Origin of the sequence: Rossellomorea sp. FM04394, assembly GCF_041889765.1 — a bacterium.
GTDB classification, from domain to species: Bacteria; Bacillota; Bacilli; order Bacillales; family Bacillaceae_B; genus Rossellomorea; species Rossellomorea aquimaris_B.
Map to the genome: position 1 here is coordinate 4,318,358 of NZ_CP168654.1, position 115,343 is coordinate 4,433,700.

120 protein-coding genes and 1 riboswitch (2 of these 121 running past the window's edge) are annotated in these 115,343 nt (G+C 41.9%); of the genes, 41 read left to right on the forward strand and 79 right to left on the reverse strand.

Going from position 1 to position 115,343, the window contains the following annotated elements; translation table 11 throughout:
• Positions 1-397: the 5' portion of a 4Fe-4S dicluster domain-containing protein gene (locus ACCB35_RS21550; RefSeq protein ID WP_044340580.1), read on the reverse strand. Its footprint begins 1,721 nt before the window's first position; only the first 397 of its 2,118 coding nucleotides appear in the window; it begins with the start codon at positions 395-397; its stop codon lies beyond the left edge, outside the window.
• A 323-nt stretch (positions 398-720) separates the two neighbouring features.
• On the opposite strand from ACCB35_RS21550, the gene cls reads away from it, so the two are divergent.
• Together cls and uvsE are read left to right on the forward strand one after the other, a co-directional pair.
• A complete protein-coding gene (gene cls / locus ACCB35_RS21555) occupies positions 721-1,926 on the forward strand; it encodes a cardiolipin synthase (RefSeq protein WP_374055249.1) in 1,206 nt (401 codons plus the stop codon).
• 12 nt (positions 1,927-1,938) lie between these two features.
• Entirely contained in the window at positions 1,939-2,892 is a 954-nt protein-coding gene (uvsE, locus tag ACCB35_RS21560) for a UV DNA damage repair endonuclease UvsE (protein WP_374055250.1), read from the forward strand.
• A gap of 114 nt (positions 2,893-3,006) precedes the next feature.
• Here the strand turns inward: uvsE and ACCB35_RS21565 are convergent, their stop codons facing one another.
• The 6 genes from ACCB35_RS21565 to speE all read right to left on the reverse strand — a co-directional run bounded on the left by ACCB35_RS21565 (position 3,007) and on the right by speE (position 9,010).
• A complete protein-coding gene (locus tag ACCB35_RS21565) occupies positions 3,007-3,186 on the reverse strand; it encodes a XapX domain-containing protein (RefSeq protein ID WP_148970668.1) in 180 nt (59 codons plus the stop codon).
• Positions 3,187-3,290: 104 nt separating this feature from the next.
• The gene (gene argS / locus ACCB35_RS21570) at positions 3,291-4,961 is read right to left on the reverse strand and encodes an arginine--tRNA ligase (protein ID WP_044340583.1); all 1,671 of its coding nucleotides are present in this window, start codon (positions 4,959-4,961) and stop codon (positions 3,291-3,293) included.
• Between the two features lie 4 nt (positions 4,962-4,965).
• The gene (locus ACCB35_RS21575; RefSeq protein ID WP_374055251.1) at positions 4,966-5,403 is read right to left on the reverse strand and encodes a DUF1934 domain-containing protein; all 438 of its coding nucleotides are present in this window, start codon (positions 5,401-5,403) and stop codon (positions 4,966-4,968) included.
• A gap of 611 nt (positions 5,404-6,014) precedes the next feature.
• Positions 6,015-7,055, reverse strand: coding sequence for an SDR family oxidoreductase (locus ACCB35_RS21580; RefSeq protein WP_374055252.1), 1,041 nt, complete (start codon positions 7,053-7,055; stop codon positions 6,015-6,017).
• 133 nt (positions 7,056-7,188) lie between these two features.
• The gene (gene speB / locus ACCB35_RS21585; protein ID WP_044340586.1) at positions 7,189-8,061 is read right to left on the reverse strand and encodes an agmatinase; all 873 of its coding nucleotides are present in this window, start codon (positions 8,059-8,061) and stop codon (positions 7,189-7,191) included.
• A gap of 118 nt (positions 8,062-8,179) precedes the next feature.
• Positions 8,180-9,010, reverse strand: coding sequence for a spermidine synthase (gene speE / locus ACCB35_RS21590; RefSeq protein WP_044340587.1), 831 nt, complete (start codon positions 9,008-9,010; stop codon positions 8,180-8,182).
• A gap of 436 nt (positions 9,011-9,446) precedes the next feature.
• Here speE and ACCB35_RS21595 point away from each other — a divergent pair, with 436 nt between their 5' ends.
• On the forward strand, positions 9,447-11,513 hold the full coding sequence (locus ACCB35_RS21595; RefSeq protein ID WP_374055253.1) for a transglycosylase domain-containing protein: 2,067 nt from the start codon (positions 9,447-9,449) through the stop codon (positions 11,511-11,513).
• 311 nt (positions 11,514-11,824) lie between these two features.
• On the opposite strand, the gene ACCB35_RS21600 is transcribed toward ACCB35_RS21595, so the two are convergent.
• On the reverse strand, positions 11,825-12,328 hold the full coding sequence (locus tag ACCB35_RS21600) for a YwhD family protein (protein ID WP_374055254.1): 504 nt from the start codon (positions 12,326-12,328) through the stop codon (positions 11,825-11,827).
• A gap of 21 nt (positions 12,329-12,349) precedes the next feature.
• The gene (locus ACCB35_RS21605; protein WP_149154984.1) at positions 12,350-12,955 is read right to left on the reverse strand and encodes a site-2 protease family protein; all 606 of its coding nucleotides are present in this window, start codon (positions 12,953-12,955) and stop codon (positions 12,350-12,352) included.
• 292 nt (positions 12,956-13,247) lie between these two features.
• Between ACCB35_RS21605 and ACCB35_RS21610 the strand changes: the two genes are divergently transcribed.
• Positions 13,248-13,433 (forward strand): 2-hydroxymuconate tautomerase, encoded by a 186-nt coding sequence (locus ACCB35_RS21610; protein ID WP_034765056.1) that lies wholly within the window; start codon positions 13,248-13,250, stop codon positions 13,431-13,433.
• Between the two features lie 608 nt (positions 13,434-14,041).
• Here the strand turns inward: ACCB35_RS21610 and ACCB35_RS21615 are convergent.
• The 3 genes from ACCB35_RS21615 to ACCB35_RS21625 form a co-directional block, all read right to left on the reverse strand.
• On the reverse strand, positions 14,042-14,551 hold the full coding sequence (locus tag ACCB35_RS21615) for a YwgA family protein (protein ID WP_374055255.1): 510 nt from the start codon (positions 14,549-14,551) through the stop codon (positions 14,042-14,044).
• Between the two features lie 58 nt (positions 14,552-14,609).
• Entirely contained in the window at positions 14,610-15,911 is a 1,302-nt protein-coding gene (locus ACCB35_RS21620; RefSeq protein WP_374055256.1) for an HD domain-containing protein, read from the reverse strand.
• Between the two features lie 269 nt (positions 15,912-16,180).
• Entirely contained in the window at positions 16,181-16,405 is a 225-nt protein-coding gene (locus ACCB35_RS21625) for a DUF1450 domain-containing protein (RefSeq protein ID WP_044340592.1), read from the reverse strand.
• Positions 16,406-16,651: 246 nt separating this feature from the next.
• On the opposite strand from ACCB35_RS21625, the gene ACCB35_RS21630 reads away from it, so the two are divergent.
• Complete coding sequence (locus tag ACCB35_RS21630) at positions 16,652-17,464, forward strand: RsfA family transcriptional regulator (protein ID WP_374057087.1); 813 nt, start codon at positions 16,652-16,654, stop codon at positions 17,462-17,464.
• A gap of 475 nt (positions 17,465-17,939) precedes the next feature.
• On the opposite strand, the gene ACCB35_RS21635 is transcribed toward ACCB35_RS21630, so the two are convergent.
• Together ACCB35_RS21635 and pta are read right to left on the reverse strand one after the other, a co-directional pair.
• Complete coding sequence (locus tag ACCB35_RS21635) at positions 17,940-18,782, reverse strand: biotin/lipoate A/B protein ligase family protein (protein ID WP_374055257.1); 843 nt, start codon at positions 18,780-18,782, stop codon at positions 17,940-17,942.
• A 363-nt stretch (positions 18,783-19,145) separates the two neighbouring features.
• Positions 19,146-20,117: a phosphate acetyltransferase gene (gene pta, locus ACCB35_RS21640; protein WP_374055258.1), complete on the reverse strand. Its 972-nt coding sequence runs from the start codon at positions 20,115-20,117 to the stop codon at positions 19,146-19,148.
• Between the two features lie 308 nt (positions 20,118-20,425).
• Between pta and hemQ the strand changes: the two genes are divergently transcribed.
• The 3 genes from hemQ to gerQ all read left to right on the forward strand — a co-directional run bounded on the left by hemQ (position 20,426) and on the right by gerQ (position 22,258).
• Positions 20,426-21,172 carry a hydrogen peroxide-dependent heme synthase gene (gene hemQ, locus ACCB35_RS21645; protein WP_044340166.1) on the forward strand — a complete coding sequence of 249 codons (747 nt, stop codon included), beginning with the start codon at positions 20,426-20,428 and terminating at the stop codon, positions 21,170-21,172.
• Positions 21,173-21,334: 162 nt separating this feature from the next.
• On the forward strand, positions 21,335-21,757 hold the full coding sequence (locus ACCB35_RS21650; RefSeq protein WP_044340167.1) for a cell wall hydrolase: 423 nt from the start codon (positions 21,335-21,337) through the stop codon (positions 21,755-21,757).
• A gap of 51 nt (positions 21,758-21,808) precedes the next feature.
• A complete protein-coding gene (gene gerQ / locus ACCB35_RS21655) occupies positions 21,809-22,258 on the forward strand; it encodes a spore coat protein GerQ (RefSeq protein ID WP_374057088.1) in 450 nt (149 codons plus the stop codon).
• A gap of 48 nt (positions 22,259-22,306) precedes the next feature.
• Here the strand turns inward: gerQ and ACCB35_RS21660 are convergent, their stop codons facing one another.
• The 4 genes from ACCB35_RS21660 to ACCB35_RS21675 form a co-directional block, all read right to left on the reverse strand.
• Positions 22,307-22,678 carry a DUF423 domain-containing protein gene (locus tag ACCB35_RS21660; protein WP_044340168.1) on the reverse strand — a complete coding sequence of 124 codons (372 nt, stop codon included), beginning with the start codon at positions 22,676-22,678 and terminating at the stop codon, positions 22,307-22,309.
• A 33-nt stretch (positions 22,679-22,711) separates the two neighbouring features.
• A complete protein-coding gene (locus ACCB35_RS21665; protein WP_374055259.1) occupies positions 22,712-23,005 on the reverse strand; it encodes a YwdI family protein in 294 nt (97 codons plus the stop codon).
• Between the two features lie 380 nt (positions 23,006-23,385).
• Positions 23,386-24,057, reverse strand: a complete 672-nt coding sequence (locus ACCB35_RS21670) for a uracil-DNA glycosylase (protein ID WP_044340171.1) — start codon at positions 24,055-24,057, stop codon at positions 23,386-23,388.
• Between the two features lie 15 nt (positions 24,058-24,072).
• Positions 24,073-24,840 (reverse strand): DUF4230 domain-containing protein, encoded by a 768-nt coding sequence (locus ACCB35_RS21675; RefSeq protein ID WP_374055260.1) that lies wholly within the window; start codon positions 24,838-24,840, stop codon positions 24,073-24,075.
• 147 nt (positions 24,841-24,987) lie between these two features.
• On the opposite strand from ACCB35_RS21675, the gene ACCB35_RS21680 reads away from it, so the two are divergent.
• The 15 genes from ACCB35_RS21680 (at position 24,988) to ACCB35_RS21750 (ending at position 34,677) form a co-directional block, all read left to right on the forward strand.
• Positions 24,988-25,338: a general stress protein gene (locus tag ACCB35_RS21680; protein WP_044340173.1), complete on the forward strand. Its 351-nt coding sequence runs from the start codon at positions 24,988-24,990 to the stop codon at positions 25,336-25,338.
• 161 nt (positions 25,339-25,499) lie between these two features.
• Positions 25,500-26,309: a pyridoxine/pyridoxal/pyridoxamine kinase gene (gene pdxK, locus ACCB35_RS21685; protein ID WP_044340174.1), complete on the forward strand. Its 810-nt coding sequence runs from the start codon at positions 25,500-25,502 to the stop codon at positions 26,307-26,309.
• A gap of 180 nt (positions 26,310-26,489) precedes the next feature.
• Complete coding sequence (locus ACCB35_RS21690) at positions 26,490-26,837, forward strand: YojF family protein (protein ID WP_044340175.1); 348 nt, start codon at positions 26,490-26,492, stop codon at positions 26,835-26,837.
• Positions 26,838-26,871: 34 nt separating this feature from the next.
• Entirely contained in the window at positions 26,872-27,555 is a 684-nt protein-coding gene (gene bshB2 / locus ACCB35_RS21695) for a bacillithiol biosynthesis deacetylase BshB2 (protein ID WP_374055261.1), read from the forward strand.
• Positions 27,556-27,995: 440 nt separating this feature from the next.
• Positions 27,996-28,724 (forward strand): ABC transporter ATP-binding protein, encoded by a 729-nt coding sequence (locus ACCB35_RS21700; protein ID WP_374055262.1) that lies wholly within the window; start codon positions 27,996-27,998, stop codon positions 28,722-28,724.
• On the forward strand, positions 28,714-29,730 hold the full coding sequence (locus tag ACCB35_RS21705; protein WP_374055263.1) for an ABC transporter permease: 1,017 nt from the start codon (positions 28,714-28,716) through the stop codon (positions 29,728-29,730). Before ACCB35_RS21700 ends, ACCB35_RS21705 begins: the two co-directional genes overlap by 11 nt.
• A 30-nt stretch (positions 29,731-29,760) precedes the next feature.
• Complete coding sequence (locus tag ACCB35_RS21710; protein WP_374055264.1) at positions 29,761-30,408, forward strand: TetR/AcrR family transcriptional regulator; 648 nt, start codon at positions 29,761-29,763, stop codon at positions 30,406-30,408.
• A 301-nt stretch (positions 30,409-30,709) separates the two neighbouring features.
• Positions 30,710-31,504 carry an SDR family NAD(P)-dependent oxidoreductase gene (locus tag ACCB35_RS21715; protein WP_374055265.1) on the forward strand — a complete coding sequence of 265 codons (795 nt, stop codon included), beginning with the start codon at positions 30,710-30,712 and terminating at the stop codon, positions 31,502-31,504.
• Positions 31,505-31,764: 260 nt separating this feature from the next.
• A complete protein-coding gene (locus ACCB35_RS21720) occupies positions 31,765-32,340 on the forward strand; it encodes an RNA polymerase sigma factor (RefSeq protein WP_374055266.1) in 576 nt (191 codons plus the stop codon).
• A 3-nt stretch (positions 32,341-32,343) separates the two neighbouring features.
• Positions 32,344-32,565 (forward strand): hypothetical protein, encoded by a 222-nt coding sequence (locus ACCB35_RS21725; RefSeq protein WP_374055267.1) that lies wholly within the window; start codon positions 32,344-32,346, stop codon positions 32,563-32,565.
• Positions 32,566-32,852: 287 nt separating this feature from the next.
• Positions 32,853-33,485, forward strand: coding sequence for a D-Ala-D-Ala carboxypeptidase family metallohydrolase (locus ACCB35_RS21730; RefSeq protein ID WP_052504611.1), 633 nt, complete (start codon positions 32,853-32,855; stop codon positions 33,483-33,485).
• 19 nt (positions 33,486-33,504) lie between these two features.
• Positions 33,505-34,053: an N-acetylmuramoyl-L-alanine amidase gene (locus ACCB35_RS21735; protein ID WP_374055268.1), complete on the forward strand. Its 549-nt coding sequence runs from the start codon at positions 33,505-33,507 to the stop codon at positions 34,051-34,053.
• A 48-nt stretch (positions 34,054-34,101) separates the two neighbouring features.
• Complete coding sequence (locus ACCB35_RS21740) at positions 34,102-34,254, forward strand: YvrJ family protein (protein WP_374055269.1); 153 nt, start codon at positions 34,102-34,104, stop codon at positions 34,252-34,254.
• 22 nt (positions 34,255-34,276) lie between these two features.
• On the forward strand, positions 34,277-34,429 hold the full coding sequence (locus ACCB35_RS21745) for a hypothetical protein (RefSeq protein WP_374055270.1): 153 nt from the start codon (positions 34,277-34,279) through the stop codon (positions 34,427-34,429).
• Positions 34,430-34,578: 149 nt separating this feature from the next.
• Positions 34,579-34,677 carry a putative holin-like toxin gene (locus tag ACCB35_RS21750; protein WP_220154059.1) on the forward strand — a complete coding sequence of 33 codons (99 nt, stop codon included), beginning with the start codon at positions 34,579-34,581 and terminating at the stop codon, positions 34,675-34,677.
• A 76-nt stretch (positions 34,678-34,753) separates the two neighbouring features.
• On the opposite strand, the gene ACCB35_RS21755 is transcribed toward ACCB35_RS21750, so the two are convergent.
• Both ACCB35_RS21755 and ACCB35_RS21760 read right to left on the reverse strand, forming a co-directional pair.
• Entirely contained in the window at positions 34,754-35,851 is a 1,098-nt protein-coding gene (locus ACCB35_RS21755) for a sorbosone dehydrogenase family protein (protein ID WP_374055271.1), read from the reverse strand.
• Positions 35,852-35,907: 56 nt separating this feature from the next.
• Positions 35,908-36,777 carry a Cof-type HAD-IIB family hydrolase gene (locus tag ACCB35_RS21760; RefSeq protein ID WP_044340184.1) on the reverse strand — a complete coding sequence of 290 codons (870 nt, stop codon included), beginning with the start codon at positions 36,775-36,777 and terminating at the stop codon, positions 35,908-35,910.
• A gap of 203 nt (positions 36,778-36,980) precedes the next feature.
• On the opposite strand from ACCB35_RS21760, the gene ACCB35_RS21765 reads away from it, so the two are divergent.
• Positions 36,981-38,294 carry a short-chain fatty acid transporter gene (locus ACCB35_RS21765; protein ID WP_374055272.1) on the forward strand — a complete coding sequence of 438 codons (1,314 nt, stop codon included), beginning with the start codon at positions 36,981-36,983 and terminating at the stop codon, positions 38,292-38,294.
• Positions 38,295-38,437: 143 nt separating this feature from the next.
• On the opposite strand, the gene sda is transcribed toward ACCB35_RS21765, so the two are convergent.
• Positions 38,438-38,569: a sporulation histidine kinase inhibitor Sda gene (sda, locus tag ACCB35_RS21770; RefSeq protein ID WP_082051344.1), complete on the reverse strand. Its 132-nt coding sequence runs from the start codon at positions 38,567-38,569 to the stop codon at positions 38,438-38,440.
• A gap of 397 nt (positions 38,570-38,966) precedes the next feature.
• Between sda and ACCB35_RS21775 the strand changes: the two genes are divergently transcribed.
• Positions 38,967-40,328: a YjiH family protein gene (locus ACCB35_RS21775; RefSeq protein ID WP_374055273.1), complete on the forward strand. Its 1,362-nt coding sequence runs from the start codon at positions 38,967-38,969 to the stop codon at positions 40,326-40,328.
• Between the two features lie 360 nt (positions 40,329-40,688).
• Here the strand turns inward: ACCB35_RS21775 and ACCB35_RS21780 are convergent, their stop codons facing one another.
• From ACCB35_RS21780 to ACCB35_RS21805, 6 genes are all read right to left on the reverse strand, one after another.
• Complete coding sequence (locus ACCB35_RS21780; RefSeq protein ID WP_374055274.1) at positions 40,689-42,026, reverse strand: cytochrome P450; 1,338 nt, start codon at positions 42,024-42,026, stop codon at positions 40,689-40,691.
• Between the two features lie 110 nt (positions 42,027-42,136).
• The gene (gene pgmB / locus ACCB35_RS21785; RefSeq protein WP_374055275.1) at positions 42,137-42,796 is read right to left on the reverse strand and encodes a beta-phosphoglucomutase; all 660 of its coding nucleotides are present in this window, start codon (positions 42,794-42,796) and stop codon (positions 42,137-42,139) included.
• Between the two features lie 60 nt (positions 42,797-42,856).
• Positions 42,857-44,071, reverse strand: coding sequence for an ATP-binding protein (locus ACCB35_RS21790; RefSeq protein WP_374055276.1), 1,215 nt, complete (start codon positions 44,069-44,071; stop codon positions 42,857-42,859).
• Positions 44,072-44,154: 83 nt separating this feature from the next.
• Complete coding sequence (locus ACCB35_RS21795; protein ID WP_374055277.1) at positions 44,155-45,705, reverse strand: hypothetical protein; 1,551 nt, start codon at positions 45,703-45,705, stop codon at positions 44,155-44,157.
• Positions 45,706-45,951: 246 nt separating this feature from the next.
• On the reverse strand, positions 45,952-46,893 hold the full coding sequence (locus ACCB35_RS21800; protein ID WP_374055278.1) for an L-threonine 3-dehydrogenase: 942 nt from the start codon (positions 46,891-46,893) through the stop codon (positions 45,952-45,954).
• A 103-nt stretch (positions 46,894-46,996) separates the two neighbouring features.
• Positions 46,997-48,187 carry a glycine C-acetyltransferase gene (locus tag ACCB35_RS21805; protein WP_374055279.1) on the reverse strand — a complete coding sequence of 397 codons (1,191 nt, stop codon included), beginning with the start codon at positions 48,185-48,187 and terminating at the stop codon, positions 46,997-46,999.
• 533 nt (positions 48,188-48,720) lie between these two features.
• Between ACCB35_RS21805 and ACCB35_RS21810 the strand changes: the two genes are divergently transcribed.
• Complete coding sequence (locus ACCB35_RS21810) at positions 48,721-50,370, forward strand: L-lactate permease (RefSeq protein ID WP_374055280.1); 1,650 nt, start codon at positions 48,721-48,723, stop codon at positions 50,368-50,370.
• A 44-nt stretch (positions 50,371-50,414) separates the two neighbouring features.
• On the opposite strand, the gene ACCB35_RS21815 is transcribed toward ACCB35_RS21810, so the two are convergent.
• The 6 genes from ACCB35_RS21815 to ACCB35_RS21840 all read right to left on the reverse strand — a co-directional run bounded on the left by ACCB35_RS21815 (position 50,415) and on the right by ACCB35_RS21840 (position 55,881).
• Entirely contained in the window at positions 50,415-51,593 is a 1,179-nt protein-coding gene (locus ACCB35_RS21815) for a MalY/PatB family protein (RefSeq protein ID WP_374055281.1), read from the reverse strand.
• 135 nt (positions 51,594-51,728) lie between these two features.
• The gene (locus tag ACCB35_RS21820; RefSeq protein ID WP_374055282.1) at positions 51,729-52,484 is read right to left on the reverse strand and encodes a DNA alkylation repair protein; all 756 of its coding nucleotides are present in this window, start codon (positions 52,482-52,484) and stop codon (positions 51,729-51,731) included.
• A 251-nt stretch (positions 52,485-52,735) separates the two neighbouring features.
• Positions 52,736-53,380, reverse strand: coding sequence for a YitT family protein (locus ACCB35_RS21825; protein ID WP_374055283.1), 645 nt, complete (start codon positions 53,378-53,380; stop codon positions 52,736-52,738).
• A gap of 385 nt (positions 53,381-53,765) precedes the next feature.
• Entirely contained in the window at positions 53,766-54,122 is a 357-nt protein-coding gene (locus ACCB35_RS21830; RefSeq protein WP_374055284.1) for a VOC family protein, read from the reverse strand.
• Positions 54,123-54,133: 11 nt separating this feature from the next.
• Positions 54,134-55,153: an S-adenosylmethionine:tRNA ribosyltransferase-isomerase gene (locus ACCB35_RS21835; protein WP_374055285.1), complete on the reverse strand. Its 1,020-nt coding sequence runs from the start codon at positions 55,151-55,153 to the stop codon at positions 54,134-54,136.
• A complete protein-coding gene (locus tag ACCB35_RS21840; protein WP_374055286.1) occupies positions 55,150-55,881 on the reverse strand; it encodes an SDR family NAD(P)-dependent oxidoreductase in 732 nt (243 codons plus the stop codon). The genes ACCB35_RS21835 and ACCB35_RS21840 overlap by 4 nt, the downstream gene beginning before the upstream one ends.
• Before the next feature lie 196 nt (positions 55,882-56,077).
• A riboswitch (ZMP/ZTP riboswitch) is annotated at positions 56,078-56,174 on the forward strand.
• Positions 56,175-56,220: 46 nt separating this feature from the next.
• On the opposite strand from ACCB35_RS21840, the gene ACCB35_RS21845 reads away from it, so the two are divergent.
• The 4 genes from ACCB35_RS21845 (at position 56,221) to ACCB35_RS21860 (ending at position 59,714) form a co-directional block, all read left to right on the forward strand.
• Entirely contained in the window at positions 56,221-57,075 is an 855-nt protein-coding gene (locus ACCB35_RS21845; RefSeq protein WP_374055287.1) for a bifunctional 5,10-methylenetetrahydrofolate dehydrogenase/5,10-methenyltetrahydrofolate cyclohydrolase, read from the forward strand.
• A gap of 122 nt (positions 57,076-57,197) precedes the next feature.
• Complete coding sequence (locus ACCB35_RS21850; RefSeq protein WP_374055288.1) at positions 57,198-58,739, forward strand: FAD-dependent oxidoreductase; 1,542 nt, start codon at positions 57,198-57,200, stop codon at positions 58,737-58,739.
• A gap of 168 nt (positions 58,740-58,907) precedes the next feature.
• Positions 58,908-59,039, forward strand: coding sequence for a hypothetical protein (locus ACCB35_RS21855; protein WP_262372000.1), 132 nt, complete (start codon positions 58,908-58,910; stop codon positions 59,037-59,039).
• 153 nt (positions 59,040-59,192) lie between these two features.
• Positions 59,193-59,714 carry a DinB family protein gene (locus ACCB35_RS21860; RefSeq protein ID WP_374055289.1) on the forward strand — a complete coding sequence of 174 codons (522 nt, stop codon included), beginning with the start codon at positions 59,193-59,195 and terminating at the stop codon, positions 59,712-59,714.
• A gap of 34 nt (positions 59,715-59,748) precedes the next feature.
• Here the strand turns inward: ACCB35_RS21860 and msrA are convergent, their stop codons facing one another.
• The 3 genes from msrA to ACCB35_RS21875 all read right to left on the reverse strand — a co-directional run bounded on the left by msrA (position 59,749) and on the right by ACCB35_RS21875 (position 62,012).
• Positions 59,749-60,693 (reverse strand): peptide-methionine (S)-S-oxide reductase MsrA, encoded by a 945-nt coding sequence (msrA, locus tag ACCB35_RS21865; protein WP_374055290.1) that lies wholly within the window; start codon positions 60,691-60,693, stop codon positions 59,749-59,751.
• A gap of 59 nt (positions 60,694-60,752) precedes the next feature.
• Entirely contained in the window at positions 60,753-61,082 is a 330-nt protein-coding gene (locus tag ACCB35_RS21870; RefSeq protein ID WP_374055291.1) for a CHY zinc finger protein, read from the reverse strand.
• A gap of 258 nt (positions 61,083-61,340) precedes the next feature.
• A complete protein-coding gene (locus ACCB35_RS21875) occupies positions 61,341-62,012 on the reverse strand; it encodes a haloacid dehalogenase type II (RefSeq protein WP_374055292.1) in 672 nt (223 codons plus the stop codon).
• 156 nt (positions 62,013-62,168) lie between these two features.
• Between ACCB35_RS21875 and ACCB35_RS21880 the strand changes: the two genes are divergently transcribed.
• The 4 genes from ACCB35_RS21880 to ACCB35_RS21895 all read left to right on the forward strand — a co-directional run bounded on the left by ACCB35_RS21880 (position 62,169) and on the right by ACCB35_RS21895 (position 67,599).
• Positions 62,169-63,509 carry an MFS transporter gene (locus ACCB35_RS21880; RefSeq protein WP_374055293.1) on the forward strand — a complete coding sequence of 447 codons (1,341 nt, stop codon included), beginning with the start codon at positions 62,169-62,171 and terminating at the stop codon, positions 63,507-63,509.
• Between the two features lie 145 nt (positions 63,510-63,654).
• Positions 63,655-65,124, forward strand: coding sequence for a phospholipase D family protein (locus tag ACCB35_RS21885; RefSeq protein ID WP_374055294.1), 1,470 nt, complete (start codon positions 63,655-63,657; stop codon positions 65,122-65,124).
• 75 nt (positions 65,125-65,199) lie between these two features.
• Positions 65,200-65,457, forward strand: a complete 258-nt coding sequence (locus ACCB35_RS21890) for a GlsB/YeaQ/YmgE family stress response membrane protein (RefSeq protein ID WP_034764945.1) — start codon at positions 65,200-65,202, stop codon at positions 65,455-65,457.
• A gap of 366 nt (positions 65,458-65,823) precedes the next feature.
• On the forward strand, positions 65,824-67,599 hold the full coding sequence (locus ACCB35_RS21895) for a metallophosphoesterase (RefSeq protein ID WP_374055295.1): 1,776 nt from the start codon (positions 65,824-65,826) through the stop codon (positions 67,597-67,599).
• A 140-nt stretch (positions 67,600-67,739) separates the two neighbouring features.
• On the opposite strand, the gene gvpU is transcribed toward ACCB35_RS21895, so the two are convergent.
• From gvpU to ACCB35_RS21985, 18 genes are all read right to left on the reverse strand, one after another.
• Positions 67,740-68,141: a gas vesicle accessory protein GvpU gene (gene gvpU / locus ACCB35_RS21900; RefSeq protein ID WP_044340204.1), complete on the reverse strand. Its 402-nt coding sequence runs from the start codon at positions 68,139-68,141 to the stop codon at positions 67,740-67,742.
• Positions 68,142-68,160: 19 nt separating this feature from the next.
• Positions 68,161-68,976, reverse strand: a complete 816-nt coding sequence (gvpT, locus tag ACCB35_RS21905) for a GvpT/GvpP family gas vesicle accessory protein (RefSeq protein WP_374055296.1) — start codon at positions 68,974-68,976, stop codon at positions 68,161-68,163.
• A gap of 15 nt (positions 68,977-68,991) precedes the next feature.
• On the reverse strand, positions 68,992-69,321 hold the full coding sequence (gene gvpJ / locus ACCB35_RS21910; protein WP_374057089.1) for a gas vesicle protein GvpJ: 330 nt from the start codon (positions 69,319-69,321) through the stop codon (positions 68,992-68,994).
• A gap of 22 nt (positions 69,322-69,343) precedes the next feature.
• Complete coding sequence (locus ACCB35_RS21915) at positions 69,344-69,628, reverse strand: gas vesicle protein K (RefSeq protein ID WP_044340207.1); 285 nt, start codon at positions 69,626-69,628, stop codon at positions 69,344-69,346.
• Positions 69,594-69,869: a gas vesicle protein gene (locus ACCB35_RS21920; RefSeq protein ID WP_044340208.1), complete on the reverse strand. Its 276-nt coding sequence runs from the start codon at positions 69,867-69,869 to the stop codon at positions 69,594-69,596. The genes ACCB35_RS21915 and ACCB35_RS21920 overlap by 35 nt, the downstream gene beginning before the upstream one ends.
• Before the next feature lie 23 nt (positions 69,870-69,892).
• The gene (locus ACCB35_RS21925) at positions 69,893-70,699 is read right to left on the reverse strand and encodes a GvpL/GvpF family gas vesicle protein (RefSeq protein WP_374055297.1); all 807 of its coding nucleotides are present in this window, start codon (positions 70,697-70,699) and stop codon (positions 69,893-69,895) included.
• Between the two features lie 10 nt (positions 70,700-70,709).
• On the reverse strand, positions 70,710-70,964 hold the full coding sequence (locus ACCB35_RS21930) for a gas vesicle protein GvpG (protein ID WP_044340210.1): 255 nt from the start codon (positions 70,962-70,964) through the stop codon (positions 70,710-70,712).
• Positions 70,964-71,728 (reverse strand): GvpL/GvpF family gas vesicle protein, encoded by a 765-nt coding sequence (locus tag ACCB35_RS21935; RefSeq protein ID WP_374055298.1) that lies wholly within the window; start codon positions 71,726-71,728, stop codon positions 70,964-70,966. Before ACCB35_RS21935 ends, ACCB35_RS21930 begins: the two co-directional genes overlap by 1 nt.
• A 13-nt stretch (positions 71,729-71,741) precedes the next feature.
• A complete protein-coding gene (gene gvpN, locus ACCB35_RS21940; RefSeq protein ID WP_374055299.1) occupies positions 71,742-72,665 on the reverse strand; it encodes a gas vesicle protein GvpN in 924 nt (307 codons plus the stop codon).
• A 28-nt stretch (positions 72,666-72,693) separates the two neighbouring features.
• Entirely contained in the window at positions 72,694-72,960 is a 267-nt protein-coding gene (gene gvpO / locus ACCB35_RS21945; protein ID WP_034764910.1) for a gas vesicle protein GvpO, read from the reverse strand.
• 86 nt (positions 72,961-73,046) lie between these two features.
• Complete coding sequence (gene gvpJ, locus ACCB35_RS21950; protein WP_034764908.1) at positions 73,047-73,307, reverse strand: gas vesicle protein GvpJ; 261 nt, start codon at positions 73,305-73,307, stop codon at positions 73,047-73,049.
• A 21-nt stretch (positions 73,308-73,328) separates the two neighbouring features.
• On the reverse strand, positions 73,329-73,784 hold the full coding sequence (gvpQ, locus tag ACCB35_RS21955; protein ID WP_374055300.1) for a gas vesicle protein GvpQ: 456 nt from the start codon (positions 73,782-73,784) through the stop codon (positions 73,329-73,331).
• A gap of 24 nt (positions 73,785-73,808) precedes the next feature.
• Positions 73,809-74,300 (reverse strand): GvpT/GvpP family gas vesicle accessory protein, encoded by a 492-nt coding sequence (gene gvpT / locus ACCB35_RS21960; RefSeq protein ID WP_374055301.1) that lies wholly within the window; start codon positions 74,298-74,300, stop codon positions 73,809-73,811.
• 50 nt (positions 74,301-74,350) lie between these two features.
• Positions 74,351-74,611 carry a gas vesicle structural protein GvpA gene (gene gvpA, locus ACCB35_RS21965; protein WP_044340217.1) on the reverse strand — a complete coding sequence of 87 codons (261 nt, stop codon included), beginning with the start codon at positions 74,609-74,611 and terminating at the stop codon, positions 74,351-74,353.
• A gap of 389 nt (positions 74,612-75,000) precedes the next feature.
• Positions 75,001-75,591, reverse strand: coding sequence for a hypothetical protein (locus ACCB35_RS21970; RefSeq protein ID WP_374055302.1), 591 nt, complete (start codon positions 75,589-75,591; stop codon positions 75,001-75,003).
• 9 nt (positions 75,592-75,600) lie between these two features.
• Entirely contained in the window at positions 75,601-76,776 is a 1,176-nt protein-coding gene (locus tag ACCB35_RS21975; RefSeq protein ID WP_374055303.1) for a hypothetical protein, read from the reverse strand.
• Positions 76,777-77,230: 454 nt separating this feature from the next.
• A complete protein-coding gene (locus ACCB35_RS21980; protein ID WP_374055304.1) occupies positions 77,231-77,932 on the reverse strand; it encodes a GNAT family N-acetyltransferase in 702 nt (233 codons plus the stop codon).
• A 12-nt stretch (positions 77,933-77,944) separates the two neighbouring features.
• The gene (locus ACCB35_RS21985) at positions 77,945-79,054 is read right to left on the reverse strand and encodes a mandelate racemase/muconate lactonizing enzyme family protein (RefSeq protein WP_374055305.1); all 1,110 of its coding nucleotides are present in this window, start codon (positions 79,052-79,054) and stop codon (positions 77,945-77,947) included.
• 93 nt (positions 79,055-79,147) lie between these two features.
• Here ACCB35_RS21985 and ACCB35_RS21990 point away from each other — a divergent pair, with 93 nt between their 5' ends.
• Positions 79,148-80,413: a transcriptional regulator gene (locus tag ACCB35_RS21990; RefSeq protein WP_374055306.1), complete on the forward strand. Its 1,266-nt coding sequence runs from the start codon at positions 79,148-79,150 to the stop codon at positions 80,411-80,413.
• Between the two features lie 3 nt (positions 80,414-80,416).
• Here ACCB35_RS21990 and nhaC read toward each other — a convergent pair whose 3' ends face one another.
• From nhaC to ACCB35_RS22030, 8 genes are all read right to left on the reverse strand, one after another.
• Complete coding sequence (gene nhaC / locus ACCB35_RS21995; RefSeq protein ID WP_044340223.1) at positions 80,417-81,838, reverse strand: Na+/H+ antiporter NhaC; 1,422 nt, start codon at positions 81,836-81,838, stop codon at positions 80,417-80,419.
• 493 nt (positions 81,839-82,331) lie between these two features.
• A complete protein-coding gene (gene essA / locus ACCB35_RS22000) occupies positions 82,332-82,805 on the reverse strand; it encodes a type VII secretion protein EssA (protein ID WP_374055307.1) in 474 nt (157 codons plus the stop codon).
• Positions 82,795-85,791: a type VII secretion protein EsaA gene (gene esaA, locus ACCB35_RS22005; protein WP_374055308.1), complete on the reverse strand. Its 2,997-nt coding sequence runs from the start codon at positions 85,789-85,791 to the stop codon at positions 82,795-82,797. Before esaA ends, essA begins: the two co-directional genes overlap by 11 nt.
• Positions 85,788-90,254, reverse strand: a complete 4,467-nt coding sequence (essC, locus tag ACCB35_RS22010) for a type VII secretion protein EssC (protein WP_374055309.1) — start codon at positions 90,252-90,254, stop codon at positions 85,788-85,790. Before essC ends, esaA begins: the two co-directional genes overlap by 4 nt.
• A 27-nt stretch (positions 90,255-90,281) precedes the next feature.
• On the reverse strand, positions 90,282-91,592 hold the full coding sequence (gene essB / locus ACCB35_RS22015; protein WP_374055310.1) for a type VII secretion protein EssB: 1,311 nt from the start codon (positions 91,590-91,592) through the stop codon (positions 90,282-90,284).
• A gap of 14 nt (positions 91,593-91,606) precedes the next feature.
• The gene (locus ACCB35_RS22020; RefSeq protein WP_374055311.1) at positions 91,607-91,846 is read right to left on the reverse strand and encodes an EsaB/YukD family protein; all 240 of its coding nucleotides are present in this window, start codon (positions 91,844-91,846) and stop codon (positions 91,607-91,609) included.
• A 79-nt stretch (positions 91,847-91,925) separates the two neighbouring features.
• Positions 91,926-92,219, reverse strand: coding sequence for a WXG100 family type VII secretion target (locus ACCB35_RS22025; RefSeq protein WP_044340229.1), 294 nt, complete (start codon positions 92,217-92,219; stop codon positions 91,926-91,928).
• Positions 92,220-92,742: 523 nt separating this feature from the next.
• Positions 92,743-93,372, reverse strand: coding sequence for a hypothetical protein (locus ACCB35_RS22030; RefSeq protein ID WP_374055312.1), 630 nt, complete (start codon positions 93,370-93,372; stop codon positions 92,743-92,745).
• A 167-nt stretch (positions 93,373-93,539) separates the two neighbouring features.
• Between ACCB35_RS22030 and ACCB35_RS22035 the strand changes: the two genes are divergently transcribed.
• The 4 genes from ACCB35_RS22035 to ACCB35_RS22050 all read left to right on the forward strand — a co-directional run bounded on the left by ACCB35_RS22035 (position 93,540) and on the right by ACCB35_RS22050 (position 98,034).
• Positions 93,540-94,235, forward strand: coding sequence for a response regulator (locus tag ACCB35_RS22035; RefSeq protein WP_374055313.1), 696 nt, complete (start codon positions 93,540-93,542; stop codon positions 94,233-94,235).
• The gene (locus ACCB35_RS22040; RefSeq protein WP_374055314.1) at positions 94,232-95,236 is read left to right on the forward strand and encodes a sensor histidine kinase; all 1,005 of its coding nucleotides are present in this window, start codon (positions 94,232-94,234) and stop codon (positions 95,234-95,236) included. Before ACCB35_RS22035 ends, ACCB35_RS22040 begins: the two co-directional genes overlap by 4 nt.
• Before the next feature lie 100 nt (positions 95,237-95,336).
• Positions 95,337-96,098, forward strand: coding sequence for an ABC transporter ATP-binding protein (locus ACCB35_RS22045; RefSeq protein WP_374055315.1), 762 nt, complete (start codon positions 95,337-95,339; stop codon positions 96,096-96,098).
• Positions 96,088-98,034: an FtsX-like permease family protein gene (locus ACCB35_RS22050; RefSeq protein ID WP_374055316.1), complete on the forward strand. Its 1,947-nt coding sequence runs from the start codon at positions 96,088-96,090 to the stop codon at positions 98,032-98,034. The genes ACCB35_RS22045 and ACCB35_RS22050 overlap by 11 nt, the downstream gene beginning before the upstream one ends.
• 56 nt (positions 98,035-98,090) lie before the next feature.
• Here ACCB35_RS22050 and ACCB35_RS22055 read toward each other — a convergent pair whose 3' ends face one another.
• The 9 genes from ACCB35_RS22055 to ACCB35_RS22095 form a co-directional block, all read right to left on the reverse strand.
• The gene (locus ACCB35_RS22055) at positions 98,091-98,216 is read right to left on the reverse strand and encodes a hypothetical protein (RefSeq protein WP_258549627.1); all 126 of its coding nucleotides are present in this window, start codon (positions 98,214-98,216) and stop codon (positions 98,091-98,093) included.
• A 114-nt stretch (positions 98,217-98,330) separates the two neighbouring features.
• On the reverse strand, positions 98,331-99,125 hold the full coding sequence (locus ACCB35_RS22060) for a hypothetical protein (RefSeq protein WP_374055317.1): 795 nt from the start codon (positions 99,123-99,125) through the stop codon (positions 98,331-98,333).
• Positions 99,126-99,153: 28 nt separating this feature from the next.
• On the reverse strand, positions 99,154-99,852 hold the full coding sequence (locus ACCB35_RS22065; RefSeq protein WP_374055318.1) for a hypothetical protein: 699 nt from the start codon (positions 99,850-99,852) through the stop codon (positions 99,154-99,156).
• 11 nt (positions 99,853-99,863) lie between these two features.
• On the reverse strand, positions 99,864-100,292 hold the full coding sequence (locus ACCB35_RS22070; RefSeq protein ID WP_374055319.1) for a hypothetical protein: 429 nt from the start codon (positions 100,290-100,292) through the stop codon (positions 99,864-99,866).
• A gap of 14 nt (positions 100,293-100,306) precedes the next feature.
• Positions 100,307-101,008: a hypothetical protein gene (locus ACCB35_RS22075; RefSeq protein WP_374055320.1), complete on the reverse strand. Its 702-nt coding sequence runs from the start codon at positions 101,006-101,008 to the stop codon at positions 100,307-100,309.
• 51 nt (positions 101,009-101,059) lie between these two features.
• On the reverse strand, positions 101,060-102,502 hold the full coding sequence (locus ACCB35_RS22080; protein WP_374055321.1) for a ribonuclease YeeF family protein: 1,443 nt from the start codon (positions 102,500-102,502) through the stop codon (positions 101,060-101,062).
• A gap of 14 nt (positions 102,503-102,516) precedes the next feature.
• Entirely contained in the window at positions 102,517-102,795 is a 279-nt protein-coding gene (locus tag ACCB35_RS22085) for a YwqI/YxiC family protein (protein WP_374055322.1), read from the reverse strand.
• Positions 102,796-102,829: 34 nt separating this feature from the next.
• On the reverse strand, positions 102,830-103,180 hold the full coding sequence (locus tag ACCB35_RS22090) for a DUF5082 domain-containing protein (protein ID WP_044340241.1): 351 nt from the start codon (positions 103,178-103,180) through the stop codon (positions 102,830-102,832).
• 528 nt (positions 103,181-103,708) lie between these two features.
• Positions 103,709-104,641: an FkbM family methyltransferase gene (locus tag ACCB35_RS22095; RefSeq protein ID WP_374055323.1), complete on the reverse strand. Its 933-nt coding sequence runs from the start codon at positions 104,639-104,641 to the stop codon at positions 103,709-103,711.
• Positions 104,642-104,911: 270 nt separating this feature from the next.
• Between ACCB35_RS22095 and ACCB35_RS22100 the strand changes: the two genes are divergently transcribed.
• On the forward strand, positions 104,912-105,403 hold the full coding sequence (locus ACCB35_RS22100; RefSeq protein ID WP_374055324.1) for a hypothetical protein: 492 nt from the start codon (positions 104,912-104,914) through the stop codon (positions 105,401-105,403).
• 218 nt (positions 105,404-105,621) lie between these two features.
• Positions 105,622-107,139 (forward strand): vanadium-dependent haloperoxidase, encoded by a 1,518-nt coding sequence (locus ACCB35_RS22105; protein ID WP_374055325.1) that lies wholly within the window; start codon positions 105,622-105,624, stop codon positions 107,137-107,139.
• An 84-nt stretch (positions 107,140-107,223) separates the two neighbouring features.
• On the opposite strand, the gene ACCB35_RS22110 is transcribed toward ACCB35_RS22105, so the two are convergent.
• From ACCB35_RS22110 to walK, 8 genes are all read right to left on the reverse strand, one after another.
• Positions 107,224-108,726 (reverse strand): malate:quinone oxidoreductase, encoded by a 1,503-nt coding sequence (locus ACCB35_RS22110; protein WP_374055326.1) that lies wholly within the window; start codon positions 108,724-108,726, stop codon positions 107,224-107,226.
• Between the two features lie 294 nt (positions 108,727-109,020).
• Positions 109,021-109,500 carry a 23S rRNA (pseudouridine(1915)-N(3))-methyltransferase RlmH gene (gene rlmH, locus ACCB35_RS22115; protein WP_374055327.1) on the reverse strand — a complete coding sequence of 160 codons (480 nt, stop codon included), beginning with the start codon at positions 109,498-109,500 and terminating at the stop codon, positions 109,021-109,023.
• A 94-nt stretch (positions 109,501-109,594) separates the two neighbouring features.
• Positions 109,595-109,753 (reverse strand): CxxH/CxxC protein, encoded by a 159-nt coding sequence (locus tag ACCB35_RS22120; protein WP_082051348.1) that lies wholly within the window; start codon positions 109,751-109,753, stop codon positions 109,595-109,597.
• Between the two features lie 120 nt (positions 109,754-109,873).
• Positions 109,874-111,115, reverse strand: coding sequence for a S1C family serine protease (locus ACCB35_RS22125; protein ID WP_374055328.1), 1,242 nt, complete (start codon positions 111,113-111,115; stop codon positions 109,874-109,876).
• 307 nt (positions 111,116-111,422) lie between these two features.
• The gene (locus tag ACCB35_RS22130) at positions 111,423-112,217 is read right to left on the reverse strand and encodes an MBL fold metallo-hydrolase (protein ID WP_044340247.1); all 795 of its coding nucleotides are present in this window, start codon (positions 112,215-112,217) and stop codon (positions 111,423-111,425) included.
• A gap of 5 nt (positions 112,218-112,222) precedes the next feature.
• Positions 112,223-113,032, reverse strand: coding sequence for a two-component system regulatory protein YycI (locus ACCB35_RS22135; protein WP_044340248.1), 810 nt, complete (start codon positions 113,030-113,032; stop codon positions 112,223-112,225).
• Positions 113,019-114,374 carry a YycH family regulatory protein gene (locus ACCB35_RS22140; protein WP_044340249.1) on the reverse strand — a complete coding sequence of 452 codons (1,356 nt, stop codon included), beginning with the start codon at positions 114,372-114,374 and terminating at the stop codon, positions 113,019-113,021. The genes ACCB35_RS22135 and ACCB35_RS22140 overlap by 14 nt, the downstream gene beginning before the upstream one ends.
• On the reverse strand, positions 114,371-115,343 hold the 3' portion of the coding sequence (gene walK / locus ACCB35_RS22145; protein ID WP_044340250.1) for a cell wall metabolism sensor histidine kinase WalK. Its footprint extends 851 nt past the window's final position; 973 of the gene's 1,824 nt are visible here — the last part of the coding sequence; the start codon falls outside the window, past its right edge; the stop codon is at positions 114,371-114,373. The genes ACCB35_RS22140 and walK overlap by 4 nt, the downstream gene beginning before the upstream one ends.

Consider the following 115,343-nt stretch of genomic DNA (forward strand, 5'->3'; position numbering starts at 1 on the left):
AGCGGCGATGGAAGGCCCAGACAACCGCTACCAGGATCATTAGTGTGACAAGCTCCTGGAAGAACGTGAATCCAGGATATAATGGCCCCAGTGGTAAGTGACTCCCTGGCGCCAGTCCTTTCCAGATGAAATCGATGGCTCCGAATTGGACTAATATGAAACCGTAGAAGAACATGACGTGGATTGCTCCACTCTTCTTATCCTTCAAGAGCTTCTTCTGTCCGAAGACGTTGACCACGATCTTCTGGAATCGTTCCTTGAATCGCTGGTCGAACTCCACTTTCTTTCCGAGCTTAATATATTCAATTCTCGTCTTTACTACATACACAAACAGACTAAGTGCGTAAACGGTTACAAGAATAAATGCAACCCAATTGAGAATGAGTAACCCATTCATTGAAAAACACTCCCCCTTCATTGGTCTGACTAGAACTTCCCCTTTGTTCAAACTTTTACAAACCAAATTAATATTCTGAATAGTTCATATATCCATTATATTATGAATGAGCATTCAGTCAATGGTTTTTACCAAGAAAAGTGAAAACCTTTTCATGACCATGTGAGAATCATTCTTCAGTAGCAGCCCTGCACCCGTTAATTTCGGGACTTTTTGTACCCGTACAGGTTTCGAATGGAATCCATTTAGGGAAAAGAAGAAAGAGTGCAAAGTACGGAAAATTAAGGACATACTAAAGCTAATGCAAATGAGAGAGTGATTATATGTGGTGGTTCATCCTACTGTTATTGATAGTTGCCGTATTCGGGTGGGTGGTGATCGACTTTAAGCTGGGAAGAAGTCATTTCATCCGGACACGGACACGAAGAGATTATGAAAAAAGGAATAGCAATATTAAATTGTTTTCCAGGGGTCCCGAGCTTTTTGATCAAATGTTTAAAGAACTGAAGGAAGCCAAGTCCTCTATTCATGTTTTATTTTACATTGTACAAGATGATCATTTTGCTATACGATTCTTGGAATTATTGAAGGACAAAGCACAAGAAGGGCTGGAGGTCCGGCTATTAATGGATCAGATCGGGAGTCATAACGTACCTAAATCAAAGGTGAGAATGCTTCGGGACGCAGGTGTGGAAGTGGCCTTCTGTCAAAAGGTCAGGCTCCCCTTCTTATTCTTCTCCTCCCAACAGCGTAACCACCGGAAGATCACAGTCATTGACGGGGTGATCGGGTATTTGGGAGGTTATAATGTCGGGAAAGAATATATTGATGAAAATGACATACCGGAGCTGTCTCCTTGGAGGGATTATCATCTCCGTTTGGAGGGTGAAGGCGTTCACGATTTACAAACAGAATTCTGTATCGATTGGTTCAGGGGAACGAAAGATGACCTTAAAGACGAAGCGAAATACTTTCCTCCAGCCGAAAAAGGAAGCATCCCACACCAGATCTTCCCTACAGAAGGTGTGAATATCGAGGATTTCTTCAAGAAATTCATTGATGAAGCCGAAGAGGAAATCATTATTGGAACTCCTTACTTCATCCCTACTCCCATCTTGATGGACGCCCTTTGTGATGCATTGGAACGGGGCGTTATAGTAAGGATCATCATTCCAAATAATGCTGATCATATGTTAGTGAAGGAAGCTGCCTTCCCTTATTTCAGGACCTTGCTCTCTAAGGGAGCAAAGGTGTATCAATTCATGAACGGCTTTTACCATGCCAAAGTGATGGTTGTAGACGACCACTTCTGTGATATAGGTACGGCGAATTTTGATAAAAGAAGTTTCTTTATCAACCTTGAAATCAATAATCTTATTTTCGACAAAGATTTCATTCACATATTGAAAAAAGAAATGGCAAAGGATATGGACGCATCCGACATGCTGAGTGAAAGCGATCTTGCAAATGTTTCCTTACTCACCCGTATCAAGGAACGTATCGCTTCATCCATTTCTATTTTACTTTAAGGGGGATACCACATGAAAGTGCGATTGGGGTTTGTTGCTAATTCCCTCTCCTTATGGGACGCAAGCCCTGCCAAAACCATGACCTACAAACGATATTCCGAGCTTCCGAAAGAGGAACGAATGGATCGTTTGAAGGAAGTGACTAAATTAAATTTGGAACATACGAAACGCATACTGTATTTGTGTGCAGCCCATGAAATTGAAGTGTACCGGCTTTCCAGCTCGCTTGTTCCTTTAGCCACCCACCCGGAAGTAGAATGGGATTTCCATTCCCCTTTTAAAAATGAATGGACGGAGCTCGGGGGACTGATTAAAAAATTCGGTATCAGAGCAAGCTTTCACCCCAATCAGTTCACCCTCTTCACCAGTCCCAGGCAGCATGTGACGGACAATGCCGTGAAGGATATGGTGTACCATTACCGGATGCTTGAGTATATGGGGATCGAGAAGGATTCTGTCATCAACATTCACATCGGCGGAAGCTATGGTGATAAGGATGAAACACTGGTCCGTTTTCATGAGAATCTGAAAGACCTCCCGACTGATGTCAAAGGGATCATGACCCTGGAAAATGACGACAAAACCTACACGGTTGAAGAAACATTAGCCGTATGTCAAAAGGAAAATATCCCAATGGTTCTCGACATCCATCATCATGAGGCTAATCTTAGTGAGAAGCCTCTGGAGGATTATCTTGAAGCCATTTTTACCACATGGGAAAAGAGAGATCTCGTTCCCAAAATACATATTTCTTCCCCAAAATCGGAAAAAGCCTTTCGCTCTCACGCTGATTTGGTCGATGCGGGGTTCGTAGAGGGGTTTTTCAAAACACTCAAGACGTTTGATCGGGACGTTGACTTAATGATTGAAGCAAAGCATAAGGATTTGGCCATGCTGAAGCTGATAGAGGACCTTTCGAACATCAGGGGAGTGAAACGGATTAGTGGCGGGGCTTTGGAATGGTAGTATGAAAGATGAACACTTTGTTGTTCGTCTTTTTTTTTGCCCACTCCGGGAACCGGTAACTTTCAAGGCAGTTGGAAGCTACCGCGGTTCCTGGAGTGGGTTCCTATGTAACTTTCATTTGAAGACCGATTCAATCCAAGGCTGAATCGCTGTAAACGCTTTAAATCCAAGGTAAATGCCTACAATTCCTGCAATTCCGGCCAAGGCAGGCGGTGCCGGAATGGGAAGCTTGAATAGAGCAAAAATAAATCCAACCAGGAAACCGGTCACAATTGCTAAAATAACGGTTTTCATAATATCCTCCTGAACAATATGTCTTCCTATATTATACGTTAAAGCTGGAGAAATATAAGAAAAAAGGTCCATCCAGGGGGACGGACCTTCTTCATCTATCGTCATTACATTTTTTCCGGAGCGGCAACTCCGATTAATGCAAGAGCGTTTTGTAATGTTACTCGGACCACTTTCACAAGAGCCAGACGAGCTGTAGTGAGTTCACGGTTTTCTTCATCAAGAACCTTATTGGCATTGTAGAAGCTGTGGAAAGCGGATGCCAGGTCGTTAATGTAGTTTGCCACACGGTGAGGTGTACGTTTCTCCGCAGCATCGGCAACCATTTGTGGGAATTCACCTAATTTTTTCAGTAAATCCACTTCTTTTTCCGTACCGATCAGCTTTAAGTCGATCTTATCTTCTGAAGCGAGTCCCTGCTCTTCTGCTTGACGCAAAATACTGCAAATACGCGCGTGGGCATATTGAGCGTAATACACCGGATTTTCATTGGACTGGGATACCGCTAAGTCCAAATCAAAGTCCATATGCGTATCGGCACTTCTCATGGCAAAGAAATAACGGACTGCATCAAGGCCGACCTCTTCTACAAGCTCACGTAAAGTGACTGCTTTACCAGTACGCTTACTCATCTTCATCTTCTCACCATTTTTATACAGGTGAACCAGTTGAATCACTTCTACTTCTAATTTCTCACGGTCAAAACCAAGTGCTTCAATCGCCGCTTTCATACGGGGGATGTATCCGTGGTGGTCAGCACCCCAAATATTGATCAGCACATCATGTCCGCGTTCAAATTTATCCTGGTGGTAGGAAATATCCGGAGTCAAGTACGTGTACGTTCCATCATTCTTGATGAGAACACGGTCTTTATCATCGCCAAGTTCAGTCGAACGGAACCAGGTTGCGCCATCTTCTTCATAAACGTGACCATTGTCTTTAAGTGTTTTTAATGCAGCATCAATTTTGCCGTTTTCATATAGGGATGTTTCAGAGTACCACACGTTGAATGGCACACGGAACATTTCCAGGTCCTTTTGAAGTTTGGCCATTTCGATCTTCAGTCCGTACTCACGGAAGAACTTGTAGCGCTCTTCGTCGCTTACTTCCGCATATTTCGAGCCGAATTCTTCAGCCAGTTTCTTTCCGATTTCGATGATGTCCGCCCCATGATATCCATCTTCTGGCATCGCCTTATCTTGTCCAAGGGCTTGGAAATAACGGGCCTCGACGGAAATCGCCAGGTTATGGATTTGGTTTCCTGCATCATTGATGTAGTACTCACGGGTTACCTTATATCCGGCTTTTTCAAGGACGTTACATAAGGAATCACCCACAGCCGCTCCACGGGCATGTCCAAGGTGAAGGTCACCTGTAGGGTTGGCGGATACAAACTCCACGTTCACTCTCTCGCCATTTCCCGCGTTTGATTGACCATATTCCTGGTCTTGATCAAGGATCAATGGAATCAAATCGGTCAGGTATTCATTGTTCATGTAGAAATTAATGAATCCAGGTCCTGCAATCTCCATTTTTTCAATGGATCCTTTTGACTGGTCAAAGTTCGCCATAATGTCATCTGCAATCATGCGCGGCGCTTTTTTGGCTACGCGTGCAAGCTGCATCGCCATATTGGTAGAGTAATCACCATGGGATTTTTCTTTCGGTATTTCTAAGATCACATCAGGAATCTGATCCTCTGTTGCGAGACCCGCCTTCAGAACTGCTGCTTTGATTTCGGATTTCAGGTTTTCTTGTACTTTTTCGACAATATTCATATCCCTATGCTTCCTCCTTATAGTGAATGGACATAACATAATCCCCTACTGGACTGTCTTGCATCTTTAACTCGTAAGAAAGGTTGAAATCCCCTTCCAGTTTGGAGTCACTTTGTGTATGTGAAAGTTTCTTTGTTTTGGTTGTAAGTAAGAGAGTACCCATCTGGCTTTCGTAAGAACCATTTTGTTCCTCCCGTTCGTTAAAGGCCATTCTCATTTTCACTGCACCGCTTCTGAGAATGAGAGCTTGCTGATCTGAAACTTTAACAATCGTATGAGTGGTCCCTTCCTCTTGCACCTCATCGTACTTCAGGAAAATAGCATCCCCTTTTTCATAGTATCGACCAAATGACACCAGTTCAAAAGAGTCACTTTCCTTACCTATTGTGATTTTGGTTTTCAAGTGAACTTTGACAGGTGTATAATCTGTTTTTGCCGTCAAACCACTCACATCCTTTTCTATTTTAGGGTCCGATCAAGTGATAGGTCCGTTCCTCTTTTAGACGTCCCTTCCTTCTAACTAATTAAGTATAAGAAGTATTGTGGGAAATTGCAATGGAACACGTGGAGTTTTCATTTTTTGGGGTGGATGTAAGCGGATTTATGTTTTATCAGGTTTCTGCGATATCCTTTCGCTTTTAATAGATAATAAGAATTTCCTTTTCAGTTAGGCAATCAGGGTAAGCACAAGCGCTGATAAATAGACGGAAAAATTCCGCTAAATAGTAATTCATTTTCAATAAAGACTGAAATAGCCGGAAAGATTCCGCCTATTTCTTCGAAAAATAGTAAAATGGGTGATTTTTCTGTGCATAAGCGGAAATTCTCCGCTTATTTATCCCCGAAACGAATTCCATTCTGTATGTAACCGGAAATTCTCCGCTTATTTTACTTATGCTGGTTCTTCTATAAAGGGCAAGACATCTTATTTAAAAGATCACAATGTTCCTAATAAAGAAACACGCCTAATATGCTGCGGGGAGTTCTACTTTTTTATATCATTTCGGCAATAAACCCCTCACTTCATGGAAGCAGGGGGTTCTTTCTGATGGTCTATTTTTTGATAAGACCGTCCCGTTTCATCTGGTTCACCTGATCTGTGAAGGTAGTTTCGAGACTTCTATAGGTCATGCCGAGCTCTTTGATGCTTTTCTCCGTATTAAATTTCACAGGAATCCCGACGTTTTTCCTCACGTATGGTCTTGTAAGGCCCACTGTAGGTGCGATCAGCCAGATGAGAGGCTTCGGAACGACCCTGGTCGGGAGGGGATACTCATTAGGAAAGTTCTTTTCAATCAGCTTTGCGATTTGGGTGAACGTGATTTCCCCGCCTGAAAGGATGTAGCGCCCTTTGGCTTCAGGTGTGAACGCTGCGAGCATATGTGCCTTCGCGATGTCCCTTACGTCCACGACTCCAGTTGCGAGATCCGGTACCCCTGTTTTAAATCCGCCGGTCAGAAACGATAGAATCGTAGACGTGCTTGTCGAGTCAGTCCGTTTCGTCAAGGCAGGCCCCATGACAAATGAAGGGTTGATGGTGACAAGATCCCAGCGGTCCTGTGCTTTCATCATCTTCCATGCTTCTTTTTCTGCTAGGGTCTTGGAATAATTGTAAGGCTGATGTTCAGTGGAACTCGTCGTATTCCAATCGTCTTCTGTGAAGTAAGGCTTGCCCTTCATATCGATGTGGTCCCCGAAGATGGCGACGACACTGCTGGTCAGCACCACACGATTGACGGACTTTGCTTTATTTACGGATGTTAACACATTTTGCGTCCCTTTTTTCGCCGGTTCCACGAGTTCTTTTTCAGCGTCTTTGATACCGTTAATCAAGAAGGGAGAGGCCGTATGAAAGACGTACTCCGATCCATCTACGGCTTGATCGAAGCTTCCTTCCTTCAAAAGGTCGGCTTCGTAGAATGTCAACGTGCCGGGAGTCGAGCTTTCGATGTCTTTCAGATGCTGGTATTTTTCTTCTTTCTGCAGGCTGCGGACGGTCGTCCTGACGTTGTGACCTTGTTCCAGCAGTTCTTTCACGAGCCATGAGGCCACAAAGCCTGTTCCGCCGGTTACGAGTACGGTTGATGGATTCATAAAATCAGCCTTCTTTCTTTTTTGTATTTATACGAGAGGTCCGTCCCTCTATTGGTTTATATGTTTAAAACTTTAAACGTATAGTATTAAATTGAAGCCCCTTCTGTCAACAGAAGGGGCTTCAATCTGTTTATTATTTTACCCAACCAAGAAGCATTTCACGAATCAACTTACTTGCAGTATTGGCTGTTTGCTCGGATGGATCGTAGATTGGAGCAACTTCTACAAGGTCTGCACCTACCACATTCACGTCCGAGTGAGCGATGGCATGGATCGATGCCAGTAATTCTTTAGACGTAATTCCTCCGCAATCCACGGTTCCTGTACCAGGCGCATGTGCAGGATCCAATACGTCGATATCGATCGTTACGTAGACCGGACGTCCTGCAAGCTGAGGAAGAATCTCTTTCAACGGTTCAAGCACTTCAAATTTCGAGATGTGCATGCCGTTTTCTTTCGCCCATTGGAATTCTTCTTTCATCCCGGAACGGATTCCGAACGAATAGACATTCTTCGGTCCGATATGCTCAGCAATTTTGCGGATTGGAGTGGAGTGGGACAATGGCTCTCCTTCATACTCTTCACGAAGATCTGTGTGAGCGTCCATATGAATAATCGCTAGATCCGGGTATTTCTTAGCGACTGCTTTCATGACCGGCCATGATACCAAGTGCTCCCCACCCATTCCGAATGGGATTTTTCCGTCTCCAAGAAGACCGTCGATATAATCTTCAATCATATCGATGCTTCGCTGCGGGTTACCGAACGGCAAAGGAATATCACCGGCATCAAAGAACTTCACTTCTTCAAGCTCGCGGTCGAGATACGCACTATACTCTTCCAGACCGATCGACACTTCACGAATGCGGGCCGGGCCAAACCTGGAACCTGGACGATAGCTTACCGTCCAATCCATCGGCATACCATAAAGTACTACCTGGCTGTCTTCATAAGAAGGGTGACTCTTAATAAACACATTACCTGAATAAGCCTCATCAAAACGCATATTCTTCAACCTCTCTTTTTAGAGGGACGGACCTCTAGGAAGTGCTAAGCACCTCCTGAGGCCCGTCCCTACCCAATTTGAATTATTTTTATTAAATTTTGAGGTCCGTCCCTCAAATTTATTTTGTTAAGTCTTTAACGAATTTAGGCAGAGCGAATGCTGCTTTGTGAAGTTCCGGTGTGTAGTACTTAGATTCGATATCATGGAAACGATCTTCCGGTACTTCAATTGGATCGTGCTTTTTCGAACCGATGGTGAATGCCCATAGTCCGCTTGGGTATGTCGGGATATTTGCCGTGTAAAGACGTGTAATCGGGAATATCTCTTTAACATCGCTTTGCACCTGGCGGATAAGATCCGCTTTGAACCAAGGATTATCACACTGAGCGACAAAGATTCCGTCTTCTTTCAGTGCTTTCGAGATCCCTGCATAGAAACCTTTTGTGAATAGGTTTACAGCTGGTCCGACCGGCTCAGTGGAGTCAACCATGATCACGTCATATTCATTTTCACTTTTCGCGATGTGCATGAAGCCATCGTCCACCTGTACGTCAACGCGCTCGTTCTCAAGTTCTCCAGCAATCTCCGGAAGATATTTCTTAGAGTACTCGATCACTTTTCCGTCGATTTCAACAAGAACCGCTTTCTTCACGCTTGGGTGCTTTAACACTTCACGGATTACGCCACCGTCTCCGCCACCGACAACCAATACCTTCTCAGGGTTCGGATGTGTGAATAAAGGAACGTGGGCTACCATTTCGTGATAGACGAACTCGTCTTTTTGACTTGTCATCACCATTCCATCAAGGAATAGCATGTTCCCCCACTCTTCTGTCTCAGCCATTTCAAGATATTGAAAATCCGTTTGCTCTGTATGTAAAGTCTTCTTGATTTTCATCGTGATTCCGAAGTTTTCTGTTTGTTTCTCTGTGTACCAAAGTCCACTCATTGTTTCAACTTCCCTTCTTGTTTTCAATTATTATCGATTTTTTTCGCTGTTTCCGTCCTGCGCTGGAAAAATCATATACCACTAGTTTGAGTTTTCACACGTTCATCTTAAGGACAAAATAGATCACTCAGTCAAGCTAAAGCCTGAAATAACGGGCTTTACTTCTATATTGTAAAAACGTCCAAAGGAGACGTCATTTTTATCCTTCCCTATCATGATAAATACAAACATGAGAAAAAGTATAGTGGAATCTAGCAAAATTTCAAGTGAAATTTTTTCTAAAACTTTGACGTTTAAAAACTCGTAAAACTTTTCATACTGATACTACACACTAAACATAATATAGGATGTTTATTCAAGTCCAACATATAAATATAAAATCCGGGGTCCGTCCCTCATAAGTGACGGACCCCGGGTAGAGAAAGCAGGGAGAGGTATGGAACTTATTGCTGGAATGGAGAAGACAAAAAAGTATGCGAGAGTGGCAGTCGTTGGGGCTTTATTGATTATGATCCTCTTTCTGGCAGGGCTGATCGGGATTTTAACGTACGCTAAAATTCAGGGACCCCCGCCTCTTGCCGTGCCCCAATCTACTTTGCTCTACAGTGAAGATGGATCGGTTATAGGGGAAACCAATACAGGTGAAAAACGCTATTGGGTGGGACTGAAGGAAATTTCCCCGGCACTCATCGAAGCTACCATTTCAATCGAGGACAAAAGCTTCTATCAGCACTATGGCTTTGACATCAAACGTATGGCGGGAGCAGCACTTGCGGACCTAAAAGCCATGGCAAAGGTGCAAGGAGCCAGTACCATTTCTCAGCAGTATGCTCGCAATCTATTTTTATCCCATGATAAGACATGGAAAAGAAAGATTTCAGAAGCCCTCTACACGATTCGAATCGAGATGAACTATTCGAAGAAAGAAATTCTAGAAGGCTATTTAAATACAATCTATTATGGACATGGCGCTTATGGAGTAAAGGCAGCAAGTCTTTACTATTTCGGTAAGGATCCCAATCAATTGACCGTTGCCGAAGCTGCAATGCTTGCCGGAATCCCTAAAGCACCGACTTACTATTCACCCGTCGCCAATATGGAGAATGCCAAGAAGCGGCAGGAGCTGATCCTTCAGTCGATGACCGGGGACGGCTTCATTACAAAAGAGCAGCAGGCAGTCTCCAAAGCCGCACCGATTACCATTATAGGCGAGCACGCACATCAAAAGGCAGAAACGGCGCCATACTTTCAAGATGTTGTAAAAAGTATTCTGCGCTCTGACTTAGGCATCGAAGAGCGAACCATCGAAATGGGCGGATTAAAGGTTTACACAACCCTCAAATCCGACCATCAAAAAGTAGCAGAAAAAGTAGTGAAGGAACAAATCCCTGATGAGTCTGATATTCAACTTGGATTTGTGTCCATGGATCCCAAGAATGGATTTGTTACAGCGCTTGTTGGTGGAAGAAGCTACGAGGAAAGCCCGTTTAATCGTGCAGTGCAGGCCATCCGTCAGCCGGGATCAACAATTAAGCCTCTCCTTTACTATTCTGCCCTGGAGCAAGGGTTCACTCCTTCAACGACCATGAAAAGTGAGTTAACGTCATTCACATTTGATGACGGCAAAGCGAAATACACACCTCATAATTACAACAACAAATATGCAGGTGATGACATCACCCTCGCTCAGGCCATCGCTCTTTCAGATAATGTTTATGCAGTGAAGACCCATCTTTTCATCGGTCAAGATACCTTAACGAAAACAGCCCAAGAGAAGTTCGGATTAACGACTAAGGTAAAGAAGTACCCTTCCTCGGCACTCGGTACATCAGGGGCAAGAGTCATCGATATGGTCAACGCCTACAATATATTCGCCAATGGAGGCAATAAGGTGAAACCAGTATTCATCACACGTGTGGAAGACTGGTCAGGAAACGTCATTTATGAACATAAATCAGAAAAAGAACAAGTTCTGAATCCTGATACCGCATATGTCATGACCCATATGCTGAGTGGCATATTCGATCCAAAGCTCAATGATTACTCAACGGTTACGGGAATCCAGATCCGGAAAGACGCCACCCGTCCCTATGCCGGAAAATCAGGTACAACCAACACAGACAACTGGATGATCGGCTACTCACCTCAGCTTACAGCAGGAGTATGGACAGGATATGATAAAGAAAAAGAAATCTCCCTTGTGGACGATAAATATTTGGCCAAGAAAATCTGGGTGAACTTCATGGAGGAAGCCCTAAAGGATGAACCCGTCAAAAACTTCAAACCAACGAAGGGTGTCGTCGGCGTAGCCGTGAATCCCCATAACGGATTACTTGCCACAGAGGACTGTCCCGTGCAGCGCTTCACGTACTTTGTAAAAGGAACCGAACCTACCGAGTACTGCCATGTACATCTGGGTGAAAAAGAAGCTCCAAAAGAAAAGGCGCCTGGTAAAAAAGAAGATAAGCCTTGGTATGAAAAAGTGAAGGATTGGATTTTTTGATAGAAAAGCGGAGGCGGCTCGTTCAGGCCCGACAAGCATAAGGCGAGACCGCCGGAAAGGCGCTCTTTGCCTTTTTGGCGTTCTTGACTTATGACCTCGAGGGACTAGCCGCCGGAGCTGGACATTCACGCTAAATAACCATAAAAAAAACGAAAAACCACGGGTTTGTGCGAACCCGTGGTTTTTCATGTCCTAGTTTATGTGCAAACTGTGATTTAAGTGTACTTTTTTTCTAGCGTAAGGGCAAGATGTGAACGACATATTCAAAAAAATGTCATAGTTTGTTCACAAAAGAAATTTTTTCTATGTGTTTAAACTTTTAACGCTTCCTTTAATTCATCTTTTGAGCGTTCCCACATACCCTCATCATGCTTTTTCAAGAAGTCAGTAAGAATCCCTTTCGACTTGTCATCCAGTTGATCGAGGACAATTTTACGTTTGATCGATTTATCCATATTATTCACATGCTCCGGCATGGACTTGTAGCCTCTGCGCTTTTCACGGTTCACGACCAGCTCACAAGCGGTTACGCCAGCATAGTACGGGCCGTCTTCCATACGGTCAATGGTCACCCAGATTAACCAGTACGGCTTTCCGCCTGCTGAGTCCTCACGGTTATTCGTGAATTTTATCCCTTTTTCGATCGGGCTCCTCGCATGCATCGCTCCGATTTCGATCGTCGCTTCCCCTTCTTCGACGTCAATCATCACAGGGGAGACATTATCAAGACTTAATGATCCTACTCCATAGCCACCGTGGCCGTCCGTCGGGTCACTTTTGATGATATTAAATCCAATGTTCTTTTTCTTTTCCATGTATCTTCACTCCTTCAATAACTAGCTAAAGACTGAAAAAACAGTCGTAAAAATCGCACTGAAAGCCTGGTTTGTTGCTGTCATCCCACCTTGTAACAACGGCCATATCGTATACTCGTCAAGAGGTGTAATCACAATGATCAGAAATAAAACGACTCCATACTGTTCATACTGAGTCAATTTTGCCCTGATATGATTCGGTGATAAATCCTCTATGATCCGGTAGCCATCCAACGGAGGAAAGGGCAGCAGATTAAATACAAATAACAACACATTCAGATACACAATCATCTGCAGGAGATCGATGACAAAGGGTGGAACACCCACTCCACCTGTTACTCCTACAAAAAAATAAAAAAATCCAAATGCGATGAATGCTAGCAAGAAATTACTCAGTGGACCTGCCACTGAAACTAATACTCCTGCCAAACGGGGATTTTTAAACCGGGATCTCATGACCGGTACAGGACGCGCCCAGCCAAACCCTGCAATTAATATTAAAATGGTCCCAAGAGGATCCAGATGTTGAATCGGATTTAATGTGAGTCGTCCTTGATCCTTCGCTGTCGTATCCCCGAATTTGTATGCCACAAACGCATGGGCAAACTCATGAACCGTAAAGGCCATGACCAGGGCAATTACCACAAAAGGAAGTTCTTCCAACCGAAAGACGGAAAATGACTCAAAAATAGAGCTAAATGTATCCAAAGTATGTACTCCTTTAAAAAATGGTTTACTTTCTTATTCAATAGTATACAGAAAAATTCCTGCATTCATGACCACACTAAGAAAATTCCTATTTCCCATCATAACAAACTTGCTCTCACATCCCCTACCCATTACATTTAATAGGGAGGGAGGCAGAATGAACAAGCCTACCACAGATTGTACCAAAACAAAAAGCAAGGAGCGAATCATAATGCCTTATATCACAGTAAAAATGCTAGAAGGCCGTTCAGAAGAACAAAAACGCGCCCTAGTTGAAAAAGTAACCGAAGCCGTAAGCGAAACAACCGGAGCACCTGAAGAAAAAATCGTTGTCTTCATTGAAGAAATGACGAAAGGTCACTATGCAGTTGGTGGAAAGCGTTTAAGTGACCAATAGAAAAGCGGAGGCGGCTTGCTCAGGCCCGACAAGCATAAGATGAATTGGCCGGAAAGGCGCCCTTTGCCTTTTTGGCCAATTTAGCTTATGACCTCGAGGGACTAGCCGCCGGAGCTGGACATATAGAAAAGAGGAAGGGGCTCGCTCTGGGGCGACAAGCATAAGACGAGTAACCCGGAAAGGCGATCTTTGCCTTTTGGGGTTACTTGGCTTATGACCTCGAGCCCCAAGCCCCTGGAGCTGGACATGTAGAAAAGCGGAAGGGGCTCGCTCTGGGGCGACAAGCATAAGACGAGTAACCCGGAAAGGCGATCTTTGCCTTTTGGGGTTACTTGGCTTATGACCTCGAGCCCCAAGCCCCTGGAGCTGGACATATCGAAAAGCGGAGGCGGCTTGCTCAGGCCCGACAAGCATAAGGCGAGAACGCCGGAAAGGCGCTCTTTGCCTTTTTGGCGTTCTTGACTTATGACCTCGAGGGACTAGCCGCCGGAGCTGGACATATCGAAAAGCGGAGGCGAATTGATACCCGATCCTGCTTTTATTTTTCTCCTGCCAAAAAGGGGATCACCCCAAAAGAGTGATCCCCACCATTCATATTAAAACGTCCACTATTGAACGATTTTTTTCATTTTTAATCCTTCGATGTATGCGAAGGCCTCATCAATCTCTTCTGTTGTATATTTCTGCTTACTTTTAAGTGTGAATACTTTCTCCACGACTTCTTCTTGTGGAAGGTTATCAAAATATAAGACTGTCGAAACAAGTTCAAGGAAGCGTGCTGATTGAACGTTCATATCCGTCAGGCAATCTTCTAAGCAAGGCATTTCTTTTTCATATATTTGCAGGAAGTCTTCTCCTTCTTTGGTGACGGTGTACCGATATTGATAATAGCCGCCCTTTTTCTCCTTCACCTCGGAGATGAATCCCATATTGCAGAGCTCTTCAACCCGAAGCGTAAGCTCTTCCGAATACGGTCCATAAAAATGGAACTGAAATTTTTCCTGAAACGGGAATTCAAGCTTCTTCGCGATGAAGATCATCTTCTGAAGCTTTTTTCTTCCCACCACTTCACCTGAGGCTAAGAAGGCACTCATTAATTTTGCATGATCTTTCAACAATGTACGTCATCTCCTACTCCTAGTATTGCGTTTGTAGATCCTCATTGTGTCGTGTCGTTTATGTTAGTTCCAGGATCGTACGTATTTGTCTCTTAATATTTTTCTTTGTTGATTCGTCATATAGTAAATCCACTGGATAATATAATTTATGATCGGTCCGGCGTTTTCCGGAAATAGAATCGACGATATCCGACTGCCTCGATAATTCACGCAGCTCATCATTCCTCATTAACAGATGAATCGGAAGCCGTTCTTCTTCCTCGCCCGGTCTGTAGAAATCGTATGGAAGGTCTGAAGATGAGTCCACCACTAAATAATAATCAGGGTCGATCCCCGCTTTTTTAAACAGGACTTCAAGCTCACTGTGCTTCTTATATTCCTTCGCCGGGTCGAATTCCACGTACTTAAATAAATTACGGTTCATGAACCGCTCGCATAAGTCCCGTAAAATCGGATCCTCTTCTTCCTGCCAAATTTGGAAATAATACATGATGACCGCTTCATCCAGCTTTAAATAATCCTGGAGGGAAACCTCTTCTTCAAACAGGGAGTAAAAATGGACCGGGTCTAGCTTAAAGGAATAAAACTCTTCATGAAGCTCCTTCGCTCTATGTAGAATCTTCGTTAAAATCACTTCAGCACTCCGGGTGACCGGATGGAAATATACCTGCCAGTACATCTGATAGCGGCTCATAATATAATCTTCCACAGCATGCATTCCGCTCTGTTTGATCACCACTTGGTCTTCACGGGGCCTCATGACACGAAGAATCCGCTCCATATCGAAATGTCCGTAGCTGACTCCGGTAAAATAAGCGTCACGCTGCAAATAATCCATTCGGTCTGCATCAATCTGACTTGAAATCAGGCTGACAACCAGTTTGTTCTCATACGTCTTCGCAATTACTTCAGCTACATGCTTCGGAAAATCAGGTCCTACTTTACGTAAAACCTCATTCACCTCTGTCTCTCCTAAAATGATGGCCTGGGTGAAATGCTCGTGATCCAGGTGGAACACTTTTTCAAAGGAATGAGAAAACGGTCCATGCCCTAGATCATGTAATAACGCAGCGCAAAGGGACAATAATCGCTCATCCTGATTCCACTCAGGCCTGCCGGCGAATACATCATCCACGATCCGGCGGATAATTTCATACACTCCCAGAGAATGATTGAACCTGCTATGTTCCGCACCATGAAAGGTTAAGTAGGTGGTCCCCAGCTGCCTGATCCTGCGAAGTCGTTGAAACTCTTTCGTTCCAATCAAATCCCAAATCACGCGATCCCTTACATGAACATACCGATGAACAGGGTCTTTAAATACTTTTTCTTCATGTAATTTCTGCTTGGCATACTCCATCTTCTACCCTCTTCCTAAACTAGCATATTTCTATTATAGCGACTCTTATCTTCGTATTCATCTCGAATTTTGTCGAAAAAAATAGGTATTTGGCCTTTGATTGATCAACCACAAGCGTTCCAAATCCTTCAAAAAAAGTTGGCCGCTTGACAAAAACCTCTACATAATAATTCTCTACCCCTTAACTAGTTTCCTTTTCCAAAGAGGCGCAAACCTTTATTTATTTTTATCCGCAGAAAAGAAAAAACTCCCTCACTGGAAGTTTTCCTTTATTTCTTTATTTTCTTGATCACTTTTTCCATCAGCTCTTCTTCAGTCAACGCCGCTACAGGACGATTATTCACAAACGCGAATGTCTTCTTGCGTCCTGGACCACAATAGGATTGACACGCAATATCGATCGGTGCCTCCGGGTCAATTTCTTTTAATTTGGGAATTAATGTTTTTAGGTTAACGGCCTGACAATCATCGCAAACACGGAATTCGTTTGCCATCTGTCAACAACCCTTTCTATCTATTGAAATGGATTTCATTCGTCGTAAACATCGATTTATAGAATACAGTTTTCTGCAATGTTTTGCAAGGGAACATCGTTTCCAGCTTGTGGGAATCGTCACTTATACAACGAAACTAGCAGACAAAAAATAAATTTAACATATTCGTATAAAAACCTATAAAACTGTCCATCCTTTAACCAACGAATCATTTAAGTAAACTTTGGGAGTTGAGATGAAATGATGATGAAAACAAGACAGGACGCTTGGACGGAAGAGAATGATCTATTATTAGCAGAAACGGTCTTACGTCATGTACGGGAAGGCAGCACACAATTAAACGCCTTTGAAGAAGTGGGAGACAAACTGAACCGCACTTCTGCCGCATGCGGATTCCGCTGGAACGCAGTGGTGCGTCACCAATACGAGAAAGCTCTTCAACTAGCAAAAAAACAACGCAAGCAGCGCCACCGAATCCTTGGTAAAGACCAGGGCGGCAAGAAGAAGCTTTTATATCAACCACCTACCCCTTCATTCGAAGATTTAGACGCTATGTCTCTATCAATGTCTGAAGCCGAGGAAGAAATGGAATTCGCTGAGTACGAGAATTATGTACCGGAAACGGAACAACTGGGGAAAGAACCTGAAGAAGCTCCGAACTTTGAAGTGGAAGCAAGTGAAGAACAAGCCTACGTTCCACAGCAGGCGCCTGCCGCAAACCATGTGGTAAAGCCTTCAGGACTAAAAGGTGAAGTGACACTCGAAAAAGTCATTGCCTTCCTTCAAAACCTGGCTCAGACCAACATGAACTCCGACTATGTGAAAATAGAGAATCAGAGATTAAAGCATGAAATCGCCGAACTCAGAAAAGAAAACAGCGAGCTCGAAAAGAAAGTCAAAGCCCTTGAAAACAATTCCGTCACCATGCAGGAAGACTACGAAACACTGATGCAGATCATGAACCGGGCCAGAAAGCTTGTCGTATTCGATGAAGACGAGTCAAAGGCACCCCGTTTTAAGATGGATCGCAACGGTAACTTAGAGAAAGTAGCTGAATGATATAGTTCTCAACCAGTACGCCTATTGGTGTGCTGGTTTTTTGGTTGATGTGGTGGTCCTTGATGGGGGTGCGATGGGGGTGCGATGAGTTTGCGTTGGGTTTTTAATTGAGGAAAGGCGATCGGATTGTAAAATTATGAATAATGCCTTTCTGCCAAACTGAAAGAATGAAAAACCGATCATTCTATGTGTCCAATTTTGGTTAAAAACAGTGACCATAAGCCCTTTTTAAGCTGTCAGGACCCTCTAGTTGGCATCGAATAGGTAGAGTAGCAGCCCGATTGCGTCGTTTGTGGATTAATTGCGTCAAAATCATTGATGATTGCGTCGTTTTTCAGGTTTTTGCGTCAAAAAGGACCTTAATTGCGTCGCTTTCGGATTTATTGCGTCTTTCACCAATAAAATCCAGCTAACCAGATACAATTCACACATCCAATCTAAAAAGCTGGACCCCATAAGAAGTCCAGCCTATCTGTTATCCCAAAAACTTATCATTCCGATCAACGACCCTCTGATAATACATTTCATACATTCCATACTCTTCCCCTTGAAGGGCACTGCTGTAAAATTCGCCGCTGAACCCTTTCAACGACTGCAGGAACCTGAGCATCACATCTTGAATCGATAACTCGACGCCAAGCAGCTCCGATAAAGAAGCCATCACTTCAGGATCAATAACAGGAAATGTGAATTTCGTCGTTCCATCCTTCAACCCGGTCTCATAAAAACGCTGGATCAGCCTCGCCCGTTCAGAACCGCTTCCATTGACGCAGAGGTACACCTGTACGGCTACTCCGCTCCGGATCCTGCGCTGGGAAATACCCGCAAACTTCTGATCATTGATGCTTAAATCATAGCTGCCGGGACAGTACGATTGGGTGATCTCCTTCGCTTCGATTTCTACGTCAAAGTCCTTGAACATATCCTCAACCAGTAACCACATGGCATCGTAGCCACGATTAATATCAATCCCTTTTTCAGAATCGGGGAAAACCAATGATAGATTCAATACTCCTTCATCCAATACAACCGCAAGGCCTCCGGAATTTCTTACAATATATTGATAGCCTTCTTCTTCCAAGACCTTCAAGGCATCTGAAAGAAACGGCAGCTTTGTATCCTGAATGCCCAGTACGACCGTTTGATGGTGAACCCATGAGCGTGCCGTCGGGTCGGACTGTGCCGCTCCAATCACCGTGCACAACGTATCATCCATGGCAAACGACTGCAGGGCTCCAAACATCGGTCCTAAACTTGATTGATCAATCACTCTCCATCTATCTTGACGAAGCAGTGCATATGCTTTTTCCTTATCCATAACGCTTCTCCTTCACTCACAACATGCGAGCTCATTATATCATATAATGAGGGGGTTGCTAAAAAGGGGTTGGACAATCAAGGGTTTCACATTTTGATTAAGACTTGAGGTTGTTTGCTTAGAAAAGGGGTGGAATTTTTGACAGGTGAATATTTCCGTATTTTTGCCTGTTAAAATATCGGGCAACTTTGACAGGTGAATAAACCGGTTTGTTTGTCTGTTAAAAAACGCGCGATATTTAACAGGCAAACAAAGAACCGGCCCATCCTATCGAACCCGGCACCACCAAATATTATGTGACCGGCACCATAAAATACTCGAAAAAAAAAGCCGGATCCCCTAAAGGATCCAGCTCGCAATAAATTACAGCGCCTGAGCAGCCGTAATCAAAGCCAATTTATATACATCTTCCTCGTTACACCCACGGGATAAGTCGTTCACAGGTGCGTTCAGTCCTTGAAGGATCGGTCCGACTGCTTCGAAGTTTCCTAGGCGTTGGGCAATTTTGTACCCGATGTTTCCTGCTTCGAGGCTTGGGAATACAAATACGTTGGCATTACCCTGGATATCTGCACCAGGTGCTTTTTTCTCTGCTACAGATGGGACAAAGGCAGCGTCGAATTGGAATTCACCATCGACCGTCAGTTCCGGTGCTTTTTCTTTTGCTACAGAAACGGCTTCAACCACTTTTTCTGTTTCCGGTGATTTAGCCGACCCTTTTGTAGAGAAGCTTAGCATTGCTACGCGTGGGTCGATGTCAAACATTTCAGCTGTTTTCGCACTTTCAATCGCGATTTCAGCAAGATCCTGGCTGTCAGGTGAAATGTTGATCGCACAGTCAGCGAATACATATTTTTCATCTTCACGAACCATGATGAACACACCGGAAGTTTTGCGGACGCCTTCTTTTGTTTTGATGATCTGAAGAGCAGGGCGAACCGTATCAGCTGTTGAATGAGCTGCTCCGCTTACTAGGCCGTGCGCCTGTCCTGTGTAAACAAGCATCGTTCCGAAATAGTTTCCGTCTAATAGGATTTTCTTCGCATCTTCTTCTGATGCTTTTCCTTTACGACGCTCTACGAATGCCTTTACAAGCTCGTCCATTCCAGGGAATGATGCCGGGTCGACAACGTCACAACCATCAAGCTTCACACCCAGTTGATCCGCTTTGGCATTTACTTCATCCACGTTTCCGACTACGATAGGTGTTAAGATGCCGTCGGCCGCTAAACGGGACGCTGCTGCCAGAATGCGTTCATCTGTACCTTCAGGGAAAACGATTTTTAACTCTTTGCCTTTTACTTTATCTGTTAGTGTTGTAAATAAGTTGCTCAATAGAGGAACCTCCTTGATTTATACATATCCAATCTTAGAATACTCTTCTCATATAGGAATTCAAGGAAAAGGAGAAATGATATCGGTTTCACCATAAAAGTCTTTGTTTTCTAACAATTCCCGTTCTCCTTTACCCATTCCTCATCAACGTTAAGCCTATGTAACAATCTACGAGGATAGTGTGTTCCAGAAATCCCTCGCCTATCCAACATTTGTGCCATTTTATCGACATTGGGTTTTGTATTCTTACTCTAAGGTCAAACTATGATATAGTAAAGTTGGAAAAAGTACTTTAAGGAGTGATTACGTTGGCAGAACCGGCACAAACATTAGATGGTTGGTATTCCCTGCATGATTTTCGCGCGATGGATTGGACTACCTGGAAGATGCTTCCGAGTGAAGAAAGAGCCTCGGCGATTGCAGAATTCCACCGTTTCTTAGATAAGTTAAACAGCACTCAAGACGCAAAAGAAGGGAGTCATGCTCTTTACACCATCGTTGGTCAAAAAGCAGACTTCATGTTCATGATCCTTCGTCCTACTATGGAAGAATTAAATGAGCTGGAAAATGAATTCAACAAGCTGAAAATCGCTGAATTCACGATCCCTACATTCTCTTATGTTTCTGTTGTGGAACTTGGTAACTACATGCCTTCTGAAGGCGACCCTTATGAGAACCCATATGTACAGGAACGTATCTATCCGATCCTTCCGAAAGCGAACCACATCTGCTTCTACCCGATGGACAAGCGTCGCCAAGGGAACGATAACTGGTATATGCTGCCTATGGAGGAGCGTCGTGACATGATGAGAAGTCATGGAATGATCGGTCGTCAATACGCAGGAAAAGTAAAACAGATCATTACGGGTTCTGTTGGTTTTGATGATTATGAGTGGGGTGTTACCTTATTTGCTGATGACGTGCTTCAATTCAAAAAGCTTGTATACGAAATGCGTTTTGATGAAGTAAGCGCACGCTACGGCGAATTCGGTACCTTCTACGTAGGAAATCTATTAAAAGAAGAAGCGATTTCAAAATTCCTTCACGTGAACTAAATACACTCTAAACGACAAGCTCCTGAGGCTTGTCGTTTTTTTATAACATTATGTCCCCTCATATCCCTATTCACTTTCCAAAAACAAACGAATATATTTTTCTCCCCCCACATAGACATGAAATAGTGAGACATATAGCATCTCCTAAAGTGAGGTGGGAATATGGGAGTTATTCCTTATAACGAAAAGGAAGTGAAACTTCTGGCTCGATTGATGAGGGCTGAAGCAGAAGGAGAAGGACAGCTAGGCATGTTGATGGTAGGGAATGTCGGGGTGAACCGGGTACGATCCGATTGCCTTGACTTCAAGAAATTAGCTTCTCTTCAAGACATGGTGTTTCAGAGTCCCGGTGGATTCGAGGCCACCCAAAAAGGCTACTTCTATCAACGGGCACGACAAAAGGAAATCGATTTAGCAAGAAAGACCATTAAAGGAAGCAGATATCACCCTGCCCAATTCTCTCTATGGTTCTTCAAACCAGGAGGCGACTGTCCTCCTCAATGGTATAACCAGGCAAACTCAGGGCGATTCAAGTCCCACTGCTTCTATCAACCCACTAAAGGTGATTGTCCAAAAGTATTTTAACTTTATTTTAAGGAGGTATTCGGTTTGGCGAATCAACAATCAAACCCGTATATGCAAGGGTATAATCAATCAGCATATAATCCATATGGTCAGTATTACGGTGGCGGGCAAGGTCAGGCTCAGGGTCAATATTATCCCCAGCAGCAAGGTGTCGGGGGGCTTCAGGTACCTCAGCCGATGAGTACTCAGGCGCCTTCTCAAAATGTTCAAGGGATGCTTCCGATAGAAGAATCGTATATCGAGAATATTCTCAGGTTGAATAAAGGAAAAGTAGCGACTGTGTATACTACATTCGAAAACAATACGGAATGGAATGCAAAGATTTTCAAAGGAATCATCGAAGCTGCTGGCCGGGATCATCTTATCCTGAGTGATCCACAAACCGGGACCCGGTACCTCATTCCAATGATTTATTTAGACTATATTACATTTGATGAAGAAATTGAATATGAATATCCGTTTGGGGCAGGAGGCTCTATGCAAGGCTATTCCCAACGATAAGAAAATACCCTGTAAGGAAATCACTTTCCTTACAGGGTATTTCCATTTTTATAATGTTTTCGCTGCAAACATGATCAGAAGCACCCATGCAACCAAGAAGCTTACGCCACCAAGAGGCGTGATCGCTCCAAGTACCTTAATTCCGGAAAGGCTAAGTACATACAGGCTTCCTGAGAATAAAATCGTTCCGATCAGCATCAACCATCCAGACCAGGACAGTAAGGATGTTGGTGTCACATTCCCCATCAGGACCCCGACGATGATGATTCCGATGGCGTGGAACATTTGATACAGGACTCCGGTATTCCATGTGTCGATATACTTCTGGGAGATCTTCCCTTCCAATGCATGGGCACCGAAAGCTCCTAAAGCGACAGATAAAAAGGCGTTGATTGCTCCAATGATAATAAATGTTTTCATAATGGCCCTCCTGCTCCTTCTTTTACTTAATGATTAAAAATCGAATAAAGAATTCCCATTCGCTCCGTCATCCGTTTCCAAAGGCTCTTCTTTCTGAATGGAAACAGGCTTCTGACTCGGCTGGGATTCTTGAAAATAAGGCATCGTTTGCTGGGTCTGAAACGGAGATGGTGCAGAAACCGCCCCATGGTTTTCCTCCAATAATACCTCGCATAAAGCCTTTATTGAATACACATGTTCACGAATTTGCTGTGACTTTTCCGCTGATTTTGCCTTTCCGAGTTCATGTTCTATTTTCTTTATTAATGATTGATGTGGGATATTCACGATTGATGACTCCTTCCACAAGTCTTCCCGTATATATTATCTCTTTGCATACAGTATGTACTTCCTCTTTAGAACCTACATCATTATCCTAATTCTAAATGAAGGATTTCGCAAATGTCTTCTTGTCATCATCTCTGTTTAGGCTTAAATTTCATACAGGGACTCCCCGAGGATTGAAAGACCACCATGGAAGGCATGGCTTTCGTTTTGAACCCGTAGCCTTTACAACCCCGGGGATGTGCCTGCTCCCAGGTTGTATAGAAATAATGACATTGAAAACAGTTGATCCGCTTCTCATTTTTCACTTGGCGCCCCCTTCCTCTACAAAATAAACCCCTCCATTACGAGGGGCTGTCCATTGTTTCACGTGAAACATCCGGTTACTCGATACACCAGTCAATCTCTTTTATCCCTTGTTCCCGCAGGAACCCGTTTGTTTTTGAATATGGTTTACTTCCAAAGAAACCCCGGTGTGCAGATAACGGACTCGGATGAGGAGCCGTCACAATATGGTGCTTAGAAGAATCAATGAATGACTGCTTCGCTTGGGCGGGTTTCCCCCATAAAATAAACACCATCGGCTTCTCCCTTTCATTCAGGATCGAGATGACGTGATCCGTGAATCGTTCCCATCCTTTCCCGCGGTGGGAGTGCGCCTTCCCATCCTGTACGGTTAAGACGGTATTTAATAAGAGGACGCCTTGCTCTGCCCATTTCACCAGGGAGCCGTGGGCAGGAATCGGACATCCAATATCATCCTGAAGCTCTTTATACATATTTCGTAATGACGGAGGAATCTTGACTCCTTTTTTGACAGAAAAACTTAAACCTTCTGCCTGATTAGGCCCATGATATGGATCTTGCCCAAGCAATACCACCTTTACATCTTCGTAAGGTGTGTAGTGAAAAGCATTGAAGATATCATGCATAGAAGGATATGTCGTGTTCGCCTCATATTCCCCTTTCAGCCATCCTCTCAAGGTCTGATAGTATTCCATCTGAAGTTCATCTTCCAGAATGTCTGCCCAATCGTTGTGAAAAATCGTTTTCATTGTTAGACATCCTTTCTAGTCTTGATACTGAATCGTAATGTCATAGCCCAATTGTTCAAAGAAACCCTTCAGTGATTTCTCAGCGTTTTTCTCTGCGGCTTGAAGCAATCCCTGGTCAACCGCTTCCTGACTAATTTGATCCTTTGCCACTTCCGCCAGGGCAAACCCTTCATTCCAGTCCACATCATTCCTGAAAATCCCTTCTACCGAAAAGGTCTTAATGTTCTCGGAATCAATGGACGGATCTTGCAGAATCTCAGCCCGGGGCAGGGTTAACTGTATTTCCTTCTTCTCTTCATTGACTACTATATCGTCTTTATCGATTCCCTGTAAATCAACACCTGCCAGCACGGTTCCAGGAACAACCATCAGAAGCTTTCGTTTTGTCCCGGGAAGATCTGTATTGATGTCTTTCCCGAATAATTGATTATCCTCCTGCTCGATCACGGCCTTTACAAACCCTTGAGCCGTCGCTAATGAACTCATCTCTTGGATCCGCTCTACAAACGACCCCTTCTCTTCTGTAAAGGTGGAGCCGGATAACCACGAATAGACCCCAATGGATACACCTCCTACTAGTAGGATGAAAAGAAGGAGAATCAACAACACTCTATTCTTCCAAAAGGACAGAACGGATGTTGTTAATTTCAAAGCCGGCATATGTCTACTGCTTCTATTTTCAATCGCCAATGAGGCACTGGATTCTCTCTCATTCGCTTTCAAATCTGCTAAAATCGATTCAATTTCTTGTATCTTCTTATATTTATTTGTCAAATGCTTCACCTTCCTCTCTTCTATTATAGGAAATAATGTAGAATCTTGGAAACAATTATTCTCTCAAAACCATTTCTATATTATGGAAAGTTTGATTTTGCCACAACCGGGAAAAGAAGGAACAAGACATTAAATAAAAACACGGAGGTATCGATCATGTATAAAGTTCAAACTGCTGAAAATGTTGTAGAAGCGAAAAGAGAAATCGAAATGTTTACAAGTGAAGGTTACTCTAAAGATGAAATCTATGTGTTCGCACATGACAAGCATCGTTCTGAACACATTACCGAGGCGACCCATACGGAATCCACCGGTATTAAAGAACAAGGAATCATTGAGTCCATGGGTAATCTATTCAATAGCCGCGGAGATGAATTACGTTCGAAAATGAAGTCCGTGGGGATGAACCAGGCAGAAGCAGATGCCTATGAAGAAGAACTGGATAAAGGAAAACTTGTCATCGTCGCTTCCAAAGAAGCAACAAATAATAATGCGAAACCATTCTAAGTTTTAACCATCCATTCAATTCCTAAAGACGCCAGGGGAAATCATTCCCGGCGTCTTTTTTTGTAAAGCCAAAAGGATTTGTATTTAGCCGCCGGTTATTATATTCTTTAGTCAGACTTTTACATTTATAGCGAAGTTACTTTCATAGGAGGAATGCAACCATGACATTGAAAAAAACCCTTACGATCGCCGGATCCGATACAAGCGGTGGAGCCGGGATCCAAGCAGATCTTAAAACATTCCAGGAGCATGGCGTGTATGGAATGACAGCCCTTACAACGGTTGTGACGATGGATCCGAACAACCATTGGCACCACCAAGTTCACCCATTATCCATCGATACACTGGAAGCACAATTGGAAACCGTCCTTTCTGTCGGAATTGATGCAATGAAAACAGGAATGCTCGGTACTGTCGAAATCATCGAGCTTGCAGCGAAGAAAATGGATGCATTCGGTTTAGATAAAGTCGTCATTGACCCTGTAATGGTATGTAAGGGGGAAGATGAAGTATTAAACCCTGAAACAACAGATGCCATGAGAGAGCATTTGCTCAAGCGTGCCACTGTGGTAACCCCAAACCTATTCGAAGCAGGTCAGCTTGCCGGGTCAGGGCCGATCAAAACCATTGATGAAATGAAGGAAGCAGCCAAGAAAATTCACGACCTTGGAGCGAAAAATGTTGTCATCAAGGGTGGAAAACAATTACAACACGACAAAGCTCTTGATTTATTCTATGACGGGAACGAATTCACTCTGCTAGAAGAAGAAAAAGTAGAAACGACGTATAACCACGGTGCAGGCTGTACATTCGCAGCAGCCATCACGTCAAACCTTGCAAATGGACAAGACGTGAAAGAAGCAGTCCAAAACGCGAAAACCTTTGTTACAGCAGCCATCAAACACGGATTCAAACTCAATGAATACGTAGGTCCAGTCATGCATGGGGCTTACAATCGATTTGAAAAATAATATGTATCGGTGCCAGGCACGAAAGAAAAATTTCGTGCCTGGCATTTTTTTAGAGGGACGGACCTCTACTGTTAATTCCCCTCTCTCCTCCTCAATCATACTTTTCGCAATCACTCATGAATTTTAGTAAGATAGTACATAATGGTTAAGAGTCTTTTCTGTATCTAAGGAGGAAAAAGAATGGAACCGATCAGGATTGCCGATGTCCAGGGGATCATTACTCAACTTGCCCGTCAGGACGTTTATATACATTTAGAAACCACCAACGGAGCCTATGCTTCTCACTTTAATGAGGGCTTCTTTTCCGCTGGAGCCTATATCCGCAACGCGAAAGTCAACTATGAACACGGGAAAATCATTGGGGACGGACCTTACCGTGTCGGTTTAAAAATCGAAATCGGCTGGATCTATGCTGAAGGACTGACTCATTATGAGTTGGATGAACAAGGTCGCCTGTTACTTGCAGGACACGGTGCCGACGGGAAACTGGCCGTTGCCCTTGAAATCAGCCCGACACCTTTCAAATAAACGATATGAACCAAATTTAAAAGGAGAGGTCAAAATGGAAAAAGAAAGACAAGTACTTGTCATCTTTCCACATCCCGATGATGAAGCATTTGGTGTATCAGGAACCATTTCCACCCATGTGAAAAACGGAACGCCCGTTACTTATGCCTGCCTTACGTTAGGGGAAATGGGAAGAAACTTAGGAAACCCCCCTTTCGCAACAAGAGAATCGCTTCCAGAGATTCGCAAAAAAGAGTTACAAAAAGCGGCCGATGTGATGGGGATTCAGGATTTACGCATGATGGGATACCGGGATAAAACCCTGGAATTTGAAAATGATGAGAAACTTTCAAACATGGTGACAGAGTTAATTGAAGAATTAAATCCTTCTCTTATCATCACGTTCTATCCGGACTATTCTGTTCATCCCGATCATGAAGCAACAGCAAGAGCCGTGGTCCGTGCCGTTCGACGCTTGCCAAAAGAATCAAGACCGAAGCTTCACTGCCTTGCTTTCTCAAAGGATTGTGAACAAGAATTAGGGAAGCCTGATATCCTTGTAGATATCACACCTGTTAAAGATCAAAAAATCGGTGCCATGAAGGCTCATATCTCTCAAACAGCGTGGATGCTGAAGGATTTGGAGAAGGGCATTCAACAAAATGACCCTGAAGCCTTAAAATGGGTGACAGTGGAAAGATTCTGGAGTTACCAATGGGAAAATGACACAGTAAAATAATGATGATGAAAAGAGTTTGGGCTTTGCTCAAGCTCTTATTTTTTTGTCCTTTTAAGGAAGAAGAATTATTTTTTCTAGTTACATGGTTTTATAGCACATTTTGAAGCTCTGTCACAAAAAATCTGTTAAAGATGGTGAGGGGAACTGCGCAGACTCCTGCGGAAGTACGGGCGTGCCGAGACCCCGGAAGCGAAGCTGAGGAGGCTCGGCCGAACGCTAGCTGCAAGCGGAGCAGTTCCCCTCACCATCCTACGCACACTACTTGACAGAGCCTTGCAGAACTTTTGTTAAAAACAACAACCTTTGCTCTTCTATGGAATGATTTTTTGAATAGAATAGATATAACTAATTAGTGAGTGATTACTCACTTTACAATTCCTCCGACATACTTTATATTATAAGTGAGTAATCACTCATTATTTCTGAAAGGTGTGATTCAATTGAATTCCATCATCCAATTGAACGGGCTGTCTAAATCATTCGGCTCTCAAGAAGTATTAAAAAACATATCTCTCAACATCCAAAGTGGGGATATCTATGGATTGTTAGGACCCTCTGGTTCAGGGAAAACAACTTTGATCAAACTTATGATCGGTCTCGAAACACCGTCAACCGGGAGTGTAACCTTCAAAGGAAACAAGCTGAAAGCAAAAGAGCTGTACCCAACCATCGGATATATGGCCCAATCAGATGCCCTCTATGATGAGCTGACAGCGAAGGAAAATTTATCTTTCATGGCATCTCTTTATGGATTAAAAAAAGCGAAACGGAACGAGCAAATTGAAAAAGTGATGACTACCGTCGATCTGCTGGCTCACCTTCATAAGCCTGTACACCAGTATTCTGGAGGCATGAAGAGAAGGTTGTCCCTTGCCATTGCCCTCTTACATGATCCCGAGGTTTTATTTTTGGATGAGCCGACCGTCGGGATTGATCCCGTTTTAAGAAAGGAAATATGGGATAGCTTTCACCGCCTTAAGGAAGAAGGCAGAACCCTTATCATTACAACCCATGTGATGGATGAAGCAGAACGATGTGACCGATTGGGCCTCCTGCAGCATGGAGAAATCATTTCAAGTGATACGCCTGATGCCATTAAAGAAACGTATGGGGTGTCTTCGATTGAAGATGTATTCTTGAAAAACGGAGGTGTTTCCATTGAGAATTAGAGGTTTTGTCATTCGGATTCTTCAACAACTACTAAGGGATAAACGAACATTGGCCTTGATGTTTCTAGCCCCTCTGTTGATTCTGAGTATGTTGTCCCTCGTATTTAACTCTGATGATTACGATGCCAAGGTGGCGATTCTAAATCTGCCGCAGCAGCTTGAAGCAAAGGTCGATACGAGTGATTTTGAAACCTATTCAGGTACGGATAAAGCGTTAAGCGATATTAAAAATGGCAAGTTGGACGGCTATATTTCATTCGATGACCCATCCAGTCCTTCCATTGTCATTGAAGGAAGTGACCCCACTATCAACGGAGCTGTGATGAAGAAGGTTCAAACGTTGTTTCCCTCCGACTCTCAAAAACTATCAGATCAGATAGAGTTTGTGTACGGAAGCAAGGACATGGAGATGTTTGACTCCTTTGGACCTGTTCTTCTTGGATTTTTCGTTTTCTTCTTTGTGTTTTTGATCAGCGGGGTATCTTTCTTGAGAGAAAGAACCACTGGTACACTCGAAAGGTTGCTTGCTTCACCGATCAAGATTTGGGAGATGGTCGCAAGCTACGTGATTGGATTCGGCATCGTCACCCTTTTACAGGCATCCTTGATCTCCTGGTATTCGATTTATGTATTGGACATGATGATGAAAGGGAGCTTTTTCAATCTGTTAATCATCATTGTCTCCCTATCGTTTACCGCTCTTACATTAGGAATATTGCTATCTGCTTTTGCCAAGAATGAATTACAGATGATGCAGTTCATTCCCATAGTTGTCGTTCCACAAATCTTCTTCTCAGGACTGTTTAACCTGGATACGATTTCTGAATGGCTAAGCTGGATTGGACCGATCACCCCTCTTTATTACGCAGCGGATGCATTGAGAGATGTGATGATACGGGGCTTTGGCTTCGAAGACCTGCTCTTTAACCTATCCGTTCTCATTGGATTTTCTTTACTCTTTATTGTTCTTAATGTTGCAGCCCTCAGAAAATACCGTAAAATATAAGGTGAGAAACGACAAGTTAGGGGTTTAAGCATGTTAGAAGATAATAATCTATTCAAGCATCTATTTGACCAAGAGGAAACACTGACTGAGAAACAGCAGAAAATAGTAGAAGCAGCCATTGAAATGTTTGCTGAAAAAGGCTATGCCTCCACCTCTACCAGCCAAATTGCCAAAAAAGCCGGCGTCGCAGAAGGAACCATCTTCAGGCACTATAAAACGAAGAAGGACCTGCTTCTTTCCATCGTATCTCCTACGATGGCGAAACTGATTGCTCCTTTTGTGATCCGGGATATTAATAAAGTGTTAGATGCGAAGTATGATCGGTATGAGGATTTCCTTAAAGCCATGATCCTTAACCGACAGGAATTTTTAAAAGAGAACATGACGGCTTTTAAGATTTTAATACAGGAAATCCCTTTTCATCCGGAATTAAAAGAACAATTTAAAGAGCATATCGCTGATAAAGTGTTCGGGAAATTTGTCCGGCTCGTCGATCATTATAAGGAAAAAGGACAAATAATAGACTTGCCTTCCCCGGCGGTCGTCCGATTTTCAGCTTCCAGTATCTTCGGATTGCTCCTGGTCCGCTACCTCTTCCTTCCTGAAAAAGATTGGGATGATGAGAAGGAAATCGAGATGACGGTGCAGATGATTGTGAATGGGATCGGGAAGGGATAAATGAGTGGTAAGAGCTCCAAATAATCGATTTGGAGCTCTTTTTTTGGTTAGAAAACGGGAACCAGGACTGAAGTAGCCATTTGAGAGCTTGATTTAACCTCTCTCATACTTATCTGGAGGAGTTTATTTTCAAATCCAGAGCACTTATTTTCAAATTTACGATTTTATTTTCAATTTTCCATGCTTTCTTTTCAAATCCCCGTTTTTATTTTCAATTCACCCTGAATGACTTTACCTTCCGTTCGTTTCCCCCCTGCCATAAACGGGTAAAACCTACTATACATCACAAGGAGGTAGAACCATGAGTTTTCTTTTCCACGAAAATACCTTGAAAGATCAACATATTCTCATCACTGGTGCAACGGGAGGCATTGGATACGAGACAGCGAAAGTGGCAGTGCAGGCAGGCGCCAAGGTGACGATCACAGGCAGAAATGAGGAAAAGCTGAAGCAATTAAAGAATGAGTGTCAGGATCCAAAACGGGTGTTTATGTACAAGGCGGATCTTACAAACGCACAGGACCTGGAGCAACTGCTATCATCCGCAATCGAAGAGCATGGTCCCATCACAGGGCTCGTCAACTCTGCCGGAATAGGCGGTGGTGACATCGTAGAGAAGTTATCGGAAGAAGATGCCAGAAAGATCATGGAGTTAAACTATTTCTCATTGGTCCGACTCTCACAGGCCGTTTATAATCAAATGAAGGAAAAGATGAAAGGCTCCATCGTCAACATCTCCTCCCTTTCAGGATTGAGAGGAACTCACGGTAACAGTGCGTATAGTGCATCAAAGTTTGCGGTTACCGGTTTTACACAGGCATTTGCCACTGAAGCGATCGAAAACAATATTCGAGTGAATGCCATTTGCCCGGGTTATGTAGATACGGAAATGGGACGAAACGCCATCAAATCAAAAGGCGAACGAGAAGGCAGGAGCTACGAGGAGCAATTAGAGATCGCGAAAGACAGTATCCCTTCTGGACGATTGACCTCACCGACCGAGGTGGCGAATACGATTGTGTATCTATTAAGTGATGCCGCCGTGAACATTGTTGGAGAGTCGGTGAAGATTTCAGGAGGCAGTGTGATGCGATAATAAGCCTTTACAGAACACCGTTCAAACACGAACGGTGTTCCCTCAGTAAGTTAATAAGTGGTTAAAAAGTAAAATTTAGTGCATTCATCACTTACACCATTCAGTAAATTATGTTTTAATAAATAGTACTATGGAACGATAATTTAAAAGAAGGTTGTGGAATCGACCCCTTCCCCTTCTTTATAAAGTAAAAGCAGAGAGACCTTTCTCCTCTTTTTTTTACTTTAAAATCGAACATACGTTCTATTGGTGGTGAAAAAATGGATTCGTTAATTAGTGAATTTTATCGTCATTATCCTCATCTCAAACATAATAAAGCTGTTGATTCCTTTATCAGTAAATCGGAAAATCAGAAGTTAATAGAAGATTTTTTACGTCAACCCAGTGAGCGTAAGGAAGAACATTTAAACGAAGCCTTTAAAGCCCATTACTTTGATATCCGGTTCACCTCATACGTCAGTTCGTCCCTCTATTTTCACAGTGTGAACTTTGACAAACATGTTAGGAAATATAGTGAACGTCACCCTTTGACCCTTGATAACAAAGTCGATCAAGACGAAGGCGGATCTTTTATTGATCTTGTGCCCGACCCTGCAGAAATACCCCCTTTTTCACACTATTCGACTTTAACAGAATGCCTGGAGAATGAAGAGTTGCTACAGGCTTATGAAGCGTTAACGGACAAACAAAAGCATATCCTGGACTTAGCTTATATTCAGGAATTCAATGATACTGAAATATCACGGATTCTTGGCATATCACAACAGGCTGTGTCGAAAACCCATCGAAAAGCGTTAAGCACTTTAAAATCAATCTTGGAAAAAGGAGAATCATAAAGCATGGGAATATTATATGACCTTGTAAAAGAAGCCCGATGCAACAAAGAATATGAAACGAACGTCATCCAAACCTTCGAACCGAAGATAAAGAAATCATTGTATTTAACCAGGGTAGAAAATAGAGATGATCTTGAACAAGAGTTAAAGATCAAGGTAATACGATATGTCAGGGACTATTCATTAGAGAATGTACCGGGATTATTTGATTTAAATAAACAATAAAAAAGGACAAGCACCCACAAAACCTGTGGGTACTTGTCCTTTTTCAATGCTTGATCTATTTTTATTCTCTCTAAAGCGAGCACTCTCGCTGTAATCAACCAGTACTCGCTTTTTAAAACATTCACGAAAAAAGCTTTTTATAAAACTTACTGCTCCAGGTTGTCATTTCTCCCTCCACTTCTTCTTTATAGAGTGTAAGGCAAACAAAACAGAGTGAGAGAGATTGGGATGGTCTTTCTTACTCTTCATCCCTTTTTGCCTCAAACATACAAAGGGAGCGATGATCAATGAATTGGACAAGAACATTACGACAAGGTGATTCAGGCAGCGATGTAAAGGAACTTCAGATCCGGGTGGCAGGATGGGCAGCAAGTTCTCCTTCCAAAACATATGTGTCGGTGGATGGCGCATTCGGACCGGGAACGGAAGCGGCTGTCAAACGATTCCAAAGTGCGTATGGCCTTTCAGCTGACGGAATCGCAGGACCGCAAACACATAGCAAATTGAATGCCCTTGAAGCAAGCGACGGCTCGACGATCAACTTTGCTTTCAGTGAATTCTATTCGAAGGACGGAAGCGGCTTCTCGGGAGGAAATGTCGGCTCTACTCAAGTTAGGGAAAATGTACGCCGATTAATGTACAAGCTTGAAGCTCTTCGTAAAAAATTGGGGAACCCGCCTGTTGTGATCAATTCCGGATTCAGAAGCATCACTCATAACCGGAATGTCGGCGGTGCCTCTAATAGTATGCACACTTACGGAATCGCAGCTGATGTTGATCCGTCAGGGAAAACGCCTACTCAAGTGGCTGAAATCGCCAAAACATGCGGCTTTAGCGGGATTATTAAATATACAACATTCGTTCATGTGGATAGCCGTATCGAGTATCCTTATGGTTCTCAATCATTTTACTGGGCTTAAGGAAGGAGGAAATAAGATTATGCCAATCATTGTACTTGATCCAGGTCACGGGGGAACAGACCCAGGCGCTATTGGAAACGGACTGCAGGAGAAGAATCTCACGCTAGATATCGGTTTAAAGGTTCAGAAGGTTTTGGAAGACAACTTTGTAGTGGACGTTCGTTTAACAAGAGAAGCGGATGTATATGCAGGATTATCAGAGCGAGCGGATTATGCGAATGGACTAGACGCCGCTTACTTTGTATCCCTTCATCATAATGCAGGTGGCGGTACAGGGTTCGAAAGCTTTATTTACCCAGGTTCAGCAGCTTCTGAAACAGGAAGACGACAAGATGTCCTCCATGGGGAGATGATGAATTTTTACTCAACATATGGATTAAGAGACCGTGGACAAAAGGAAGCGAACTTCTCTGTCTTAAGAGAAACGGCCATGCCTGCTATTTTGCTGGAGAATCTCTTTATCGACAGCGTGAATGATACGAATCTCTTAAAAGACCCAATCTTTCTTACTGGATTAGCCAATGCCATTGCAGCTGGAATAGCAAAAGCACTTAACCTCAAATCGTAACAAAACGCAGGCTGGCTCAGGCCGGCTTGCACCTAAGGAGGAGTTTCAATGGATTATTCCGTATTTGTTCAATTACTAGGAAACTTCGGATTTCCCATTGCCGTCACACTCTTTTTATTAGTGAAACTGGAGAAGAAGTTGGAGCAACTCGAATTGGCCATCCAATCCCTATCTAAAGCGTATAGTAAAAACGAGAAATAGCAGAAGCTGGAGGATACGTAACTTGATCAAATTAGTATGGGGATTCATCGCTATATTGCTAAGCTGCTCGGGAATTACTCTCCTGTTAGTGAATAACAACTATTGGGTTACATTGGTTCTACTTTCACTGAGCATCATCTTGCTTAACGTGAGAGAAACACATGTAAAAGGTTGAGCCTTGATGCTCAACCTTTTTTCTATACCGCTGAAGCGGGATATCAGTCGATTCCGTAAATCAAAAGAAGGTTTCATTTTTTTATTTTCCCAAAGGGTATAGGACAATCCTGAGTCCGGGAAGCCTTAAAGTAAGGAGGCGGTGTATATATGAATACATTTGAAGTTTTATCTCTGATGCTCAGCTTTGGGATGTTTGTGATCGCTATTCTAAAATATAAAGACAATGATGAGAATAAGAATTCATAAACACGCTGAAGAGCGTGTTATTTTTTTGCAAAGAAAAAACCTCCCCTTGCTCAACGCAAAAGAAGGTTTTAAATCTCTATTCCTCAAGCTTAAGCGAATTCAAATCCACTTCATACAATTTATCATCATTTTCACGGGGAATTCCACGGCCATCTGTGTTATTTGAGACAAAGTACAGGGTATCCCCATCCACAAATACATCGCGAATCCTGCCGAAACCTGTAAGCAAGTCAGATACCTTCCTGGTTTCGGGGTCGAATCTCTTCACACTTTGACCAGCGAGAGATGCAAACACTAAGTCCTCATTCCAAAAGTCCGCTCCTGACGGGGCCCATGAAGGTTCGCCGGAGTGAGCGAGGGGCGAAACCAAGGAATCCCCTTTTTCATCCCCTGTAATCTTTGGCCAGCCATAATTGTTGCCGGCTTCAATACGATTCACTTCATCATATCCATTTGGTCCATGTTCCGTTGCATATAGCTCCCCGGCTTCGTTCCATGCGAGTCCCTGAGGATTACGATGGCCGTAACTGTAAACGTATGAATCCTTAAATGGATTGTCGTCCGGTATTCCCCCATCCAGATTCATCCGAAGAATTTTCCCGCCAAGAAAGGAGAGATCCTGGGCCTTATCCTGTTGAGTGGCGTCCCCTGCCGTAATGTAGAGCTTGTTATCCGGACCGATTTCAAGTCTTCCCCCGTGGTGGTATTGACCGCTTGGGATTCGGTCGAGCAGTACTTTTTCCTCACTCCACCCGTTTTCCTTTCGTTGTAATACCACTACCCGGTTATAAGGGTCTCCTGATTCATCATACGTGTAGTAGGCATAAGCCTGCTGATTCGCCTTGAAGTCCGGATGAAGCACAAATCCCAGTAGCCCCGCTTCAGGACGCTTCGATAACGGTTTTGAAAGGTTGGTTTTCACAACGGATTTTTTTCCATCCCTTATTTCAACAATATCGCCCGTTCTTTGGGTGAGGTAGAATTCATCTCCGAGTCTATTTATCGACCAGGGAATGGAAAGGTCGTGGGCGATCACGTTGCTTTCGACACTCGGTTTGCTGACGGATTCACTTTCTTCCTGCTGTACATCCGGCTGTCCCATTGAGCAGGCACTGAGTAACAAGCTAAGACCAATGACAAATAAGAACCAACTGCGATTTTTTCGGTTTCTCAATTTCTCAGCTCCCATATTCTCTTTTTTACCAGTATGGACAAGGGGAGATGTTCTCATTACTTTGCTGTCTGTTGAAGAGCCTCCTGAATCGCTTTTGCGACACCGTCCTCACGGTTGGTTGCGGTTGAGTACGGACAGAATTCTTTAACTTGATCCAGGGCATTTCCCATGGCAACTGGTCTTCCAACTACTTTCATCATGGATAGGTCATTGAGGTTATCACCCATGGCCATTGCATGTTTGACTGAAAGCCCTTTGTCATTCAGGAGTTTTTCCAAAGCGACACCTTTTTGAGCTTCCAGACTATTCACTTCAATATTTTCTTTACCAGATGAGCTGATCGCGATGCCAGCTATTTCATGTAATTTTTCGTTCGCTTCTGTTAATTGCTTTTCATCAAAAGAGAAAACAAGAAATTTGTAAACAAGTTGAGAAGAATCCTCGAAAAGGATCCCATAATCGTCTACCAATTTAATATGACCTTTTTCAAAACGTTCTTTTGCTGCCTGCCTCACTTGCTGTTCCGACACATTTGGATTGGCTGTTGTAAAAATGTCGACAATCAGCTCGATGCCCATTTCATAGTTTTCGGTGTACGTTCCTTGATCTGTGTATATTTCAAAGTAAATACCTGTCTGGTTTAGTGCAGCGGCAATTTCTTTCGCCCGTACTGATTCAATACCGGCCTGATAAACGATTTCACCATTCTGATTTCGAACTTCGGCACCGTTGGCACAAATAATATCACATGAGATGCCGGCTTCCTTTATGACATATCTGGCTTCTTCATACGATCTTCCTGTGGCAACAATCACTTCTACTCCTCTTTGCTGAGCGTCCAGTATGGCTTGTTTGTTGGCCTCACTGATCTCTTGATTTTCGTTTAAAAGGGTTCCATCCATATCTGTTGCAATACATGTAATCATAAGTAGACACCTTTCTACGTTTAAGTATTCTTAATTTAGCCATTGTATCATGAAATATTTACACTCTTGTACTGATGTACCTTACTCTTAACAAAATTAATACATGCGGAGTATTTTTCTGTTAATTCACTAAATTGAAAGGGTTTTCAAATGCAATTATAGAAGAATAGAAAGGGTGTGTATTAAATAAGGGGGATTATGAATTGAAAGCACTTATATCATTATCGAACAAGATTATGCAACGCTATCTGCCTGATCCATTTTTATTTGTTGTCATTTTAACGTTGGTTGTATTCGGGTTTGGTCTTATTTTCACTGAAAGTTCGAGCCTTGAGATGGTTCAGTATTGGGGCAACGGCTTCTGGAGCCTGCTTGCCTTTTCCATGCAGATGGTTCTCGTGCTTGTTACAGGGTATGTACTGGCAAGCAGTCCATTGTTTAAACGGTTCCTCGGCTTCCTGGCATCATTTGCGAAGTCACCCGGTTCCGCAATTGTCATCGTTACCATCGTTTCCATGATTGCAAGCTGGATCAACTGGGGCTTCGGGCTGGTCATTGGGGCATTATTTGCGAAAGAGCTTGCCAAACGGGTGAAAGGTGTCGATTATCGCTTGCTGATTGCCAGTGCCTATTCTGGATTTGTTGTCTGGCATGCAGGTTTCTCAGGTTCCATTCCGCTATCCATCGCAACAGCAGATCATCCTTTCCAGGATATGATCGGTGTCATCTCCACGAGTGAAACCATATTCGCTACGTTCAATGTATTGATTGTCTTAGCACTATTTATTGTTCTCCCCATCATAAACAGAATGCTGATGCCTTCTAAAGAAGAGACGGTAACCGTGGATCCGGAGCTCTTTAATGAGACAGCTGCCACTCTTGAAAAAGGGGCGTTAACACCTGCTGAGCGTCTGGAAAACAGTATGTTTTTATCGATTATTGCTGCTGTTCTCGGGATTGCGTTCTTATTTTCATACTTTATTCAAAATGGTTTCGCCCTTAATTTAGATATCGTCAATTTTTTATTCTTATTCCTGGGCATTCTCTTTCACGGGACCCCTAAACGCTTCCTTGCGGCTGTTCAAGAAGCGATCAAGGGAGCGAGCGGGATTGTCATTCAATTCCCTTTCTATGCTGGAATCATGGGGATGATGACGGCATCGGGTCTGGCTGTCGTCATGTCTGAAGCCTTTGTATCGATTTCAAATGATGTGACCTTTTACTTCTTCGCTTTCCTCAGCGCCGGGATTGTGAACTTCTTTGTCCCTTCAGGAGGAGGACAATGGGCCGTCCAAGCTCCTATTATGCTTGATGCGGCTCAAACCCTTGATGCTTCTGTAGCAAAGACTGCTATGGCCGTGGCATGGGGCGACGCCTGGACAAACCTGATTCAGCCGTTCTGGGCATTGCCTGCTCTGGCAATTGCGGGATTAAAGGCAAAGGATATTATGGGATACTGTGTAATCATCCTTGTCGTTAGTGGAGTCGTCATTTCATTGGGATTATTATTCTTATAATATAAAAGTCACATGCGCCTTGAACCGTTCCTCCTATGGTGAGACAGTTCTAGGCGCTTTTTATGATGAAAATAAAAAGCTGACCTCCTGTGAGACCAGCCGTTATGTATGACAGTTCATTATGTTCTATATTCGCTTCCATTCTATCGAACATTTTCTCTTCTTTCCAGCTCCCCTTCTAACATCTCAATAAATTCTTCTTCCAACCCTTCTTCTTGTGCTAATTGGTAGACATTAGCCAATTGTTCTTCCGTAAGTTTCGTTAAAGATGTCATCAATTACAACTCCTGACTTACAAAGGTATGAATTCCTAATACCCTTTTAATCAATACATAAACCTAATTATCATAATATTTAATTATTTTTTAACTATAATATCCCAGATTTAACTCTATGAAAATAAATAAATGAAATGTTTTTCAGCTTATAATTGAAATTTTTAAAAATTTTAGTAAAATAGAGAGGTACTAAAAGATAGCGCTTTCTTTTTTGTATACATTATTTACAAGATCGATCATTCGGCATTTCATGTTTCACATTCACACCTTTTGGGAAAAACAGCTAGGTAATGCATAATCTCCCTTGTGGGAACTTGTTATGGACAAATTTATATGTATGCATTAAAATGAATATTGTTTCATTTTCCGTTATAACTACATCTGAGGTGAATTTATGAATCAACAACATCGCTTTACATTAACAAGTCATTTAAGATTTATCATTCCTTCCCTATTGGGAATTTTTCTTTTTATGGTGCCGATTCCACAGGAGGACGGAATCACCATACCGATTGCGGTTCTTTCAGGGCTATTACAGGACTGGATCGGGAGTTATATACCTGCGATCATGACGGGACTAATCATCCTTACTGTATTGGGAACATTGATCACAAAGCTCTTACATCCAGCCTTCATTGAAAAATCACCGTTTTTCACAAGTCTATTCGATGTAAGGCCTGTATGGGTTTTTGTCAGAGTCCTTGGTGCTGTGTTTGCAATCATGACGCTATTCAAATTAGGACCTGAATGGGTATGGTCTGACGCAACGGGTGGACTCCTACTAAACCCGGATGGACTTCTCACCATTCTTTTCTCTGTATTTTTATTTGCCGGACTTTTTCTACCTTTATTATTAAATTTCGGTCTACTTGAATTATTCGGTGCTCTCTTAACAAAAGTGATGCGTCCTGTATTCGGTCTGCCGGGGCGATCCTCCATCGATTGTTTAGCTTCCTGGTTGGGAGACGGGACGATCGGGGTATTACTGACAAGCAAACAATATGAGGAAGGCTATTACACCAAGAAGGAAGCAGCCATCATCGGTACCACCTTCTCCGTTGTATCCATTACATTTAGTTTAGTTGTCATTTCAGAGGTTGGTCTTGGAGACTATTTCATTCCATTCTATCTTACAGTGGCTCTTTCAGGGATTATTGCCGCAATTGTATTGCCACGAATCCCGCCTCTATCCCGTAAGCCTGACACTTACTATAATGGACAAGAAGGCAAGAACACGATGGAGGTCATTCCTGAAGGCTACAGCCGCGTTGGGTATGGATATGAGCAAGCCCTTGTTCAAGCGAAAAACAACAATAGTACTTCTAAATTTTTCACTGATGGCATGAAGAATGTGTTGGATATGTGGATGGGTGTAGCACCAATTGTTATGGCGATCGGTACAACGGCACTTATCGTAGCGGAAAACACGAAGTTCTTTGAATATATCGGTATGCCGCTTATTCCATTACTGGAGCTTTTACAAATTCCAGAAGCAGCAGAAGCGTCTCAATCGATCCTTGTCGGTTTTGCAGACATGTTCCTTCCAGCCATCTTCGGATCTGGAATTGAAAGTGATTTAACGAGATTCGTCATTGCTTGTTTATCTGTGACACAATTAATCTACATGTCAGAAGTGGGTGGGTTATTACTAGGTTCAAAGATTCCTGTTGATTTCAAGGACTTAGTGATCATCTTCTTACAGCGTACATTCTTGACTTTACTTGTCATTGTGGCGATTGCTCATATGATTTTTTGATGGATGAATGAAACCCAGGTTCAGATTTGAACCTGGGTTTTTTCTATTGTTACTATTAAACTATTCAGTCGCTCGCTTACCGCTGGTTCTCACCCATTGCTTTGCAAAAAATGAATGTAAGTGTGAATAAATTGTTGACCGTTGCTTTCCGCGGGGAGGAAGTCGAGCCTCCTCGGGCTTTGCCCTGCGGGGTCGCGACCTTTCCTCTATTTCCCGCAGGAGTCAATTGCCTTCCGCTACAATCCACTCTGTGCTCCTACCTTCATACTGCTTATATAAATGATTAGATGATAAACAAACTATCAAACAAACCCTTTTTAACCTCTATTAAACATTAATCTTTTACAAAACAGTCTTAATTTACATGCAGTTATCCCTTTTTTCAATCTTCATAGTTAATCCACCTTTAGGTCTTAACGAAATAAGGGGGTGACATTCCACCTTCTGACTATCCGGCATTTTGAACGTGAAGCGCTGTACGAATAAAGTAGCAATGATCAATGCTTCGTGTAGAGCGAAATGATTGCCAATACAGACTCTAGGTCCTCCTCCAAATGGAAAATAGGCATAGGGCGGAGTCTTTTTGGCATGTGCTTCTAGAAACCTCTCAGGATCAAATGTTAAAGGATCAGGGAAATACTTCTCATTCCTATGCATCAGATATGGTGACACAAGGACGTTCTCACCTTTTTTTATAAGGTGAGGACCAATCATGACATCTTTAACAGCGATTCTTCCAAACATCCAAACGGGAGGATACAAGCGTAGTGTTTCCTGAAGAGCTTGCCGCGTATAATGGAGGTGCGAGAGATGCTCACTACTTAATTCATCGGTTCCTACTACTCTATCGACTTCTTCATAAGCTTGTTCTTTCACCTTCTTATCGCACTCAAGCGCATAGAAGAACCAGGAAAGGAGATTCGCTGTCGTTTCATGGCCAGCCACAAAGATGGTCATTACTTCGTCCATGAGCTGGTTTCTGGACATACTGTTGCCTTCCTCATCCCGGGCATGAAGTAAGGCGTGAAGTAAATCCTCTTTCCCATCTCGATGATACTCTTTTTGATGGATGATCTCCTCCACCACACGCTTTAATTCTTGAATGGATGTCTTATATTGCTTCACCTCAGCAGTCGGCCAAGATAGCGGTGGCTTAAGGAAGGAGCGTATTCGTTTTGTTGCAGTCTCCATAATGGTTTCAAGGTGCACACCAACTTTCTGATGGCCATCTCTAACATCCATATTAAACATGGTTTTCGTAATGACCGCCAGGGTAACCTCCATCATATCCTTTGAGATGTCCCGGGAACAGTTCATCTCCCAGCTCTCCATCATAAAAGAAGCAGACTCGATCATTTCAGTCGTATACTGCTGAATATGACGCGGGGTAAAATAAGGTTGAATCGTTTTTCTCTGTTTTGTATGTAGCGGCGACTCGCTCGTCACAAGTCCTTCTCCAATCAATAGGGACAGTTCCCTGAATTGCTTTGATTTATGAAAGGAATCTGACTGGGTGACGAGTACCTCTTTCACCAATGCTGGGCACATGAGTAAATGAACAGTTCGATTGGCAAAACGAAACTGAACTTTTTCTTCGTCTTTCCCACCCATCTCTTCTAAAAACAGGAGGGGATCCTTCCGGAATTGTTCTAACTGGCCCAATGGATGAAAGGAATGGAGGACGGTTGGTTTTGTCATGATTCACATCTCCTTTATTTTTTGAATGCGAGCAAATGACTATATCTAGTCGAGCAAGCCTGTATGGACGTTCCTTTCATCCTATTCGTGTACTTTCCTATTCATTAATCCTATTTCATCCGCTCCCTTAACTTCTCCAACACGAGCTCACTAGTCGAAGAGATGGTCCAATGAGCATGTTTCATGTAGTCATCTGCCCCTACTCCGACTGTGAACATTTTCGTATTCAGGAGAGCCTGTAGCCCTGCTTCGCCATCTTCAATGCCCACACAGTTTTCTTCCGGTACCCCAAGAGCATGTGCCGCCTTCAAGAAAATTTCAGGATCTGGTTTTCCTTTTTTTAATGAGGTCGGGTCAATAATGACAGGAAAGTACTTCTGTAACCCCACTTTCTCCAGTACGTAGGGTCCATTTCGACTTGAAGAAGCAAGTGCGACAGGTACGTTTTCCCTCATCAATTCTTCTAAAAATTCAATTACACCCGGTAAAACGTGCTCTGATGTAAGATCTGAAATCAGAGATAGATAGATCTCATTACGCTTATTGGCCAGTTCGATGATTTCTCTCTCTGAAACTTGAACATTTCCTTCCTTTAACAGATGTTGAACCGTTTCTTTTCTACCTATTCCTTTTAGTTTATTATTTTGCTCCTCAGTATAATGGATCCCATAAGGCCGCATCAGCTCTTTGGTGGCTTGAAAATAAAAGGGCATGGTATCTGTAATGACTCCATCCATATCAAAAATGACAGCTTGCAATGTCCTCTTCATCTCAGTATTCCTCCTGTATGCATAGTAAAAGGCTGCACCAGAATGAGGCAGCCTTTACTTTCACTTATTTTTCACCGGCAAGGTTACTTCCACTCTTGTTCCTTTTTTCACTTCTGATTCAATGAGTATAGACCCTTTATGGTCTTCAATGATCTTTTGACTAATGGTCAGCCCGAGCCCCATTCCTTTTTCTTTCAAGGTGAAGAACGGCTCTCCCAGTCTCTTTAGACGATCAGAGGGAATCCCGACCCCTTGATCTTGTATTGCAATAACGATCGTATCGTTCAATACCTTCCAATCGACATGGATTTCTCCTTCATCCATCGATTCAATCGCATTTTTAATAATATTAATAAAGACCTGCACGCATTGATTCTTATCTCCAAATACCCAAATCGAAGAGGATGGCACTTCAACATTTAAGGTGATTCCTTTAAGGATCGCTTCATGTCCCATTACCTTGATCACATAATTAAGCACTTCACTCATATCAAAGTGTCGGTATTCCCTCATTTGAGGTTTAGATAAAATGAGCAGCTCTCCGACGATTTGATTGATACGGTCCATCTCGGAGGACATGACGGTAAGATAGTGGTCGGGTACATGCTCATTCTCTTCCAGCAGTTGAATGAACCCCTTGATGCTTGTAAGGGGATTCCGGATTTCATGGGCGATTCCTGCCGCAAGCTCTCCGACCACAGAGAGCTTCTCTTTTCTTAATAGCATCTCTTCTGCTATTTTCTGCTGTGAAATATCCCTGCCGATGATGACTAACCCCTTTCTTGTGTGATTCGAGTGAAATAATGGGACTTTAATGACATCAAAGGTCTTGTATTCACCGTTCGGAAGGTAGAATCCCTCTTCACATCTCGTTACCTTTTCCGCTTTCCACGATTTTTCATCGGAGTCAATACAATAGTCGAAGGCGTCCTTAAAGAATGGAACGAGTTTCCCCAGATCACTGTCTGTCTTTCCTTCATAATCGATCCCCTCAAGATTATACAGCTTACGACCAAATTGATTGACCTTTAACCAACGTCCTTCTCCATCCTTAAAGCACACAAAATCCGGCAAGGAATGAAGAAGAGTTGAAAGCTGGTTTTCTTCTTCCAGTAATTTTTGATGCTCTGAAAGAAACGACTTCCCTTCTTTTACTGAGAGTGCGAGAACGGCTCCTCCCACAATGGTTGATAGAAGGGCTGCGATTACATTCCATGGCTTATCCAGAATGAGTACAGCGATGAGCTGAAAGACAAATAGAGCCATGACAATCATTATTTTGTTGTAAAATGTGTGTTTTATTATGCGATTCTTTGTCTCTCTCATCCCGTCACCCGTCTCACTCATACTTTTGTTCGTTAATATAAGTTAAATATATATGGACCGATCGAAGTAATATAAAATAAAATATAGATTCCCATAAAGTAAAAGGCACCTGCAAAGGATCCCCAATCAGGATCACGACCTATTTTCCAGATTCCCCAGCTGATCGCACTAATCAACAATAATAGTGCGTACCCGCTTCCGGGAAACACAAAGTATTCCGGAGCAACCTGGTAAAAATAAGCGTTCATCGCATTGCTTGTATAGCTGATCGGCATCAGCATAAAAATGATGATCGATGCATACTCGGCCCAACTGATTCCGTCTTTTTCAAACACATTTGGTCTGAATATGTACAATAAGATTAATAAAAAGAGTGATGGAAGCACCCAGTAAAAGGATGTCAATATCGTCACCAGACTGCTGAACATCATGAGAATGCCGTTGTTAAGTGCCTCTTTCACGGATCTTTTCGACCAGTTCGTACTTTCTGAAACAACTTGATCGTTCTGAGATGCCCCGTATAGTTCATATGTACCACCATCATAATTAAACCAAACCAGTGCCTCATCTGTTAATTGCACTGGAGAATATGTGACATGCTTTGTTGTACTGATAGGAGAACCCTCTAAGATTTCTTGATTTTGAAAAGGGGCCGCATACAGGCTCATCGCACTGTTATCACCAATCCGCTGTCCTTCTGAAGTGAACACCACGAATTCTTCTCCCTCAACGCTTACAAACTGTACCCCGCCGGGACTCGTCAGCTTTTCCCCGGTATCTTTATTTTCGAATTCAATCTTACTCCCGGTTAAAATCGATGATCCCATTTCCTGTAATGGAACCTGGACCTTGTATACACTGTAGGAAAGAGTCCCTTGAGTGCGCGATTTCTCATTGTATAGAACGGTGAGCTGATCATCTGCTGCTTTAAACGTTAAACCATCCATCTTTTTATTCGGCGCCGTATTTACCAGGAGAAACGGCTTCTCACTTATTTCCAGGTCTTCATTCATATAGTAGACGAAGTCATGTGTGTCATCTTGTTTTACCTGAATGATGGCACTCCCGTTGTCTCCTATGTGAATATCAGAAATTTCAGACTGAAAGGTGTAGATTTCATTAGAAGAACCTTCTTGTACGTTATACTCATAAAGTTGATTGTCATTCCAATAATAGACTTTATTTGAGGCTGTTCCTAATCCTGTAATCTCTTCTGAGAGGATTCGATCCTCATTGTTTCGAGTCAGAACCAGATTTCCATTTTTATAATAGATCACGTCATTCCCATTGGACCAAAATGGATAACCTCTTGTAATCTTAGTATTTATGACTTTTTCATCAGATACCTGTATGTCCTCATTGATTGTAAGCGCGTAGACCTTTCCTTCGCTCGACAAGTAAAGCTTATCATCATTTTGAAAGATCTGCGGTTTCTCTTTGGATGTGAAATCGAGTGGAAGAGAACGGCTCCAGTTGGGCTGAGGTAACTCTTTCACTAAAAGCAGTTGGTGAAAGAACAAGGCAGATATGAATAGGAGCATGATTCCTATAGGTATACCGAATACTTTTAATTTTTCTCTCATCTGAACCCCCTATGTAAAATCCTTTGACTTCTGAATCTTAGCATAATTCAGATAGTTTTTCACCATTTTTTTCCACAACAAGAGAGGGACAACAGCGTTTGTTGCTTCCTTTTCAGTATAACATTTCCGTTCCATTTTACTATTAATAATTGTCATATTTTGTCGTATTTTAGAATGAACGTTCTTTTAGAATAAAAAAAATTGATCTTTAAGAAACTATTGTTTCTTAAAGATCAATCTGTTCACTTACTTCGTTTTTAATTTTTCTAGCATGTCAGCTGTCATTTTGGCTAAGTCGTAATCTGCTTTGAAGCCCCACTCATTCATGGCTGCGCTGGAATCGATGGCGTTCGGCCAGCTTTCAGCAATGCCTTGGCGAACGGGATCCACATTATAATCCAATGTAAAGTCCGGTTGGTGGACGCGGATCGCTTTTGCAATATCCTCAGGTGCTACGCTCATAGCTGACACATTAAAGGAATTACGGTGCTCAAGCTTTGAGCCGTCCGCTTCCATAAGATCGATGATTGCATTAAGGGCATCCGGCATATACATCATATCCATGTAGGTTCCTTCCCCGATATATGAGGTATACTGGTTGTTCTTGATTGCTTCATAATAGATCTCTACCGCATAATCAGTGGTTCCCCCACCAGGCAGTGTTTCATACGAAATCAGTCCAGGGAAACGCAGGCCTCTTGTGTCCACCCCGAATTTCGTGAAGTAATAATCAGATAGAAGTTCTCCAGACACTTTGTTTACTCCGTACATTGTAGTAGGGCGCATGATGGTGTCTTGTGGAGTTGAATCTTTTGGCGTTGTTGGACCGAATGCCCCAATCGAACTTGGTGTGAAGAATTGGCATTCTAATTCTCTGGCTGCTTCAAGGGCATTTACAAGTCCACCCATGTTTAAATTCCAAGCAAGGAGAGGTTTTGCCTCTGCTGTTGCCGATAATAGCGCAGCCAAGTGAATAATGGTATCTACCTTATTTGATTTTGCAATATCAAACATTTTCCCGGCATCCGTGACATCCAGTTGTTCAAAAGGCCCGTTCTTCACAACCGGACTATCCGTCTCACGAATATCCGTTGCAATCACGTTATCTGAACCATATACTTCCCGTAGTCTATTGGTAAGTTCAGAACCAATTTGTCCTAATGCACCCGTTAATAGAATCTTTTTCATCGTATTTCCTCCTGCGTTTCCCTTTGGTGATATCGTTTCATCATTCATACAGATAGGGCTGACTCTTAAAGCCAGACCCTATCACGTTATTTATAAAGCGGAATTAGATAATTCCCATTTCTTTACCGACTTTTTCATATGCTTTAATCGCTTGATCGAGCATGTCTTTCGTATGTGCTGCTGAAGGCATGTTTCTCACGCGGCCAGTTCCTCTTGGTACTGTTGGGAACACGATAGATTTGGCATATACGCCTTCTTCATATAAACGTTTACTGAAGTCCTGGGTTGCCTGCTCTTCGCCGATGATAACGGGAGTGATTGGCGTCTCACTGTTCCCGATGTCAAAGCCAAGCTTCGTCAACTCTTCTTTCAGGTAACGGCTGTTTTCCCACATACTATCTTGAAGCTCTGTGGAGTTCATGATCAGGTCAAGTGCTTCTGTACAAGCCGTAACGTCTGCCGGCGTCAGGGATGTAGAGAATAGGAAAGGACGTGAGCGGACCTTCAACCAGTCGATCAGGTTCTGAGTTCCTGCCACATATCCACCAACTACACCGATTGCTTTCGATAACGTACCCATTTGGAAGTCTACTTTGTCTGCCAGGCCAAAGTGCTTGACCGTTCCCGCACCTTTTCCAAGGACCCCGGAACCGTGAGCGTCATCTACATACGTCATGATATCAAATTCTTCAGCAATTTCAACGATTTCAGGAAGTTTACAAACATCTCCATCCATAGAGAATACTCCGTCAGTGATAATCATGATTTTCTTGTATTGACCAGATTCCTTCGCTTCTTTAGCTTTCGCACGAAGGTCCGCCATGTCTGAGTGACCAAAACGGATAATCTTTGCCTTCGAAAGACGGCAGCCGTCAATGATGGAAGCATGGTTCAGTTCATCAGAAAGGATGGCGTCATTCTTGTCCATAACCGCTGAAATTGCAGCCATATTACAGTTGAATCCTGATTGATAAGCGATCGCTGCTTCTGTTCCTTTAAACTTCGCGAGCTTCTCTTCCAGTCTCACATGAAGATCAAGAGTACCATTGATTGTACGAACAGCTCCAGCCCCTACACCGTATTCTTTCACCGCTTCAATCGCTACCTTCTTAAGGCGTTCATCAGTAGCGAGTCCCAGATAGTTATTAGAAGAAAGGTTCACAAGCTTCTTATCATTAATCGTAATCATCGGTCCGTTTGCACCTTGCAATGGATCGATCTCATTATATAATCCTCGTGATTTTAAATCCTCAAGATTTTCTTGTAAAAAATGATCTAATGTTTTACTTGTCATGTCCTTATCCTCCCGTTATGTAAGCGTTTTAAAAACAAATGTCCACTCCAAAAACACACTATTTATCAGTTGATTCTTTATAATTGCTAATGATTATTCTACTTCTTAGTTTAACATGTTTTTTTGTGATGGACAAAATATATCTTATCAACTTAGTTTGTGTTTGTATGGGCGACTTCATGCAATTACTCGAGTAAAACATTTCTACTTTTGGATGGGGTTAGAGCGAAAAGATGGACCGTTTCTTTCCGCTACAGGCACAACATTCCCCGGGGAGGAAGTCGAGCCTCCTCGGGCTTGCCCTGTGGGGTCTCGACTTTTCCTCTATTGCCCGCAGGAGTTAAGTGCCTTCCGCTACAATCCACTCTGTGCTCTTTACATTTAGAATACCTATGGTGTATGGAAGTATATATAGCGTATATACCCAAAACACCTATCTTTTCAACATCTGTCATAAACTATCCATATATTATGTGAAATATTTCACAAACTTATAATACAATAAATATATACTGTTAAAGCAGGTGATGGAAATGTCTGTTCTTGAACTTATAACCTCATTAACCCCGGTATTAGCCGTTCTCATTTTCCTTGTGATTTTGCGGCTACCGGCTTCTGTTGCAATGCCTGTCAGCTTCTTCCTGACTGTCATATTAAGTCTTGTATTCTGGAAGGTACCTCTTATACAGGTCGGTGCTGCCACGGTTGAGGGAATCATTATTGCTTTCACTATTCTTTGGATTGTTTTTGGAGCGATCCTGCTTTTGAATGCGCTGCAGAACAGCGGTGCCATGGAAACCATCCGCAATGGATTTTCTATGATCTCCCCGGACCGCCGTGTGCAGGTCATCATCATTGCTTGGTTATTCGGCTCTTTTATTGAAGGTGCCGCTGGATTTGGAACGCCTGCTGCCTTGGCAGCACCATTACTTGTGGCGTTAGGGTTTCCTCCCCTCGCAGCCGTGTCACTGGCTCTTATTGCAGATAGCAGTGCCGTATCGTTCGGTGCGGTGGGTACTCCGATTATGGTAGGGATCGATCAAGGATTGAGACAGGGAGGAAACCTTGCGGGACAGGTGGAACAAACCGTTGGAACTCAACCTATGATGGATTATTTAAGCGGTGTAGCCAGTCAGGCTGTGAGTATCGATTTATTCATAGGGAGCTTCATTCCCCTCTTGCTTGTCGTGATGCTGACCCGTTTCTTCGGTCCGAACCGCTCCTTTAAAGAAGGGCTTGCCCTGTGGAAGTTTTCTCTTTTTGCAGGTCTATCATTTACATTACCGGCTTTACTTGTAGCCACTTTCTTAGGTCCAGAGTTCCCCTCCATTATCGGTGGACTAGTCGGACTGCTGATCGTCGTTCCTGCTGCGAAGCGAGGTTTCTTATTACCGGATGAGGCTTGGGATTTTGAAACACCGCCTGAAAAAGATCCTGATCCAGGATCCGTTCCTGCCAAGAAAATGCCGATTTGGTTAGCGTGGATCCCTTACTTACTTGTAGCTGTTCTCTTGGTATTAACCAGATTGAATCTTTTACCCGTAAGGGAATGGCTCAGAAGTGTCAAAGTAGGCTGGAGCAATATTTTAGGAACAGATATTTCAACTCAATTTGAACCGCTTTATCTGCCCGGTACGATCTTTTTGGTGGTGATGCTCCTGACATTTATCGTTCATAAAATGAGTATCCTTCAAATAAAAGAGACGTTCCGACAATCTTTATTTACGATTAAAGGAAGTATCATCTCATTAATGGCTGCCGTTCCCATGGTAAGGATTTTCATTAATTCCGGTGTGAACGAAAGTGATTTGGTGAGCATGCCAATGGAACTTGCCACTTTGGTGTCAGGTTTAGTGGGTGAAGGATGGCCCTTTGCCGCTCCCCTCATCGGAGCACTCGGCTCTTTCATCTCTGGGAGCGCCACGTTTAGTAACATGATGTTTTCTCTCTTTCAATTTAGTGTTGCCGATCAAATCGGAGCAGATCCCCAAACCGTTTTATCACTACAGGTTCTTGGGGCCAACGCTGGAAATATGGTATGTGTCCTGAATGTAGTGGCTGCTGCATCTGTTGTTCAGCTTAGCGGAAAAGAAGGTCAGATCATCCGGATAACCGTTGTTCCGATGTTACTATATGTGCTGTTATCAGGAAGTATCGGTGCCTTCGTGCTCTATTTCTTTTAAAGAAAAAGGATGAACAAATGACATCCCATTTGTTCATCCTCTGCTTATTTAATGACGTTACGGGTGACCCTGTACTCCAGTATCGCCTCGTGCATCCTCCTTAACGCCAAGTCGATCCGCTCTTTCGGACAGGCGATATTCATTCTGACAAAGGTGTGTCCACTCTGACCAAACTTGAAGCCCTCATCAAATTTCACTCTGGCCTTTTCCAGGAAAAACGTACACAGCTCTTCACCTGTCATGCCTAAATCTGTGCAATCCATCCATATGAGGTGAGTAGCCTGTGGGGTGATGCCTTTCAGCTCTGGAAGGTGCTGCTCTAAATAATTCAGTACATACTGTTTATTCTCTTCAAGCACCATTAAGAGCTCATTAAGCCAGGGTTCCCCCTCCTCATAAGCCGCAATCGTTCCTTCAATCCCAAACACATTCGGTCTCATCAGGCCATAGCCGGTCAGCTTCTCATTATATTTATCTCTTAATTCTTTGTTTGGTATGAGAAGGATGGAGGTTTGCAGTCCGGCAATATTAAAGGTTTTACTTGGAGCCGCACATAGGATACTGCGTTCTTTTAAGCTCTCATCCCCCTTGAACATCGGAACGTGCTCATATCCTTTGTATACCAGGTCCCCATGCATTTCATCTGAAATGATCCATAGGTCGTGCTTTTTAGCGATTGAACCAATCTTCCTTAATTCCTCTTTCGTCCATACCCGTCCAACAGGATTGTGAGGACTGCAAAGAATAAGGAGTTTCGTCCTCGGATGGGATGCCTTCTCCTCTAAGTCATCAAAATCAATTGAGTATTCTCCATCATTATAGAAAAGCGTATTTTTTATAACCGAGCATCCATGGTTCTCAATCGTACTGTAAAAAGGATAATAAACGGGATCTTGAATGATTACACCGTCTCCAGGTTCCGTCAATACGGACAACAATACATTGATACCCGGGATGATTCCCGGACTAAAGCTGATCCACTCTTTTTCTATATCCATATGGAAGCGTCTCTTCCACCAGGAAATAACAGACTCGAAGTATCGATCGCTGAATGTCGTATAGCCGTATATGCCATGCTGAGCCTTTCGATTCATCGCTTCGACAATGGCAGGCGACACTTGAAAGTCCATGTCTGCGATGCACATAGGAATTACATCCTCGGCAGGAAACGACCATTTAACGGAGTGTGTATTCGTTCTCTCGATGCAATCATTCCAATTCATAACCTTATGCCCCTCTCACATATATCTGTCCTTACTTTATACCAGAATGAGGACAGGGTGAATACCTAATTTTAAAAGAGGAATTCCCCTTACTTAATGTAGATGAGTTTCATGTCCAGATGCTTATTACACTCACTACTTTTCAACGGTTTTCCCTTCCTTAGCCTTTCTTTGGATATGTTTCATTCCTTCCCGCTTACTTAACGGTGCCAGCTTCTCTGATTCAATGAATTGCTGAACCGCTTCCGGATCCGTTTTGGAATACTCCCGGAGCGCCCAACCGATGGACTTCTGAATGAAAAATTCCTTTGATTCATTATGCATTGATATGTATCTGAACAAACGATCCTGATCTGTTTTTTCTTTATATTTCAATTGATATAAAATGGATATCCGGTTCAACCACATATTATCGGAATGGATCCATTTTTCCAAGTATGCGTCATCTTCTTCGGTTTGATAAATCTTCCCTACGTGATTGGGAGCAATATGATCGATTGTATCCCACCAGGATTTTTCTGTAATGATTTCTTCCAAAATGGGCAGGTGTTTTTTTGTTAAATATCTGGATTGTTTATCTAATAGGGAAAGAGCCATATATTGACATTCCCTTTGAGGTTCAGACCAAAGGGAACGAACGATTTCAGGCAATTCTTCGACTCGTGGTTTACCGTTTTCCTTCAGAAAGTCCCGTAGTAAAGCTGTACGCTCCGGCGTCCTGATTCCATAGAACTGAAATTGATTCCTCATATAAGCTTCCATGGCTTCCCGGTTTTCACTATTTTGATGCTTTTTTAATAGAGTGATGATTTTATCAGAATACTCATGTCCCATCTTTTTTCTCCACCTTTTGATTTTGTTCTTCGCATTCAAAACAACTGCTTTTTCCATTCTCCTTTTGCACACCGTTAAAAAAACCATCTAAACAATAAAGTGGCTTCCGACAGAGATAACAGTAGTCTACCAGCTCTTTCATTCTTTTACTGTTTCCTTCTCACGTAAGTAAGGTAGTAGCTTGTTCGTTGCACATATATGATAGTCTAGCTTGATTTCCATTTAATCCTCTCCTGTCTGCACTAACTCTATTCTTACTTCTTTCTAATGTGGGAGAATACCTCTTTTAAACAAAAAAGAAACAACCCTCAGCTTGCTAAAGGATTGTCTCTTTTTGGCATTTGTCTCATAAGGAGAAAGTGAAGAAGCTTTTTACTTTGTGGTAATGAAAAACCAACGATGGAACCGAGGCCCAGTGCGATAATGACCGTCCCGATCCCGACAGGACCACCAAGTAACCAGCCGAAGAAGAATACAATGATCTCCATTCCATTCCTTACCCACTGAACTTTCCAGCCCGTCTTTTCAACTACGAGCAGCATCAGGCTGTCACGGGGTCCTGCCCCTAAATCAGCCGACACATATAGTCCGATACCGTATCCGATTACCACAATCCCAATAGCAAACACAATGGACTGTGCCAATAAAGATTGAGGATCAGGAAGAACATAATTAAATAAATCTATGAAAATACCGATTAACAGCATATTAATAAAAGCACCGACTTTAGGGAATGACTTCGTTCCAATTCCCGTTACGAACAAGATGACAAAGCCCGCAATAATGGACCATGTACCAATCGTCAGTCCGAGCTGCTTAAAGAGCCCATAATGAAACACATCCCAAGGTCCGATTCCAAGGTCTTTCCCTTTGATCGTCAAGCTTATGCCAAATGCAAGTACAAGGAGTCCTGTAAAGAAGAACGACCAACGTAAAATTAATTCTCTATTCATGAAAATCCCTTCCTACACCATAGTCATTTCATTGATTACCCGGATAAATGTATCACAGAATAAGAAACAAAAAAATTTCATAAAACCTATGGGGTTGGTGGGGATAATTTACTGGTGAAAATTTCGTATAGGGCCCCTCCTCTTTTTACATTTTTTGTTAAACGGCCGGATTATTTGTGATTTCGGCCGGATTTTCACGAAAAACGGCTGGATTTTCAGCTATTTCCGCTGGATTCACTAACTCGCGACACCCAATAAAACATTTGACACTTTGAACTCCCTTAATTCTTCACTCTTCATAAATAAATCAATATAAACTACTGAGTTTCCAAGCTAAGAAAGTATATTTCTCCATGAAACAAGCTCAACGCATCAAAAAAATTCTCTACTCTTCAACCAACTCAATTATTTCCCCGTCAGGACCGAAGAAAAAGACCACTTTCCAGCCATTCTCAAGAACAACAGGGCCCTCAACAGGTACTAACCCGCTATCCTTTAATAGACCAATCTCCGTTTCCAGATCGATGACTGCCAAGGCTAAATGAAGAAATGTCCGCTTCGAACCGTTATCTTCCCCAGGCTCTTCAATAAGCTCCAATCGACAATCGTTCTTTTTCAAGAATAGTATCTTCTCACTGCCCCATTCGAAAACCATTTCCTCCTCAAACCCAAAATAAGATTGATAGAATTCTTTCGACCGAACTAAACTCTTTACATTCATTCCAATATGATGAAGTCTCATATCCATTCTCCTTACAAAATTACATTCATATCACCAAACTCATGCCATTTATAGTTTTTTAACAATGCAGTTTGATAGGCGTTCATTAATTTTTCCTCTGAAATAAAAGCCTTCAAGAGATCCAGATGACTTGCTTCCGGTTCATGCAGGCCCGTGATGAGACCATCTACGAGTCGGAGGGGCGTATCCCCCGATATATATAAGTTTGTTACGCCTTCAGAAGGCTTTAGCTGTCCATATTGAGTCATGACGGTCTCAAGGGCACGAACAACTGTAGTGCCCACTGCAATGACCCGTTTTCCACTATTCTTTGCCTTAATGATTTTGTCCACTGTCCCTGAACCTACATGGTATTCTTCGGGATGGTTTTTTGGTGTCGGCCAGCGATCATCTCCGTAATAGCTCAAACCTGCGTGAAGCTGTATGAACACGATCTCAATTCCTTTCTGCTTCAAGGATTGCATCAACTTCCACGAAAAGGCCCTGCCGGCAGATGTCATTTCCACAGATCCGGGGACTGAACCATATACGGTTTGGTAGCAATCAAGCGGCCATGGAGAATCGATATATTCATATCGGATCGGCTCTCCGTTTCTGTAAAGAAAATCAAAAAGCTCAACACCACTTCTGTTAAATTTCAATTGCACCAGCGGTACTTCACTACCTTCACCCACCATGTTGGCCCGAACTCCACCTGAGAAACAAATCGGTTCCCCCGCTTGATAGAAGTCTCCTATGATAAGCGCATCCCAACAGTCATCATCTATTTTTCTGGATAAACGAACTTCGAAATATCTGTTTCCTTGCTTCCCCTTTAGAGAGGCAGGAATGGTCCGGCTGTTGTTTAAAACCAGTACATCCCCCTTATTCAAAAAATCGGGTAACTGCTTGAATCGAGTATGATCACATTTACCGGTCTCACGGTTCAACACCATCAACCTTACTTCGTCTCTTTCAAATCCTTGAAGCTCTATGGGCGTAGATGCGTTTAAATGGGAAGGGATATCAAAAGTCTTAGCCGTTTCATTCATTCTCCCCGCCCCGATTCCATCCGAAATTCCTGCGCTTCAAATCGATTCCCATTCTCTTTTTCTGAAGCGTCGGATGCAAGATATAAAAAGACGTCAAGGTGATCATTGGGACCCGCAAGTGGATAATCACATTCCGGGACAGCCTTGTCGTGCATGTCCGTATCCATTTCCCCCGGATCGACCATATTCACCCGCACCCCTGTATCACTCAGCTCATCGGCCCACGTTTGGGTTAAACCCTCGACAGCAAACTTCGAAATTCCATAAGCCCCCCACTCAGCAAAGCCTGTTTTACCCGCTTCTGACGTTAAGTTAATAATTGAACCTTTCCCCCTGCTGATCATTCCAGCAAGGACTCTTTTCGTTACTAAAAATGGATTCAATGCATTGATTTTCAGCACCTCAAGAAATTCTTCTTCAGGATAATCGGCCAACAAACGCGGACCAGGGCCAAAAACGGATGCGTTGTTAAAAAGAACATCGACTCCCCCCAACACTTCCTCCGTGACAGAAACAAAACGGTCGACATCCCGGGAATCAGAAACATCGGATTTTAATGCAACCACCTCTGCCCCTAACGCCTTCAATTCTTTCTCAACCTCCAGTAGGGGTCCACTCGTCCGGGCACAGATCGCAAGCTTTGCCCCTTCCTTGGCAAATTGTAAGGCGAGGGCCCTTCCCAACCCTTTTGAAGCTCCGGTTATCATGACTACTTTATTTTTCAACATGTTTATTTCCCCTTTCCTAACTCTTATTACTCATAGTTTATGAAAAGTCCCCTTTCAACAAATCGTCTAAAGGGGGTCATGGGTAATGGAAAATTAGATGTAGCAGACTATCAGCCTTTTGATGTAGTTTTGTAAAAAACACGAACATTAATGCTGGAAATACGATTTACATTCGTGTTATAATTAAATTGAAAATAAATAAAGCAGTGACTGGCGAAAATGTGGAATCAACCACAAGGGAGCTGCGAATCTTATAAATCATGAGCCATTAGCCGTTCGCCTGGGCAGGAGGCAAGGGGATACCCTTGTCTTCTTTTACTATAATCAGGAGGGATTGCAGTGGAACCACTAGTATTAGACGGGAAACTTGTTGCATCTGAAGTAAAAGAAAGCCTAAAGTCGAGAGTCGCTGTTCTAAAAGAAAATGGGACTACCCCATGTCTTGCGACTGTACTTGTTGGAGACGATCCATCTTCCGCTACGTATGTGAAGATGAAGGGTAATGCCTGCGCGAAGATCGGGATGGAATCAAGAAGAATTCATCTTCCTAAGGAAACGACAACGGATGAACTGTTAGACGTGATCCATGAGCTTAATCAAGATTCTTCCGTCCATGGGATTCTCTTGCAGCATCCTGTTCCTCATCATATTGATGAGCGTTCTGCTTTTGAAGCAATCTCCATTGAAAAAGATGTTGATGGCGTCACGAGCCTCGGATTCGGTCAAAATTCACTGGGTTTTGGTGAATATCCTTCCTGCACACCTGCTGCAATCATGAGCATCATCGATTACTATGGTGTGTCTCTTGAAGGAAAACACGCTGTCGTTGTAGGAAGAAGTCCGATTCTAGGAAAGCCTGTTTCCATGATGCTGTTGAATCGAAACGCTACGGTGACGACATGTCATTCGTATACAGAGAACCTGCCTGACATCCTCGCTACTGCAGATATCGTGGTGGCAGCAGTAGGTAAACCTAACTTCATTCAGGGGGACTGGATAAAAGAAGGTGCTGTCGTTCTTGATGCCGGCTATAACAAAGGGAACGTCGGAGACATCGATTATGAAGCATGTTATGAAAAAGCAAGCGCGATTACTCCTGTACCAGGTGGAGTGGGCCCTGTGACCATCTCCATGCTATTAAAACAGACCGTTGATTCTGCTGAGAAATACGGTTCTGTTCTACAAAATTCATAAACAATAATTGGTAAGAGGCTGACTCGTCAAAGGAGTCAGTCTCTTTTTTTCCTATTTTTCACTTATTTTTTCTACGTTTCAGGAAAGAATGGTAAGGAATAGAAAGATAAAGGAGCGTTCATATGGACACACAACACCAAAATGCTTTTTCCAAAACACCGGAGCCCTATTGGAGGGAAACGGCTAAACTCCCCTTGTTTAAAAAGCTTGATAAAAACATAAAAGTGGACGTGACCGTTGTTGGAGGCGGGATAGCAGGCATCACCACTGCCTATCTGTTAGCTAAAGGCGGAAAAAAGGTGGCGCTGATTGAGGCTGACCACTTATTGAACGGAACAACGGGGCATACAACGGCTAAGATCTCCGCCCAGCACGGATTGATTTATGATGAGCTCATCCAACATTTTGGACAAGAGTTTGCAAAGAAATATTATCTGTCACAGACGAAGGCTCTTCAGTTTATTAAAGACACGATTTCCAGTGAAAAAATCGATTGTCATTTTACAGAAGAGGACTCGTATGTTTACGCGACTACTGATCAATACGCTACAAAAATCCAGAAGGAATACGAGGCGTATCAGAAGTTAGAAATTATGGGAGAGCTCCTCGAAAAACTCCCAATTGATCTATCTATCAAAAACGCTGTCGTGATGAAAGCCCAGGCACAGTTTCACCCCTTAAAATATCTAAAAGCCTTGATTGATTCTTATACGGGCCTTGGCGGTCAAATATTTGAAGGAACACCCGCTAAAACCATTAACGAAGGAGACTCCACTCAAGTTGTGACCGCAGACGGTTTTCACCTGGATAGCGAACATGTCGTCATCTGCTCTCACTTTCCTTTTTATGATGGTATGGGCTTTTATTTCACAAAAATGTACGCAGAACGCTCGTACATTCTTGGAGTAAAAGCTAAAAAGGACTATCCGGGCGGTATGTACTTAAGTGCAGAAGACCCTACCCGTTCCCTACGTTATGAAGATGATGAAAATGGGGAAAGACTCATTTTAATCGGTGGGGATAAACATAAAACCGGGCAAGGAAAAGATACTATGGATCACTATGAGGCTTTAAAGGATTTCGGGGAAGAAGTCGTCGGCATTGAAGAAATCCGTTATAGATGGTCTGCCCAGGACCTGATCACATTAGATAAAGTACCCTACATCGGGAAATTAACAGAAAAACATCCTGCTATTTTTGTAGCGACCGGTTTTAATAAATGGGGAATGACGTCAGGTACTCTGGCGGGGCAAATTCTATCTGAACAAATTTTAGGAAATCATCATATTTATGCTGACGTCTATACTCCTTCCCGTTTTGTCGCAGATCCAAGCATTAAACATTTCTTCAAAGAGAACGTAAATGTAGCGGGACAACTCATTAAAGGAAAGCTTCAGATTCCAACTAAAAAGGTACAAGAGCTACAAAAAGGCGAGGGCGACGTCGTGAACCTGAACGGGCGACGCTGTGGAGGATACCGGGATGAAACAGGAAAGCTGCACGTCGTAGACACTACCTGTACCCATCTCGGCTGTGAAACCGAATGGAACCACGGAGACCACACATGGGACTGTCCTTGTCACGGATCACGCTTCTCCATTGATGGGGAAGTGATTGAAGGGCCTGCGAAGAAACCTCTCACCAGGTTTGAAGTGAACGATTAAGGGACGGACCTATGGAAAAGAACTCCCGATTATTGTCGAATATAGCCTGGGAAATAAACAGGATCAATAAGCATTTGACATATTTTGTCGCATCTCGCAGAAGAATATTTCCTCGATTATGTCTCAAACTATAAAGGCTTGAGTTACTATTTTGGGAGGGATTTCTGAATGGGACGTACTAAAAAAGGTAACCGTAATGCTCAAAGTAATACGAATGCTAAACAAAATCGAACAAGTTCTGAATTAGTGGAGTTTACAACCGGGCAAGCGAATACGAAGAAAAACCGACCACAAGACTAGTAACGACTAGCTGATTGATTGAAGAATAACCGGCAGGAACACTGCGTCAGGTTATTCTTTTCTTATTTCTCCTGATCCGTTCATCTTTTCGTAGAGGAATCTCAATGCCGACCTCGAATACGTTAAAGAGAAATTGAATAGGAGGATTAGATAATGCAAGAACAAATGTTGTTTCAACAAATGGAATTCATACGACTTCGCACACTGGCTGCTCTCGATGCGACAACAGAAAAACAGGCGGATGAAATGCCTCCTGGCTTCAGAAATTCAATCCGATGGAATTTAGGACATATCCTGCTTTCTCAGGAAAACCTGTTATTCTCCTTTGCAGGGGAAAACGACCGTAAAACACTTCAACCTGAATATGGGGAGCTATTTGGTTTCAATACAAGCCCAGACACCTGGAATACACTCACACCCCCCACACTGAAGGAACTCCGTGAGAAATTGGAGGCACAACCGCAAAGAATGAAAGAAGCATTCTCCGGTCGCTTGGATGATAAAGGAGAAAAGCCGTTTGTTCTTGGTGAACATACTACGTTAACCACTTTAGCTGAAGTTCTTTCCTTTGCTAATTGGCATGAGGGGTTACACCAGGGCGCCATTACATCGATTAAGCGTGTACAAGGGATCGAAAATCTTTGGGAAAAGGTTGAAGAGAAGGTAGAAAGATAAAAAGACATGGCGGCTCCTATGCTGCCATGTCTTTTTATCTGCCTTTAAACAAAATTAAAAAATCTTCGTATCCTTCCTCTTCTAACTTATCCTTGGGAATGAATCGTAAAGAAGCAGAATTGATACAATACCGAAGACCTTTAGGACCGGGTCCATCTGTGAACACATGCCCGAGATGAGAATCAGCTTCCCTGCTTCTTACTTCTACTCTTGTAGAACGATGAGAGAGATCATATTGTTCTTTGACGCTCGCATCCATGACGGGCTTTGTAAAGCTGGGCCAGCCGCACCCACTATCATACTGATCTTTGGAAGTGAACAAAGGTTCACCCGAAACGATATCAACGTATAAACCTTCTTCCGTGTTATCCCAATACTCATTTTCGTACGGTGGTTCCGTTCCATTTTCCTGAGTAACGAAGAACTGCATTTCAGTTAACTTTCCCTTTAAATAGGATCGATCTTTTGGCCAATACTTCTTCAAAAAGTCTTCTCGCCCAGATCCACGTTTATATAGGGCATATCGGAAGGCATTTTCCTTATAGAAATTTTGATGGTATTCTTCGGCTGGATAAAACTCTTGTGCAGGGAGGATCTTGGTAACGACAGGTTTCGTAAACACAGCACTCTGCTCCAACTTCCGTTTTGAATCTTCTGCAAGCTTCCTTTGAATATCATCATGATAAAAAATGGCTGCCCGGTAGGAGGCACCCCTATCCTTAAACTGTCCTCCTGCATCAGTCGGATCAATTTGCTTCCAGTAAAGATCCAACAGTTTCTCGTACGTGAACAGGTCCGGATCAAATGTGATTTGCACAGCTTCATAATGCCCTGTGTTCCCTGATGTCACTTCTTTATATGTCGGGTTTGCCGTTTCCCCTCCTGTATAACCGGAGACAATACGCTCAATTCCTTCCTTCTCATCAAAAGGTTCCACCATACACCAGAAACAGCCCCCGGCAAACGTCGCTTGCTCCATTTCTTCACCTCTTTCGTTTCACGTGAAACATTAAATGATTATAGAGCTTTCATCCTTTTTCATCCCTCAAAGTAAAGATGATAATGATTCTGACATCCGGGGTTAAAGGATGCCTGACAATGAGGGCATACTGATTGACAATTCATATATTGTAAGATGGTCAACTCATTTTTACATTCTCCACAAAGAACCGCTTTCTTATTCCACTCGTTCTTTGACCAAATAATTGGATCATGACCTGCGATATCGTCATGACATTTATGACAAGGATAATAGGTGTTACAGCACTTAAATTTAATTGCGATGATATCTTTTTGGGTTCGGTAATGCTTACATTTCGTCTTAGAGTCTACTTCTACGCCACGTACCTCAATCAACTTTTCAGTCATGTTCATCCCCCTCATGCAGTAGATTTCGATAAATATAGTCGATTTTCCTACAGGATTCTTAAACTAGTTATCTATTACCTATACATTCTAATCTATTGATCTATCTGTACTATACAATGAATAGTATGGGATAGGGAGGGGAAGATTCTTGAAATTGATCGTAGAACACTCTAAGACAAGGTCTGAATCCGGTGAATTTGATCGAGCCAAATAAAAAGGGACTGATCTTCTAATCGTAAGAAGAACAGTCCCTTTTCATTAACCTAAATGCTCTAGGATCCCATTTAAATCCTTGTATTCATAATGTGGTCTTACCCCTAATTCATCCATTACCTTATCCTGACGATTGATCCAAGCCGTATAGAAACCAAAGTTGGTCGCCCCTGCAATATCCCATGGGTTAGAGGACATAAACAATACTTCTTCTCTCCTGACACCAAGCTTTTCAAGTACCAGCTGGTAAGACATCGGTGTCGGCTTGAACTGCTTGACTTCATCGACTGTTAAAACATCGTCTACTAAATGTCCAAAAGAAGAATGCTCCACCAATGGTGATAACATATCCAAGGAACCGTTGGAAAAAATCGCTTTTTGGTAAGGGTTCAGTTTTTCCAGCACACCTTTTACTTCTTCATAATGATTCAATTTTAAATAGGCACTTAGTAGTTCTTTCTCTTTTTTCTCAGAGAGACCGACTCCTACTTGTTTGCAAGCATAATGCAGGGCATCCTTCGTAATAGAGAAAAATGTCGTGTACGTTCCCATGAGTTGTCTTAAAAAGCTGTATTCTAATTGTTTTTGACGCCATACCTGGCTGATTTCCTCCCCTTTATCAGGAAAGAGTTCATTACACTTTTCGATGACCGAGTGAACATCAAATAATGTCCCGTATGCATCGAACACAAAAGCTTTAATAGTAGGCTTTGACATAGGTATCCTCCTCACAGATTCTCCTTATATAATAGACTGATTTCAAAAAATTAAACTTTTATTGGCCGATTGTAAAACAGGCGAATTCATTTCAAATCACCTCCATTTATGGTATATTACTTCGAGTATCTAAATATCCATCGGAGGTGGTCATAAGTGACTGAAGAACAACACGCACAGGCATCACCTTCCTATACAAAGACAATCTTATTCCTGAGCCTGACTATTTGGCTCGTTGTCATGAATACGACTATGTTCAATGTAGCTTTGCCCAACGTCCTGAAGGATTTCTCATTAGTTCCTTCTGAAGGAGCCTGGATTGTATCGGGCTATTCCATTGTACTTGCAATCTGCACCATTACGTACACCCGCCTGGCAGACTACATCCCGATCAGGCGATTGCTCATTATAGGCATCACCGTTTTTGGAATCGCATCATTCACAGGCTTTTTTGCCCATACCTTTACCTGGCTATTGCTGTCTCGATTATTTCAAGCGGCAGGGGCAGCAGCGATCCCTGGGTTATCCATGGTGTTTGCCGGGCGTTTTGTCCCTATGGCAAGGCGTGGACGGGCATTGGCGATGATCGCTTCTGCCTCTTCCCTCGGATTTGGATTGGGTCCCGTTGTCGGTGGGGTGATCACGGATTATTTGAATTGGAATTATTTATTTCTGATCACGTTATGCGTCCTTGGAATGATTCCTATCTTGTATCGTTATTTGCCTGATGAAAAGACCAAAAAAGGGTATTTTGACATATGGGGAGGGCTCTTGACCGGTATAGGGATCACTTTTTTCCTCCTTTTCATCTCAACCTTTCACTGGTACTATTTCGCAGGTTCCGTCATGATCTTTGGTGGCCTGTGGATTCGCATCCATAAGATTGACTTACCCTTTATCCAGCCCAGCCTGGTTCGTGATAAGGGATACCGTCAGATTCTCTATATGAGTTTTCTTGGTTTTGTCACTCATTTTGCCATTTTAATCGTCATGCCCTTAATGCTTCAGCACGTATTTGGTAAAAACCCTACAACTGTCGGATTTATTATATTTCCCGGGGCCATGGTTTCAGCAGTGGCTGCCATCTATGTAGGGAGACTAATCGATCGATACGGAAATATGAGAGTGATGTTTCTTGCTCATATCCTTCTCATTATTTCCACTTTGATTTTCTATTTCTTATCCCCTGGCAGTGAATACATGATTATGCTGGCTTACATGTTTACTAGCTTCGGTTTCTCAAGTCTTTCTTCAAGCTCGACGAACGAGGTATCACGGGTCTTAAGTAAAGAATTAACCGCTTCGGGGATCGGGATGAAACAACTGATACATTATGTCGGCAGTGCTTCTGGTTCTGTCCTTGGTGGAATCATAGTGGAAATGGGCGGAGCTGACTTCCCGGTAAGCTCCTTTCAAAATACATTTTTGGTTCTCATTGGATTGATGACCATATCCCTTTTGCTCTTATTTTTATACCAACGGAAAATCAACAACTAATACTCATAGGTCCATGCAGTTATCACTGCTTGGACCTATCTTTTTGTTCAGGGTAAAAAATTGTTTCCTCATCCCGGTTGAAACGGATTCTACACCTACCATTAAGGGTATAGTAAGAAAAAAACAGTAGAACAGGGGAATTCAATTGAAAACAAAGAAAAAGTGGTATAAGAGGAAAAACTGGTGGATCGGGGGTGTCATCATATTGATCCTTACAGTCGTGATGGTTTACCACCGCGTTAAGCCGTTGCCTCCGGGAATATCCTATGCCGGCAATACCTATACCATACCTGAAGAGGATGTAGAGTTCCTATACGACCTTACGTACCAGAAGGATGGAAAAGAACTCTATGATCATTCGATCTTTGATGAAGTATACCAAACCATTGAAGAAGCAGAAGATTTTCTTATCTTGGACTTATTTTTAGTAAATGGATATACAAAGGGTGATCGTGATTACCCGAGAATCAGTGAAAAATTATCGAAAACGATTCAGGAACAGATGAAAAAGAAACCTGGTCTAAAGGTCGTCTTCATCAGTGATATCGTCAACACCACCTATGGATCCCATACCGCTAAACAATTAGAGCCTTTAGAAGATCTTGGAGCTGAAGTCATTTACACCGATTTAAACCGCCTCAGAGATCCTAACATCCTATATTCAGGCGTGTGGAGGGCTGCACTGGGCTGGTTTGGTCAGGATGGCTATGGATGGCTCCCTAACCCCATGGCCCCTTCAGCACCTAAGGTAACCATGAGATCTTACTTGAAACTGTTGAATATTAAAGCGAATCACAGAAAGGTCGTCATCACGGAAGATGCTGGGTTAATCTTATCCGCTAATCCCCACGATGCAAGTGGGTTTCACTCTAACATTGGATTCAAGGTCAAGGGGGAAATCCTCAAGGACATGGTAAAAGCTGAAAAGGCAGTGGCAGCTTTTTCAGGTGGCGATCCAGTGGCCTTTCCTACAGTAGAACAGTTGAATGAGTCAATAAAAAAGCCCGATCCAGGTGAAGCAAGTGTTAAGGCGCAAATCCTTACAGAGAGAGAGATTCAAAAAGGTGTCGTAAATGCCTTAAACAAAGCCAAAAAAGGAGACGAAGCGTGGATTGGCATGTTCTACCTGGCAGACCGTGATATCATCGACGCGATTGAAGATGCTGCAAAACGGGAAGTGGACGTGCGACTGGTTCTCGATCCCAACCAAAACGCCTTTGGGCAAGAAAAAATCGGGTTGCCTAATTTGCCTATTGCCTCAGAGCTTCACAACCTTGACAACGATCATATTACGATTCGCTGGTACAACACCAATAAAGAACAATATCATACAAAATTCATTTACGTAAAAGGGAAAAATGAAAGTACCGTTATTGGTGGATCGGGGAACTATACCTCCCGTAATATGGATGACTATAACTTAGAAGAGAATATTAAGTTAGTAGCCCCTTCAGACAGTAATATCATGAGTGAAGTTGATCAATATTTCAAAAGGATCTGGAACAACGAAAATGGAACCTACACCGTTAAGTATGAGAAATATCAGGATAAACTGCCTGCCTTTAAATATGTCATGTATATCTTGCAAAAAATTTTCCAAGTGACGACCTATTAGGTTTTAATTCCACAATAAAAGGGAAATAAATCAGTAACAACACATCACAAAAAACATAAAATGGAGGTTAGAAAAATGGGTATTATTTTGTACTTAATCGTAGGTGGAATCATCGGTTGGTTAGCTGGTCTTATATTAGGTAAAAACGTTCCTGGTGGAATCATCGGAAACATCATCGCAGGTATTATCGGTGCATGGATCGGAGGAGAACTTCTAGGAAGCTTCGGACCATCACTTGCAGGAATTGCTATCATTCCAGCTCTACTCGGAGCGATCATCTTTGTATTCCTGTTAAGCTTACTGCTTAGAGGAATGAGAAGAACTTCTCATTAATATCAGTAAACCCCTTGAATGGATTCCCATCCAAGGGGTTTTTAATATATCAAGGAGTCCGGGCAAGAAAAAAGCAGCCAATTGCAGGCTGCTTTTTCTTAGTACGTCATTGACTTTTTATGTCTTCTCTTATTTCGATACTTCTTATAAATCGGGTAAATAACAGGTCCCCATTTGATCAGTCTTCCAATTAAACGTTTCATGCAGGTAACCTCCTTTGTATAGTATTTACCCGCTATAAGGAAATGGGAAACCTCTATATCCAACCAAAACAGGTAATCGTTTCCGATCTTCATTTGTTATAAAGAATCAACACTGCCTTTACATATGGCTGATACTCTTATATTCGAAAAGGAGGCAGTCAAAATGAAAAAATGGTTCAAAAAAAGTTTCGCTTTACTTGTAGTATTTTCGATTCTTCCTCTATCAACCGAAGCACTGGAAACCCCTTTAAGTTCAGCTGGTGTAAAGGATGGCGGTATCGGTAACAGTACTCATTATCTGGATTCCGCTCCAAATATCTCCCTGGATAAGAAGGTAAACCAGATTATTTACCCTCTATTTGCAACACCAGCCATAAAAAAGAAAGGTGAGGCTCTCACCTTGAAAATCGACACACAAGGGAAAGAAGCTGGATCATGGAGTGTCAAATTAAAGCAGACCAATCACTCCTCTCTAAACAGTGAATATGAATTACCTGTTAAATCAATACAACAGGGGGATTCTCATTGGAAAGACAGCTCTTCAATCGTCAATGTTACGGTGACAATTCCAGAAGGGACTCCACAAAAGCTTTATGATTTAGAAGTAGCCTACACAGGAAATGGTCAAAGGACCACTGATGAACAACCTCATTCTGTTAAAGTTGTGGACGAATATAACAAGGATTTCACCTTTTTGCATTTAACGGACACTCATATTGGATCCCCTCGAAATCTCGGTGATCCTGAAGATCCTTCCTCAATAGACCCTGCTCTCGCCAAAGAAGCAGGCATGTGGGACCCGGATCCAAAAAAACGGTGGTTATATTTGCAAAAAGCCATTAAAGAGGTCAATTTAAAAAACCCTGATTTCGTTGTTGTAACAGGAGACCTTATGTATGGTCAAATGAACCCTCAGGAGTATATTTATGAATACGAAGAAACGTATAAAATGCTTCAAAAATTGAATGTACCCGTGTATATAGTTCCTGGTAATCATGATTATTACGCCCAGGATGCTACGCTAACAGATGGAGCGAAATACTGGGAGAAGTACTTCGGTCCTCAATATTTTTCCTTTGATTACGGCCCTTATGCCCACTTCATCGGATACAACTCCTTTGACTGGCACAAGTTCGATCGAAGTGGTAATGGAACTGTTTCTGTTCCAACCTGGGGTGGCCAAATACGTGAGGAACAACTCAATTGGGTGAAAGAAGACTTACAACGCAATGGCCAGACTGCAGAGAGCGGGCAAATCCGTGGACTCTTCTCCCATCACAACCCACTGTGGCGCGACCGGGAAATATGGCCACAGGATGACCCGGAGGTACAAAATTATTGGAAGCAATATGATGAAAAGCATAATCCTCAGCGTTTGGAAACATTGGTTCTTGGAGAAAAGCTGGGAATCAAATACGATCAGCAATGGCATGGGGAAAATGCGAAAGAATTAATTAGTGTAATGAAGGAAAACAATGTAACCCTTAGTCTGCATGGACACACTCATATTGATAACGTGACGAAAGAAGATGGCATTTTATATACAACGACGACAGCGATTGAATTGACTGGTAAGCCGTGGGTCGGATTCAGGGATTTTTCTGTTCAAGGTGGGCAGATCGAATCCTACAATTATGAAGAACCCGGCCACTCCACCCCTGTGTATCAAGATGGGGACACGAAAGGTGGAACAATGTCCTTTGATGCCGTTTATCAGACAGGTAACGATGGAAGTGCTTCCTCACAACAGGTGGAGGTGACAAATCGTTTACACAAACCTTTAACTGTCACCATCCCCTTATATATGACAGAAGGAAATTACAATGTATCAACAGGTAATATACTTCAGAATTACGCATCCGGCAGTAAGCAGTATCTGGAAGTACAACTTACCATTCCAGCAAACAGTTCGGAAACGCTCATCGTACAAAAGAAATAAACATTGATATAAAGCTCCCTTCCATTCAATATTGGAAGGAGCTTATTCTTTTGAAGTTGTGTTCTGCCTGGGGAATAATTCAAATTATCGTTCTTTCAAATAATAAAGAGCAACTGAACTGTATGTTCAGTTGCTCTTTATTATTTACTACTCTTTGATTCCGAAATCTTTCCTAAGAAAAATCCGTCGATCTCACTTAATTTACCACGCCACATGATCTTCCCTTTTGATGGGGTCGGTTTGCTGTCGCCACAATACACCTTTGTGTTCTTCAAGTGAATAAAGTGGGCTTCAGCACTTTGGTTTTCTTCTACAGACTCCCCGGCTCTGGCAAGCTCCTCACTCAACTTCTGAGCCACTTCACTGCCATCCTCAAAGGTTTCACTCAATGAATCGAAGTATTCCTTTGCGGAAACTAAGGTACCCGTTATCACGGCACCCTTGACGTTTAACGTGATGTCTAATGAAAAGTCATGCTTGTTTGATGCCTGTACAAAAAATTCTAAGATGCTATCCTTTCCTGTACCTGGTTCTACACTCATTTTCACGTCTCCTTTCTAGTTAAGCTACTGTGTCGTCCTCGGTAGAGAGTGTTGTATCTTCTTCTTGATCTTCGTCTTTATCATCATCTTTTTTTGCAGTTTTTTTACTTTTAGCTGAAGACTTGCGGGTAGAACGCTTCTTTCCTTTTGTACTTGATTTACCATTTGATTTCTTCTTGCTCGAAGCTTCTTCCTCATCATCGCTATCATCTTCATCATCTTCACTAGTGTCTTCGTCTTCTTCATCGTCATCCTCTTCATCTGTCGCTTCTTCTTTAGACTTTTTAGAAGCTTTCTTACTTGAAGAGGTTTCTTCTTTTTCGTCTTCTTCTTCTTCTTCATCTTCCTCTTCTTCACTTCCATCTTCACGCGTCGCGGCAATTTGATTCATTTTCTCTTCTAATTGCTGTAAACGGTTCTGAAGCTCTTCATTTTCCTGTTTAAGAGCTTCATAGTCCTGATTCGACTCTTCTTCTTGGCTGTTCGTTTCTGTTGAATTTACGGCCGTTTCCGTGTCTTCTGAGGCTTCTTCCTCTTTATCGCGCTTAAATAGATTAGCTGTTGATGATTTTAGTGTCACAGCTGCTTTTCGGGATTTTTCTTTTGCTGCTTTCCCGAAATCCAGGCTTTTGCTTTTTATTTTCTCTTGATCAATACGATCTAATAGTTTTTTTCCATTTTCAGGTGTTGCCAGATATCCTACAGTTGCTCCCAACAGACTTCCAGCTACGGTTCTCTTGATAGGGCCGCTTCTTCTCGTTTTATTCTCGTTTGTTGAATTCTTTTCTTGTCCTTGATTCTCAACTGTTGTGCTTTGCGTATTTTTTTCTGCCATCGGTAAAACCTCCAATTAGTTTGTTTCCGCCGAATTAAGACGGTTTGTATCCAGTTTCTTTTCAAGTGATTCCAAACGTTCCTGCAATTTCTTATTTTCCTCTTCCAGTGCTTTCGTGTTGTTATCGGCGGCTTTGGAACTTAAGTAAGGATCATTTTCCCACCAGTCCATGCCAATTTCTTTCGCTTTATCTACGGAAGCAACGATTAAGCGGATCTTTATCGTGAGGAGCTCGACATCGGCGATTCCCACCGTAATATCTCCTGCCACGACAACTCCTTTATCTAAAATCTTCTCTAATACATCCACGATTGTGTTGGATTGTACCGGATGCTCCATTCCCATCATGTAACCTCCTTAATCGGCATTACATTAAGCTCCCTAAAGGACCAAGATCTATATTCAAGTCTTCTGCATCAAGACCAAATACCTCTTTTAACTCTTCCATTTTCTCTTCTAAGTTCATAAGGGCAATGCCCAGATTCTCCACTTGTTCATCCGTTAAAGTACCGCCTTCGACACGCCGCATCGCATGTCTCTCGACGATTTGCCTTAATAGTTCTACAACGGTCAATACAAGCTGTGCCAGTCCTTGTTCTGCTTTTTCCGGGTCGAAATTAATTCGCCCATTTGTCCCGTTGGCCTGTTGCATGAATCAATCCCTCCCTTTCTTTATCGAATTGATCGGACGTTACCGTTTTACGTGTTCCCTGCTTATGTTGAACTAATGTCTCTACTGAGGAAATCAGCACTCGCAAATCCAGATACACGAGGTCGACACCTGCAATGGATATAATTAAATCTCCCTTTATCGCCACACCTTTGTCGAGAATGACATCTAAAATATCTATAAGGGCTATATCTTTGTTCTCGATCGATTCTCTGACTGTCATATTTCTCATTCCTTATTTTGTGATTAAGAAAAACTAGAAAAATGATAAGGTGGCCAAGGGCCGGATGCTTCAATTTTCCAACCAGCGTGTCCCAGTTCTTCTTCATATTGCTTAATTTCCTCAACAAAATCATCAACATTGGATACTGGAAGAAGGAACACACTATTCCAAGCCATATGCTCTTGTCGGCCAGTGACATCCTTACTCCAATTTTTTTTGATGTTTCCATGGAGGGAATGCTCTTTCAGCTTTTCATGAACCTCTTCACAGAGACGATTCTTTTCGTTTTCTAACTCCCGGTCTATCAGCTGATCGATTTTTTTCTTTTCAAAGAACTGCCTGCCCTTTGGTAATTCACTGATTTCTTTTCTTTTGGCTTCGATAGAAGGGTTGCTTTCGCTTACCTGCTTCTTCAGCAGATTATCGTCACAGTAGATTTTGACGTTCCATTCTTCGTTCCCATCCAGCTGTTTGAATGTCGTCTCAAGCTTATTTCGATTCCCTTCAATCGTGGACTTAAGGCTATCCTCATTCTTATACAATGTACAGAACTTCAGAGGGATGATGGTATACATCTTTGAAACCATCAATACCGTTTCATGATGATGAAACGCCTTTTCCTGCAGCCAATCCATGTCGTTATCGACTTTGTCTTTGATGGTCTCTTCTGAGTATTCATTCGGTGGCAGATCACAAACAATGGCTGTCACTTCACCGATTTCAATTGTATATAGTTCACCTTCTCCATCGAAGCCTTTCATGGAGGGAAGGGATTTTTCATTTGCTTCTTTAGTTGGGATTAAGCCATATAAATAAAGTAAATCGCTCATCTGATCACCCTTATTTCTTTTTCGTTAATTCTTCCCATTGTTCCATTTCCATCTGTTTCGCAATTTCATACCTTGTTAAGAGCTCATCTTCTTTTTCCTGAAAAGCTTCTTCAGGAATTTCACCTAATTCATACATCATTTGAAGCTGAATCAATTTTTGTTGAATGGTAGGAAGGTCGTACAACTCTTTGTCTGCTTCTTCTTTAATCTTTTCTCCGACTTTAATGACTAAATTAATTGGTGCACTCACCAATTTATGAATCATCAGCCTTCCTCAACCTTCAGGCGTATGTTGACGAAATTGTAAGCCGGCCAAGGGCCGCTATAATTAAATTCGACCTTATCCTTCCATTTTTCATGGGCTTCATTGACCTTTTGGTCAAATAATTCTTCCTGATCCCGATCAATTAAGAAAGAGGCATTTAGGAGCATTTTCTCACTTGAAGGTTCGTTTGCCTTCGCCGACACTGCTGCTTCCCCAAGGGGTGCATAAACTTCTTCCTTAATCTCACTTTGCAGGGAAGTAAATAGCTTCTGAGCCATTCCGCCAAGCTGAATGCGGTCATAATAAGCGGCCGATTCTGATTTCCCTTTAACGGCTGAGGCCATTTTTTCTACCTGCGGGTTATCTTTCACCATGGCTTCAAGCCATTCCTTTTTACCGATCACCTTTAAGCCCAGCTCGATTTTCCCTTTAATTGCCGGGAAAAGAGTTTCAAACTGCGGATAAAGGTTTTCAAGCAGGGCCTCTACATCGTCTCTTGATTTAAAGACATTCCCGAAGCTGATCGGGATGACCGTATCCTTTTGATCCATCACACGTGATACGGCACCTTGGTGCATGAGCAAATTCTGCTTCTTAGGATGATAGATTTTCATCGGTACTTCCGCTGCTACCATTGCGGCGTCCTTATATCTGATCGTGAACGTCTCCCGTTCCTCGCCTTCTATTTCAATGGAACCAAATCGATCGTCTTCTTCTGTTTGAATGGCACAGAATATATAAATCCCGATTTCTTCATTACTCATTTGAAACTCTCCTTTATTCCTCAGATACCTTCATACGTTTGCATGCATCTATAATCAATTGTTCTGCTTTTTCTTGTGGGTTTTCTCCGTCGATACATCGACTTACACTGTGTGCTGCTATATCAATACATAGACGTTGAAAATCTGGATCCTTACCGTCTATGGGAATGTCTGATTCAATGGCGAGCCTTGCGATCATTAATGAAGCACGCAAGCTCGGTCCATTTAATTCATTGGTACATTGATCGCGTAGTGTAGAGACAAGGGTTGTAATCGCTCTTGCTTCACTCATAACCAAGTTTGCTTTTTCCGATACAATCACTGCCTCTTGTTCAGCTCCCTTGTAATCTACGTTTATGGTGATCAATCTATCCAGGAGAGCATCCTGTGTTTGATAAACACCTGCGTATTCTGCAGGATTACTAGTAAATATGATTGCAAATTCCGGGTGTACGCGAATAAAGGGTTCAGTTAGCTTCGATCCATATAAAGGGATGATCCCTTCTTCTAAAATGGATAGAAAGATATTATTCGTTGTAGGCTGTGATCGTGTGAATTCATCGTATACAAGGGTATATCCATTCTTTACTGCTTCCAGTAAACGGCCATCTCTCCATGTCTCGGTGACACTTTCATCCTTTTTGTAAACGGATCGAACATATTGATCGATCACTTTTTTACTTGTATAGCCTGTGAAATCACCGATTAAATCTTTATTATTCAGTTCATGATTACCATGCATGAGCATAACCGGTCTTTTTCTCTTCTTGGCAAGTGCTAGAGCAAGAGACGTTTTCCCGGCTCCGGAAGGACCTGTAAAATGTACAGGATATCCAGCTTTAAGGTATTGTAATGAGCGCGAAAGCAATTCTTTCGTTTCATCGTCTTGTATTAATGCCCTGCTATCCTTTTTGATCCGTTTTGTTAAGACCGTCACGTACAATTCCCTCCTACTCGCTCATCCACTACATTTCCTGTCCAATGGCACTTCTGTAACGGATATCCCGTCGTTTAAATGATGTGACTTCCTTTTCTTTATTAAGAAGAACATCATATGTTCCAAGCATTTCGTCTTTAGCATATTTCTTCATATATTCCTTTTCTTCAATGACTTCGACTTGAAGCTTCCACCCTTCATCTTCAGTCAATTCCACTGAAGTAATCTTATGGACCGGGGCTACATGTTCATTGAAGAAGTCGGTAACACTATTCATAATCTCTTTGATAACCATAGTCGCCTCCTACTCTACCTGTTATGAAAGGGGGAGGGGTGCCAATAATGGCCCCCTTCTCACTTTCTTTACTGTACTGCCCCTGCTTAAATACTAAACTGGGAGCTTCTTTCATTCTGCTGAGTAGCAAGACCGTTTTCTTCGACATCATCCCGAAGCAGGCCTACAGCTTCTGCATAACGCAACCATGTATCTACGCTGGCAATGACGACCCTTGCTTCAACCGTTAAGATCTCAATCCCAACGACAGATACCCTTGCAAAGGCATCAATGACAATACCTTTGTCGAGAATCCGGTCAATTACTTCTGCTAAGCTCGAACTATTATTACTCTTTTGAATAGCCAATTGTTATTCTCCTTCCGGTGTTTAAGAACAGATGGTCTTTATATCTTTCGACGATTTAATTTCTGTAGAACTTTTTATTTTCAAGGAGCTCTTAATGTCACTTGCTCCTTTAATATTTTCTACGCCTTTAATTCTGGTCTTTTTATCATTCGATGAAGAGACTTTCTTTTGGAATTCTTCTCCTGCTTCTTTTGCATTTCCTAGCTTTTCCCGTACGGAAAGCAGGACATCCTGTACTTTTTCCTTAGCTTCTTCAGCTTTGTTGTGAACATTATCAGCATTTTTTTCTTTTGCCTTCTCTAACTTCTCAGATGCTTCGTTGGCTTTTGATTGAATTCCACCTTCAACACTGTTCACAAATGTTTCTTTCGCCTTCTCTTTCATCGTATCTTTCACTTTTTCTTTCACGGGTTCCGGGGCGTGATCATATGCTTTTTTAGCCATCTTGCCAACTGCTTTTTTCACTGGCTTACTCATGTAATGCCCCCTTCAGGGATGCGATTATTTCTTAGACTCCACTAAGCTGTTCAGCATTTCTTCAATACGTTCTAAACGTTCGTTCAAATTTTTGTTTTCTTCTTTGATTTCTTCCAATTCTTCTGATTGATTTGAAGAATTTTCACTGTTATCAGCCTTGGATTCAGTGTTTTCCGATACCTCTTCTTTTTTCTTCTTAGGTGCAAGCAAACCGCCTTCCAGTCTGCTCATATATCCGGTAGCCGATTGTCTTAAGGTGATAATGGCCTGCTCTGTCAGGAATTCCTGTGCCGACCTTCGCAATTCTTTACTAGCTGCTTTCATCACTTCTGACTTCCCTAGACTGTCCACTACTTTCTTTCCTGTACCCGGGTTTGAGAGTAACCCGATACCCGCTCCGACTACTCCACCGATAATCGCATAATTCATGGATTGTCTGTTTTCAGTTGTTTGTTCTTCGTTTTCTTGAGTATTTTTCGTTTCTTCTACTTGTTGACTGCTTTTTGTTTCTGCCATATTCATCCTCTTTTCTTCTAAAATAGTAAAACTATATTTTATTTACTTGTTTAAACGCTAAACGCTGCTCCTCTTTCATTCTCCTGCTTGGCTAAGCCTTCTTCTTGAACTTCATCTCTTAAGAGCCCAACTGCCTCTGCATATCGTAACCATGTATCTACACTTGCAATGACGACTCGTGCTTCTATAGTAAGGATTTCAATTCCTACCAAGGAAACTCTGGCAAATGCATCAATGACTATTCCTTTATCCAGGATTCTATCAATTACTTCTGCGAGACTTGAGCTATCGTTACTTTTTTGAATACTCATCGAATCTCTCCTCATTAATTGGTGTAGCCAATGACTGTGTGCAAATTTTATATTCGGTTTAATCGGTGTTTACCTCGTTTTGCACCTACCGTAAACTAGGTCCTGGGAATCATTTGAATTAAACTGCCATTTTTTATATATGTTTCATGATGTTTTTCCCATTCTGTAATATTTCTTTCTTACAGTTATATGGATTGTAAGGTTTTTTGCAGAATAATTAATTCAAATAAGACAAATTGATTACAGTTTCTAAAGGAAAATCCGGGTTGAAATTAGGGGAGAAGTGTGATTTTACATCGTAGGGAGGGGAGGAAATGATTCTCATGAATAACCTACAAAAAAAGAACCAGAAGCATTTATGCCTTTCAGCTTCGCTTCTGGTTCTTTTCTTATTTATTCATTTGGGACAGAAAGTCGCCTAAGAGATCTTCCATCGTTTCTTCTTTAGGTTCTTCAACGGTTTCCTGGGGCTTCATGGCATTGTCCCAGTCAAAGTTGTCCAATTCTTCGTCAGTAGAGTATGAGCGCTCATCTTCTACTTCTTCTGGAGCATCATCCATCACTTGATCAAGGGACCACTCACTTGAAGAATCGTGACTTGCGGCAGATTCTTCCTGAAGATAGAGGGCTTCATCAATATCCAACGAATTACTGCTTAAGGAAGCTAGAAGGGAGGCTGTACGAACCGGGTTTGATAACAGTTGGTACACGATGCTGCCTAACAGCGCTTCTGAATGTTCATGCTTCAGCCAATCACGCTGGGATTTATCCAAACCCTTTGGAAGGGGTATCGTAATAGCTTCCCGCTGCTTGGAAATCGTATCATTTACTCCATTCAATACAAGTTCTGCAATTTTACTGGAGAAATTTCGCTTTTCCGTTTCCTTAAGCTTTTGTAAATGCTTTAATACATGGTCAGGTGTATCAGAAGGGATCCGAAACGTAATCGGCTGTCCCCTCGACATCCCTTTTTGATTCATACCATCACCCTATTTGGTTTTCGCTAATTTTTGATCTTCTTTTTGGGCTTGTTTTTGATTCTTTCTTGAGAAGTCTGCAATAAGCTTATAATAAGCATTCGCCATCATCCAAATGCTTTCTTTCTCATCTTCAAAGAAGTCGATATTGTAACCGTCAAGATTGTTATTGAGCGTTTTAATATATTCTTTAAGGACACTTGATCCTCCGCCAATGAAGTAGCAGATTTCAGTTTGAGAATTCTTTTGCCACATATTGCGCAGGTGACGATATTGCTTCTTGGCAAGTTCAAGCATGATACGGTCAACGATGTCATGTACGCTTGTACGGCTTCCTTTAACCATAATATGATTGCGGTCATTTTTCTTCGTGATGATTTCTACCACATCACGACGACTGTCGAGCTCAATCCCGTGTTTTGAACGGATTTCCTCACGGATCAATTCAAGTGATTCAGATACACCCAGGTTAAACCCTTGAGCTTTATCGTCGTCTACTTTACGATCTTTGATAACCGCGATATCTGTGGATAATCCACCTATATCCTGAATCAGGATGCGCTTATCAATCAAATCTTTGTTGATGATATTTGAATTATTATCCATCACTAGGTTAATGAAAGCAGCGAATCCTTCTGGATAAACCTTCACTTCATCAAATTTAATATTTACTTTGATACCTTGATAGCGTGGAGTGACAAGGAACTCGACCTGGTGAACCGAACCTAATAATCTTGAACGGTATCCAACATCTTTTCCTTCCTTTACTTCACGTAGGGGAAGACCTGTTCCCAGCGTGTAGTTTGCTTCGATTACATTATTATTCTTTTTAAAATCTGATCCATTACGAGCTGCATCCAGAGCGATAGAAGCAAACAGCATGACCAATGTTTGATCTTCTTCTGATTTACTGCTGCCCGGATCCAGTTCAGTAGAGTTATTGCTCTTTGTCGCAAGATTACCGACACGATAAATTGCATTATTGTCTTTAAGGGCAGGGGAGTGGACACGGATATGTATGCCGTCTAGTGGGTCTTGTGTATCCAGCTCCTCGATACCGATGATAGGACGGTCTTCAACATCTCTAGCGATGACGTTCGGAATATTCACCTCGGCGTCCATCTTTCCAAAAATACCTTTAAGAGAATCATTACCAACGTCAATGGCTGCAATTCGTGAATTTGTCATTAAAATCATCCTTTCAATCATGAGTAAGAATTTGTCAAAAAATTTCAACTCTTACTCTCAGAGTATACAATTTCCCGTCTCTGGTCAATCCTACTTTTCTATCGAATATTCCCAACGGCATCAGGGGTAGAATGTATACAATTTGTATCGTTGTATACATATTTTGTACACATTCATGCATACCAACATGTGTACTTGATTGTATACTTGTATACATTTTTGTGTACAATTGTGTACTTATTTGTGTACATGTATACATTTTTGTTTACAACCATATTTTAGTAGAAGGTTTGTAACTATCAACCCACTACTCTAGTAATCTATTAAATTATTTAGGTTGTTTTTTATAATTTGATACTGTCCCCTTTAACACTAGGCAGCATAAAAAAGAGCAGCCTCATAATATGAGACTGCTCCTATGAATGAAAAATTTTTGCATTTGATAAAGTTCATTTCATTGATATTTAACGAACACGACATGGTCGTTCTCTTGAAGCCTCTTCATTCCAATTCCCCGCCAGCCTGTAAGAAGGAGTGATTGCTGCGTGTGAAAATCGTCCATTGGAATAATTAACCGTTTCTGTTCCGTAGATGCAGATGGCTTGTTTACTTCTTTAACAAATATATAGCGCATTTGCTCTCCATATTTCTTTTTCAAAGCCGCTATTTCCATGCCTTGAGCAAATTTATCTTTCAAACTTGGAATATTAAAAGGGGCTACGGTACAGCTAATATAGGTGAAATCATCGGGAAGGTTGTTAAGTTCCTCCATAATGACTGTGCCTAACACTTGCTGCAATCGATTTCCCCGGTAAGAGGGATGGACAACGGAGATTTCCTGGTAGATTACTTGATTTAACTCAGCTTCATTTAATCCTATATCCAATCCCAGATGTTCATCGTCGATTTCCGGTATAAGAAGCGCTCTAAGTGCAATGAGCTCCTGTTCCAGAAAAGCACCAACCATCACGCCATTTCCCTTAAGGATATACTCATATTCATCTCGCGCAAGGGGTTGTAAACGTGTTTTATCCTCTAAATCAGTGACTACCAGATCTTGTAATAAAAGAATGTTTTCTATGTGTAACATAGATAATTTATGAACAGTATACAGCCTGTTCTCCTTGATTAACTTTCCTTCATGAAGTGCGTTCACACGCTGTCCTCCTTATCCTAACGAGTCTTGAAATTGCGTCAGTTCTTTCAATATCGATTTATTTATCTCAATCCCTAATCCGGGCTTTTCTGAAAGACGAATAAAAGGAACATCATAGACAAGGTTTCCCACATCTTTTGAGAATTTCAGTGGTCCCGTGAGCTCCACACTTGTTATGATCCTTTTTGAAAAAGCAACATGAAAGCCTGCAGCAGAGCCAATGGATGATTCTACCATGGAGCCTACCTGGCACTCTACTCCTGCCATTTCTGCCTGGTGGGCAAGCTTTACAGCAGGGTAGATCCCACCGCATTTCATTAATTTGATATTCACTTTATCTGCTGCCTTTTTTTGGATGATTTCTCTCATTTCCCTTGTCCCTTTAAGACCTTCATCTATCATTAAAGGCAAAGAAGTCTTGGACTTCACAGTCACCATCCCGTCAATATCATCAGCAAGAACCGGTTGTTCTATCCAATCCAACTCGATATCATCCAATGAACGGAGAGCTCTTAATGTTTGCGAACTGTTTTTCCATCCCTGATTCACATCAACGCGGATGGCAATATGATTCCCTACCCTTTCACGAACCTTTTGTATGCGCTCGACATCTGCTTTTATTTCCGTGCCCACTTTCATTTTAAAAGAAAGATACCCTTTATCCACCATGACTGCTGCCTCATCTGCCATCACTTCTGGCTCTGCAATACTTAATACATGTGTGAGGGGGAATTCATTATGGTAACGGCCCCCGATCAATTGATAAACAGGCTGAGAAAGCTTCTTCCCTATAATATCAAAGCAGGCGATGTCAATGGCCGCTTTTGCACTTGGAACGCCATAAATGGATTCATTCATGATCTCATGAAGCTTCTCTATATTCATTGGATTCTGTCCTAACACAGCTTTCCCTAACGTGCTCTTTAACACATGGTAGGTACTCTCCCAGGACTCTCCTGTAACGTGCTCATCTGCGACTGCTTCGCCGTACCCAGTGATCCCCTCGTCGGTCTCCATCTCTACGATGATGGAAGGCATATCATGATACGTATGGTAGCTCACCACAAAAGGGACGTGAAGGGGCAGACGAATAGCATACAAGTTTAATCCGGTTATTTTCATAGATATACAACTCCTTTTTTGTTTACACAATCATTTTCCAATGGTTATAATGTCGTTAAATAGTCGTTAATTAAATCGAAAGTAGGAGGAAGCATGGAAAAGATAAAAATAGCCGTTATCGGGTCTCAAGATTTCATCCAGGATTTACACCCCTTAGAACCTCACATGACTGACATCGAAATAGAACCCTACACTTATCAAGATCCATATCAATCCAAAGAACTGATCCAACACTTAAAGCCTTGTGATGCCATATTTTTCTCAGGTGCATTACCTTATTATTATTCAAAAGATATTTGTGACCAATTATCTGTTCCTTCCTTATTCCTGGAACAGAATGAAATGGCCGTCGCCTCTACATTATTGTCTATTACCTATCACAAAAAAATTCCGATTGACCGGATATCGATTGATTTGATGGATGCCATATTCACCCAACATGTCTCGATGGATATAAAAGTTTCCATGCCTGGTGCTCATGTGTTGGAGTATAAAGAACAGCTTCCTTATCAGCTGGATCTAACCTCCATTGTTCAATTCCACTACTCACTTCACCAGTCAGGAAATACGGATATGGCCATAACTAGCATCCATGCCGTATATGACCGCCTGAAAGAACTTGGAGTTCCCGCAGAAAGAATGGTAGACCCCATTAGATCTTTGTTAAACGGCTTTCAGAAGGTGAAATCTTTAGCTCTACTAAACAAAAGAAAAGCTTCTATGATTTCAGCCATCTATCTATCCCATGATCAATCACGTCAGGACTCTAAGAAATGGTTACAATCATTCACCCATAATATTCAAGGTTCGGGGAAAAAAATTGATCACCATACTTACTTATTTTATAGCACTGTTGGTCATATAGAGTCATTAGTCTCTCATCACAATTTCGATGATTTGATTTCCAATTGGGATGGCCGAATGAAAATTGGATTCGGCTATGGGACAACGGCAATAGAAGCAGAGCAAAACGCTGGAATTGCCCTGCGCTTTGCTCTAAATGATCCTTTAGGGAAGTGTGGATATATTTTAACAGATGATAAAAACCTTCTTGGTCCTTATCCGAAAGAAACTAAGTTACAGCGACTTAAAAATAATGACCCGAAACTCTTTGATATTGCCAAGGAAATTAAAATAAGCCCGGGAAATCTGTCTAAATTGATGGAATTCAGCAGAAAGCGTTCATCCTCACAGTTTACTGCTGCCGAGTTGACTGAATATCTTCAAATTACCCGCCGCTCAACTGAGCGTATAATCAAAAAACTGGTAGATCACGGTTCGATCAAGGTAGTAGGAGAAGAGATGACCTATCAACAAGGTCGTCCCCGTTCCATTTACAAACTCCATCTCCCCTATTAGAACTTAAGAATTTAAGGTCACTTCATCTTCATCTTTGGAGTTCATTAATTCGGAATTCGTTAGTTTTGTAATGGTAAAACCGGTTAACGCGTATGCAATCGATAGTAAAGGCACTACAAAGTTCAACACGGCATAAGGAGCATATTCAAAGGCATGAACGCCTAACGTACCAAATATAAACACTCCACAGGTATTCCAGGGTATAAAGACAGAGGTTAAGGTTCCCCCATCTTCAAGTGCCCTGGATAAATTCTTGGAATGTAAACCTTTTTCCTCATATGCTTTAGCGTACATTCGAGATGGCACAACAATGGAAATATACTGTTCTGAACAGGTGGCATTTGTTGCAAAACAAGAGACAACGGTGGATGCCACCAGTCCTTTCGCTGATTTGGCAACCTTTAAAATCTGGTTCACAATGGATTGCAGCATACCTGTATGCTCCAATATCCCTCCAAAGGTCATCGCTACAATGGTCATGGAAACCGTATACATCATTGAATCCAGTCCACCACGATTAAAAAGATCATCCACCATTGCATTTCCTGAATCAATGACGAAACCACTTTGTAAGGCAGCAAATGCATCAGAAAATGATCCACTTTGGATAAACACCTGGGATAATAATCCAAGCAGGATCCCCACTACTAAAGCTGGAATGGCAGGTACCTTTTTAGCCACTAAAATGATGACGATCAATGGGATCAATAACAAAAATGGTGAAATCACAAAGCTATCTTGAAGCACATTGATTGTTTGTTCAATGTCGTTGGTATTAATCTTATTTGAACCGAAATTTCTTCCAAGGACGGCATAAACGATTAGAGCAATGAGTAATCCCGGCACCGTTGTATAAAGCATATGACGAATATGTACAAATAAATTTGTATTCGTTAATCCAGAAGCAAGGTTGGTGGTATCAGAAAGCGGTGACATCTTGTCCCCAAAGTAGGCGCCGGAAATGATCGCCCCGGCAATCATGGGTGCTGGAATCCCCATACTTATACCGATTCCCATACCTGCAACTCCAATCGTCCCCATCGTTGACCATGAGCTGCCAATTGCCAATGCGACAACAGCGCATATAATCGTAATGGAAACTAAGAAAAGGGATGGTGTAATGATTTTCAAACCATAATAAATCATCGTAGCCACGATTCCTCCACCGATCCAGGCACCAATCGTCAGTCCGACGAGCATGATGATGACTACAGCCGGCAGGGCAAGACGTATTCCTTTATACATAGAATCCTCAATTTCATTCCACGTATAACCTGCTTTCCAGGCTACAATGGCTGCTACCGTCGTTCCAATGATCAGTGGAATATGCGGACCCTGCTCAAGAACGACAATCGTGACGAACATGACCACGATCATGACACTGAGCGGGATGACGGCCATCCAAAACGGCATTTCTTTTTTCATGTTTGTTCCCCCTATACCCCTTTTATTTTTTGACAGTTCTAAATAGTCGTTAAATAGACGCTATTAAAATAATGATATACGGAGAAACAAAGTGAGTCAATTTAATTTTTGTTACCGCTTACACACCCGGTATTCTTCTAGTCGTTTTAAAGATTACAATCCATTTTCCTTGAGGAGTAAACAAAAAAGGAAACCCCGACACACCATTATGCCGAGGTTTCCTTGCAATATTATTGTATAGTATGGTCACCTTAGGCATGAGTTTACTAGTGTTAGAGTATTTATGTAGAAACTTTCCGCCAGATTGCTTTATTTGGGGTTCTTCACCTGCCCGCCCCCTTTACCCTTAGCACTGCCTATTTTGACGTAACATATAGCTTCTGAGCGTCCTCGAAGTGATATATGTAACAATTACTTTATTCTACTTCCCATGAAGGTTAACATATAGTAGAAGAGGGGCCCGATTAAGCGGGCCCCTCTTCTCGTTCTTTACTCAAACTTTACCTTGAGCTGTTCTATTCCAAATAACAATAACAACGATGAGAAGTAATACACAAATACCTACAAATACAGCAATCAATAAAGATAGGGAGGAAGAAGAAGTACTTTCTTCTTCGAGATTCCTTAACTTTTCCGATCCTGATTGACTAAAAAGTTTCAGGTTTTCGGCTTTAGCTTTTATCGTATTTGTATCTTTTTCTTCACTTTGAAATATCTTTTCTTTCAAATCGTTTAATCCGTTACTTGATTCACCTTCAAACGTCAGGCTCTTTTGTTCTTCAGGAATTTCTATCTTTTGATCAGTTGATGACTGATCATGGATGAGGTCACTATTCTTTTTGAATTTATTTTCCTGATAGTCGTTAGGGATTAAGTCATTTATGTCGGTATTGGCAAGTATGGGATGGGAAAACATCATGATCATGCCGGCAACCAGAGCCAGTTGAACAAGTACTTTAACCCTCATACGCTTCCGTTCCCTCATCTTCGGTCGAATTAGAGCGTTTATCCAATAAAACCTGAGCAACAGTTAATGCAATAACAACTAAGCCTAATACAATGACCGCTTGATTGAATAAACTGTCTGACCCATATTGAATCGACATATACACGGTGGACATTGGATCCTTGAAATTAAAATTAGGCGTTGTTAATGCCAGTAACGGTGTCACAAACAGGGCGATGATTCCCACCGAAACAAACCATCCTAACAAACGATGTGTAACAAATGCGACCCGGATGAGTCCTGAACCCGCCAGTAAAAGGAGAATGGTGAAGATCGTCCACTCAACTGAACGCGATTCCACCAATGGATAGATATCCAATCCATACAGACTGATGACAAATCCAACAATCAGGTTCAGCAGGAGGAAAATCACTCCTTGAATCCAGAGAGGAGCATTTTGGAAGTAATAACTCGTATATCCGATAAGCAAACTGGATAACAAGATAATAAACAATATAACCACCGGTGGAAGAACACTTGCTTTCTTTTCTTCCGGAACATCTCCTTTTACATTAAGGGGGTTCGTCAAGAAATCATAGACATATCCATTGGATTGTCCGTCAACGAACGCATTCCCCAGAACGCTAAATACATCATCACGAATTAACTGAGTGGAAGCTACATTCGTTGCCCACTTATTATTCAGTGTATCTGCATCACTTTGAACATTCGATACATTCGATTGAAGCTCGTTGGTATAGGATACGATTGTATTTTGGCTTTCACTCACAGTATCCAGGAAGGAATGGATCGACTTGATTTCACTTCCAATTTGCTTCTGGTTCCCTACCAAATCAGGGCCAGCGGCACCTGATGCAGGTGTTGGAGCTGTTTGCTCCGGCTGTTGTATCCGAGTCAATACATTTGTTGCTTCTTGATTAATCGCATTCAGGCTCTCTGTAAGCTGTGATTGCTGGTCATCAAGGGTTTGATTGTATTCTGCCGCAAAGACGGTAAATGAGTCCTGGAGCGTATTGAGAGCATCCTCTGTATTCGGCAACCCTGCATTTAATTGTTCCCACTCCGCTTGTTCCGGCTGACTGACTTTCAGAATTTCATTTACCTCATTCTTGAGCTCTTCATCTTGAAGAACGGCCGCTTTCACTCCATTCTCCGTCAACATACCGTTAAGGGTCGCTTCATATCGATCCAGGTAAGAGTAATATTGCAGAAGATCCATAAGCTTGTAGTTATTAATCCCGCGGTAAAAATAGCCGGATAAGGTGTTTCTTCTATTTTCGGATAAAGCAGCCGAGTTCAGGATGGAACTTTCTTTGCCCTCGATTTCGGCAACGATATTCGAAACATTATCTGAGAACATCTCTAATTGGTTGATCAGAGCTTCATTCGTCTCAGTCAATGTCTTAACCTGTTCTTTCAGCTCTTGATTTTCAGTGGTAAGAGTTTCAATCTGCTTGGTCAATTCATCGATTTTATCGATTAAAGTCTGATTATCTTCGAGAAGCCTTGATACTTCTCTCAATAGCCTATCCACCTCAGCCTGAAGAGGGTTTTCCGAGCTATTATTTTTCCCTTGGAGCTGGGTTCGAACCTGTAGGATGCGATCATTGATCGTCGAAATATTTGTTACAGCTTCTGTTATAGCTTCAGGTGTTGGTTCTGTTAAATTAGTCAGTGTTTCTTTCAACGCATCGATTTCTGTTGAAATGGCCGTCAGTTCATTTATTTCCGGATCCAAATTCGGTGGTGCCGGAGGAGGATCGCTAGGTTTCCCCGGTTCGGGCTCACCTTCCTGGGAGGAAATGACGACTTGTTGAGGGACAGGATCCTCTCCTTCTTTTGGCTTCCCGGGAACCTCAGGAGGAGCAGGAGGATTGAAGATCTCCCCGTCTCCTTCAGCCAGCTTATTATTAAGTTCGAAAATACTTCCTTGCAGGTTATTTAACGTTGTAGTGTCCTGTAATTGCTGATAGAAATTCAACACTCTCTCCTGGAAGGAATAGAAGTCTTCTACTTGTCTCCCGACTTCTTCGAACCTGCGCTGCTGCAGGTCAGTAAATACCTCTTGATTTGTATCCATATTGCTATTCAACTGAGTCAAACCTGCCGTTAAGGCTTCACTTTGTTCCGAGAATAGTGATTTGGATTTTAAGTAGCGCGGCTGCTGGTTTTCAGTTGATTCATTGATCATCTGTACGGATTCAGCTTGAACATCGGCAAGTAATTGCTTTTGATTATCCTGATATTCTCTATACTGATTGACATATTCAACAAAACTGGAAAGGCTTTGTTCAAAGGATTCCAACGAGTTTTGCTGCTGCGGTGTCTGGCTATCCGCCTGCTGAATCGAGTTTTGCAGATTTGTTAGCATTGACGTCTGTTGCTGAATTTGGCCGGCCAGATCCTTTGAGCTGGGTTTGTAGAAAGATAACATCGTTTCCTGGAAAGCCTGCTCTTTTTGTAAAATTTCATCGAATTCAGCACGGATATTTTCCATGTCTGCTGATACGTAATTCCAATAAAGAGAGGACATCTTATGATTGACCCTTTTTGTGGCCTTTTCAATTTCCAGAAGGACCTTTTCCTTGTTTACTGCATTCAATTGAGCCTGGACTTTGTAATTCAAATTTGTCTTTTCAGGTCTTTCTTCATCATACGTCATGACTTTATCAGAGAAGTCGGAAGGAATATATACAACGGCATCATATTTAGAGCTCTGAAGACCATTCTCTCCTGCACTTCTGCCTACGACCGTCCACTCAAAAGTCGATTGATCTTCAAGAATCGACGTCACGTCTCCCCCAAATGCCAAAGGCTCTCCATCCACTTCTGTTCCCGCGTCTTCATTTACAATGGCAATGGCCTGAGTAGCATTTTCTTTCACTTTCAGTGGATTTTCACCGACTGAACGGAAGAATAGAAGAGGAGTGGCAAGAATCATCATGACCGCTAATAAAAGTTTAAATAGGCTTACTTTCTCTGTCATGCGTGTACTTTCCTTTCCGTTACCATAAGTGGTATTTGAATTTTTGTTTCTTTACCGTTTTCCACGTAATAGCCAAACCCTGGTTGGATTTCGGCTTCTCTTCGATCGTAGCTAAGCGTGAACAAGGTTTGTTCGGATTTCTTCATTAACACAAGAGCCTGTCGAATCTGTTTCATCTCAACTGTTAAAGCATCATAGCCCTTAGTTAATTCGCTGTTGTTCCCTGAAACAATCACGCAGAAGCCTAAATGGCTATAATTTTTCATACATTTAACGATTCTGTCTTGAAGCAATGCATCCAGATTCTGCAGGAACCTGGCATATCCATCAACAATGAGGAAGACAGGCGAGAAGGATGGAAGTGCACTTCCCTTTTGTATGGACAGGTTATATTGCTCTTCTCTTAAATTAAATAATTCTTCTACCCGGTTTAGCCACATTGAGATATGTTCTTTGTTTTCCATATAGACCACTTTTTCTTCTTTCATCAAATGGGATAATCCCCTGTCGATGGAATCGAATATCGCTATATGTTCACTATCCTGCAATAACGCTGTATTGGTTAAGACCTTCAGGACGTTCGTTTTTCCTTTTTGAGCCTGCCCCAAAACCATGCAATGCTTCGTCTTCTTGAAGTTTACATACACGGGCTTAACTAATTCTTCGTCTAAGCCCACCGGCAGTAGTCCTTCTTTTCTGCCTGAATCTGTATACTGGGTGAAATTGACCATCGTCAACTCTGTCGGAAGCATAGGCACTGGATCCGGTGACCTTGATCCCTTATACTTTTCTTTCAATAACAGAATTTCTTCTTTTAGAAGGCTCAACTGCTCATAATCGTCCTTCCCTTCGGTTGGAAGGAATACTTGAGAAAAGAAAGCTGTATCCTTCTTAACAATCGCCCTGCCAGGAATGGCTTCCGGGGTAAAAGGCAATCGCCCAAGCATCGTGTATGCCTCTGAGCTATCCATCAAATAGTGGACGATTTTTGTTTTAAGGTTATTCATTAAAGATTGTCGGACAGAATTGACGCGGGTGGCTGTAAAATACATGTACACTCCCAATGACTGTCCGTCCCTTGCAAACTGATTAATTTCCATTTCAAGTTCTTGCATCTCTTCTTTAACCAGATCAAAATTGTCGATGGTTACAAAAAGAAGCGGAAGTTTATCTTCACTGATCGTGTTATACATCTTTATTGAACTTACTTCTTTCTTTTGGAAAAGCTGTTTTCTGCGAGCTAATTCATCATCCAAAATACCAATGAATTTCTCAATCTTTCTTTCTTCATCGATGAGGAAATAGTCAGCAGTGTGCGGCAGCTGCTTTAAAGGCAGTAAGCCACCGTTTCCAAAGTCGAGAAGATAATAATGAACTTCCTCAGGTGTATACTGAGTGGCCATCCCCATCAATAAGGTAATAAGCGTTTGGGTCTTCCCATATCCCGAAGAACCAAAGACGCCTACATTCCCGTCCTCAATGACCTCGTAATGGTAAGGGGTCTGGCTCTGTTTCTCAGGTTCATCAATCATGGAAAGTAAGATCTTATTCTCCTCTCTCTGGGCAAAGGATGTACGGTACATACGATTAGGCAGAGGAGGAAGCCATGGACTGGAAAGCTTCTTCACATTCATTTGTTCCTGTAACGCTTCAATTCGATCGACAACAGCGTCAATTTCACTGATCAATTCCTTCTGATTGCTTGGATTAGTCGATACTTCCGATAAAGGAATCAATCCTAAATCCGTGACAATCGCCACTTCATCCTCGGATTCAAAGGTTTCCTCCTGATATGGAGCTCCACTCCAGGCTGATTGAAACAGGTCATATACCTCATTATTCCCCACCTGTAAATATCCTCTTCCCGTGACAGTCAACGAGGCTGCATCACCATTCTTAAGGATTTCACGACTGTCCTCCGTGTTCTGTACTTTCAGGGCGACACGGAAACGGGCATTACTCCATATCTGATTATCAATGACTCCTCCAGGCTTCTGAGTTGCCAGGATAAGGTGAACCCCCAGGCTTCGGCCAATACGGGCCGCACTTACAAGCTCTTTAATGAATTCGGGCTCTTCACTCTTAAGTTCAGCAAACTCATCTGATATCAGGAATAAATGAGGAAGAGGCTCTTCCGTTTTGCCTTGCTTGTAAAGGCGTGTGTAATCGTTAATATGATTCACTTCGTAACGATCGAATAAGCGCTGTCTACGCTTCAACTCACTCTTGATGGAAGCAAGGGCTCTCGTACTGAAGTTCTTACTTCCTTCAATATTCGTTATCGTCCCTAATAAATGTGGGATATTCTTAAATGGCTGAGCCATCCCTCCACCCTTGTAGTCGATTAATAGGAAGGCTACTTCGTGAGGATGGAAATGAACCGCCAATGAAAGAATATATGTTTGTAAAAATTCACTCTTCCCCGAACCGGTTGTTCCGGCAAGCAGTCCATGAGGTCCATGAGCCTTTTCATGTAAATTCAGCTCGACGATGTCTTCCTTTCCTTTCAAACCAACGGGAACAGCTAACGATTTAGCTGATTCCCTGGATAGCCAGTTCTCTTGAATGGGAAGCTGATCAACATCCCTTACTCGAAGCATGTCCAGAAAGGAAACACTTGAAGGGATGGAGTTTGTCATACCGATTTGATGATTAAGCGTCTTCAAGGTCCTTGCATACTGCTCATTGCCTTCATGGTAGTATTCATCGATTTCGAATGGAATCTTAACCGCTTTTTTATTCTGAATCAGAATGTCCCCTTGCTTGTCATTGATATAACGAACGAGGGTATGAATATTATCAGACAAACTCTCTTTCGCTTCTGCCGCGAAAATAACGGACATTCCCAAGTGAGAATACTCACCTTCAAGGTATTGCAGGATCACATGGTCGGAAATTAACTGATGGTTTGTAATGATAAAAACGTAATGTGGTGAAAAACGAACTTTATCTGAATCCTCTTCAATATCTCTTTCCCGAAGGACCTCGTATATGGAAGAAAGGATTTGATCCCTGGTTTTCTCGTTATAAATGAACCCTTTCGCAAATGACTGAGGTAATTGAAAGTGTGGCAGCCACTTCATCCACTCCCAATCTTCATACTCTTCCTCATGAAAAATATAGACAAATCGCACATCATGGTAACTATGAAAGAAAGCCAATTGCCCTATTAGCTGGTGAATTTCATTTTTATAGACGGATTCCTTACCGATCAGACCAATTGCCCCTTTATGAAGGTCAGCTGTTACAGGTAATTGATCAATTTCACGATAAACCATTTCTAACTTCTGGGACTCCTCTAATAACTCATCCATTTCCCGGTTTGACATATCAGAAGAATTCACTGAAATACTATAGCTCGCAGGTACTTTCCCACTTCCTAATCTAAACTGAAGGAAGTCCGGACTTTCAAGAGTCCTTTCCCAAAGACGATCGGATAGCTGCTCTGTAAGATACTTCATTCTTTCATAAGAAGGAAAGTGGAATTGCAGAACGTCTGCCTGTTTCTCGGCAAGCTCCTGGAGTTCTTTTCTCTTACTCTCTAAATAATGAGTGTAGATACGTTTCCTTCGTTCCTTGGATTTCTTTCTATTGCTCTTATCTTTAAAGAATTGAACGGTGGATGTTACTAAAGTAGTGGTAAACATCACCATGGAGATAATGATGAAAATTCCACGTGGAATCACGAGTGCTACTATGGCCATGACGATTAACATCATCAATGGTGGAAGAATGATCAACCACAGACTGCGGTTTGTATCGCTCGATTCCTGACTGGGAAAAGACAATTGAACCTTTTCATCAGGAAGATCATAAATCATTCGTGGCGTTCTACGATAATTCGGGTATTTCTTCTGCATTTCTGAGGTAGGCCGTGTAGATTCCATTAATGCAGTTTGATAGTCATCGATACTATGTATCTCGATTAAATCATCTTCTAATAGGGTAATAGTTAAAAAGGGAGAAAATACAATGTCTCCAACCTTAAGCTTTTGTTTCCCTTTGACCAGGTGTCCATTCAGATAAAGAAGAGAGGAGTCATCCCCATCCATCACCCAGTCATCATCGCCATTTTTATACCAATGGCAAGTTTGGATGGTATCCTTCCCCTTATAATGAATAGTTGCATCTGATTGTTCAGTCGATATACAGATTTCTTCTTTATGACCGACATAATAGATGGTAGACTTTGTCGGAAATGGCGTGATCACCATGTGTATTTCCTTATCACCGGCAAGCAGTGATACTTTGCGGCCAGGTTCAAGAATCCTTGCCTCTTTCCCGTCCTGATGAAGTCTGAAAGCATCGGCGGAATGCTCTACCAGAATGGACATAGCAGACGGAGGCAACGACAAAATCGTGATTGTATCTTCCAGTCGTGGACCTACAGTGATTTTTTTATTTTCATCCTCAATCATCATCGACTGATAGTAGTGATCGTGAAAAATCCATAGGGCATACATATGCTCACCCCCCAGTTAGTTTGTTAGTCAGGATTCTTTTTTATCATCAGCTTTAGCCGGAGGCGTGGAATTCTCTCCATCATTAGCAGCCGGTTTTTGTTCAGGTGTGTTTTTCTCTTCAGTCTGTTGCGGTTCTTCCGTCGTTTCCGTCGTTTCTGCCGGCTGTGATTGCTGCTCTTCTTGCAGAGCCTTCATTTCTTCTTCGTATTCGGCTATTTCACTTTCGATCTCATCTAATTCCTGCTGTCTTTCCTCGCTATCAAGATCTCCGTCAGCCTTGACCTGCTCGCGATACTTAAGAAGCCCAAACAGAATTAAATCCCTGTCCTCCAAGAACCTTGCTGTTTCCAATGCCTCCTTAGCCTTTCCTCTTCCGATATTAATCCAGTACTCATAATAAAGAGGGTCTGATTGAAGAGAGACGGTGTTGCGTACATTCTCTTTTTGGTCTTCCGTTAATGATTCGTTAATAATATAGGAGAGTGCCAGTTGATACTGAGTGACCTTCGGGATTTCATCGATCTCATAAGGCTGAAGTTCTGTTACCACATCACTATACTTATTAAGGAGAAAACTCTCTTGGGCCGCTACAACCCTTTCCTGCTTTGGAAACATAAAGAAAAGAGAATAAATAGAATAAATAAGTGCTGGTATCAAGAGTAATGACACTCCCAGCAGTACATACCGGTTTAGTTTCCACTTCTTCTTACTGACAGTCATGAGGAGGGAATCGGACTTTTTGGCTTCTTTTATAGAGCGGTTTAACACTTCTCCGACATCTTCAATGCTTTCGGCTTCTAAGATATCTTTAGTCATTGGCGACAATTTTAACGTCTCACTGAACTTAATGTAATCATCAAAAGTATATTGGCGATCCACAATAGCTGCGACCATGGCTTTTGTCTGCTTTAACAACAGATCCGCATCTTTTTCGTATGGTGGCAGGCTCTCCTTTACACCATAATGGATAAAGTGTGGAGTCAGTCCTTGGTCAAACACAATATTGTCCGGGCAAATTATGAGATGCAGGCGTGACAAGGTATGATTTCGTACATTTTGTACCAGTTGATAGGCAGACATCAACCGTTCCTTCTCATTCGCCTTTAATTGGGGATAAAAAGAGAAGGAGTCAGGTATGGTATTCACGATGCGTAATTCATCATTTTCCATCGTGATTTCTTTTTGTATGGCCGGGTTAATGTTCTTCAGAAAGTGAATTTCCGCTATTTCGTCCAACTTGATCTTTTCTTTTTGAAAAATCAAAGTCATTCTATTTTCTTTTCTATGTACAACGGCTTCCAGCTTTCCTTGTAGGTATGATCCACTCTTTTGTGACATTCTATTGGTCTCCTTTATAAAATTTCAATTCGATCTCCAGAATGAATTCCTGCATCTATCAACCGTGTGTGACCAGGAATCACTTGTCTTTTATTCACAATCCGAATCCAATAGCCTTCCCTCGGCTCAGCTGTAAGCTTCCGGGATTGCCACACAAGATCAATCAGTTTTTTTACAGTATGATAGTTTGATAACCTAAGATCAAAGCACTTCTCATCATATCGCTCTAAATCAATGGTGATTTCAATATACATTGTCAGGGTTCACCTCATAAGGAAGGAGCGCCACATAATGATAAGCGCTCCTTCAAGTTTAAAATGGACGGGGATAAACTTATCCACGAATTTGATTGGCAATTTGGGCATCTGCATCTTCAAGAGACTTAGCCGTGCTAGTCAATTGAACTGAAATGTCTTCAAGCAGCTGCTGCATTTGCAGGAATGAAGGACGCAGTGTTTGATATTGCTCAGCAAACGCACGGCTTGATTCCCCTTCCCACATACCTTCCAATTCTGAAATCATATTATCCAGGCGTGAGATTTGTTCTCCTACCTGGCTGCTTTCGCCAGTGTAACGGTTAGACATACTAATCAATTCAGCTGGGGTAACACGAATAATTCCTGACATGTAATTCCTCTCCCTTAAATGAAATTGTTGGTGGTAATCATCTATATCAAATCAGAGTACCCAAATAAGAAACAAACCTATGACATTATGTAACTCTTTAATTGAAAGTATAAAGTTTTTCCTTTTATACTAACGTCTACATACTTCCAATATCATACTATTATAAACATACATATAAACACAATTTTTACCGAGAAAAGGAAACTTTATAACTACAGGAATAATCATTTTCAGGTCATTGGATTCATTCTCCACTTTCACTTTTTAGGGAAATAGTATGAATGAGAAAGCTGAATTCAGTCCATTTAAAGTAGAATCCTGTTACTAAAAACAGATATTAGTTACAAGTACTTACTATATATCCTTATTTTTACTTTTATAAACCATTTTTAATAATGATTGGATTATAATGTCATGTTATGAAAGGTGCATTTGTTCATTCAAAGAAACTTACTCCTGTTATACAGGAATAAGTTTCTATAATGAATGATACTACAATAATATCTGTCCATTATTTCATTTTTTAAAGCTCTTCCACACTTTGCTTCTGTTCATTTAGCTCATACGTTACATCATACTGCTCTGCAAGAAGCTTCATGTCCGAATGATAAGCTTCCACCAGCTTGTAGTACTCCTCGATTTTAGCATTGGAATCATTGATCAGGGCTTCATCCTGATTTTCAATCGCCTTTTTTTCGAGAAGGAGTGCATCATAAAAGGTCTGAGTCGCTGTCACGATCCGCTCCGTCATTTCTACAAGCTCAGGGATCTCCGCCTCAATGCCCTTCGCTTCTTCCAGGGCTTTCCCGTAAGCTGGAATGGTGTTGCTGGTCAACTCATTGTAGACGGTTGAATCATCCGTATAGTTGACTCCGGAAACAGAAGCCAGTGACTGGAATGCGACTACTTCGTATTCAGCCACCTTATAGATATCTTCGTTGATGAATTGAAGAATTGCCTTTTGCTTATCGGCGTCCGTCATCCCTTCACTATCCGGGCCATCATTCATCAGTTCCACCTTCTCATTATCTTTCTTATCGCTGCCGGTCTCTCCGGAATCCACTTCCTGTCCCTTATTAATCGAGATCTGCACTTCCCCACATCCACTTAACAATACCACTGTGATCACAGATAACCCTAGAAGCTTCTTCATGATTTAATTCCTTTCTTACGCAATTTGGCGAATTGCTTTTAGAGCTTAAATACCCATTTTTTGTTAAAATAATCTAAATACTTCTAAATAAAACAGTTCCTTTCTTCAGTCATATGGAAAACATATTCAATTTCCTATACAATTTATGTAAACAGCAATATTGTGTGGTGACGAAATTGAAATTATTACTAATCGAAGATGACACAACCCTATTTAACGAAATCAAAGAGAGGCTTTCCCAGTGGTCCTATGACGTATATGGAATCATGGATTTCAATCACGTGATGCAGGAGTTCACCACAGTGAAACCGGATCTTGTGATCATTGATATCCAATTACCCAAATTCGATGGATTTCACTGGTGCCGGATGATCCGTACTCATTCAAATGTGCCGATCCTGTTCCTATCCTCCCGCGATCACCCGACGGATATGGTCATGTCCATGCAGCTTGGGGCAGACGACTTCATCCAGAAACCCTTTCATTTCGATGTACTGATTGCCAAGGTTCAGGCGACATTGCGGAGGGTGTATAACTACAATACAGAGCAGATAAGCATCAAGACCTGGTGCGGGGCAACCGTTGATTTTGAACGTAACACCGTATCCAATGAACAGGGGTCCATTGAATTGACAAAGAATGAAATGTATATATTAAAACTTCTAATAGATCAGAAGAATAAAATCGTCAGCAGGGATGCATTGATGAACAGCCTCTGGGATGACAAACGATTCATCAGCGATAACACATTGACCGTCAATGTGAACCGCCTAAGGAAGCGCCTTGAAGAAATAGGACTCGGCCGCTTCATTGAAACGAAGGTCGGGCAGGGGTATCTGGCCATTGAAGAGGATTCGCCATGATCCGTGCATACTTATGGGAACGGAAAGGCTGGATTTTGTTCGTTCTTGGACTCCACCTGTTATGGATCTTTATCGCCTATATCGATTCGGCCATCCCGTTACAACCGATCATGTATATGGTCTTTCTGTCGCTGCTCTTTTTCACTGTTTTTGTGTTCATCCGGTATCAGAAGGAAACCCGATTCTTCCAGCGTCTGAAAGAATGGGATCATAACCTCAACATTACGGGGGTGGATGCACCGGATACTCCATTTCAAGAAATCGTTTCGAATAGCCTATCAGAGCAGGCAAACCTTTTGAGAAAGACAGCATCTGAGAATCGAATGATGCTCGAACAGGAAAAGGACGACCTTATGTCCTGGATCCATGAAGTCAAAACCCCGCTGACGGCGATGCATTTGATGATTGAACGTATGAAAGACGAACCTTTAAAGTCTCATCTACAATTTGAGTGGCTGCGCATCCACCTTTTGTTGGATCAGCAGCTACACCAGAAGCGTATGACTTTTATCGAGAATGATTTATACATTGAGAACACCGATCTCGAGTCTGTCATCTTTAAGGAAATCAAAACCTTGCAATCCTGGTGTATTCAGAAGGGGATCGGATTTGACATTCAACTCGAGGTCACAAACGTGCTTAGCGATGCAAAGTGGCTGGCTTTTATGATCAGGCAGCTTTTGACCAACGCCGTTAAATACAGTTCTAAAACGGACATTGCCATATCTAGTGCATTAAGAGATGGTAAAGTGACTCTCACCATTCAAGATTTCGGCAGGGGGATCGACTCCAGGGACCTGCCTAGGATCTTTGAAAAAGGATTTACTTCGACCACAGACCACAATGATCACGCTTCTACCGGAATGGGATTATATTTAACCAAAAGAGTTTCAGAACCTTTACTGATTTCTATAGATGTTACATCTAAACGAGGCGAAGGGACCCGGGTCACCCTCACCTTCCCCCAGAAGAATGATTTCGTCCAACTTACAGGCGTGTGACAAAAATGTCACATGCTTTTCTGTTTTGTTCGAACAATAAAAGGAAAAGAAACTTCCTGCTTTTTATAATAAGGGTATCAAATCAAAGGAGTTTTTCACGATGACGATATTAGAAGCAACAAAACTTCATAAAAGTTACGGCAATAAATTCAATAAACAGGAAGTCTTAAAAGGAATCGACCTGTCGATCCAAAAAGGAGAATTCGTGAGTATCATGGGGGCATCGGGTTCCGGTAAGACCACTCTCTTAAATGTCCTATCCTCCATCGACAAAGTGAGTGAGGGTTCGATAAAGATTGAGAACAATGAAATGACGATGATGAAGGAAAAGCAGCTCGCACAGTTCCGAAAGAATCACCTCGGCTTTATCTTTCAGGATTACAATCTGCTCGATACGTTAACGGTGAAAGAAAATATCCTTCTGCCATTGTCCATCACAAAGACACCCAAAAAGGATGCCGATCAGAAATTCAATGACCTTGCTTCAGAGCTTGGGATTCTTGAATTGAAAGATAAGTACCCGAACGAAATTTCAGGCGGACAAAAACAACGTACATCAGCAGCCCGGGCATTCATCCATGAACCAAGCATCATTTTCGCTGACGAGCCAACAGGTGCCCTTGACTCAAAGTCGGCCTCTGATCTCTTAAATAAGCTTAGTGAGTTAAATCAAAAGCTGAAAGCGACGATCGTCATGGTGACACATGATCCCGTGGCAGCAAGCTACTGCAGCCGGGTGATTTTCATCAAAGACGGGCAAATTTATACTCAATTAAATAAAGGCGAACAGGAAAGACAGCACTTCTTCAAGGACATCATGAAAACCCAAGGGGTGCTTGGCGGGGTACAGAATGAACATTAATACGCTCATCTTCAGAAATCTGAAGAAGAACCTCAAGAATTATTACCTTTATGTATTCGCCCTGGTCTTTAGTGTCGCGCTGTATTTTGCCTTTGTCACTTTGCAGTATGATCCATCCATGGATGCAACGAAAGGATCCATCAAAGGCGGCGCAGCTGTTCGTGCCGCTTCCGTTTTACTTGTCGCGATCGTCTCTATTTTTCTTTTATATGCGAATACGCTCTTTATTAAAAGAAGAAGTAAAGAAATCGGGTTATTTCAATTAATCGGCATGACAAAAAATAAAATCTTTCGTATTTTGACGGTGGAGAACTTCATCCTTTATTTCGGATCATTGATACTCGGAATCTTGATCGGATTCTCCTTCTCGAAATTGATCATCATGATTTTATTCAAACTAACCGGAGTCGAGGCAATCGCCACACTCCACTTCTCAAGCCATGCACTTATCCAGACCATCCTTGTTTTCTGTGCGATCTACCTGCTGATCATGCTGATGAACTTTGTCTTTATTAAAAGGCAAAGTATCTTATCACTGTTCAGGGTACGTTCATCGACGGAAACCAAAGTGAAAAAGATGTCCAAGTTCGAGATCATCATCGGGATCCTCGGGATCATCCTGATTGCCTCGGGGTACTATGTGTCTTCCAAATTATTTGGCGGGGACTTCACGACCATGCCTCAGCTGTTTGGAGCCATGCTCTTCATCCTTGGCTCGGTCATAATCGGGACCTACCTGTTTTATAAAGGATCCGTTAGCTTTATTTTTAACGTGATACGAAAGAAGAAAGATGGCTATCTGAATATCAACGAAGTCCTGTCCCTTTCATCCATCATGTTCCGGATGAAATCGAACGCTTTATTGCTGACAATCATCACGACGGTGTCGGCACTGGCTATAGCATTATTGTCCCTGAGCTATATCGGCTATTATTCGGCTGAAAAAACAGCTCAAAATAATGTTCCAACCGATTTTTCATTTACAAATACAGATGACTTCCAGCACTTTAAAGATGCCCTACTGGACAATGGCATCGAATTCAAGAAGGAAGAAATTGAAGTCATTGAAGTATTGGTCAACCTGAAAGGCATTACAGACTCTGAATTTGGAGAACTGAATGGTTCATTGGATGCCATGCAGAACTCGGTCATCAGCGAGAAAGACGTTGAAGGAGTCGATGTAAAAGAGGACGAAACAGTCTTCACAGGATATAGCGACTTACTTCAAAAGGTCATTCCATTGCATGATTCAGGAATGACGGAGCTGAAAGGAAAAACAGAGGTCACCAAGCTCAAGTACTTGGGAATGCGGGATGACTACCCGATTTCATGGTATTTTACAGCAGGGGGATCACCGGTTGTGATCGTAGATGACAATGTATTCAAACGCTTGAAGAATGATCTAGATCCTGCAATACAGAAGGAATCCTCCCTCTACATCGGGGTGACGATTGAACAAGAAAAAGATATCTTGAAAGCAAATGACCTCTTTCATGAATTAAAACTCGACGAAGGATGGGCTAACGATTCACAGTATGATATGAAAGCCGAACAGAAACAAAATATCGGACTCATCATGTTCATCGTCGGGTTCCTGGGTCTCACCTTCCTGATCACATCCGGATGCATCCTGTACTTTAAGCAAATGGACGAAAGTGAGGATGAGAAACCGAACTATACGATTTTAAGAAAACTGGGCTTCACTCAGGGGGACTTGTTGAGAGGCATTCAAGCCAAGCAGCTTTTCAGCTTCGGAATCCCTCTCCTAATCGGTCTCCTTCACAGTTACTTCGCGGTTCAATCCGGGTGGTTCCTGTTCGGTGCCGAAGTATGGACTCCGATGATCATCGTGATGGGTTTATATACGGTGTTATACTCGATCTTTGGTCTATTATCGGTCCTGTATTATAAAAAAGTGATAAAAGCATCGCTGTAATGGAAAGAGCCATCCCTTGGTATGACACCGGGATGGCTCTTTTATGTAGTTCAACGTTACTTCCTTTTCTGGCTTTTCATCTTATTCATTTCAAGCTCGGCAGCATATTCTTCTTGGGATTTCCCTTGTTTGAAGCTTTCAGATTGAATCTTTTTTAGTTTGTTATCATTTTGATTTGGCATGTCCACACCTCCTGTCTTCAGGGTTATTATGGACATGCACGCGAAATTTATTCTTCACTTCCATCTTGATATGTTGATTTATTGAAAGACCACTTTTACTAGAAGGGAGGGATGTTATTTCACTAAATCCGTTTCTTTTACTCTATCCAATACCCCAACGATCTCCCTTACTAATTTATCGCCCGTTGCTTGCTGAGCTTCCAACCACTCAATACCGTTTTTACTCACCATTCTTAACGTCCAATTATAAGAGGGGGATGATAGGACATGAACACCTTCAATATTCCATTCAAGTTTATTTCTATAGAACATCATTAATCGATTCGTATGAATCTTTCTTTGTATTGATCTATTAAACTGCTTAACTAGTAAATGATCCGTTTCAACATTGTTATTTATCGATATCTGACTAAGATTAGATAAAGCTCGACGTTCACAGTACATATGATAATCACTTGGAATTATATACAGGGGATCATTTAATCGAACAGATCGATCTTCGATACCCATCAGCATCCGGGGAAGAATGATTTGTTTCATTGTATAGTCGGGTGACGGGTGCTGAATCACCTTATAGCTCATTTCATTTTCTTTCAGGCATTCAATGACCCGGTCATCACTAAAATAAAAAATACTTTGCTCCTGATGATCTGTTACGATTTCCGCAACCAAATTGCTTCTTGCCAGAACCCACATGGCTTCGATAAATTGATCCTCGAATTTTAATTCTCCTTGGATATAATCCACCAGCCCCATCTTATTGAGCTTTTTGAACATCTTTTCCCATTCTTTTTCCAGTTCATCCTCTTGATAATGAGGAAATGGATTTGTTATTCCTATCAGTACTTTCCCGCCTAACATCTTTACCAGTAAATATAAGTCCTTGCTGGTCACTATCCAATTAGACAATTTTAATCCCCCTTTATAAACCTATGTCTTAACCGAATTTCCTCGATGTTTTCGGTTTTCCGAAATCAGGATAACTCTTTATAACTTTTTCGTAGTTGTTTTTAATGAAAATAAAGCGATGGATATAAGTTGATAAATAAGCTGTTACAATGGATATGACAGAGTAAGCTGTGATCATAGCAATCATATAGGCAGAATCAGTAACCAGATACGACATCAGAAATTGTGCAATAATATATCCAAAACTTGAAGCGGCTACTATTAAAGATACATTAAACTTTGATTCTCCCTTTTGAAGTTTAATATACGCACCTGAATATAGCATTTTTACGTTAATAATTTGTATTGAAGCCAGGAGCAAAATCATCAATAGTATCCCAATTACAAAGTAACTGCTACCTTCAACGCCAATATGCCTATATAAGAACTTCTGAATAACCATAAAATACACAAACGTATTTACAATTCCAAAGACACCAAGGTACAAGTAATAAGACTTTTCAAATTTATAAGGGGCTATTATATAAAAAAGAGCCCAAAGATGGATACATATAATCGGAATAAGAGCGGCCCAGAATAGAGGGGCAAAAAAGGGAATACTCAGGAGCGGCAATAAGCCTACAAAGTCCATGCAAATTAATAAAAATCCGATGACGTTTCTTCTGTTTTCTCTGGGGAACTGCAAATTCTGCAGGTAAAAGGTTGAGACTTCACAATGTTTTTTCATCGATGTTCCTTTTAACCTGTTTTTTTATTTTCATGAATATATGATATGACCTTATTAATATCTTTCGTATAATATAAAACCTGGTTGATATCGTACATTACTTTATGTTCAACGATAAGGTACTCATCGGGATGGATGTTGTTAAAGAACTTTTTCCACTTGTTCCTCTTCTCCATCTTTTTTGTTTCTTCATCTAATTTTACAGAGTCAAAATTGTAGACGGCGTAACTCGGTACTTCAATATTAGTGTCCGGAAATCTATTCTGTAACTCCTCGATCATTTCTTTTTGAGGTTCAATCTCTGTCACTACCACAACGTTTTCTTCTGTTGCATCCAAGATCTTGTTTGATTGATAGTCATATTCTTTATCACTCATTTCTTTTTCTGTGAAAATGGCGATACAATATTTGTTTTCATCTTTTTTCTTTTTCAGGAACATATTCCTCATCCTCCCTATGCATTTCTTCTTAGCTTTTTAGGTAATCCAAATTCAGGATAAATCTTCTTTACCTTTTCAATGTTTCTTTTTATAAAGAAATATTTGTGAATACTCGTTGAAAAGAAAGCTGTAGCTATAGAGAGTAATGAAAAAACCCCTATAATGATAAGTGTTTTCACCGACTCAACAAAAAAGGAAGATAGTATAAACTGTGCTAATACGTAGCCTATACCTGAGGCAGCAGCTATTGGCGAAAGATTAAACGTCTTTTCTCCTTTTTGAAGTCGTGAGTATGTACCTGAATATAGTGAACGTATGTTAATCCAATTCAAGACTACAAGTAGAGAAACACAGATGACCAACCCCATGAATGCAGGTACTATTCCTTCAACTTGAAAAGCATTATAAATAAGTTTTTGAATGACTAAAAAGTATACAAAAGTATTAATCACACCATATACTCCGAAAAAAAGGTAGTATGACTGTTCAAATTTATATGGGGCAATAAGTATTGGAATAGCCCATAAGTGTATGAGGATGACTGGAATGATTCCTGACCAGAATATCAAGGGAATCATTGGTTCACCTAATAGAAAAATGACACCGATGATATCCAAAAATATAAGAAAGAAAACAATTATATTCCCCCTATTTTCTTTGGGATTCTGAAATCTTAAATAAGATAATGTAATCTCATCTATTTTAGCTTTCTTCAAATAAACACACCTCTTTTTAACATAAGACCAATCATACTGAATTCATTGAGTTTAAAACCAAGATCCAACTTTATCAATGATACTTGTGGTCCCTTTTTTAATCGCATCTCCAATTGAATCACCCTCGCCATCACCATCAACATCCATAAATTTAACGTCTGAAAGAGCTGTCGTTACTAGAATCCCTACTCCAGCACCCACTACTGCTCCGACGGCAACCCCCACAGGGCCACCAAATGCTACACCTGCCATGGCTCCAAATTTGGCACCTGCCATGGCAGATGCTGCAATAGATGCACCTGCTATTGCTACATCTCCAGTAACATTTCCAGCAATTTCACTCCCGGACTGTTTATGCTGCACCCCGTGAACGATATCACCAACAACAGTTGTTCCCACGCCTATGTATCCAATTTTGTTTCCAGCCCACTTAAATGACTCTTTGACACTGGTCATGGGATCCACTAGTTTATAGAGCTTTGTATAGTTTGTCGCATTCGTACCTGAATATCTTTTTCTATTAATTTTGTATAGTTCCGGCTTATCTACCTTTAACCTCACTCTATCCTTACCTTGTGCGGTAGTATAACTGCTTTTCGTCACACCAAAACCTTTTCGGGCAAGGTTCACACCCTTCGCAGCCCCATACCCGGCAGCAGTCGCAATCCCCAAATTCGTCGCTGCATTAATAGGCTGCTCCCGCCACTGATCAAAGTTGATTCCCAACGTTGGTGTAGGGTCCCATTCAGGCTGCAGTCCATTCACGGTATCTGCCGCTTCCACGCCGTTTTCGACAAATCGGGGATTGTTGGTCAGCTCGAAATAAGGGTTTGTCGACCCGCTCTCAGCCTTATATTGAGGGTTGTAACAGCTATTGGGCTGATACGTATCGATTGAGATTTTCCCGTTGGAGAAGAGACCTTGAATCTGGTGAATGTATTGGTTCATCGTGTGGACATCCTGTTGGATTGGCTCTAGCTTAGCAGACTGACTTTGATCAAACTGGTGGAGTTTTTCGACGGTTTGATCTTTTTGCCGCTTCGCAACGTGAACCTGTTGAAGGAAAGAATCGTCCTGTATTCTTGGTAATGAGACGATATCCTGAACACTTTGAATCGTTTCATTGGACTCACTTGTTAAGTCCATGACAACATCCCTGCCCCGATTTAATCCATTTTCCACATCGTGCTGCAAAAAGTTTTCCTGTATATATCCATTTTGGGCTGGCTCCAACCCTTGTAGTTCATTTTTAATGGCTTTCAGTGTCGATTCATATGTTGTCGCCATTTGCTGATAGAACTCCAGGAAGGATTGATGGGAATCCTGGTAGAAAGCCCGTATCGATTGCCCCGCTTTTCCTTTGAAAGAGGCATCTTGAGAAATAAAGTCATTTATGGCTGATTCGATTTCAATCATCTGTTCTTTTTGCTGGTTTACCTTTCGAAGGACTTGTTCTAATCCTGACTCCAAAGACATGACATCCAGTGTTTTCATCCCGATTTCTCCCCTTACCTGGCTTTGATATGTGAAGACAGTTCCTGGTCGGCATCCGCCATATCCTGGACAGCCTGTCGTGTCAATCCTTCATTTCGGATAAGCAGTTCTTTATAACTCTGTACCATTTGTTCCATGCTCTGGTTCAACTCGTTCAATTTTGTTACTACTTCCAAGTGATTTTCAAGACCAATGTTACTAGGTACATTCGGTTGAAGAGACTCTGCAGTGGATTTCATTTTTGAAAGATGATGGTCTATCTCACCTTGTACTACCCTGATTTCATTACCCATACAAGCTACCTCCCGCTCTATTTAATCCATTAATCTATTCAGCTTTTGCTTCTGCCTCAGATTCCAATCTGTGAATGGTATGTTCAATCGCCTGGATTTCACTTCGTATGGTCTGCATCTTACTGCTCAGCATAGAGAACACTTCACTGAACTGGTTATTTTCAATATCTGTAAAGTAATGAAGCATTCCTTCAAGTCTTATTTCATCAAATGTATTTGCAAGTGTACCTTGCCAGGTGAATGCTGATAATTCAGGATTAGTGATGGATTCACGATAACTTGCAAATTCCTGTTTGTTCCCTTGAAGTTTGCTTTGACATTCCTGAAGTCTTTGAAGGTGTTCACGTTTTTCCCTCAACACCCCGTAGTAATAAAATAAAGACAAGAACCTTCACCTCACTTAAGCTCTAATACTCTGATTTATAAAATTTTTCCAATCTTTTTAACTATAACACGGATGAAATTGTGTCAGAATGATAGAATCTGTTTATTTTTAACGGGGGGTAAGTGATTCCTATTACCTATTTCATTTATTTGCTTCAATTTCCTTTGAACAATGAACCATATGAACTACTTGTTAAGTAGCACATTTTCTGTAAAATGAAACCTGTTTATTAGTGATTATTTTCCAATGAACTGAAATTTTCTTTACAAAAGCGTCTTTCAAGGCAGAGGCTGGACCGGAAGTTCGGAGCGGCAATCATCATGTTCTTGAATCAGGGAAAATCCGTTTCATGAGAGTATGTTGTTTGGAGTCTCGAGAGAAGAAGCGGGTACGTTTTATGAGTGGTATCAAAATAAATCCGTCTAGAATCGAGACGGATTTATTTTGGTGCTTCCAAATTCAATTCAGGGTGGGTTATCACCTATCCTATCGTGATTGAAGAAATCCACCCCTGGATGAGATGGGACTTCACACATTGTGCAGATGCATTCGTTCGATAAATGATTCATCGCTTACCAATAAAAAATCAGTATGAATATAATCCGTTCCAAACAAGTTTTTCAGGTCCATGTGGTTATAATGGTCTGCCTTTACCAGACTATGGTCTTCCTTATATACGTAGATCGTAAAGTACGTTTGTAGAAACAAGAGAAACGCATCCACACTGATACCCAGCTTTTCAATGTACTCGCTATTAAACTCAATAAAGCCAAGAATCGACTTACTTGTTTTGAATAAGTTGGTCATCCCTCTTAATACAAACGCTTCATATCCTTCAACGTCCCCCTTAAAAAGGACTGTTTCATATGTTTGATCACGGCAAATGGTATCAATGGTGATGGACTGGACAGGTATTTTTTCTATTAACTTATGAGAAGGCTCATAAGTGGCTGAAGAAGTACCTGACCAATGCCGATCGACAAAGAAAACCGTTTCCTCATTGTCTTTATCAGAGGCGATTGCGTTGTAGATTGTTATTTGTGACCGGTTAGGGTGAACTTCTTTGGATTGTTCAATAAACGGTATTAAGCGGCTGTTCGCTTCAACGCCTATTACCTTGGTTTCAGGTGAATATTGAATAGAGAAGATACACTCCCCATAATTCACCCCTACATCTATCACCAGGTCGGGATTCATTTCCTTGACTGCCACAGACCAGAATCGTGCGAGGCGTTTTTGGGTCACCCCATTGCTGATCAGCAGCGCCCTTCCGCGATTTTCCTCGGAATCTATATAGAGAACCGTGGAACTGGGGAGTGTTAACGTTTTAGGCAGCTTTTTTATATTCAACGTTTTGTACTTTACTAAAATGCCTACATCAATGATAAATTTCCAAGTCTTCGGATAGTTTTCCCATACCCGCATAAGAAAAGGCTTTCGAATAGCAGCATTCCACTTCATGTTTGACACCCCTTTTAAGAAACGTGGTTTACAGGTATACATTCTTAGAGGTCAGTGGAAAACCCTTTATAACGGGGCTTTCTTCATGAAATCTTTACAAAAGGAGAAAGAAATTATTTTTGACTATCCGTGATAATCTCCTTCCTTTAAAACTATATTGTGTTAATGGATATAGATTTTCATTGTCTTGGTTTGAAATTTTGCAGGGAAGAGATGATTTATTCAGCTTGAATGCCGGACCACTCAATTCAATACGAATGGAGGATTCGCATGGTAAATTTTAATTCTTTCTACGGTACCATCACCATGATCAGTGATTTCGCGACAGGACAAAATGGTGAAGGGGAAGGCTGCTATAAATTAATATCTGTTGATGACGGATCTGGTGGTTCGGTGAATTTTGTGGTGTCACCAACCACCTACTTTGTTGACCATAGAATGGTGGCCGTAGGGGACAGGGTAACCGGATATTATGACGGGAATGCACCTGTTCCCCTTATTTATCCACCCCAATACCGCGCTCTAGTTATGGTAAAAGATAACCCTTCACAAAATGTGAAGGTAGACTATTTCAACTCACAGCTGGAGAGCAGCGATGGCATGCTAAGATTAAATCTATCCCCCTACACTCAAATTGTCTTAACCAACGGACAATCTTTTTCAAAATACCCTGCCAACCGGAATCTAATTGTAATTTTTGGGCCCAGCACGATGAGTATACCTGCTCAAACCACACCTTATAGAATCATTGTGTGGTGTTAGTGAAGGATTTTCGAAAGCTTGCTTATCCCTATCAATATTGCGCGGAATCTTCATTGATTTCGCGCTTTATTTTATAGAACGGCATAATCGTTTAGTTTTTGACCACTCTACCTATCTTTTCGTTATTAAATGTGTGAGTGAACCAGTAGGTATGTCCACTCCTTATTGATTTCATTACATACGATGGTAATAAAATCATATAGAAAGGAGTAAGACATTTGAAATTAATAGAGTATTTTTCAACGTGGCTACGCCAAATGAAGGCCTTTATCCTTCGTGTAAGGGCATCATTATTCTATAAACTACTGCCCGTACGGAGCCACCCCAATAATGGAGACGAGGTAAAATATCCTGAGAAAATAGCCAACTTTTCAAAAGGGCTGCCACATAATGAACTCGGGGAAGTAGATGTTGGTGCTTATGACAAATATATTCAGATACTGAAGTCTGGCGCCCCCGATGATTTTGAAAATCTTCCACTTGCTGGCGAAAGGAAGCTGGTTGACCCCCAAGCTGCATATGCATTCGAAATGGTCGGTCCGGACAGTCACCAATTGGTCATACCGCCGGCTCCGTCCTTCAGTAGTCCAGAAATTGCTGCTGAAATGGTGGAGCTTTATTGGCAAGCCCTTACACGGGATATCCCTTTCAGCGAATATGACGAGAATCCCTTAACGATTGCAGCTGCAAATGAGCTATCTACCTTATCCGATTTTCGAGGTCCTAAAGTCGATGGTAAAGTCACCACTGGGACATTATTCCGGGACAATCTCCCGGGAGCATTGACCGGGCCGTATATTTCACAATTTCTTTGGAAAGATATCCCTTATGTGGGGACAACCATTACGCAACGCTATCAAACAACTAAGGCAGGGAAAGACTTTTTAACCGACTACAATGATTGGCTTGCCAGTCAGAATGGTTCCATACCATCAGGTCCGGATTATGATCTTACCCCTCGGTATATTCGGAATGCCCGGGATATGGCCGAATTCGTTCATAAGGACCTCTCCATTGAAAGTGGATTCGGCGCTTGTTTGATCCTGCTTGGTTATGGGACTGCTGCATGGGATAAGAATAATCCTTATCTCGATTCTGACACACAGATCGGTTTTTCCACCTTTGGAATTCCACATATATTGGATTTTGTGACAAGAGCAGCCCGTCCAGGTCTAGAAGCAGCCTGGTACCAAAAATGGCTGGTCCATCGACGGCTTCGACCTGAGGAATTCGGTGGACGTATCCACAACATGCTGATTGGTAAAGCCGATTATCCTATTCATCCCGATGTCCTCAACTCAAAGGCAGTAAGAAAAACCTATAAAAAATACGGATCCTATCTGTTACCTCAGGCTTACCCAGAGGGTTGTCCCACACACCCGTCCTATCCCGCAGGCCATGCTACATTTGTGGGGGCCATGGTGACAATGCTAAAGGCATTGTTCGACGAATCATTCGTCATTCCTGATCCTGTCGTAGCCACAAGCGACGGCCTGTCCTTGGATCGATATGAAGGACCACCACTCACTGTCGGGGGTGAATTGAACAAACTTGCCTATAATATTGCGAATGGACGGGATGCGGCAGGTGTTCACTATCGTGCCAGCGGCATCAATGGGTTCCAACTTGGAGAATCGATAGCCATTGGAATCCTTCGTGATTATAAGGCCACTTATAATGAGAAGTTCGAGGGATTCACCCTCACAAAATTTGACGGTACCACGATTAAAATCTAATAGAGTACAAAAAAACCCAAGTCGATACGGAATGCCCGACTTGGGTTTTTAACTATAATGATCATATAAAAAACATTCAGCGAATCAACTATAAGCTAACTCTTTCTCGCTTAGACCAAGCGTCTCTGCTGTTGAAGTGTGGATTTCCTTAAACAGCTCCGGATTTTCCACCAATGACACCCCATATGAAGGGATCATTTCTTTCAGTTTCGGTTCCCAATCATTCATATGCTGCGGGAAGCATTTTTCAAATAATTCAATCATAACGTGAACGGCAGTAGAAGCTCCCGGGGAAGCACCAAGTAGTGCAGCTACAGAGCCATCAGCGGCACTGACCACTTCGGTACCGAATTGAAGTGTTCCTTTCCCGCCTGCCTCAGTATCTTTGATTACTTGTACACGTTGACCGGCTACTACGATATCCCAATCCTCAAGTTTAGCGTTTGGTATGAACTCCCGTAATTCTTCCAAGCGTTTTTCATTCGATAACAATACTTGCTGGATCAGGTATTTGGTCAATGACAACTCTTTAGCACCTGCCGCGAGCATCGTAAGGACATTATTCGGTTTGACGGAACCGATCAAATCCAAATTTGAACCAGTTTTTAAAAACTTGGGAGAAAAACCGGCAAACGGTCCAAACAGTAATGATTTTTTGTTATCGATATATCGTGTATCAAGATGCGGAACGGACATTGGAGGAGCCCCCACCTTGGCTTTACCATATACTTTGGCATGATGCTGCGCCACTACTTCCGGATTGTTACATACCATGAACAATCCGCTTACCGGGAACCCTCCAATATGTTTCGATTCAGGGATACCGGTTTTTTGCAGTAAAGGAAGACTTCCGCCCCCACCCCCGATAAAGACGAATTTTGCCGTGTGATGTTCGATCTTACCGCTATCGATATTTTGCACCTTGACTTCCCATGATCCGTCACTGGTACGTTTAAGATCCTTTACACTATGCTTGTAGTTTATTTCGACATTTTGCCGCTTTAAATGGTCAAACATCATTCGTGTTAAAGCCCCGAAGTTGACGTCCGTCCCAGAATCGATTTTGGTCGCAGCTATCGGTTCATTCGATGTACGGCCCTCCATGATAAGCGGGATCCATTCCTTCAGTTTTTCGGGGTCTTCGGAAAATTCCATTCCTTGAAACAAAGGATTACTTGACAGCGCTTCCAATCGTTTTTTCAAAAACTCTACATTTTTTTCTCCTTGTACCATACTCATATGAGGTATAGGCATAATAAAGTCTTTCGGATTACCGATCAGATCGCGGTTTACAAGATACGACCAAAACTGTCTTGAAAGCTGGAACTGCTCATTGATTTTAATTGCCTTACTTATATCTACGGATCCGTCAGGTTTCTCTGACGTATAGTTAAGCTCGCACAATGCCGCATGCCCCGTACCAGCATTATTCCATTCGTTCGAGCTTTCCTCCCCTGCGTCGGCCAGTTTCTCAAACACTTTAATTTCCCAATCCGGTGCTAACTCTTTCAGCAATGATCCCAAAGTCGCGCTCATGACTCCGGCACCAATTAAAATAACGTCTGTTTTTTTCTGTATGCTGCTCATGAAAACCTTCCTTACTCTTTATATTTTCAAAAAAGAGTAAGCGCTCCTGCTCGGGTCTCACTTAAAGCAAGGCGCCACCCTGGAATTCACCTGTTCAGTTATAACCATACCATAATCTATTATAATGATTTAGGGATTAAAATATCTACCATTATCTGATAATTATATACTATTTAGAGCTTTTAAAAAAGTGAAAAGTCCGTTTTCAACGACGTAGAATCCTGGAGAAAGCAAAAATCGACCCTATTTTTCAGAAAGGGTCAAGAGTTTGCTCCGTGTTGCTAGTCTGCGATGTTACTTGTGATACGGTTCACCCCGATTAATCCGAAAAGCCCGATAAATCTGCTCCACCAGAATCAATCGCATCAATTGATGGGGGAAAGTCATCTTAGAAAACGATAGTGTTTCATTGGATCTCTTGATGACATCATCACTCAATCCAAGTGATCCACCGATGACAAATGCCACTTTGCTTTTCCCGTACGTAGCAAGCTTGTCCAGATTATCGGCAAGTTCTTCTGATGAACGCATTTTCCCTTGGATGGCCAGGGCAATGACGTGATGATCAGGGGAGATCTTAGCTAAGATCCGTTCACCTTCTTTATTCTTCACTTGCTCCATTTCAGATTCACTCAACACTTCAGGGGCTTTTTCGTCGGCAAGCTCCACGATTTCAATCTTTGCATAAGCACCTAAGCGCTTAACATATTCGCCGATTCCTTGCTTTAAATATTTCTCTTTTAATTTACCAACCGTTACAATGGTGATATTCACTATCCACACTCACTTTACAAACAATTTACAAACACGTTATCCACAGACTTTATCCACATATCCACAATATCAATCCACATATCGTATGGGAATATTAGTTCGCCACTATATATATTGCGTTATTCCCACAATATTCACAGGTTGTGGATAACTTTTCATCTTCAGATAGCTCCGTCAGTTGTGGCGCTACCTCATGCTCATCCACGACAATATCCATAGCTAATTCTACATGCTCTAAGCAGCAGTAAATCATGTTTTTTCCTCCTATACTTAATTCAAAATATAGTCTCTAAACTTATCCACAATTATCATATCATGTAAAGAAAAAGCAGGAAAGGGCGCTTGGCCTTCCTGCTTTTCGCTTATCCGCATTCTATAATCTGGATTCGTCGGTAAGTTTCATGGTTACTTCTTTCTTTTCACCGTTTCGATAGAGCGTGACTTTCATCTGATCGTTTACGTCTTTTTTGTTATAAAGATGCTTTCTTAACTCAATGACATTTTCAATTTTCTCTCCGTCCAGTTCCGTAATCACATCCAGCTCCTGTAAGCCTGCCTGGGCAGCTGGAGAATTTGGAACGGTTTGTCTGATCATGACCCCATAGTTAATTTCTTTCGGAAGCTTCAATGTTTCCTGCTGGTGATAGGCAGAAATTTTATTCACATCCTCCAGTGTCACACCCATTGCAGGACGCTTGACTTCACCGTACTGCTCAAGATCTTCAATGATCGGCTGAGCATAGTTGATCGGGATGGCAAGTCCGATCCCCTCTACTGCACTCTGTGCGATTTTCATGGAGTTGATTCCGATCAGCTGACCGGAAATATTAATGAGAGCTCCACCACTGTTCCCCGGGTTGATGGCTGCATCGGTTTGGAGAACTTCTGCATTCCAGTCTTCCATTCCATCCTGGTTAATATCGACCGGGATCGTTCTCTCAACACCCGAGACAACCCCCTGTGTAACAGAACCTGAAAATTGCAGTCCCAATGGGTTACCTATCGCAATGACAGGCTCACCCGCTTTTAGCTTATCTGAATTACCAAACTCAGCAATGTCATCTTTCTTGATTTTGCTTCCATCAATTTCGATTACAGCCAGGTCTGTCCAAATATCCGCACCACGCATTTCAGCCGGTACCTTGGTCCCGTCTGCAAGAGTCACCTCAAGCTGATCTGCGCCTTCTACCACGTGATTATTGGTAACGATATATACCTTATTTCCTTCTTTTTTATACATGACCCCGGATCCTGTACCTGCCTGCTGATCCTGGGTTTGTCCTTCACCCTGTCCCCAGAAGCTTTGAGATTGGATATTCGTGATTCCTACAACAGAATCTCCAGCTTTCTCTACAGCTTTCGTCACATCCGTGGTGACATCGACGGAAACATTTTGGGTTGCTCCATTATGATAAGCTTCATCCGTTTCTTTCAGGTCTTCGTCGGGTTGAATTGAATAGGGTAAGATGTCAAAGTTCGTTAACTGAGGAATCGCTACAATGACCAGGATAGCCCCAAGTATCACTCCCAATAAACCAGCGAGGAACATTCCTCCGTGATTGCCCTTTTGCCTGCTCCTGCTTTCAGAGTTATGATCCGAATCATAGTATCCCATATAAGTTCATCCTTTCTACGTTCCATTCCTTTTGTTATTTTATCTTTACAAGCATGATTATAGTCAGGTTAAATGAAAAAATAATGAAAAAAGGGTAAGGAATTTAAAATGTAATGGTTTATGTAATAGTGTTGCGAAGCGAGTAGTGGTCGATTTCCTTTATAGGCACTCTTTACATGGTACTTGGCAGACCTGAGGTCAAAAATAAACAACCTTTTTTTAAAAAGAGCTATACAAAAAAGGTGAAGACAGCAGCCCTCACCTTTTTCATACCTTCAAAAGAAAAATCGTAAACATTTGAATCGGTTTAAATCGCAACTAAAGGTGTTGGTACTTTAGGGTCCGTATCAAATAAATCAATTTGTTCTCCCACTACTATTCCTTTTGACTCGAGTGTCTGGGTGACACTCATCCTTGCCAGGTCTTTCATATTATTATCGAGGCTGAGATGGGCTAAATAAATCCCTTTGGTTCTATCACCCATCACTTCACTCATGGCAATGGCAGCATCCTCATTGGATACATGGCCATAATCACTCAGGATCCGACGCTTTATATTCCATGGATACCGGCACATTCGGAGCATCCCTACATCATGATTACTCTCAAATACATACGCATCGGCATTGGAAATGATCCCTTTCATCCGATCACTTACATATCCCGTGTCGGTAACCAGGACAAGCTTTTTCTCTCCCTGGTGGAAAATATAGAACATCGGCTCTGCCGCATCATGTGAAACGCCAAAGGACTCAATGCTCAATCCTCCAAAGTGTTTGGCTGTTTCCATATCAAACGAAAACTTCTGTTCTGTATCTATCTTCCCTACCAATCCGTCCATGGCATTCCAGGTTTTATCGTTGGCATAGACCGGGAGCTTGTACTTTCTTGCTAACACGCCGATCCCCTTAATATGATCACTATGCTCATGAGTCACAAGAATACCCGATAAATCTTCTATCTTCCGGTCTATCTGACTGAACAATCCTTCCATCTGCTTACCGCTCAAGCCTGCATCGACAAGGAAGGAATGCCCTTCCGTCTCCACGAATATCGCATTTCCTGTACTGCCACTGGCAAGCACACTAAAATGCATGGTCATATCTCTCACTCCAATGTTTCTTTTTCTGGTTTAGTGACTTCAAAAATCTGTCCTTCAACAGCATTAATAAATAGGTCTTCTTTTTTGTCACCTGATTCAATGACAAAATGCCAGGTTGGTGCCAGGACCTGGGATTTTTCACGTGATAAAAAGGTGTAGTATCCCAGTTCGGGTGTTTTGATCGTACTGCCCGTGCTTATCTTATGGTTGGTCCACAAAACCTGAAGAGCTTGGAGAGAAGTAAGCAGGCTTTTCTTTTCCCCGCTTAATTCTTCTAAATTTTCAAGCATTGTTTGTTTGTAAGAGACGATCTCATTCTCTTTATTTAGACTAAGTATCACTTTACCATTTGAGTTGTTAAAAATTTGTCTTTCTTTATACATCTGATAGTAAATGATCGTTTGTTCATCTTTATTATATTTCCAGAAGCTGTATTTTTCACCGTTAACGACCTGATTTTTCATAAAATCGTTTAATTCATCAGGAGAAAACTTTTCACTTATGGGAAATGGTTCTTCTAAGGTTGAATGAATGGTATTATCCGTGACGACACTGACATCTTGATTTTTTAACTTTTCGATTTCCTTCTCAGAAAACGTTTTTGTTTTTGCACTAATATAGGCTTCTTTTATGGGATCCTTTGATAGATTTTTTGGGTAATCAATTTTATCAGTCTTTAATTGTTCTTCAAAGGATACTTGGCTCAACGTTTCCGGATTGCTCTCAGAAACTTTGTTAATGAACAGTGACATTAAAAAGATGTCTAAAATAAGAAAGACAATAATAAAAATGCTTTTCGTTTTACTCCAGTCCAATTCCAAGCCCCTCCTGTTCTTCCAAAGGTAGGCGTAACCAATTACCATCGTATTTATAATACCAGGAAGGTTCAAATACAAGGAATTTTCTGTTTGATTCATTCGAATCTCTTGTCATCTTATATCCGACAATGACATCTTCTACATACTCAAGATTGATCGTATCTTCCTTTGCCAAAAGATATAAAACGGTGGATCCTGCGGGCAATCTAACTTCATTTACACCATCTTCAATCCCCAGAACATAATCTAATTTAAAGTACGGACGATTGTACTCGTTAATCGACTCCTGACCCATGATTTGAGAAATTTCAGCCATCCCATTTTCATTAAAAACAGGATAATTATGCACAAACAGCCGGTATACGATTTTATTCTCAAGTGGACTCATCGAGAAAAATTGATAGTCATCGGTCCAGCCCCCATGGTCATTCACAAACTCCATACTTTTTTGAAGCAGCTCCGTGGCAGATGACCCTCCATTTTTTTCTTCGGATGGATTTACATATGACAAAGTATTATGTTCTTTATTCGTTTTCAATAAACTATACACATTTGTGAATTTTTCCCCTTGCTCGGTAAATCCCTTATCTACACTATTGGGATCACTAAACAATGCTTGCACATATTCTTCGGGGGAATCAAGGTCCGAATAATATCTATAGCTGATATAGTCTTCAGGATTTTTGGGAAGAAAAATCGTTTTTTTATTATTTAATGGCTGTTCTATATATTCATCAAAATTATAAACGGCTTTTTGTACAAAGCGCTCTTCAAAAGCTTCTAAACTGGCACGGTCTACCCGGCTTTCATAAAATTTCTTTTCTCCTGATTCATATAAAACAAAATAGACGGAACCTGTATCTGAACCGTTATTATTTAGATCGATAATAATTCGGTTAAATGAACCGTTCAGGGTGTTTTTCTCTTCTAATTTTAACATTTGACTATAAATTGAGAGTGGAACATTGTCCGGGAAAACAATTTCGACCTTTTTCTCACCGTGTATAACAGATTTAATCTCTGTCATATTATACTCTCTTGAAAGATCTTTCAGATCGAATAGAGTCCAGCCCCTTAATTGTTCAATAACATTATCGATTTCGGTTTCATTTGAAGTACCGACTGTCCGATTTCCTGTATGATAGAAGAGTTTAAATGGTTTAATTAAAACGCTGTTAAGCTCATTCTCAGGTATCTTGTCTCCAACAGACACATCATACGCTTCATCGCTATTAATCGTATCGTACCCTGGTTGATACGTCCAAAGATTGAAGGTAAGAAATATACTGATGCATACGAGCAACGTTAGAATTATCGATTTGATTTTTTCATAGTTCATGACCAATCATCCTCTTGAGTGGAATCATATGGGAGAGTGAATGTGATGGTGGTTCCTTTTCCTTCCGTACTCGTCGCCCATACGTCGCCACCATGTGCTGAAATCATCTCTTTTGCTATGGCAAGGCCAAGTCCTGTACCACCCATTTGTCTTGTCCTGGCTTTATCGACACGGTAGAATCGCTCAAATATCTTCTCAAGATTTTCTTTTGGGATCCCCAATCCTTGGTCGGATACACTGATTTCAATGTATCCGTCCTTTTCTTGCACCTTAAATGTAATGGTTCCACCCTCAGGTGAATATTTCAAAGCGTTCGAAATGATGTTATCCAAAACCTGTGTGATTTTATCCTGGTCCACTTCCACAAACATGGCTTTGTCTGGTAAGTAGCGGTTGAAGGTCACATTCACATTCTTGGTCATTTCAAATCGATCAATGATTTTATGGAAAAAGAGGATGAAATCAACCCAATCTTTATTAAAACGATAGTCCTTACTATCCATTTTTGATAATTGAAGAAGATCGTTGACTAAACGGATCATTCTCTCCGTCTCATTTTGAGTGACATCAAGGAATTGAGGTGCGATGTTTTCGTCTTGCCATGCCCCTTCAGCCAATGCCTCTAAGTAGCTCCGCATCGTTGTGAGCGGCGTACGAAGTTCGTGGGATACGTTTGCAACAAATTCCCGTCTCTCTATATCAATTTTCTCCTGCTCCGTAATATCATGTAATACCGTAATAAGACCGTTCACAAACCCGGTCTCTTTTTGAATGATAGAGAAATTCGCCCTTAGTATATAAGGTTTTTCTTTCGTACTATAATCTAAAATGATCGAATCCTGTTCATTGGATAGATCATCAAATGTGTATTCCTCATCCAATCCCAATAAGGATACAATAGGTTGGGAAACGACTGTTTCACGTGAAACATTCAGCATATCCGCGGCAGGATCATTAATCAGAATGACC

Bases quoted from the DNA above. Each gene is read 5' to 3' on its own strand.
- cls (WP_374055249.1), top strand. From the start codon at position 721: ATGTGGTGGTTCATCCTACTGTTATTGATAGTTGCCGTATTCGGGTGG.
- uvsE (WP_374055250.1), top strand. From the start codon at position 1,939: ATGAAAGTGCGATTGGGGTTTGTTGCTAATTCCCTCTCCTTATGGGAC.
- ACCB35_RS21565 (WP_148970668.1), bottom strand. From the start codon at position 3,186: ATGAAAACCGTTATTTTAGCAATTGTGACCGGTTTCCTGGTTGGATTT.
- argS (WP_044340583.1), bottom strand. From the start codon at position 4,961: ATGAATATTGTCGAAAAAGTACAAGAAAACCTGAAATCCGAAATCAAA.
- ACCB35_RS21580 (WP_374055252.1), bottom strand. From the start codon at position 7,055: ATGAATCCATCAACCGTACTCGTAACCGGCGGAACAGGCTTTGTGGCC.
- speB (WP_044340586.1), bottom strand. From the start codon at position 8,061: ATGCGTTTTGATGAGGCTTATTCAGGTAATGTGTTTATTAAGAGTCAC.
- speE (WP_044340587.1), bottom strand. From the start codon at position 9,010: ATGAGTGGACTTTGGTACACAGAGAAACAAACAGAAAACTTCGGAATC.
- ACCB35_RS21595 (WP_374055253.1), top strand. From the start codon at position 9,447: ATGGAACTTATTGCTGGAATGGAGAAGACAAAAAAGTATGCGAGAGTG.
- ACCB35_RS21600 (WP_374055254.1), bottom strand. From the start codon at position 12,328: ATGGAAAAGAAAAAGAACATTGGATTTAATATCATCAAAAGTGACCCG.
- ACCB35_RS21605 (WP_149154984.1), bottom strand. From the start codon at position 12,955: ATGGCCTTTACGGTTCATGAGTTTGCCCATGCGTTTGTGGCATACAAA.
- ACCB35_RS21610 (WP_034765056.1), top strand. From the start codon at position 13,248: ATGCCTTATATCACAGTAAAAATGCTAGAAGGCCGTTCAGAAGAACAA.
- ACCB35_RS21620 (WP_374055256.1), bottom strand. From the start codon at position 15,911: ATGGAGTATGCCAAGCAGAAATTACATGAAGAAAAAGTATTTAAAGAC.
- ACCB35_RS21625 (WP_044340592.1), bottom strand. From the start codon at position 16,405: ATGGCAAACGAATTCCGTGTTTGCGATGATTGTCAGGCCGTTAACCTA.
- ACCB35_RS21630 (WP_374057087.1), top strand. From the start codon at position 16,652: ATGAAAACAAGACAGGACGCTTGGACGGAAGAGAATGATCTATTATTA.
- ACCB35_RS21635 (WP_374055257.1), bottom strand. From the start codon at position 18,782: ATGGATAAGGAAAAAGCATATGCACTGCTTCGTCAAGATAGATGGAGA.
- ACCB35_RS21650 (WP_044340167.1), top strand. From the start codon at position 21,335: ATGGGAGTTATTCCTTATAACGAAAAGGAAGTGAAACTTCTGGCTCGA.
- gerQ (WP_374057088.1), top strand. From the start codon at position 21,809: ATGCAAGGGTATAATCAATCAGCATATAATCCATATGGTCAGTATTAC.
- ACCB35_RS21660 (WP_044340168.1), bottom strand. From the start codon at position 22,678: ATGAAAACATTTATTATCATTGGAGCAATCAACGCCTTTTTATCTGTC.
- ACCB35_RS21670 (WP_044340171.1), bottom strand. From the start codon at position 24,057: ATGAAAACGATTTTTCACAACGATTGGGCAGACATTCTGGAAGATGAA.
- ACCB35_RS21680 (WP_044340173.1), top strand. From the start codon at position 24,988: ATGTATAAAGTTCAAACTGCTGAAAATGTTGTAGAAGCGAAAAGAGAA.
- pdxK (WP_044340174.1), top strand. From the start codon at position 25,500: ATGACATTGAAAAAAACCCTTACGATCGCCGGATCCGATACAAGCGGT.
- ACCB35_RS21690 (WP_044340175.1), top strand. From the start codon at position 26,490: ATGGAACCGATCAGGATTGCCGATGTCCAGGGGATCATTACTCAACTT.
- bshB2 (WP_374055261.1), top strand. From the start codon at position 26,872: ATGGAAAAAGAAAGACAAGTACTTGTCATCTTTCCACATCCCGATGAT.
- ACCB35_RS21710 (WP_374055264.1), top strand. From the start codon at position 29,761: ATGTTAGAAGATAATAATCTATTCAAGCATCTATTTGACCAAGAGGAA.
- ACCB35_RS21715 (WP_374055265.1), top strand. From the start codon at position 30,710: ATGAGTTTTCTTTTCCACGAAAATACCTTGAAAGATCAACATATTCTC.
- ACCB35_RS21720 (WP_374055266.1), top strand. From the start codon at position 31,765: ATGGATTCGTTAATTAGTGAATTTTATCGTCATTATCCTCATCTCAAA.
- ACCB35_RS21725 (WP_374055267.1), top strand. From the start codon at position 32,344: ATGGGAATATTATATGACCTTGTAAAAGAAGCCCGATGCAACAAAGAA.
- ACCB35_RS21730 (WP_052504611.1), top strand. From the start codon at position 32,853: ATGAATTGGACAAGAACATTACGACAAGGTGATTCAGGCAGCGATGTA.
- ACCB35_RS21735 (WP_374055268.1), top strand. From the start codon at position 33,505: ATGCCAATCATTGTACTTGATCCAGGTCACGGGGGAACAGACCCAGGC.
- ACCB35_RS21740 (WP_374055269.1), top strand. From the start codon at position 34,102: ATGGATTATTCCGTATTTGTTCAATTACTAGGAAACTTCGGATTTCCC.
- ACCB35_RS21750 (WP_220154059.1), top strand. From the start codon at position 34,579: ATGAATACATTTGAAGTTTTATCTCTGATGCTCAGCTTTGGGATGTTT.
- ACCB35_RS21760 (WP_044340184.1), bottom strand. From the start codon at position 36,777: ATGATTACATGTATTGCAACAGATATGGATGGAACCCTTTTAAACGAA.
- sda (WP_082051344.1), bottom strand. From the start codon at position 38,569: ATGACATCTTTAACGAAACTTACGGAAGAACAATTGGCTAATGTCTAC.
- ACCB35_RS21775 (WP_374055273.1), top strand. From the start codon at position 38,967: ATGAATCAACAACATCGCTTTACATTAACAAGTCATTTAAGATTTATC.
- ACCB35_RS21780 (WP_374055274.1), bottom strand. From the start codon at position 42,026: ATGACAAAACCAACCGTCCTCCATTCCTTTCATCCATTGGGCCAGTTA.
- pgmB (WP_374055275.1), bottom strand. From the start codon at position 42,796: ATGAAGAGGACATTGCAAGCTGTCATTTTTGATATGGATGGAGTCATT.
- ACCB35_RS21790 (WP_374055276.1), bottom strand. From the start codon at position 44,071: ATGATTGTCATGGCTCTATTTGTCTTTCAGCTCATCGCTGTACTCATT.
- ACCB35_RS21795 (WP_374055277.1), bottom strand. From the start codon at position 45,705: ATGAGAGAAAAATTAAAAGTATTCGGTATACCTATAGGAATCATGCTC.
- ACCB35_RS21800 (WP_374055278.1), bottom strand. From the start codon at position 46,893: ATGAAAAAGATTCTATTAACGGGTGCATTAGGACAAATTGGTTCTGAA.
- ACCB35_RS21805 (WP_374055279.1), bottom strand. From the start codon at position 48,187: ATGACAAGTAAAACATTAGATCATTTTTTACAAGAAAATCTTGAGGAT.
- ACCB35_RS21810 (WP_374055280.1), top strand. From the start codon at position 48,721: ATGTCTGTTCTTGAACTTATAACCTCATTAACCCCGGTATTAGCCGTT.
- ACCB35_RS21815 (WP_374055281.1), bottom strand. From the start codon at position 51,593: ATGAATTGGAATGATTGCATCGAGAGAACGAATACACACTCCGTTAAA.
- ACCB35_RS21820 (WP_374055282.1), bottom strand. From the start codon at position 52,484: ATGGAAAAAGCAGTTGTTTTGAATGCGAAGAACAAAATCAAAAGGTGG.
- ACCB35_RS21825 (WP_374055283.1), bottom strand. From the start codon at position 53,380: ATGAATAGAGAATTAATTTTACGTTGGTCGTTCTTCTTTACAGGACTC.
- ACCB35_RS21830 (WP_374055284.1), bottom strand. From the start codon at position 54,122: ATGAGACTTCATCATATTGGAATGAATGTAAAGAGTTTAGTTCGGTCG.
- ACCB35_RS21835 (WP_374055285.1), bottom strand. From the start codon at position 55,153: ATGAATGAAACGGCTAAGACTTTTGATATCCCTTCCCATTTAAACGCA.
- ACCB35_RS21840 (WP_374055286.1), bottom strand. From the start codon at position 55,881: ATGTTGAAAAATAAAGTAGTCATGATAACCGGAGCTTCAAAAGGGTTG.
- ACCB35_RS21850 (WP_374055288.1), top strand. From the start codon at position 57,198: ATGGACACACAACACCAAAATGCTTTTTCCAAAACACCGGAGCCCTAT.
- ACCB35_RS21855 (WP_262372000.1), top strand. From the start codon at position 58,908: ATGGGACGTACTAAAAAAGGTAACCGTAATGCTCAAAGTAATACGAAT.
- ACCB35_RS21860 (WP_374055289.1), top strand. From the start codon at position 59,193: ATGCAAGAACAAATGTTGTTTCAACAAATGGAATTCATACGACTTCGC.
- msrA (WP_374055290.1), bottom strand. From the start codon at position 60,693: ATGGAGCAAGCGACGTTTGCCGGGGGCTGTTTCTGGTGTATGGTGGAA.
- ACCB35_RS21870 (WP_374055291.1), bottom strand. From the start codon at position 61,082: ATGACTGAAAAGTTGATTGAGGTACGTGGCGTAGAAGTAGACTCTAAG.
- ACCB35_RS21875 (WP_374055292.1), bottom strand. From the start codon at position 62,012: ATGTCAAAGCCTACTATTAAAGCTTTTGTGTTCGATGCATACGGGACA.
- ACCB35_RS21890 (WP_034764945.1), top strand. From the start codon at position 65,200: ATGGGTATTATTTTGTACTTAATCGTAGGTGGAATCATCGGTTGGTTA.
- ACCB35_RS21895 (WP_374055295.1), top strand. From the start codon at position 65,824: ATGAAAAAATGGTTCAAAAAAAGTTTCGCTTTACTTGTAGTATTTTCG.
- gvpU (WP_044340204.1), bottom strand. From the start codon at position 68,141: ATGAGTGTAGAACCAGGTACAGGAAAGGATAGCATCTTAGAATTTTTT.
- gvpT (WP_374055296.1), bottom strand. From the start codon at position 68,976: ATGGCAGAAAAAAATACGCAAAGCACAACAGTTGAGAATCAAGGACAA.
- gvpJ (WP_374057089.1), bottom strand. From the start codon at position 69,321: ATGGGAATGGAGCATCCGGTACAATCCAACACAATCGTGGATGTATTA.
- ACCB35_RS21915 (WP_044340207.1), bottom strand. From the start codon at position 69,628: ATGCAACAGGCCAACGGGACAAATGGGCGAATTAATTTCGACCCGGAA.
- ACCB35_RS21920 (WP_044340208.1), bottom strand. From the start codon at position 69,869: ATGACAGTCAGAGAATCGATCGAGAACAAAGATATAGCCCTTATAGAT.
- ACCB35_RS21925 (WP_374055297.1), bottom strand. From the start codon at position 70,699: ATGAGCGATTTACTTTATTTATATGGCTTAATCCCAACTAAAGAAGCA.
- ACCB35_RS21930 (WP_044340210.1), bottom strand. From the start codon at position 70,964: ATGATTCATAAATTGGTGAGTGCACCAATTAATTTAGTCATTAAAGTC.
- ACCB35_RS21935 (WP_374055298.1), bottom strand. From the start codon at position 71,728: ATGAGTAATGAAGAAATCGGGATTTATATATTCTGTGCCATTCAAACA.
- gvpO (WP_034764910.1), bottom strand. From the start codon at position 72,960: ATGGTTATCAAAGAGATTATGAATAGTGTTACCGACTTCTTCAATGAA.
- gvpQ (WP_374055300.1), bottom strand. From the start codon at position 73,784: ATGAGTAAGCCAGTGAAAAAAGCAGTTGGCAAGATGGCTAAAAAAGCA.
- gvpT (WP_374055301.1), bottom strand. From the start codon at position 74,300: ATGGCAGAAACAAAAAGCAGTCAACAAGTAGAAGAAACGAAAAATACT.
- gvpA (WP_044340217.1), bottom strand. From the start codon at position 74,611: ATGAGTATTCAAAAAAGTAACGATAGCTCAAGTCTCGCAGAAGTAATT.
- ACCB35_RS21970 (WP_374055302.1), bottom strand. From the start codon at position 75,591: ATGAATCAAAAAGGGATGTCGAGGGGACAGCCGATTACGTTTCGGATC.
- ACCB35_RS21975 (WP_374055303.1), bottom strand. From the start codon at position 76,776: ATGACAAATTCACGAATTGCAGCCATTGACGTTGGTAATGATTCTCTT.
- ACCB35_RS21985 (WP_374055305.1), bottom strand. From the start codon at position 79,054: ATGAAAATAACCGGATTAAACTTGTATGCTATTCGTCTGCCCCTTCAC.
- ACCB35_RS21990 (WP_374055306.1), top strand. From the start codon at position 79,148: ATGGAAAAGATAAAAATAGCCGTTATCGGGTCTCAAGATTTCATCCAG.
- nhaC (WP_044340223.1), bottom strand. From the start codon at position 81,838: ATGAAAAAAGAAATGCCGTTTTGGATGGCCGTCATCCCGCTCAGTGTC.
- essA (WP_374055307.1), bottom strand. From the start codon at position 82,805: ATGAGGGTTAAAGTACTTGTTCAACTGGCTCTGGTTGCCGGCATGATC.
- esaA (WP_374055308.1), bottom strand. From the start codon at position 85,791: ATGACAGAGAAAGTAAGCCTATTTAAACTTTTATTAGCGGTCATGATG.
- essC (WP_374055309.1), bottom strand. From the start codon at position 90,254: ATGTATGCCCTATGGATTTTTCACGATCACTACTATCAGTCGATGATG.
- essB (WP_374055310.1), bottom strand. From the start codon at position 91,592: ATGTCACAAAAGAGTGGATCATACCTACAAGGAAAGCTGGAAGCCGTT.
- ACCB35_RS22020 (WP_374055311.1), bottom strand. From the start codon at position 91,846: ATGTATATTGAAATCACCATTGATTTAGAGCGATATGATGAGAAGTGC.
- ACCB35_RS22025 (WP_044340229.1), bottom strand. From the start codon at position 92,219: ATGTCAGGAATTATTCGTGTTACCCCAGCTGAATTGATTAGTATGTCT.
- ACCB35_RS22030 (WP_374055312.1), bottom strand. From the start codon at position 93,372: ATGAAGAAGCTTCTAGGGTTATCTGTGATCACAGTGGTATTGTTAAGT.
- ACCB35_RS22040 (WP_374055314.1), top strand. From the start codon at position 94,232: ATGATCCGTGCATACTTATGGGAACGGAAAGGCTGGATTTTGTTCGTT.
- ACCB35_RS22045 (WP_374055315.1), top strand. From the start codon at position 95,337: ATGACGATATTAGAAGCAACAAAACTTCATAAAAGTTACGGCAATAAA.
- ACCB35_RS22050 (WP_374055316.1), top strand. From the start codon at position 96,088: ATGAACATTAATACGCTCATCTTCAGAAATCTGAAGAAGAACCTCAAG.
- ACCB35_RS22055 (WP_258549627.1), bottom strand. From the start codon at position 98,216: ATGCCAAATCAAAATGATAACAAACTAAAAAAGATTCAATCTGAAAGC.
- ACCB35_RS22065 (WP_374055318.1), bottom strand. From the start codon at position 99,852: ATGAAAAAACATTGTGAAGTCTCAACCTTTTACCTGCAGAATTTGCAG.
- ACCB35_RS22070 (WP_374055319.1), bottom strand. From the start codon at position 100,292: ATGTTCCTGAAAAAGAAAAAAGATGAAAACAAATATTGTATCGCCATT.
- ACCB35_RS22080 (WP_374055321.1), bottom strand. From the start codon at position 102,502: ATGAAAACACTGGATGTCATGTCTTTGGAGTCAGGATTAGAACAAGTC.
- ACCB35_RS22085 (WP_374055322.1), bottom strand. From the start codon at position 102,795: ATGGGTAATGAAATCAGGGTAGTACAAGGTGAGATAGACCATCATCTT.
- ACCB35_RS22095 (WP_374055323.1), bottom strand. From the start codon at position 104,641: ATGAAGTGGAATGCTGCTATTCGAAAGCCTTTTCTTATGCGGGTATGG.
- ACCB35_RS22100 (WP_374055324.1), top strand. From the start codon at position 104,912: ATGGTAAATTTTAATTCTTTCTACGGTACCATCACCATGATCAGTGAT.
- ACCB35_RS22110 (WP_374055326.1), bottom strand. From the start codon at position 108,726: ATGAGCAGCATACAGAAAAAAACAGACGTTATTTTAATTGGTGCCGGA.
- ACCB35_RS22120 (WP_082051348.1), bottom strand. From the start codon at position 109,753: ATGATTTACTGCTGCTTAGAGCATGTAGAATTAGCTATGGATATTGTC.
- ACCB35_RS22125 (WP_374055328.1), bottom strand. From the start codon at position 111,115: ATGGGATACTATGATTCGGATCATAACTCTGAAAGCAGGAGCAGGCAA.
- ACCB35_RS22130 (WP_044340247.1), bottom strand. From the start codon at position 112,217: ATGACCATGCATTTTAGTGTGCTTGCCAGTGGCAGTACAGGAAATGCG.
- ACCB35_RS22140 (WP_044340249.1), bottom strand. From the start codon at position 114,374: ATGAACTATGAAAAAATCAAATCGATAATTCTAACGTTGCTCGTATGC.